The 115,343-nt window shown below is 50.4% G+C and carries 105 protein-coding genes and 2 pseudogenes (1 of these 107 running past the window's edge); 66 read left to right on the top strand and 41 right to left on the bottom strand.

Going from position 1 to position 115,343, the window contains the following annotated elements; genetic code table 11:
- Together prlC and rsmJ are read left to right on the top strand one after the other, a co-directional pair.
- Positions 1–846, top strand: the final stretch of a protein-coding gene (gene prlC / locus GBAG_RS19935; RefSeq protein ID WP_034499580.1) for an oligopeptidase A. The gene continues 1,197 nt to the left of window position 1, outside the view; 846 of the gene's 2,043 nt are visible here — the last part of the coding sequence; its start codon lies beyond the left edge, outside the window; its stop codon occupies positions 844–846.
- Positions 847–854: 8 nt separating this feature from the next.
- Positions 855–1,613, top strand: coding sequence for a 16S rRNA (guanine(1516)-N(2))-methyltransferase RsmJ (gene rsmJ / locus GBAG_RS19930; RefSeq protein ID WP_034499578.1), 759 nt, complete (start codon positions 855–857; stop codon positions 1,611–1,613).
- A gap of 62 nt (positions 1,614–1,675) precedes the next feature.
- Here rsmJ and uspA read toward each other — a convergent pair whose 3' ends face one another.
- Positions 1,676–2,113 (bottom strand): universal stress protein UspA, encoded by a 438-nt coding sequence (gene uspA, locus GBAG_RS19925; RefSeq protein WP_034499576.1) that lies wholly within the window; start codon positions 2,111–2,113, stop codon positions 1,676–1,678.
- A 365-nt stretch (positions 2,114–2,478) separates the two neighbouring features.
- Here uspA and uspB point away from each other — a divergent pair, with 365 nt between their 5' ends.
- Positions 2,479–2,814, top strand: coding sequence for a universal stress protein UspB (gene uspB / locus GBAG_RS19920; RefSeq protein ID WP_034499574.1), 336 nt, complete (start codon positions 2,479–2,481; stop codon positions 2,812–2,814).
- A 71-nt stretch (positions 2,815–2,885) separates the two neighbouring features.
- Here the strand turns inward: uspB and pitA are convergent, their stop codons facing one another.
- The gene (pitA, locus tag GBAG_RS19915) at positions 2,886–4,388 is read right to left on the bottom strand and encodes an inorganic phosphate transporter PitA (protein WP_034499572.1); all 1,503 of its coding nucleotides are present in this window, start codon (positions 4,386–4,388) and stop codon (positions 2,886–2,888) included.
- A 229-nt stretch (positions 4,389–4,617) separates the two neighbouring features.
- On the opposite strand from pitA, the gene GBAG_RS19910 reads away from it, so the two are divergent.
- Together GBAG_RS19910 and GBAG_RS19905 are read left to right on the top strand one after the other, a co-directional pair.
- Positions 4,618–5,811: a BaiN/RdsA family NAD(P)/FAD-dependent oxidoreductase gene (locus tag GBAG_RS19910; protein WP_034499570.1), complete on the top strand. Its 1,194-nt coding sequence runs from the start codon at positions 4,618–4,620 to the stop codon at positions 5,809–5,811.
- Positions 5,811–7,058: an MFS transporter gene (locus GBAG_RS19905; protein WP_034499568.1), complete on the top strand. Its 1,248-nt coding sequence runs from the start codon at positions 5,811–5,813 to the stop codon at positions 7,056–7,058. The genes GBAG_RS19910 and GBAG_RS19905 overlap by 1 nt, the downstream gene beginning before the upstream one ends.
- A gap of 2 nt (positions 7,059–7,060) precedes the next feature.
- On the opposite strand, the gene GBAG_RS19900 is transcribed toward GBAG_RS19905, so the two are convergent.
- Both GBAG_RS19900 and GBAG_RS19895 read right to left on the bottom strand, forming a co-directional pair.
- Positions 7,061–8,446, bottom strand: coding sequence for a M24 family metallopeptidase (locus tag GBAG_RS19900; protein WP_034499566.1), 1,386 nt, complete (start codon positions 8,444–8,446; stop codon positions 7,061–7,063).
- 65 nt (positions 8,447–8,511) lie between these two features.
- Positions 8,512–9,561 (bottom strand): AI-2E family transporter, encoded by a 1,050-nt coding sequence (locus tag GBAG_RS19895; RefSeq protein ID WP_034499563.1) that lies wholly within the window; start codon positions 9,559–9,561, stop codon positions 8,512–8,514.
- A 142-nt stretch (positions 9,562–9,703) separates the two neighbouring features.
- Between GBAG_RS19895 and GBAG_RS19890 the strand changes: the two genes are divergently transcribed.
- Positions 9,704–10,927 carry an MFS transporter gene (locus GBAG_RS19890; RefSeq protein WP_034499561.1) on the top strand — a complete coding sequence of 408 codons (1,224 nt, stop codon included), beginning with the start codon at positions 9,704–9,706 and terminating at the stop codon, positions 10,925–10,927.
- Here GBAG_RS19890 and GBAG_RS19885 read toward each other — a convergent pair whose 3' ends face one another.
- Both GBAG_RS19885 and GBAG_RS19880 read right to left on the bottom strand, forming a co-directional pair.
- The gene (locus GBAG_RS19885) at positions 10,928–11,485 is read right to left on the bottom strand and encodes a DcrB family lipoprotein (RefSeq protein ID WP_034499559.1); all 558 of its coding nucleotides are present in this window, start codon (positions 11,483–11,485) and stop codon (positions 10,928–10,930) included.
- 71 nt (positions 11,486–11,556) lie between these two features.
- Positions 11,557–12,222: a 7-cyano-7-deazaguanine/7-aminomethyl-7-deazaguanine transporter gene (locus GBAG_RS19880; protein ID WP_034499558.1), complete on the bottom strand. Its 666-nt coding sequence runs from the start codon at positions 12,220–12,222 to the stop codon at positions 11,557–11,559.
- A gap of 175 nt (positions 12,223–12,397) precedes the next feature.
- On the opposite strand from GBAG_RS19880, the gene tusA reads away from it, so the two are divergent.
- From tusA to GBAG_RS19860, 4 genes are all read left to right on the top strand, one after another.
- Positions 12,398–12,643 (top strand): sulfurtransferase TusA, encoded by a 246-nt coding sequence (gene tusA / locus GBAG_RS19875; protein ID WP_034499556.1) that lies wholly within the window; start codon positions 12,398–12,400, stop codon positions 12,641–12,643.
- A gap of 198 nt (positions 12,644–12,841) precedes the next feature.
- Positions 12,842–13,825 carry a TRAP transporter substrate-binding protein gene (locus GBAG_RS19870; protein WP_034499554.1) on the top strand — a complete coding sequence of 328 codons (984 nt, stop codon included), beginning with the start codon at positions 12,842–12,844 and terminating at the stop codon, positions 13,823–13,825.
- 26 nt (positions 13,826–13,851) lie between these two features.
- Positions 13,852–14,361 carry a TRAP transporter small permease gene (locus tag GBAG_RS19865; RefSeq protein ID WP_034499552.1) on the top strand — a complete coding sequence of 170 codons (510 nt, stop codon included), beginning with the start codon at positions 13,852–13,854 and terminating at the stop codon, positions 14,359–14,361.
- Between the two features lie 14 nt (positions 14,362–14,375).
- Positions 14,376–15,665 carry a TRAP transporter large permease gene (locus tag GBAG_RS19860; protein WP_034499550.1) on the top strand — a complete coding sequence of 430 codons (1,290 nt, stop codon included), beginning with the start codon at positions 14,376–14,378 and terminating at the stop codon, positions 15,663–15,665.
- A gap of 37 nt (positions 15,666–15,702) precedes the next feature.
- Here GBAG_RS19860 and GBAG_RS19855 read toward each other — a convergent pair whose 3' ends face one another.
- The 4 genes from GBAG_RS19855 to GBAG_RS19840 all read right to left on the bottom strand — a co-directional run bounded on the left by GBAG_RS19855 (position 15,703) and on the right by GBAG_RS19840 (position 19,547).
- Positions 15,703–16,113 carry a helix-turn-helix domain-containing protein gene (locus GBAG_RS19855; RefSeq protein ID WP_034499548.1) on the bottom strand — a complete coding sequence of 137 codons (411 nt, stop codon included), beginning with the start codon at positions 16,111–16,113 and terminating at the stop codon, positions 15,703–15,705.
- Entirely contained in the window at positions 16,110–16,421 is a 312-nt protein-coding gene (locus tag GBAG_RS19850; RefSeq protein WP_034499546.1) for a type II toxin-antitoxin system HigB family toxin, read from the bottom strand. Before GBAG_RS19850 ends, GBAG_RS19855 begins: the two co-directional genes overlap by 4 nt.
- A gap of 149 nt (positions 16,422–16,570) precedes the next feature.
- A complete protein-coding gene (gene zntA / locus GBAG_RS19845; RefSeq protein WP_034499544.1) occupies positions 16,571–18,778 on the bottom strand; it encodes a Zn(II)/Cd(II)/Pb(II) translocating P-type ATPase ZntA in 2,208 nt (735 codons plus the stop codon).
- Positions 18,779–18,920: 142 nt separating this feature from the next.
- Complete coding sequence (locus GBAG_RS19840; RefSeq protein WP_034499542.1) at positions 18,921–19,547, bottom strand: lysoplasmalogenase; 627 nt, start codon at positions 19,545–19,547, stop codon at positions 18,921–18,923.
- Between the two features lie 248 nt (positions 19,548–19,795).
- On the opposite strand from GBAG_RS19840, the gene GBAG_RS19835 reads away from it, so the two are divergent.
- Positions 19,796–20,152, top strand: a complete 357-nt coding sequence (locus GBAG_RS19835) for a DUF2500 domain-containing protein (RefSeq protein ID WP_034499540.1) — start codon at positions 19,796–19,798, stop codon at positions 20,150–20,152.
- Here the strand turns inward: GBAG_RS19835 and GBAG_RS19830 are convergent, their stop codons facing one another.
- Together GBAG_RS19830 and rsmD are read right to left on the bottom strand one after the other, a co-directional pair.
- Complete coding sequence (locus GBAG_RS19830; protein ID WP_034460527.1) at positions 20,153–20,422, bottom strand: DUF1145 family protein; 270 nt, start codon at positions 20,420–20,422, stop codon at positions 20,153–20,155.
- Positions 20,423–20,433: 11 nt separating this feature from the next.
- Positions 20,434–21,009, bottom strand: coding sequence for a 16S rRNA (guanine(966)-N(2))-methyltransferase (rsmD, locus tag GBAG_RS19825; RefSeq protein ID WP_034499538.1), 576 nt, complete (start codon positions 21,007–21,009; stop codon positions 20,434–20,436).
- 160 nt (positions 21,010–21,169) lie between these two features.
- Between rsmD and ftsY the strand changes: the two genes are divergently transcribed.
- The 5 genes from ftsY (at position 21,170) to GBAG_RS19800 (ending at position 26,874) form a co-directional block, all read left to right on the top strand.
- Positions 21,170–22,717: a signal recognition particle-docking protein FtsY gene (gene ftsY, locus GBAG_RS19820; protein WP_034499536.1), complete on the top strand. Its 1,548-nt coding sequence runs from the start codon at positions 21,170–21,172 to the stop codon at positions 22,715–22,717.
- A gap of 2 nt (positions 22,718–22,719) precedes the next feature.
- Positions 22,720–23,388 (top strand): cell division ATP-binding protein FtsE, encoded by a 669-nt coding sequence (gene ftsE / locus GBAG_RS19815; RefSeq protein ID WP_034499534.1) that lies wholly within the window; start codon positions 22,720–22,722, stop codon positions 23,386–23,388.
- Positions 23,381–24,436 (top strand): permease-like cell division protein FtsX, encoded by a 1,056-nt coding sequence (gene ftsX / locus GBAG_RS19810; RefSeq protein WP_034499630.1) that lies wholly within the window; start codon positions 23,381–23,383, stop codon positions 24,434–24,436. The genes ftsE and ftsX overlap by 8 nt, the downstream gene beginning before the upstream one ends.
- Before the next feature lie 257 nt (positions 24,437–24,693).
- A complete protein-coding gene (gene rpoH / locus GBAG_RS19805) occupies positions 24,694–25,548 on the top strand; it encodes an RNA polymerase sigma factor RpoH (protein ID WP_034499532.1) in 855 nt (284 codons plus the stop codon).
- A gap of 222 nt (positions 25,549–25,770) precedes the next feature.
- Positions 25,771–26,874 carry a branched-chain amino acid ABC transporter substrate-binding protein gene (locus GBAG_RS19800; RefSeq protein ID WP_156104916.1) on the top strand — a complete coding sequence of 368 codons (1,104 nt, stop codon included), beginning with the start codon at positions 25,771–25,773 and terminating at the stop codon, positions 26,872–26,874.
- A gap of 151 nt (positions 26,875–27,025) precedes the next feature.
- Here the strand turns inward: GBAG_RS19800 and panM are convergent, their stop codons facing one another.
- Positions 27,026–27,406, bottom strand: a complete 381-nt coding sequence (gene panM / locus GBAG_RS19795) for an aspartate 1-decarboxylase autocleavage activator PanM (RefSeq protein WP_034499531.1) — start codon at positions 27,404–27,406, stop codon at positions 27,026–27,028.
- 415 nt (positions 27,407–27,821) lie between these two features.
- On the opposite strand from panM, the gene livK reads away from it, so the two are divergent.
- From livK to ugpQ, 10 genes and pseudogenes are all read left to right on the top strand, one after another.
- Positions 27,822–28,934 carry a high-affinity branched-chain amino acid ABC transporter substrate-binding protein LivK gene (gene livK, locus GBAG_RS19790; protein ID WP_034499529.1) on the top strand — a complete coding sequence of 371 codons (1,113 nt, stop codon included), beginning with the start codon at positions 27,822–27,824 and terminating at the stop codon, positions 28,932–28,934.
- Positions 28,935–29,007: 73 nt separating this feature from the next.
- Complete coding sequence (gene livH / locus GBAG_RS19785) at positions 29,008–29,934, top strand: high-affinity branched-chain amino acid ABC transporter permease LivH (RefSeq protein WP_034499528.1); 927 nt, start codon at positions 29,008–29,010, stop codon at positions 29,932–29,934.
- Positions 29,931–31,217, top strand: a complete 1,287-nt coding sequence (locus tag GBAG_RS19780; RefSeq protein WP_034499526.1) for a high-affinity branched-chain amino acid ABC transporter permease LivM — start codon at positions 29,931–29,933, stop codon at positions 31,215–31,217. The genes livH and GBAG_RS19780 overlap by 4 nt, the downstream gene beginning before the upstream one ends.
- Positions 31,214–31,981, top strand: coding sequence for a high-affinity branched-chain amino acid ABC transporter ATP-binding protein LivG (gene livG / locus GBAG_RS19775; RefSeq protein ID WP_034499524.1), 768 nt, complete (start codon positions 31,214–31,216; stop codon positions 31,979–31,981). Before GBAG_RS19780 ends, livG begins: the two co-directional genes overlap by 4 nt.
- A gap of 17 nt (positions 31,982–31,998) precedes the next feature.
- The gene (livF, locus tag GBAG_RS19770; RefSeq protein WP_034499522.1) at positions 31,999–32,712 is read left to right on the top strand and encodes a high-affinity branched-chain amino acid ABC transporter ATP-binding protein LivF; all 714 of its coding nucleotides are present in this window, start codon (positions 31,999–32,001) and stop codon (positions 32,710–32,712) included.
- A gap of 202 nt (positions 32,713–32,914) precedes the next feature.
- Positions 32,915–34,234 carry a sn-glycerol-3-phosphate ABC transporter substrate-binding protein UgpB gene (gene ugpB, locus GBAG_RS19765; protein WP_034499520.1) on the top strand — a complete coding sequence of 440 codons (1,320 nt, stop codon included), beginning with the start codon at positions 32,915–32,917 and terminating at the stop codon, positions 34,232–34,234.
- 107 nt (positions 34,235–34,341) lie between these two features.
- The gene (gene ugpA / locus GBAG_RS19760; RefSeq protein ID WP_034499517.1) at positions 34,342–35,229 is read left to right on the top strand and encodes a sn-glycerol-3-phosphate ABC transporter permease UgpA; all 888 of its coding nucleotides are present in this window, start codon (positions 34,342–34,344) and stop codon (positions 35,227–35,229) included.
- Complete coding sequence (gene ugpE, locus GBAG_RS19755) at positions 35,226–36,071, top strand: sn-glycerol-3-phosphate ABC transporter permease UgpE (RefSeq protein WP_034499515.1); 846 nt, start codon at positions 35,226–35,228, stop codon at positions 36,069–36,071. Before ugpA ends, ugpE begins: the two co-directional genes overlap by 4 nt.
- A 5-nt stretch (positions 36,072–36,076) precedes the next feature.
- A pseudogene (locus GBAG_RS19750) lies at positions 36,077–37,146 on the top strand (sn-glycerol-3-phosphate import ATP-binding protein UgpC).
- A complete protein-coding gene (gene ugpQ / locus GBAG_RS19745) occupies positions 37,143–37,883 on the top strand; it encodes a glycerophosphodiester phosphodiesterase (RefSeq protein ID WP_034499513.1) in 741 nt (246 codons plus the stop codon). Before GBAG_RS19750 ends, ugpQ begins: the two are co-directional and overlap by 4 nt.
- A 91-nt stretch (positions 37,884–37,974) precedes the next feature.
- Here the strand turns inward: ugpQ and GBAG_RS19740 are convergent, their stop codons facing one another.
- The gene (locus GBAG_RS19740) at positions 37,975–38,427 is read right to left on the bottom strand and encodes a DUF2756 family protein (protein ID WP_034499511.1); all 453 of its coding nucleotides are present in this window, start codon (positions 38,425–38,427) and stop codon (positions 37,975–37,977) included.
- A gap of 123 nt (positions 38,428–38,550) precedes the next feature.
- Between GBAG_RS19740 and ggt the strand changes: the two genes are divergently transcribed.
- Complete coding sequence (ggt, locus tag GBAG_RS19735; RefSeq protein ID WP_034499509.1) at positions 38,551–40,317, top strand: gamma-glutamyltransferase; 1,767 nt, start codon at positions 38,551–38,553, stop codon at positions 40,315–40,317.
- Between the two features lie 89 nt (positions 40,318–40,406).
- Here ggt and GBAG_RS19730 read toward each other — a convergent pair whose 3' ends face one another.
- Positions 40,407–40,904, bottom strand: a complete 498-nt coding sequence (locus tag GBAG_RS19730; protein WP_034499507.1) for a GNAT family N-acetyltransferase — start codon at positions 40,902–40,904, stop codon at positions 40,407–40,409.
- A gap of 416 nt (positions 40,905–41,320) precedes the next feature.
- Between GBAG_RS19730 and GBAG_RS19725 the strand changes: the two genes are divergently transcribed.
- The 5 genes from GBAG_RS19725 (at position 41,321) to gntU (ending at position 46,299) form a co-directional block, all read left to right on the top strand.
- Positions 41,321–42,358, top strand: coding sequence for an oxidoreductase (locus GBAG_RS19725; RefSeq protein ID WP_034499504.1), 1,038 nt, complete (start codon positions 41,321–41,323; stop codon positions 42,356–42,358).
- A gap of 124 nt (positions 42,359–42,482) precedes the next feature.
- Positions 42,483–43,178, top strand: a complete 696-nt coding sequence (locus tag GBAG_RS19720; RefSeq protein WP_034499502.1) for a pirin family protein — start codon at positions 42,483–42,485, stop codon at positions 43,176–43,178.
- A gap of 105 nt (positions 43,179–43,283) precedes the next feature.
- Complete coding sequence (gntR, locus tag GBAG_RS19715) at positions 43,284–44,279, top strand: gluconate operon transcriptional repressor GntR (protein WP_034499500.1); 996 nt, start codon at positions 43,284–43,286, stop codon at positions 44,277–44,279.
- 149 nt (positions 44,280–44,428) lie between these two features.
- Positions 44,429–44,962 (top strand): gluconokinase, encoded by a 534-nt coding sequence (gene gntK / locus GBAG_RS19710; protein WP_034499498.1) that lies wholly within the window; start codon positions 44,429–44,431, stop codon positions 44,960–44,962.
- The gene (gene gntU / locus GBAG_RS19705; protein WP_034499497.1) at positions 44,959–46,299 is read left to right on the top strand and encodes a gluconate transporter; all 1,341 of its coding nucleotides are present in this window, start codon (positions 44,959–44,961) and stop codon (positions 46,297–46,299) included. Before gntK ends, gntU begins: the two co-directional genes overlap by 4 nt.
- A gap of 76 nt (positions 46,300–46,375) precedes the next feature.
- On the opposite strand, the gene xylB is transcribed toward gntU, so the two are convergent.
- Together xylB and xylA are read right to left on the bottom strand one after the other, a co-directional pair.
- Positions 46,376–47,830, bottom strand: coding sequence for a xylulokinase (xylB, locus tag GBAG_RS19700; protein ID WP_034499495.1), 1,455 nt, complete (start codon positions 47,828–47,830; stop codon positions 46,376–46,378).
- Positions 47,831–47,926: 96 nt separating this feature from the next.
- The gene (gene xylA / locus GBAG_RS19695; RefSeq protein ID WP_034499493.1) at positions 47,927–49,249 is read right to left on the bottom strand and encodes a xylose isomerase; all 1,323 of its coding nucleotides are present in this window, start codon (positions 49,247–49,249) and stop codon (positions 47,927–47,929) included.
- A 382-nt stretch (positions 49,250–49,631) separates the two neighbouring features.
- Between xylA and xylF the strand changes: the two genes are divergently transcribed.
- The 4 genes from xylF (at position 49,632) to xylR (ending at position 54,652) form a co-directional block, all read left to right on the top strand.
- Positions 49,632–50,624 carry a D-xylose ABC transporter substrate-binding protein gene (gene xylF / locus GBAG_RS19690; RefSeq protein WP_034499627.1) on the top strand — a complete coding sequence of 331 codons (993 nt, stop codon included), beginning with the start codon at positions 49,632–49,634 and terminating at the stop codon, positions 50,622–50,624.
- 55 nt (positions 50,625–50,679) lie between these two features.
- Complete coding sequence (locus GBAG_RS19685) at positions 50,680–52,221, top strand: xylose ABC transporter ATP-binding protein (protein WP_034499491.1); 1,542 nt, start codon at positions 50,680–50,682, stop codon at positions 52,219–52,221.
- Complete coding sequence (gene xylH, locus GBAG_RS19680; RefSeq protein WP_034499489.1) at positions 52,199–53,380, top strand: xylose ABC transporter permease XylH; 1,182 nt, start codon at positions 52,199–52,201, stop codon at positions 53,378–53,380. Before GBAG_RS19685 ends, xylH begins: the two co-directional genes overlap by 23 nt.
- Before the next feature lie 93 nt (positions 53,381–53,473).
- Entirely contained in the window at positions 53,474–54,652 is a 1,179-nt protein-coding gene (gene xylR / locus GBAG_RS19675; protein WP_034499487.1) for a D-xylose utilization transcriptional activator XylR, read from the top strand.
- An 80-nt stretch (positions 54,653–54,732) separates the two neighbouring features.
- Here xylR and GBAG_RS19670 read toward each other — a convergent pair whose 3' ends face one another.
- On the bottom strand, positions 54,733–55,566 hold the full coding sequence (locus GBAG_RS19670) for a protein bax (protein ID WP_034499485.1): 834 nt from the start codon (positions 55,564–55,566) through the stop codon (positions 54,733–54,735).
- Between the two features lie 314 nt (positions 55,567–55,880).
- On the opposite strand from GBAG_RS19670, the gene GBAG_RS19665 reads away from it, so the two are divergent.
- Both GBAG_RS19665 and avtA read left to right on the top strand, forming a co-directional pair.
- On the top strand, positions 55,881–57,899 hold the full coding sequence (locus GBAG_RS19665; protein ID WP_034499483.1) for an alpha-amylase: 2,019 nt from the start codon (positions 55,881–55,883) through the stop codon (positions 57,897–57,899).
- Positions 57,900–58,102: 203 nt separating this feature from the next.
- Positions 58,103–59,356, top strand: a complete 1,254-nt coding sequence (gene avtA / locus GBAG_RS19660) for a valine--pyruvate transaminase (protein WP_034499481.1) — start codon at positions 58,103–58,105, stop codon at positions 59,354–59,356.
- Positions 59,357–59,400: 44 nt separating this feature from the next.
- Here avtA and GBAG_RS19655 read toward each other — a convergent pair whose 3' ends face one another.
- From GBAG_RS19655 to hydN, 4 genes are all read right to left on the bottom strand, one after another.
- The gene (locus tag GBAG_RS19655) at positions 59,401–60,423 is read right to left on the bottom strand and encodes a HoxN/HupN/NixA family nickel/cobalt transporter (protein WP_034499624.1); all 1,023 of its coding nucleotides are present in this window, start codon (positions 60,421–60,423) and stop codon (positions 59,401–59,403) included.
- A gap of 4 nt (positions 60,424–60,427) precedes the next feature.
- Positions 60,428–62,647: a carbamoyltransferase HypF gene (hypF, locus tag GBAG_RS19650; RefSeq protein ID WP_034499622.1), complete on the bottom strand. Its 2,220-nt coding sequence runs from the start codon at positions 62,645–62,647 to the stop codon at positions 60,428–60,430.
- 122 nt (positions 62,648–62,769) lie between these two features.
- Positions 62,770–64,920 (bottom strand): formate dehydrogenase subunit alpha, encoded by a 2,151-nt coding sequence (gene fdhF / locus GBAG_RS19645; protein WP_034499479.1) that lies wholly within the window; start codon positions 64,918–64,920, stop codon positions 62,770–62,772.
- A 35-nt stretch (positions 64,921–64,955) separates the two neighbouring features.
- On the bottom strand, positions 64,956–65,501 hold the full coding sequence (gene hydN, locus GBAG_RS19640; RefSeq protein ID WP_034499478.1) for an electron transport protein HydN: 546 nt from the start codon (positions 65,499–65,501) through the stop codon (positions 64,956–64,958).
- A 250-nt stretch (positions 65,502–65,751) separates the two neighbouring features.
- Between hydN and GBAG_RS19635 the strand changes: the two genes are divergently transcribed.
- On the top strand, positions 65,752–66,066 hold the full coding sequence (locus tag GBAG_RS19635; RefSeq protein WP_034499476.1) for a type II toxin-antitoxin system RelE/ParE family toxin: 315 nt from the start codon (positions 65,752–65,754) through the stop codon (positions 66,064–66,066).
- The gene (locus GBAG_RS19630; RefSeq protein ID WP_034499474.1) at positions 66,063–66,347 is read left to right on the top strand and encodes a helix-turn-helix domain-containing protein; all 285 of its coding nucleotides are present in this window, start codon (positions 66,063–66,065) and stop codon (positions 66,345–66,347) included. The genes GBAG_RS19635 and GBAG_RS19630 overlap by 4 nt, the downstream gene beginning before the upstream one ends.
- Positions 66,348–66,410: 63 nt before the next feature.
- Here the strand turns inward: GBAG_RS19630 and hycI are convergent, their stop codons facing one another.
- The 9 genes and pseudogenes from hycI to hycA all read right to left on the bottom strand — a co-directional run bounded on the left by hycI (position 66,411) and on the right by hycA (position 74,347).
- Entirely contained in the window at positions 66,411–66,935 is a 525-nt protein-coding gene (hycI, locus tag GBAG_RS23145; RefSeq protein ID WP_281630449.1) for a hydrogenase maturation peptidase HycI, read from the bottom strand.
- Between the two features lie 87 nt (positions 66,936–67,022).
- Positions 67,023–67,412: pseudogene (locus GBAG_RS23140) on the bottom strand (formate hydrogenlyase maturation HycH family protein); the annotation flags it as partial.
- A complete protein-coding gene (locus GBAG_RS19620; protein ID WP_034499472.1) occupies positions 67,412–68,176 on the bottom strand; it encodes an NADH-quinone oxidoreductase subunit B family protein in 765 nt (254 codons plus the stop codon). The pseudogene GBAG_RS23140 and the gene GBAG_RS19620, both read right to left, overlap by 1 nt.
- Positions 68,176–68,718, bottom strand: coding sequence for a formate hydrogenlyase complex iron-sulfur subunit (locus GBAG_RS19615; RefSeq protein WP_034499470.1), 543 nt, complete (start codon positions 68,716–68,718; stop codon positions 68,176–68,178). Before GBAG_RS19615 ends, GBAG_RS19620 begins: the two co-directional genes overlap by 1 nt.
- Before the next feature lie 11 nt (positions 68,719–68,729).
- Positions 68,730–70,439 (bottom strand): hydrogenase large subunit, encoded by a 1,710-nt coding sequence (locus tag GBAG_RS19610; protein WP_034499468.1) that lies wholly within the window; start codon positions 70,437–70,439, stop codon positions 68,730–68,732.
- 17 nt (positions 70,440–70,456) lie between these two features.
- Positions 70,457–71,383 (bottom strand): respiratory chain complex I subunit 1 family protein, encoded by a 927-nt coding sequence (locus GBAG_RS19605; RefSeq protein WP_034499466.1) that lies wholly within the window; start codon positions 71,381–71,383, stop codon positions 70,457–70,459.
- Between the two features lie 10 nt (positions 71,384–71,393).
- Entirely contained in the window at positions 71,394–73,202 is a 1,809-nt protein-coding gene (gene hycC / locus GBAG_RS19600) for a formate hydrogenlyase subunit 3 (protein WP_034499464.1), read from the bottom strand.
- A complete protein-coding gene (locus GBAG_RS19595; RefSeq protein ID WP_034499462.1) occupies positions 73,199–73,804 on the bottom strand; it encodes a 4Fe-4S dicluster domain-containing protein in 606 nt (201 codons plus the stop codon). Before GBAG_RS19595 ends, hycC begins: the two co-directional genes overlap by 4 nt.
- Before the next feature lie 87 nt (positions 73,805–73,891).
- Positions 73,892–74,347: a formate hydrogenlyase regulator HycA gene (gene hycA / locus GBAG_RS19590; protein WP_034499460.1), complete on the bottom strand. Its 456-nt coding sequence runs from the start codon at positions 74,345–74,347 to the stop codon at positions 73,892–73,894.
- A gap of 319 nt (positions 74,348–74,666) precedes the next feature.
- On the opposite strand from hycA, the gene hypA reads away from it, so the two are divergent.
- The 18 genes from hypA (at position 74,667) to GBAG_RS19500 (ending at position 94,306) form a co-directional block, all read left to right on the top strand.
- Positions 74,667–75,026 carry a hydrogenase maturation nickel metallochaperone HypA gene (gene hypA, locus GBAG_RS19585; protein ID WP_034499458.1) on the top strand — a complete coding sequence of 120 codons (360 nt, stop codon included), beginning with the start codon at positions 74,667–74,669 and terminating at the stop codon, positions 75,024–75,026.
- The gene (gene hypB, locus GBAG_RS19580; RefSeq protein ID WP_034499456.1) at positions 75,019–75,882 is read left to right on the top strand and encodes a hydrogenase nickel incorporation protein HypB; all 864 of its coding nucleotides are present in this window, start codon (positions 75,019–75,021) and stop codon (positions 75,880–75,882) included. Before hypA ends, hypB begins: the two co-directional genes overlap by 8 nt.
- Positions 75,873–76,133, top strand: coding sequence for a HypC/HybG/HupF family hydrogenase formation chaperone (locus GBAG_RS19575; RefSeq protein WP_034499454.1), 261 nt, complete (start codon positions 75,873–75,875; stop codon positions 76,131–76,133). The genes hypB and GBAG_RS19575 overlap by 10 nt, the downstream gene beginning before the upstream one ends.
- Positions 76,133–77,254 carry a hydrogenase formation protein HypD gene (gene hypD, locus GBAG_RS19570; RefSeq protein ID WP_034499452.1) on the top strand — a complete coding sequence of 374 codons (1,122 nt, stop codon included), beginning with the start codon at positions 76,133–76,135 and terminating at the stop codon, positions 77,252–77,254. The genes GBAG_RS19575 and hypD overlap by 1 nt, the downstream gene beginning before the upstream one ends.
- Positions 77,255–77,353: 99 nt before the next feature.
- A complete protein-coding gene (hypE, locus tag GBAG_RS19565; protein WP_034499451.1) occupies positions 77,354–78,364 on the top strand; it encodes a hydrogenase expression/formation protein HypE in 1,011 nt (336 codons plus the stop codon).
- A gap of 140 nt (positions 78,365–78,504) precedes the next feature.
- Positions 78,505–80,589: a formate hydrogenlyase transcriptional activator FlhA gene (gene flhA / locus GBAG_RS19560; protein WP_034499449.1), complete on the top strand. Its 2,085-nt coding sequence runs from the start codon at positions 78,505–78,507 to the stop codon at positions 80,587–80,589.
- A 41-nt stretch (positions 80,590–80,630) separates the two neighbouring features.
- Positions 80,631–80,978 (top strand): HNH nuclease YajD, encoded by a 348-nt coding sequence (gene yajD / locus GBAG_RS19555; RefSeq protein ID WP_034499447.1) that lies wholly within the window; start codon positions 80,631–80,633, stop codon positions 80,976–80,978.
- Positions 80,979–82,246: 1,268 nt separating this feature from the next.
- The gene (gene wecA, locus GBAG_RS19550; RefSeq protein ID WP_051873758.1) at positions 82,247–83,338 is read left to right on the top strand and encodes a UDP-N-acetylglucosamine--undecaprenyl-phosphate N-acetylglucosaminephosphotransferase; all 1,092 of its coding nucleotides are present in this window, start codon (positions 82,247–82,249) and stop codon (positions 83,336–83,338) included.
- A 74-nt stretch (positions 83,339–83,412) separates the two neighbouring features.
- Positions 83,413–84,546: a polysaccharide export protein gene (locus GBAG_RS19545; RefSeq protein WP_034499445.1), complete on the top strand. Its 1,134-nt coding sequence runs from the start codon at positions 83,413–83,415 to the stop codon at positions 84,544–84,546.
- A 2-nt stretch (positions 84,547–84,548) separates the two neighbouring features.
- On the top strand, positions 84,549–84,983 hold the full coding sequence (locus GBAG_RS19540) for an arsenate reductase/protein-tyrosine-phosphatase family protein (RefSeq protein ID WP_034499443.1): 435 nt from the start codon (positions 84,549–84,551) through the stop codon (positions 84,981–84,983).
- 23 nt (positions 84,984–85,006) lie between these two features.
- Positions 85,007–87,145 carry a polysaccharide biosynthesis tyrosine autokinase gene (locus GBAG_RS19535; RefSeq protein WP_034499441.1) on the top strand — a complete coding sequence of 713 codons (2,139 nt, stop codon included), beginning with the start codon at positions 85,007–85,009 and terminating at the stop codon, positions 87,143–87,145.
- 38 nt (positions 87,146–87,183) lie between these two features.
- Entirely contained in the window at positions 87,184–88,344 is a 1,161-nt protein-coding gene (locus tag GBAG_RS19530) for a hypothetical protein (protein WP_034499439.1), read from the top strand.
- A gap of 54 nt (positions 88,345–88,398) precedes the next feature.
- Positions 88,399–89,454, top strand: a complete 1,056-nt coding sequence (locus GBAG_RS19525; RefSeq protein ID WP_034499437.1) for a glycosyltransferase family 4 protein — start codon at positions 88,399–88,401, stop codon at positions 89,452–89,454.
- Positions 89,441–89,929, top strand: coding sequence for a PssD/Cps14F family polysaccharide biosynthesis glycosyltransferase (pssD, locus tag GBAG_RS19520; protein ID WP_034499435.1), 489 nt, complete (start codon positions 89,441–89,443; stop codon positions 89,927–89,929). The genes GBAG_RS19525 and pssD overlap by 14 nt, the downstream gene beginning before the upstream one ends.
- Positions 89,930–89,941: 12 nt before the next feature.
- Positions 89,942–90,406, top strand: coding sequence for a PssE/Cps14G family polysaccharide biosynthesis glycosyltransferase (gene pssE, locus GBAG_RS19515; protein WP_034499433.1), 465 nt, complete (start codon positions 89,942–89,944; stop codon positions 90,404–90,406).
- A 24-nt stretch (positions 90,407–90,430) separates the two neighbouring features.
- Positions 90,431–91,630: a hypothetical protein gene (locus GBAG_RS19510; RefSeq protein WP_034499431.1), complete on the top strand. Its 1,200-nt coding sequence runs from the start codon at positions 90,431–90,433 to the stop codon at positions 91,628–91,630.
- Between the two features lie 50 nt (positions 91,631–91,680).
- A complete protein-coding gene (locus GBAG_RS19505; RefSeq protein WP_034499429.1) occupies positions 91,681–92,847 on the top strand; it encodes a nucleotide sugar dehydrogenase in 1,167 nt (388 codons plus the stop codon).
- Positions 92,848–92,869: 22 nt separating this feature from the next.
- A complete protein-coding gene (locus GBAG_RS19500; protein WP_246864891.1) occupies positions 92,870–94,306 on the top strand; it encodes a capsule assembly Wzi family protein in 1,437 nt (478 codons plus the stop codon).
- 57 nt (positions 94,307–94,363) lie between these two features.
- On the opposite strand, the gene GBAG_RS19495 is transcribed toward GBAG_RS19500, so the two are convergent.
- Entirely contained in the window at positions 94,364–95,188 is an 825-nt protein-coding gene (locus GBAG_RS19495; RefSeq protein ID WP_034499427.1) for an AraC family transcriptional regulator, read from the bottom strand.
- A 236-nt stretch (positions 95,189–95,424) separates the two neighbouring features.
- On the opposite strand from GBAG_RS19495, the gene GBAG_RS19490 reads away from it, so the two are divergent.
- Positions 95,425–96,828, top strand: a complete 1,404-nt coding sequence (locus GBAG_RS19490) for an MFS transporter (RefSeq protein ID WP_034499425.1) — start codon at positions 95,425–95,427, stop codon at positions 96,826–96,828.
- A 9-nt stretch (positions 96,829–96,837) separates the two neighbouring features.
- Positions 96,838–98,805 (top strand): glycoside hydrolase family 127 protein, encoded by a 1,968-nt coding sequence (locus tag GBAG_RS19485; RefSeq protein ID WP_034499423.1) that lies wholly within the window; start codon positions 96,838–96,840, stop codon positions 98,803–98,805.
- Between the two features lie 45 nt (positions 98,806–98,850).
- On the opposite strand, the gene GBAG_RS19480 is transcribed toward GBAG_RS19485, so the two are convergent.
- Complete coding sequence (locus tag GBAG_RS19480; RefSeq protein WP_034499422.1) at positions 98,851–99,990, bottom strand: HlyD family secretion protein; 1,140 nt, start codon at positions 99,988–99,990, stop codon at positions 98,851–98,853.
- A 20-nt stretch (positions 99,991–100,010) separates the two neighbouring features.
- The gene (locus GBAG_RS19475) at positions 100,011–100,355 is read right to left on the bottom strand and encodes a DUF3302 domain-containing protein (protein ID WP_034499420.1); all 345 of its coding nucleotides are present in this window, start codon (positions 100,353–100,355) and stop codon (positions 100,011–100,013) included.
- A gap of 262 nt (positions 100,356–100,617) precedes the next feature.
- On the opposite strand from GBAG_RS19475, the gene GBAG_RS19470 reads away from it, so the two are divergent.
- Together GBAG_RS19470 and ompA are read left to right on the top strand one after the other, a co-directional pair.
- Positions 100,618–101,247 (top strand): helix-turn-helix domain-containing protein, encoded by a 630-nt coding sequence (locus GBAG_RS19470; protein ID WP_034499418.1) that lies wholly within the window; start codon positions 100,618–100,620, stop codon positions 101,245–101,247.
- Positions 101,248–101,470: 223 nt separating this feature from the next.
- Entirely contained in the window at positions 101,471–102,517 is a 1,047-nt protein-coding gene (ompA, locus tag GBAG_RS19465; RefSeq protein ID WP_034499416.1) for a porin OmpA, read from the top strand.
- Positions 102,518–102,667: 150 nt separating this feature from the next.
- Here ompA and GBAG_RS19460 read toward each other — a convergent pair whose 3' ends face one another.
- A complete protein-coding gene (locus tag GBAG_RS19460; protein ID WP_034499414.1) occupies positions 102,668–103,537 on the bottom strand; it encodes an ROK family protein in 870 nt (289 codons plus the stop codon).
- Positions 103,538–103,726: 189 nt separating this feature from the next.
- Between GBAG_RS19460 and exaC the strand changes: the two genes are divergently transcribed.
- Complete coding sequence (gene exaC, locus GBAG_RS19455) at positions 103,727–105,265, top strand: acetaldehyde dehydrogenase ExaC (RefSeq protein ID WP_034499412.1); 1,539 nt, start codon at positions 103,727–103,729, stop codon at positions 105,263–105,265.
- Positions 105,266–105,320: 55 nt separating this feature from the next.
- On the opposite strand, the gene GBAG_RS19450 is transcribed toward exaC, so the two are convergent.
- The 3 genes from GBAG_RS19450 to selA all read right to left on the bottom strand — a co-directional run bounded on the left by GBAG_RS19450 (position 105,321) and on the right by selA (position 109,867).
- Positions 105,321–106,400, bottom strand: a complete 1,080-nt coding sequence (locus GBAG_RS19450; RefSeq protein WP_034499410.1) for a type I restriction endonuclease — start codon at positions 106,398–106,400, stop codon at positions 105,321–105,323.
- A gap of 234 nt (positions 106,401–106,634) precedes the next feature.
- On the bottom strand, positions 106,635–108,482 hold the full coding sequence (gene selB / locus GBAG_RS19445; protein ID WP_034499408.1) for a selenocysteine-specific translation elongation factor: 1,848 nt from the start codon (positions 108,480–108,482) through the stop codon (positions 106,635–106,637).
- Entirely contained in the window at positions 108,479–109,867 is a 1,389-nt protein-coding gene (gene selA, locus GBAG_RS19440) for an L-seryl-tRNA(Sec) selenium transferase (RefSeq protein WP_034499406.1), read from the bottom strand. Before selA ends, selB begins: the two co-directional genes overlap by 4 nt.
- A gap of 221 nt (positions 109,868–110,088) precedes the next feature.
- On the opposite strand from selA, the gene GBAG_RS19435 reads away from it, so the two are divergent.
- Both GBAG_RS19435 and GBAG_RS19430 read left to right on the top strand, forming a co-directional pair.
- Positions 110,089–110,451, top strand: a complete 363-nt coding sequence (locus tag GBAG_RS19435) for a hypothetical protein (RefSeq protein ID WP_034499404.1) — start codon at positions 110,089–110,091, stop codon at positions 110,449–110,451.
- A gap of 23 nt (positions 110,452–110,474) precedes the next feature.
- Positions 110,475–110,795, top strand: a complete 321-nt coding sequence (locus tag GBAG_RS19430; RefSeq protein WP_034499402.1) for a hypothetical protein — start codon at positions 110,475–110,477, stop codon at positions 110,793–110,795.
- A gap of 10 nt (positions 110,796–110,805) precedes the next feature.
- On the opposite strand, the gene GBAG_RS19425 is transcribed toward GBAG_RS19430, so the two are convergent.
- From GBAG_RS19425 to GBAG_RS19415, 3 genes are all read right to left on the bottom strand, one after another.
- Positions 110,806–111,645 carry a DUF4225 domain-containing protein gene (locus GBAG_RS19425; RefSeq protein ID WP_034499401.1) on the bottom strand — a complete coding sequence of 280 codons (840 nt, stop codon included), beginning with the start codon at positions 111,643–111,645 and terminating at the stop codon, positions 110,806–110,808.
- Position 111,646: 1 nt separating this feature from the next.
- Complete coding sequence (locus GBAG_RS19420; protein WP_034499399.1) at positions 111,647–112,126, bottom strand: Hcp family type VI secretion system effector; 480 nt, start codon at positions 112,124–112,126, stop codon at positions 111,647–111,649.
- 171 nt (positions 112,127–112,297) lie between these two features.
- Complete coding sequence (locus GBAG_RS19415) at positions 112,298–112,906, bottom strand: glutathione S-transferase (protein WP_034499397.1); 609 nt, start codon at positions 112,904–112,906, stop codon at positions 112,298–112,300.
- A 491-nt stretch (positions 112,907–113,397) separates the two neighbouring features.
- On the opposite strand from GBAG_RS19415, the gene GBAG_RS19410 reads away from it, so the two are divergent.
- On the top strand, positions 113,398–115,317 hold the full coding sequence (locus GBAG_RS19410; RefSeq protein ID WP_034499395.1) for a PTS mannitol transporter subunit IICBA: 1,920 nt from the start codon (positions 113,398–113,400) through the stop codon (positions 115,315–115,317).
- Positions 115,318–115,343 lie beyond the last annotated feature (26 nt).

Raw genomic sequence — 115,343 nt, 5'->3', positions numbered from 1 at the left:
AAAAATGAGTTGCGTGGCAGCTTCTATCTCGACCTGTATGCCCGCGAAAACAAACGCGGCGGGGCGTGGATGGATGATTGCGTAGGCCAGATGCGTAAAGCTGACGGTTCGCTGCAAAAACCTGTCGCTTACCTGACCTGTAACTTCAACCGCCCGGTAAATGGCAAACCCGCGCTGTTTACTCATGACGAAGTGATCACGCTGTTCCATGAGTTCGGACACGGTTTGCACCACATGCTGACTAAAGTCGAAACGGCGGGTGTTTCTGGTATTAACGGTGTGCCGTGGGATGCGGTCGAGTTGCCAAGCCAGTTTATGGAAAACTGGTGCTGGGAGCCGGACGCGCTGGCGTTTATCTCCGGCCATTACGAAACCGGTGAACCGCTGCCAAAAGAGCTACTGGATAAAATGCTGGCGGCGAAGAACTACCAGGCAGCGCTGTTTATTCTGCGCCAGTTGGAGTTCGGCCTGTTCGACTTCCGTCTGCACGCAGAATTCAACCCGGAGCAGGGCGCGAAAGTGCTGGAAACTCTGGCTGAAATCAAGAAGCTGGTTGCGGTTGTGCCATCGCCAAAATGGGGTCGTTTCCCACACGCCTTCAGCCATATCTTTGCTGGCGGTTATGCGGCGGGTTATTACAGCTACCTGTGGGCGGATGTGCTGGCGGCAGATGCGTTCTCACGTTTTGAAGAAGAAGGCATTTTCAACCGCGAAACCGGGCAATCATTCCTTGATAACATCCTGACTCGTGGCGGTTCAGAAGAGCCAATGGAGCTGTTCAAACGCTTCCGTGGCCGTGAACCGCAGCTCGATGCGATGCTGGCTCATTACGGCATCAAGGGCTAATTCATTCTGTGAAAATCTGTTTATTAACTGAAGCAGGCGCCGACTCCGGCGCCTTATCACTTTTGAGCGAGCGCTGGGGTCTTGTGCACGATGCAGATTCCCTGATGGCGCTGGTTTTGACGCCTGACCATCTCGAATTACGTAAGCGCGACGAGCCAAAACTCGGCGGTATTTTTGTTGATTTTGTCTCTGGAGCGATGGCGCATCGCCGCAAATTTGGCGGTGGGCGTGGCGAAGCGGTGGCAAAAGCGGTTGGCATCAAAAGCGGCTATCTGCCGGACGTGGTCGATGCGACGGCAGGGCTTGGGCGCGATGCGTTCGTGCTGGCGTCTGTAGGCTGCCGCGTGCGGATGCTGGAGCGTAATCCGGTAGTGGCGGCGTTGCTCGACGACGGTTTACGCCGTGGTTACCAGGATGCGGAAATTGGCGGCTGGTTGCAGGAACGTTTGCAGCTGATTCACGCTTCAAGTCTGACGGCGTTGAGCGATATTACGCCGCGCCCGGAAGTGGTCTATCTCGATCCGATGTTCCCGCATAAGCAGAAAAGCGCGCTGGTGAAGAAAGAGATGCGTGTGTTTCAGTCGCTAGTGGGGCCAGACGAAGATGCAGATGGTTTGCTGTTGCCTGCGCAAAAGCTGGCGACAAAACGTGTGGTGGTGAAACGCCCGGACTACGCGCCGCCGCTCGGTGGCGTGGAAACGCATAACGCAGTGGTCACTAAAGGCCACCGGTTTGATATTTATTCGGGAACGGCAATCGTGGAATAGAACACCCCTCACCCCGACCCTCTCCTGGGGAGGGTTAGGGTGAGGGCTTAAACGTTCTAAACTTAATCTTCGTCTTCGTCGCGCAGTGGAACAATCAGCATATCAACGTGAACGGTGTTGATCAGCTGACGTGCAGAAGACATCAGTTTGCTCCAGAAATCCTGGTGGTGCCCGCAGACCACTAAGTCCATATCGTACTTCTTAATGGCATCTACCAGAACCTGGCCCAGATCGCCGCTACCGCTCAGGGTTTCAGTGATTGGATAACCTGCGCCAGTTGACAGCTCGCTCAATGCGTTATGAGTTTCTTCAGAAATGCGTTTCTGCATATCGCCAAGATTTACATCGATCAATCCGGTATAGAGATCGGAGTAATTTACATCGACATGAATCAGGGAAACCTTCGCGTTGTATGGGCGAGCCATAGAAACCGCTTTTTCCACCAGTACTTTGCTCTCCGGGGAGAGATCTACCGCGATTAGAATGTGTTTGTAAGACATAATTTTACTCCTTCCATAAGTTGTCGATGACCAGCCTGGTCGGATAACACGATGCGCTGCATCTGTGCCATCCGCGTCTAAAGACCTAAATTGTAGATGATATTTCTACCCTATAGCGAATGATAGAAATCGTCAATGTGCCACCGCTGTATACATTGAAGCCCCAAATAGCCTTAATCGCTTTGATAAAGATTAATGATGTGGCAAAAAAATTAGCGGATCTCCTACACTATTAAATGAGCCGTTCCGGAATAGTAATGTGAGCCGGATCGGCTTTTTGGGCTCGCTGAACGGTCTTTCTGGTTTTCGGGGTGAGCGGTTGCCCTGGAGTGATGTTCTGGGGCTTCACCGGGAGGGGTATTATGATGATCAGCACCGTCGCACTTTTTTGGGCGCTTTGTGTAGTTTGTGTCGTGAATATGGCGCGCTATTACTCATCTTTGCGTGCACTGCTGGTGGTACTTCGCGGTTGCGATCCGCTGCTGTACCAATATGTCGATGGAGGCGGTTTTTTTACCTCACACGGCCAGCCAAGCAAACAGATTCGCTTAGTGGGCTACATCTATGCTCAACGTTATCTTGACCATCACGACGATGAGTTTATCCGCCGCTGTGAACGTCTGCGCCGCCAGTTTATTTTAACCAGCGCGCTATGCGGACTTGTGGTGATTAGTCTTATCGGTTTGATGATTTGGCACTGACAGTTTGAGCACATAAAAAAAGCGGGCCAGTAAACTGACCCGCTTTTTGCTTTCTGGTGACTACACCGCTCTTAAATGAAGTGCAGTGAAATCCAGTAAAGAGAACCAGAAAGCAGAATCGACACCGGCAGAGTAAACACCCAGGCCATCAGGATGTTGGTTACCGTTTTACGCTGCAAACCGCCGCCATCAACCACCATCGTCCCCGCTACGGAAGAAGAAAGCACGTGAGTGGTAGAAACCGGCATACCGGTGTAGCTCGCAATACCGATGGAGACGGCGGCTGTCATCTGCGCGGACATACCCTGCGCATACGTCATGCCTTTCTTACCAATCTTCTCACCGATAGTTGTTGCCACACGACGCCAGCCAATCATAGTACCGAGGCCAAGCGCCAGAGCGACCGCCATGATAATCCAGATTGGTGCGTACTCGATGGTATACAACAAGTCAGTTTTCAGCTCTTTCAGGAAGCGCTTATCGTCCGGTTTGGTTTCCGGCAGTTTAGCGACTTTCTCTGAAGTATCAGAGATGCACAGCAGCAGGCGGCGCATATGGCTACGCTGCTCGATGCTCAACTTGTCGTAGCTGTCGATATTGCCCAGTAGTTCTTTCGCACGCTGCACTGCAATCATGGCGCGGCTGGCGTCACAATGGAATTCAGCAGGCTTATCCTGACCCTTCACTTCTTCAGGGGTTGGAATAGCTGGGTTCAGATCGACAACGTGCTTAATCGCATCGCCGTGCTGCGCGTAATACTGCTCAAGGTGCGTAATGGCATCGCGAGTACGAGCAATGTCGTAACCGGAAGCATTCATGTTCACCACGAAGCCTGCAGGCGCAACGCCAATCAATACCAGCATGATTAAGCCGATACCTTTCTGCCCGTCGTTTGCGCCATGAGAGAAGCTCACGCCAATAGCGGAGATAATCAGGGCGATACGCGTCCAGAATGGTGGCTTTTTCTTGCCGTCTTGTTTTTCACGCTCGGCAGGTGTCAGGTGGATACGGCGGCGCTTTTTGGTGCCGCTCCAGTAGCGACGTAGCAAAAAGATTAACCCGCCCGCAATCACCAGACCCACAATTGGAGAGAGGATCAACGACATGAAAATCCCAATCACTTTCGGGATATTCAGCGCATCAACAACGGAGGTTCCGTTCATTAATGCATTCGTCAAACCAATACCAATGATGGCACCGATTAGCGTATGGGAGCTGGATGCTGGCAGACCAAAATACCAGGTGCCGAGGTTCCAGATGATAGCGGCCAGTAACATAGAGAACACCATGGCGAGGCCATGAGCGGACCCTACGTTCAACAGCAGATCGGTTGGCAACATATGCACAATCGCATACGCCACGCTCAATCCGCCGAGCAGAACGCCGAGGAAGTTAAATAACGCCGCCATTGCCACCGCGAGTTGCGATCGCATTGCACGAGTATAGATAACGGTTGCCACTGCGTTTGCAGTGTCATGGAAGCCGTTGATCGCTTCGTAGAAGAGAACAAATGCCAGAGCAAGTAATAACAAAAGCCCGGTATGTAGATCCAGGCCATTAAACAGAAATTCCATAGACGTTACGCCATTTTGAGGACATGAACGCGGCGCATTATGTAAGACAACTCCGTAATGCGCCAACAGAAATATGGACTTTTCTTGATGTTTGTCCTTCCTGGGTCAAACAATGAAAAGATTTACATATTTATTTTCAATCACCTGCAATTGTTAAGACGCATTTAGCTGGTGCGACCAGCCCGCTATCTTTACAATTCCTTGCATTAAGCATAGTCGGGAGTAGGTCGTGGAAAAGTTTGATGCCGTAATTATTGGTGCGGGAGCCGCAGGAATGTTCTGTGCAGCGATGGCTGGGCAGGCGGGAAGCAAAGTGCTACTCATCGATAACGGTAAAAAACCAGGCCGTAAGATTCTGATGTCGGGCGGAGGTCGCTGCAACTTTACTAACCTTTATATCGAACCTGCAGCTTATCTCAGCCAAAACCCTCATTTTTGCAAATCTGCGCTCGCACGCTACACCCAGTGGGATTTTATCGACATGGTCGGTAAGCACGGTATCGCGTGGCATGAGAAAACGCTCGGCCAACTTTTTTGTGATGAATCAGCTCAACAGATAGTCGATATGCTGGTGGCCGAATGTGATAAAGGGCAAGTGACCATGCGCCTGCGTAGCGAAGTGTTAGGCATCGAACGTGATGAAAACGGCTACACCATTCAATTAAATGGCGACAGCGTTCAGGCAGCAAAATTAGTCATCGCTACGGGCGGGCTTTCCATGCCGGGCCTGGGGGCTACACCTTTTGGCTATAAAATCGCTGAACAGTTTGGGCTAAAAGTGTTGCCAACTCGTGCAGGCCTTGTGCCGTTTACGCTGCACAAACCGTTACTCGAACAGCTACAGGTACTTTCAGGCGTCTCGGTTCCGTCCGTCATTACGGCTGAAAACGGCGTGAGCTTCCGTGAAAGTTTATTGTTTACGCATCGTGGTCTGTCTGGCCCTGCGGTGTTGCAACTGTCGAGTTACTGGCAGCCTGGCGAGTTTGTGAGCGTTAACTTACTTCCTGATACCGATCTGGATGAATTGCTTAACGAGCAGCGCAACGCTCATCCAAATCAAAGCCTGAAAAACACGCTGGCGATGGTACTGCCAAAACGCCTGGTGGAGTGCCTGCAACAGCTTGAGCAAATACCGGATGTCACACTTAAACAGCTCAATACCCGTCAACAAAGTGAAGTGCTTGAAACCTTACAAAACTGGCGTGTGCAGCCCAACGGCACCGAAGGTTATCGCACCGCTGAAGTTACCCTTGGCGGCGTGGATACCAACGAACTTAGCTCCCGCACCATGGAAGCGCGTAATGTGCCGGGGCTGTATTTTATCGGTGAAGTGATGGACGTAAGTGGTTGGTTAGGCGGGTATAATTTCCAGTGGGCCTGGGCGTCTGCCTGGGCGTGCGCACAGGATTTGGTTGTAAATTAATGAGCAGGGAATCGGCAGCGCTACCTTCAAAACGAGCATTTCATTACGCTTCGTTCAGAAATCTATTTTTCGCGCGTCTTTTAACGGTACTGGGCAACGGTATTGCACCCATTGCTCTGGCTTTTGCTGTGCTCGATATGGGCGGAACGGCTGCTGATTTAGGTATTGTCATCGCTTCCCGTTCCATTTTTAACGTTGCCTTTTTGCTCATTGGCGGAGTGCTCGCCGATCGCTACGCACGAAGCAAAGTCCTGTTGTACTCATCGGTGATTGCCGCTGTTTCTCAGGCTGTTGTCGCCTGCCTGGTGTTGGATGGATCGGCTACCATCGCGCTATTGGCGGTGCTCGGCGCGATAAATGGCGCAGCGGCGGGAGCGTCGCTACCGGCATCACAATCAATGGTTCCGCAAACCGTTCCGGTACATTCATTGCGAGAAGCCAACGCCTTTATTCAGTTGGGGATTTACGGCGGAACGGTGCTTGGCGCGTCGCTGGGTGGCGTGCTGATCAGCGTGATGGGACCGGGCTGGGGGCTGGCTGTAGATGCATTAGGATTTGCTGCATCAGCACCACTTTATCTGATGATCCGCATCCATTCGACACAACCGCAAGGCTCGCAATCCAACATATTGCAGGATTTAAAAGACGGCTGGACCGAGTTTATTTCTCGCTCGTGGGTTTGGGCGATCGTTGTGCAGTTTACCATTGTGAATGCGGCTTTCAGCGGCGTGATGATGATACTTGGCCCGGTCGTCGCTGATGAGACATTTGGCCGCGCGGGTTGGGGAATGGCCATCGCGGCACAAAGCGCTGGCTTGATTGTTGGCTCAGTTATTGCGCTTCGCTGGCGGCCTCGTCGCGATTTACTTATTGGCACAATTCTGACGGCATTTTGCGCCGGGCCGATTGTCGTTCTGGCTTTGCTGCCATCGACACCTATCCTGATGGTGGTATTTTTTATCGCTGGCGCGGGCTTCGGTTTGTTTGGTGTGGCGTGGGCGCAATCGTTGCAAACGCATATCCCGCCGGAAAAACTGGCGCGGGTTTACGCATACGACGCGTTAGGTTCATTTGTGGCGATTCCTGTGGGTGAACTTGCCGCAGGCCCACTGGCGATGCACTACGGCAATGAAAAAGTCTTACTGGCTTGCGCAGTCGCCGTTCTGCTGGCAACTTTCGCCGCCAGCTTCACGCCGTCAATCAGGCGGCTCGATAATGCCGCTCAAGTCAGGCAACATCAGGTTTAATCTTACTGGCAGGCTAATGCCAAATCTTTATTCAGCAGGTAAGGGCGCAGATATCCAACGGTGTTGGATAGCGGCAATACATCTTCATGCAATTGAATATTAAGCACATTGCTGATGTATTCCCGGCGTGCGCTAATACGCTGCCAAAGCTCAGGATAATCGGTTTTAATTTGCTCACGAAGCGCCTTGTCGGCCAGTGCTACAGTGTCTTCGATACTGGCTCCGGCATAGCCTTTGCGCGACGGAATAATGTCGATTTGCAGCAGCATACCGCTGGATAATGGAATATCTGACGCCGGGTAAATTGGCGAACACAGCCACTCTTCATCGGCGACCAAATGGCCAGGATTCAGGTGCCAGTGGTATTCGTCTTTTGGTAAAACCCGCTCAATCAGTTCGTAAACTTCATGGCCTTTTACGCCAACATGCATCTTCTCAAGCCAGCTCACTACCGCGCGATAATACGGAATGGCGACCACATCCAGATAATCTTTAACGTAGGGATGAAGCTCATCGGCACTACTCACAACGTAAGCCGCGCGGCTGGTTAAACCGCCTTTATAGCTGACGGTTAAAGAGAATTTATCGCCTTGTTGGATGTGCTTATCGGAAGGATACAAATTGGCGTTTTCGAAGCGATCGCCCGTCGCGGCTATAGTGACGACGTTGTTTGCCTGCCCTTCAGCGGCAAGCAGTGCGGCAATAGATTTTTCTGTTTTACCCAGGTCAATTGCATTCAGGGCGGTTAGTGCCGCCGTTGATGCCAGATTTGCGCCGTATTCGTAATGGGCGATTTCGTTGGCATTATTAATAATGCGTGCGCCATTGCGCGGCGAGATAAACAGCCCGGTGGCATTAAGCAGCTCGCATTCTGGAGTGAGCGCAGCCTGAAGGGCATGGAAAATAAAAGTCGGGATGTCGAACAGTGACGAGTTGTTGTCGTGGTTGCCGGTGAACAGCTTCCAGCCCGCGATCCCGACGCGCTGTTGTCCATCCAGTCCGGCTTGCTTTAGCACGTCAGTGAGCGAAAGTGCGGTGTCCATCGGCTGGTTTGGCAGTGAAAACCACGGAGCATGAACCACTTTAGCGGGCGTTCTGGAGAATTGCGCTAGCTTAAGGTTTTCATTGCCGAGCACCAGCACCGCCTCGCCATTTTTATGCAACACCAACAAACCTTCTTCAAATCGCGGAATGAAACCGGTCAGATACTCAAAATTCCCGCCATGTTCTTTGTCTGCGTAAACGACTAGCGAATCGAAATTCTGCTGCGCCATTCCCTGCAAAATTTTGCGCAAGCGCTCCTGAATCGTCCGATCGTTTAACCCAACACTCGGGACGTTGAGATAGATTTCAGGCTGCTTGATGGTGGTAAGCGTGATATTAGGCATGGGTTTGTAACTCCGTTTTCTTATCCCCGGTAGAACCTTAACTTACCACCGTGCGAATACTGAGCCTATCCCGGCAATCGAGATTTGGGCCGTCCTGGGCCAAGTAACACCGCCAGTTTTCCGCCACCTTGTGTGGTTTCCATCAAGATTTTGCACACGCTGGTGAGCGGCACGGAAAGTAACATGCCGACCGGGCCGAGCAGCCAGCCCCAGAATAGTAACGAAAGGAAAACCACGAACGTCGACATCCCCAGACCACGGCCCATCATGCGTGGCTCGACAATATTTCCCAGCACCATGTGTACCGCCAGGAATAACGCACCGACCAGCACCATTTCGTAAGTGCCGTTGAACAAAAATGCCTGAATCATCGGTGGAATCGCAGAAATAACCGAACCGATGTTAGGAATGTAATTCAGCAAGAACCCCAGCACGCCCCACATTAGCGCAAACTGCACGCCCATCAGTTCCAGCCCAAGCCAGATAATCAGCCCGGTCCACAGACTTATTAATGTTTTTAGCGCCAGGTAATGTGTCACACCTTTTAAAGCCCGGTGCAGGCTGGCGATGTGAATTTTCGGATTGGAAAGGGCAAAACGGAGTTTATAGGGAACGTGGCGCACTTCGAACAACATAAACACCACGGTCATCACCAGCAGTAAAATACTGGCCATCGCACCGGAAAGGCTGGTCATGAGTGTCGTGGCATACGACATCACTTTCTCAGAATCCATACGCTGCAACATGCGCTCAGGCGATAATCGCAGATGCATAAACGGCAGCATCTTTTCGAGCTCAAAAACTTTTTGCGTCAGCATTTTATTGTACTTGGGCAGCATATCGACAAACTCGCTCATCGACGCTGCCAGCACACCAACCAGCATGGTCAGCACGACCAACATGGCAAAAACGACCATTGAAATAGCCAGCGGGCGGTTCACTCCCCGGCGAATTAGCCAGGTGACTAAGGGGTTTAAAACAATGGCAAAAAACAGGGCCAATAAAAGCTGGACGATAATGTCTGCGGCTGCATGAATCCCGGCAAGAATAATCACCAGTGCAGAAAGCTTAATGAGAATGTGTAGCCCGGTTTTGTCGGGTTCTGGAGAAACCATGAAAAGATCCTGTGTTCGATGGATCTTCTTAGTGTAGCGCTTCGTTTGTTTCTCACTCGCAGGTCGAGTCTGAAAGTCAGTTGCTGAAATGTGAATCACGACATGGTTATACTGAGGAACGCTGTTTTAAAAGTGATTAACCATGCCTGACCTGACACCCGCCCCGGTAGTAAGTAGTTTCCGACTCAATCTACAGATTGTTTCTGTCGTGATGTTCAATTTTGCCAGCTATATGACGATAGGCCTGCCGCTCGCAGTGTTGCCGGGCTACGTGCATGACGTTATGGGATACAGCGCGTTTTGGGCGGGGCTGGTGATTAGCCTGCAATATTTCGCCACGCTGCTCAGTCGCCCACATGCGGGGCGTTACGCGGATATTCTTGGCCCGAAAAAGATCGTTATATTCGGTTTGTGCGGCTGTTTTCTCAGTGGTGCGAGCTACTTGCTGGCGGCGTTTGGCAGTGCATGGCCGCTGGCGAGTCTGGTTCTGCTGTGTCTTGGGCGCGTGATTTTGGGGATTGGGCAAAGTTTTGCAGGAACCGGTTCAACGCTTTGGGGCGTCGGAGTTGTCGGCTCGCTGCACATCGGGCGGGTGATCTCCTGGAATGGCATCGTGACCTATGGCGCGATGGCGATGGGCGCACCGCTGGGGGTGCTGTTTTATCACTTCGGCGGGTTGAAATTACTGGCGGGAATCATTATGGCAGTGGCGCTAATTGCGGTGCTGCTGGCAATTCCTCGCCCGGCGGTGAAAGCCAGCAAGGGCAAGCCACTGCCGTTTCGCGCGGTGCTGGGGCGCGTCTGGCCCTACGGCATGGCGCTGGCACTGGCGTCCGCAGGATTTGGCGTAATCGCCACCTTCATTACGTTGTTTTACGACGCCAAAGGTTGGGACGGCGCGGCCTTTGCACTCACCCTCTTTAGCTGCGCATTTGTGGGCACTCGCTTACTGTTCCCTAACGGTATTAACCGGCTTGGCGGCCTGAACGTGGCGATGATTTGCTTCTCGGTGGAGATTATCGGGTTGCTGTTAGTGGGCTTTGCGCACGAACCTTGGATGGCAAAAGTCGGCACATTTTTGACGGGGGCAGGTTTTTCATTGGTGTTCCCGGCTTTGGGTGTGGTTGCTGTGAAAATGGTGCCGCAACAAAACCAGGGTAGCGCGCTGGCGACCTACACCGTGTTTATGGATTTATCGCTGGGGATCACCGGGCCATTAGCCGGATTTGTGATGGTTTACGCGGGCGTCTCGGTGATTTATCTGGCTGCGGCGGTACTGGTTTGCATCGCGCTATTAATGGCATGGCTGTTAAAAAAACGGCCCCCGGTTGAAGAACCGGAGGCCGTCTCATCATCACAACCGTAATTATTTGATAGTGATGGTATTAATTATGTTTTCTGCCGCAGTTTGCGCCGCTTGCTGGTTATCAGCAGGCAGTGTAATTTGCATAGTTAACAGTTGGTTATCAACTTTACCCAGGATAACAGACGAGTAAGCCGTCTGGCCTTTGGCGGAGATAACGCTGTCTAACTGTTGCAGCGTGTGGCCTTTAATCTCGACGGATTTATTGGTCACGACTTGCAGTTGTGGGTCACGAGCACGCTGTTGATCTTCAAGGCGTTTTGCCAGTGCAGCCAGATCGTCTGGTGTGTTCTCACCCACAATCACAATCACTGCTTTCTGACCGGTAGCGTCAGAATAGACGTGCATGTTATTTGCCTGAGTGCCTAATTTACCGCTCTGATCGGTCATATCAGCGGGGAGTGCAAAGCTGATTTTCCCATCCAGCAGACTGACCGGCTGACTGGCTGCGCTAGCCTGCGCCGCATCGTTCGCTGTTGCCGTTTTGCTGTCGTTGTTATCGCAAGCGGCCAGGCCCAATACCAGCAGGCCGATACCGACATATTTTACCAGGTTACCCATGACTTCTTCCTTTACGTTAGCAAGCCTTTGCGGCCTTCTGCGCATCTTATCACAAGATAATTCAACCACCGTCAACCGGGCTGTAAGGCTGAGTTTTCAGACTTATCTGCCAGCCGTTTCAACAACATATTCAGCACAACGCCGTACATCGGCAGGAAGAACACGATGCTGATAAGCACTTTGAAGCAGTAATCCACGACTGCGATTTCCACCCAATGCTGCGCCATAAAGGCATCCGGGCTGCGCCAGAAAGCGATAAAGAAGAAGGAAAGCGTGTCGCTGATATTCCCGAACAAGGTCGATGCTGTGGGTGCAAGCCACCAATAACGGCTCTGGCGCAGGCGATTAAACACATGCACATCCAGTATCTGCCCCAACGCGTAGGCCATAAAGCTGGCGACAGCGATACGAGCGACAAACAGATTAAAGTGCAGCAGTGCATCGAACCCTTGCCATGTTCCCATATAAAACAGCGCGGAAATGGCATAGGAAATCACCAGCGCGGGGAGCATCACGGCAAAAATAATGCGGCGAGCCAGCGGAGCGCCAAAAATGCGTACCGTCAGATCGGTTGCGAGGAAGATAAACGGAAAGCTAAACGCGCCCCAGGTAGTATGGAACCCAAACACCGAGACCGGTAATTGCACCAGATAGTTGCTGGATGTGATCACCAGCAAATGGAATAGCGATAGCCAGAACAGCGCTTTAGTGCGCTGAGTAGAATTGAACTGCGTCATTTTGTAGCCTTTTTAGTGAAAGGGGTGAGGGAACCCTGGTCTTTTTTAAAGCGGGGCCGATGATACTGCTTTAGTCCCGCTTTGCAATGGTTAATTTTAACGCAATCGTTCACGTGACTTGCACGAGAATCTTCCCGGCGTAAACTATCGCGGTTTGTTAATTGCGAGCTTTCCCATGACCGATCTTTTTTCTAATCCTGACCACACACTTGATGCCCTGGGCCTGCGCTGTCCGGAACCCGTCATGATGGTACGCAAAACAGTACGCAATATGCAGACTGGCGAAACCCTGCTGGTGATTGCTGATGACCCAGCAACCACGCGTGATATTCCCGGATTTTGCATTTTCATGGAACACGAACTGCTTGCCAAACAAGTGGAATCATTGCCTTACCAATACTTATTGCGTAAAGGCCAGTAACACCGCGCAAGCCCTTTGCTCCCCGCTTTGGGCTTCTGAACCCTCTTTGCATCTCTCCTGAACCCCAATTTCATTTTTTGTCGCTTTTTGTGAAGTGCTTCACCCACGCTTTTCTTCACTTAGGCTAGTTTTTAAACGACAAACTAAAACATTGTTTTATTTCTTACCCCACATCTCTACCTCTGCTGGAGCGACACAATGAAGAAGACCTTTCTGCCTGCTTTTGCTGGTTTATGTCTGTCTACCGCGTCAGTTTTTTTTGCGCAATCTGCTTTCGCACAAGTGATAAAAGCCGCTGACGTTCACCCGGAAGGGTATCCAAACGTAGTTGCGGTTCAGCACATGGGTGAAAAACTCAAACAAGAAACTAACGGTGATTTAGAAATTAAAGTGTTCCCAAGCGGTGTGTTAGGGGATGAAAAACAGATGATTGAACAGGCGCAAATGGGGGCAATCGACATTATCCGTGTTTCGATGGCACCCGTTGCGGCGATCCTGCCTGATGTAGAAGTCTTTACTCTGCCGTACGTGTTCCGCGATGAAGACCATATGCATAAAGTTATCGACGGTGATTTGGGCAAACAAATCGGCGACAAGCTGACCAACAACCCGAAATCTCGCCTGGTGTTCCTCGGCTGGATGGATTCCGGTACGCGCAACCTGATTACCAAAAAACCGGTAGTGAAACCCGAAGATCTTAAAGGAATGAAAATCCGCGTTCAGGGCAGCCCAGTTGCGCTGGCAACACTCAAAGACATGGGGGCAAACTCAGTCGCGATGGGCGTGAGCGAAGTGTATAGCGGGATGCAAACCGGGGTCATCGACGGTGCTGAAAACAACCCGCCAACCTTTATTGCCCACAACTACATGCCGGTTGCCAAAAACTACACCCTGAGCGGCCACTTCATCACGCCTGAAATGCTGCTTTACTCCAAAGTGAAATGGGACAAGCTGACGCCTGACCAACAGCAAAAAATTCTGAAGCTGGCTCGTGATGCGCAAATGGAACAGCGCCAATTGTGGAATGCCTACAACACACAAGCGCTGGAAAAAATGAAAGCTGGTGGTGTTCAGTTCCACGAAATCGACAAAGCCTGGTTTGTGAAAGCGACTGAACCGGTACGTAAAGAGTACGGCGATAAGCATCAGGAATTGATGAAAGCCATTGCAGACGTTCAGTAACTTTTGGGGCCGTGGAGGTTTACTTTATGTCGCAACGCTACTCTGACTTGATGGATAAAGTTTATTTGCTGGCGATGATTGTCGCCGGGCTGTCGCTATTGGTGATGACAATCATTATTCCGATTGGGATTTTCTCGCGTTATGTGCTGAACCGTGGGGAATCCTGGCCGGAACCGGTGGCGATAATCTGCATGGTGACCTTCACGTTTATCGGCGCGGCGGTGAGCTACCGCGCCGGTTCCCACATCGCTGTGAATATGCTGACAGACCGTCTGCCGCAGGCCGCGCAGACGTTTTGCGCACGCCTGGTCGACTTGCTAATGCTGCTGATTTCAATGGTGATGTTCTATTACAGCTTCTATCTGTGCGCGGATTTATGGGAACAGCCTGTTGCCGAATTCCCGCTTCTCACGTCCGGTCAAACCTATCTTCCGCTGCCTGTGGGCGCGATTTTGATGATTCTGTTTGTTGTTGAGCGATTACTGTTCGGCTCTCAAGAGAACCGCCCAATAGTGTTGCTGGGTAATCACGGCTAAGGTCAGGGGAAAACATGGACGCATTTATATTATTAGCAACGCTTGCGGTGCTACTCGCGGTGGGAATGCCCGTAGCCTTTGCTGTTGGGCTAAGCGCCATCGTCGGAGCGTTATGGATAGATTTACCGCTGGAAGCGATCATGATTCAAATTACCAGTGGGGTGAATAAATTTACCCTGCTGGCGATTCCGTTCTTCATTCTGGCGGGCGCGATAATGGCAGAAGGGGGGATCGCCCGTCGCCTGGTAAACTTTGCGTATATCTTCGTGGGCTTTATTCGCGGCGGGTTGTCGCTGGTGAATATCGTCGCTTCTACGTTCTTTGGTGCGATTTCCGGATCGTCGGTTGCAGATACGGCTTCCATCGGCAGCGTGATGATCCCGGAAATGGAGAGAAAGGGTTATCCGCGTGAATACGCTGCGGCAGTGACCGCGAGCGGATCGGTGCAGGCGATTTTGATCCCACCAAGCCATAACTCGGTGATTTATTCCCTGGCGGCAGGCGGCACGGTTTCTATTGCCACGTTGTTTATCGCAGGCGTTCTGCCGGGATTATTACTCGGTGTATCGCTAATGGTCATGTGTCTTGGCTTTGCCCATAAACGGGGTTATCCAAAAGGCGAACGCATTCCCTTCAAACAAGCGGCGAAAATTTTCTTCGATGCGCTATGGGGTTTGATGACAGTTGTTATCATTCTTGGCGGGATTCTGACGGGGGTATTTACTGCGACAGAATCTGCGGCGGTGGCCTGTGTTTGGGCGTTCTTCGTCACCATGTTTATCTATCGCGATTACAAGTGGAACGAATTGCCGAAATTGATGTTCCGCACGGTAAAAACTGTCTCTATCGTCATGATTTTGATTGGTTTTGCCGCCGCTTTTGGCGCGGTAATGACTTACATGCAGTTGCCTTCACGTATCACGGAATTCTTCACTTCTCTGTCTGATAACAAATACGTGATCCTGATGTACCTCAACATCATGTTGTTGTTGATTGGCACGTTGATGGACATGGCACCGATTATCCTGATCCTGACGCCAGTATTGCTGCCGGTGACTAATTCGCTGGGCATCGACCCGGTGCATTTCGGTATGATCATGATGGTGAACCTCGGGATTGGCCTGATAACGCCGCCAGTCGGTTCGGTGTTGTTTGTGGCAAGTGCGGTGAGTAAACAGAAAATCGAAGTGGTGGTGCGAGCGATGCTACCGTTCTACGCCGTGTTGTTGGTGGTGCTGGCAATGGTGACCTACATTCCGGCCGTTTCTCTGTGGCTGCCGCATGCGTTGGGTATGACGAGCTAAAAGCCCTAAGATAACCCTCACTCAAGCCGAGTGAGGGTTAGATAAAGAGTGCCGGAGAAATACCGAAACGTTGAGACAGTTTTCTGATGTGCTCTGTAGTGAGTTGCCGCTCACCGCGTAAAACGCGGGAAACCATCGATTTACTACCAATCTCTTGTTGAAAATCACTTTGATTCAATTGGTGCTGATCCATCAGGGTTTTCAACACCGCAATACCAGGTGGCAGCGTATCCATTTGTTCACGAAAGGCGATGACTTCAGGCAAGGTGTTTTCGTATTGAGAAATTTTTAGGCTGAGTAGATCCTGCAGTGGGCTGGTCGGGTCGTTCAGCAGCAGATATTCCATCAGTTCCAATGCTTCGGAATACTCTTTTTCGCCAGCGTTCCCCGCTAGAAGCGGCACGGCAGCTTTCAACGCTTCGGTGGCTTTCAGTGCATCTGCTATCATCTTTTCTTTCCTCGATGGGTTTCGGTAAACCTCAGATAATCGGCATGGGTCATGATGTCGCGAACGTAAAATTTCTGGCTTTCAAAAAATATTAACGCGATCAAACGCAACTCATTGCGGGCGATGTTAATGACGTAGTGCTTGTCGAGATACTTGAAGTTATCGAGTGTTGGGTAAATTTTCCTGAGCGATTCAGGAGTTGGGAAATGCCCTTTTTCAATAATCCGCGCCAGCATCAGCAGTTCTTGTGAATGCTGCGGAAATCGTTGGCTGGCTTCGCTCAGGGCTTTGAGTGAGATCAAGTGCATACTTCTTCCTGAAGTTGACTATCTGGCAACAAAACAAATATAGGCGAGAGGTTGCCAATTAGTCAACCTCTCGCGGTGAATTGCCATTGTCATGCGTGATCATTTTTCTTGCCAGCAGCGCACTACAAATGCTCGAGATTTCACGCAAATTAACGTCTTCTCAGCAACCGCAACGCATTCGCTGTAACCAATGCGGTCGCTCCGGAATCGGCTAACACCGCCAGCCACAAACCGGTTATGCCCAGTAATGTTGTCACCAGGAAAATCCCTTTCAGCCCCAGCGCGATAGTAATGTTCTGGCGAATGTTGTTATGCGTGGCGCGCGCAAGGCCAATCATGCCAGCCAGTTCCGTCAGGCGGTTGTGCGTCAGCGCGGCATCGGCAGTTTCGAGCGCCACGTCGGTGCCACTGCCCATAGCGATACCGATAGTCGCGGCTTTCATGGCCGGAGCATCGTTGATGCCATCGCCAACCATCGCCAGTGGCGAGCGGGCGTTGAGTTCGTTAACCGCGCTGACCTTATCGGCTGGCAATAAGCTGGCGCGGTAATCCATTCCCAGTTCCTGAGCGATTGCAGCCGCAGCCCGCGGGTTATCGCCGGTCAGCATCACGCTCTGAACGCCAATATCATGCAGTGCTGCCACGGCGGCTTTAGCGTCGCTGCGTAAAGTATCGCGCAGGGCCAGAACGCCGATTAATGTGCCTTGCTGCACTGCGGCAATGACCGTTTGCCCCTCTGCCTCAAGCTCGGTGATGCGTGTCTGCCACTGCGAATCGAGAACATTTTCAGCGAGTTTTCCCGGCGTGCTCAGGAGTACGGTTTCGCCGTTGATGGTGGCTTCTACGCCAATGCCTGCCAGCGCCCGGTTTGCACTGGTTTCAGGCAGCGTCAGCCCGCGACTTTGTGCTTCACGCACTATCGCTTGCGCCAGCGGGTGCGATGACCCCTGTTCGACGGCGGCAGCGACGGCCAGCAGGTCGTTCTCGTGACGATCGCCATTCACTTTAATGGCCGTTACCTGCGGCTTGCCTGCGGTCAGCGTGCCGGTTTTATCAAACGCGATATGCTGAATTCTGCCAAGACGCTCAAGTGCTGCGCCGCCTTTAATTAACGCGCCACGGCGTGCTGCTGCTGCAAGCCCGGAAGTAATCGCCGCAGGAGTGGAAATCACCAGCGCACACGGGCAACCAATCAGTAATAGTGCCAGCCCTTTGTAGATCCACTCGCCCCAGCTTTGCCCGAATAACAGCGGTGGGATAACAGCGGCGAGCAGTGCGATCGCCATAATAATCGGCGTGTAAATCCGGCTGAAACGGTCAATGAAACGTTCAATTGGTGCACGGCGTTCGTCGGCTTCCTCAATTAAACGCAGGATGCGGTCGATAGCGCTGTCGCCCGGTTCTGAAATGACTTCGAGCTGAACCAGTCTGTCGACGCTGGTGCTGCCCGCCGGGACTTTTTCGTCTTGCTGACGTTCGACCGGAATCGACTCGCCGGTTAACGCACTCTCATCGAAACTGGCAAATGGGGTTAACAGGCGGCCATCGGCGGGTAAACGCCCACCGGCTGCGACTTCAATCACATCGCCCGGGCGCAAATCGCCCACCGCGACAGTTTCGCGTTTGTCATTACGAATGCGCGTGGCGACTTCGGGTTTTAGTGCCATCAACGCGCTTACCCCACGGCGTGCGCGGCTGGCGGCGTAAGATTCGAGGCGTTCACCAATTAAGAACAGCAGCAGCACCATCGCGGCTTCGGCTGTCGCACCAATAAACAATGCACCAATGGCGGCTACGCTCATCAATGTTTCGATGGCAAACCAGTTGCCGCTGCGCATCAGTCGCACGGCCTGGCGGGCAATTGGCCACAGGCCAACCAGCGTGGTCGCGATAAACGCGATATTACCGAATGGGTGGTTAAACTGCTCAAGACCCCAGCTCAATGCCATCATCACAATCAGCAGAATGAGCGGCAAATTTTCGCGCAAGGAAGAGGTTTTTGGCGCAGGAGCGGTGCTGTTTCTCAGGTTGTAACCTGCCGCCTTTACCGCTTTTTCAACATCCTGACGCACATCACTCTCGGCGGTGACCAGCAGCTTTTGCGTGGCGAACAACACCTGGACGCGCTGAACATCGGCCAGTTGTTTCACTGCGTTTTCAACTTTGCGTGCGCAAGCCGCGCAATCCATGCCATCGACCAGCCAGCTATAACGCTCGCCAGGCTCTGTAACGGTTTGCGTTTCCACAGGAGGTACGGCTTCGCTACAGCAGTCGTTACCGTGACAGGCATCGGTTTTTATCGGCAACGGACTGAGCTTTGCTTTAGCAAATTGCGGTGGCTTTGGGGAGTTGAGCATGTGCCCTCCTGGGTAATGATAATGTTCTCATTACCCATGTTACTCTCTGGAGTTGACTCCAGAGTCAAGAGGGAAATTTTCCAGATTAAGTTCGCGGCATTTGTAGGTCGGATAAGCTTGCGCCATCCGACACTGTTTAGCCTCAAATATACAACGCGCGGACAATCATAAAGTGCCCGGCAAAGTAGCAGGCTGCGGCGATGGCGCTGTCGCCGGTGAAGCGGCGGCGATAATGACTTCCCAGCCAGACAATATTGCCTAACAGCAGCAGCGTTGCGCCGCTAAAGGCCGAGAAATTTGGCCGCGTCGGCAGGTAAAAGTAAAGCTCACCTGCCAGCCACACCATCACCAGCGTCATGCCGATAAACGTCATAATCGGCCAGCGGAACGTTTCGAGACGCGTCCAGATAACCGCAACCAATAAGGCTCCTACAACCAGCAAAACCAACGGGAGCGGCCAGAAGAAACTGAATGTCATCTGGCTGGCGAAATAGAGGGTGTAGAGCAGGTGTGAGAGGAAAAATGCCCCGATGGCGTACAGCATGCGCTGGGTTGGTAGCAATGTGAGCGCATCGCCGAGTAGCGTTGCCAGCAGGCCGGCGACAATCAAGTAGCCCGTTGCGTTAAACATTGGCGCTTGCCAGGCCAACAGTAATAAAAGCAAAAGGGTGACAGGCTTGAACACCCAGCGTTGCCAGGTTGGCCCACGGTAGGAGGCGTCAACGTACAGCCAGCCTGAGAAGAATACTGCGATGAATGACCAGAGCATGGCGTGTCCTTTTGTACCCTTCATACTTCAAGTTGCATGTGTGTTGGCTTTCCTCGCTCACCCCAGCCACTTACTCAAGTAAGCTCCTGGGGATTCACTGTGTCGCCGCCTTCCTGCAACTCGAATTATTTTGGGTAAATATGAGTTAATCTGCCGTTTTTCTTAAGTCTAGTGGTCAATTGCGACGGATGACAACGTCCAGAGCGGCAGGGTATTCTTAAAAGTGCCTGACAATTCGAGATAAATCCATGAGTAAAATGCCCCTTTTCTTCATCGCCGTTGTTGCGATTATCATCGTGGCAGCGTCGTTCCGCTTTGTGCAGCAGCGCCGCCAGAATGCGGAAAATGATGCAGCACCTCTGATGCAACGAAGCGTACTGGTGGCGACAAAACGTGAAACGCCCACCAACGATCGGCGCTCGCGGCAACGCCAGGTTACGCCAGTGGAAGATACGATGCGTTATGAGATTTGGTTTCGCCCACAAAGTGGCGGGCTGGATCTGAAAATGCGTGTGACGGCTGAACAGTACCACTCGATGAGTGTCGGCGACGCGGGGACTTTGCAGTATAAGGGGACGCGGTTTGTAGGGTTCGTCCCCCAATGATTATTTGCCCTGGCGGAGTTTCTTCTGCCAGACCAGCAGTTCAAATACGCCAAAGATGAAAATCTTAATCTGTTGAGCGCGACTGAGCGGCGGGCTGCCTTTTGGCTGAGTCGATTTTAGCAGCGCCAACTGCATGCCGTGCATCAACACGGTGAAGATCAGCGCGACGTTAACGAAGATATTAAGTGGGCGCGGGAACGGGTGGAAAATATTCAGTAACAAAAATGCCCAGACGCCGAGCATGAGCAAGCGGCCGATATTGATCAACATGATGCTGTTCCTTAAATTTCGCGGCTAAATAAACGGTAAGCGACCTGGCCTGCGACTTTTTCACGGTGCAGTGACCAGCTTGCCGGTAGCGCAGGCATCCCGTTTTCTACTTCGCTTTCAACGTAAATCAGCGCTTCATCTGCCAGCCAGCCATTGCTCTCAAGTAACGCTAACGTCTCGTCCAGCAAGCCTTTTCTGAACGGAGGGTCAACAAACACAATGGTGTGTGGCTCGCCAGGCTGCGCCAGGAAATTGAGCGTGTTAGTGTTCACAACCTTGGCGTTAGCCGCTTTTAGCGTGACGAGATTTTTTTGCAATTGCTGTGAAACGTTGCGATCCATCTCGAGCAACGTGGCGCGGCTGGCGTAACGCGATAACGCTTCCAGCCCTAATGCACCGCTCCCGGCAAAGCAGTCTAATACGGTGGCATCGACCATTGAGGGAGCCAGCCAGTTAAACAGGGTTTCACGAACTCTGTCCGTTGTAGGACGCAAGCCAGGGCTGTCTGGTACAGGCAGTTTACGGCCGCGCCATTGGCCGCCAATAATACGAATCTGGCCGGTGCCAGTAGATTGCGGTTTTTTCATGAGACTCACTGCGATGCAATTTCTTGCCGTCTAGTGTAACGGTGTGTGTAAGGCGGGGAAAGTGATAGACTAAGGCATTCATTAGATAATTATTTTCAGTGCCCGTGGCATGCTCAATCGGGCCTGTGCCATGAATTAACAGCGAGGAGTGTGTTCGCAAATGGCGAAAGAGAAAAAACGTGGCTTTTTTTCATGGCTAGGCTTTGGCCAGAAAGAGCAGGCTTCTGAACAAGAAACAGAACAAAAAGTAGCAGAAGAACAACCGGTTGCCGAAGAAGTCGTTGAGCAGGTTATTGAAGCTGAACAACCGCAAGCCGCTGAAGAAACTGCACAACCAGAAGAAGCTAAGCCTGAAATCCAGCCAGAAACTCTGACTGTAGAAGAGCCTGTCGCGTTTGCTAAGCGCGATGAACCAGAAGTCTTCGCAGAAGAAATTGTCGAAGTCACCGAAAAGCTCGTTGAGAGCGAAGTGGTGGCGGCTGAACCGGAAATCATTCCAGAAACAGAACCAGAAGTTACCGCACAAGTTGCTGTAGAACACGAAGAGCTGCTGGTTCCTGAAGACGTGGTTGCTGAAGTTGAACCGCTGCCAGAAGAGTGGCAACCGGAACAAGAGCCTGTTGTTGCGGTAGTTGAGCAAGAAGTTGAAGTTATTGAAGATGTTGTCGTAGAAGAAATACAGGAAGAAGAGCTTGCTGAAGAACTCCCGGTTGCTGCCATTATCGCCGAAGAAGTGGCGGAAGAGCAGCCAGTAGAAGAAATCCAGCAGGAACAAGAACGTCCAACCAAAGAAGGTTTCTTCGCACGCCTCAAACGCAGCCTGGTTAAAACCAAACAGAACCTCGGTTCCGGATTTATCAGTCTGTTCCGTGGCAAGAAAATCGACGATGATCTGTTTGAAGAACTTGAAGAGCAGTTGCTTATCGCCGATGTGGGCGTTGAAACAACGCGCAAAATCATCACCAATCTGACAGAAGGCGCGAGCCGTAAAGACCTGCGTGACGCGGAAGCGTTGTACGGTCTGCTGAAAGAAGAGATGGGCGAGATTCTGGCGAAAGTCGATGAGCCGCTGAATGTTGAAGGCAAAACGCCATTCGTTATTCTGATGGTTGGTGTCAACGGTGTGGGTAAAACCACCACTATCGGAAAACTGGCGCGTCAATTCCAGCAAGAAGGCAAATCTGTAATGCTGGCGGCGGGCGATACCTTCCGCGCGGCGGCAGTAGAACAATTGCAGGTCTGGGGCCAGCGCAACAATATTCCGGTTATCGCTCAACACACCGGTGCCGATTCTGCTTCCGTGATTTTTGATGCGATTCAGGCGGCAAAAGCGCGCAATGTAGATGTCCTTCTGGCCGATACAGCCGGGCGTTTGCAGAACAAAGCGCACCTGATGGAAGAGCTGAAGAAAATCGTTCGCGTAATGAAAAAGCTGGACGAAGATGCACCGCATGAGGTTATGCTCACCCTCGATGCCAGCACCGGGCAAAATGCGATTAGCCAGGCTAAATTATTCCATGAAGCCGTTGGATTGACAGGCATTACGCTCACCAAACTGGATGGTACAGCCAAAGGCGGCGTGATTTTCTCCGTTGCCGATCAGTTTGGTATTCCGATTCGCTACATTGGCGTCGGCGAGCGTATTGAGGACTTGCGTCCGTTTAATGCGGGCGATTTTATTGAGGCACTTTTTGCCCGAGAGGATTAACCATGATTCGCTTTGAACACGTTAGTAAGGCCTATCTCGGTGGGAGACAAGCGTTGCAGGGAGTCACCTTCCATATGCAACCTGGCGAGATGGCTTTTCTGACCGGTCACTCTGGAGCCGGGAAAAGTACCCTGCTTAAGCTTATCTGCGGTATTGAGCGGCCAAGTGCCGGAAAGATTTCGTTCAGCGGCCATGATATTAGCCGCCTCAAGAGCCGCGAAGTGCCGTTCCTGCGCCGTCAGATTGGTATGATCTTCCAGGATCACCATCTGTTGATGGACAGAACCGTTTACGACAACGTGGCGATCCCGCTGATCATCGCGGGTGCCAGCGGTGAAGACATTCGCCGCCGCGTGTCTGCGGCACTGGATAAAGTTGGCCTGCTCGATAAAGCGAAGAGTTTCCCGATTCAACTCTCTGGCGGTGAACAGCAGCGCGTGGGCATTGCTCGTGCGGTGGTGAATAAGCCTGCGGTATTGCTGGCAGATGAACCGACCGGTAACCTTGATGATGCGCTCTCGGAAGGTATTTTGCGTCTGTTCGAGGAATTTAACCGCGTGGGCGTAACGGTTCTGATGGCAACGCACGATATGGGGCTGATTTCCCGCCGTAATTATCGCATGTTGACGTTAAGTGACGGCCATTTGCATGGAGGCCTGGCAGGTGAATAAACGCAGCGCGCTCAATCACATAAAGCGCTTCAGCAACAAGCTGGATAAAATCAACTCGCTGAATAAGTTAGGGGATTTAGGCCGCTCGGTGAAAAAACGCGGCAAAGGGCCTCAATCGAAAAGCAAATCCCTCAAGGGCGGTGTGAACGAACAGTTCCGCTACGCCTGGCAGGGGGCTGTACAGGATTTACGCAGCAAGCCTTTAGCCACTTTCCTGACGGTCATGGTTATCGCCATTTCTCTTACACTGCCAAGCGTGTGCTACATGGTTTACAAAAACGTAAATCAGGCCGCCACACAGTATTACCCTTCGCCGCAAATTACCGTTTACCTCGACAAAGCGCTGGATGACAACGCCGCGCAGCAAGTGGTGGGTGCGATTCAGGCAGAAGAGGGCGTCGATAAAGTTAACTATTTATCGCGTGACGAAGCGCTGGGCGAATTCCGCAACTGGTCTGGCTTTGGCGGCGCGCTGGATATGCTGGAAGAAAACCCGCTGCCTGCCGTTGCCGTGGTGAACCCGAAACTCGATTTCCAGACCACAGACCACTTGAACACTTTGCGTGACCGTGTCGCTCGTATTAACGGTGTCGATGAAGTGCGCATGGATGACAGCTGGTTTGCACGTCTCGCCTCGCTGACTGGTCTTGTAGGGCGTGTTGCTGCGATGATTGGCGTGCTGATGGTTGCCGCGGTATTCCTGGTGATTGGTAACAGCGTGCGCCTGAGCATTTTTGCCCGCCGTGACTCCATCAACGTGCAGAAACTGATTGGTGCGACAGATGGATTCATCCTGCGCCCGTTCTTGTACGGCGGGGCGTTATTAGGCTTTAGCGGTGCGTTTTTATCGCTGATTTTGACCGAAATTCTGGTGTGGCGTTTGTCATCGGCTGTGACCGAAGTGGCGCAAGTATTTGGTACAAAATTCGATCTGACGGGCCTGGGTTTCGACGAATGCCTGCTGTTGTTGCTGGTTTCATCCATGAGCGGTTGGTTGGCTGCGTGGATAGCAACAGTACAACATTTACGTCGTTTTACCCCAGAGTAAAAATTTTTTGATATACTAGTCCCCTGCTACGAAGTACCTATCAGCAGGGGACTCGTTCCCACCTCGGTAAGCGTTTCTCCTGCCATGTTTCATAGCTCTGTCACATTTTGTGTGCAATCTATGCACAGCTTTACACGGAACTTGTGGATAGCATCACTGTCTGAGTTTACTGTGGGTGGTACGGTTTGGTGCTTGACGTGGAGTCAGGTGTGGCACTGTGTAGCAACCTGTACGTTAGTCTCTAAGAGAGGGTTTGAATGACCAAAGAAATGCAAAATTTAGCTTTAGCCCCTGTTGGTAACCTGGAATCTTATATTCGGGCCGCTAACTCCTGGCCGATGTTGACGGCTGAGGAAGAGAAGGAGCTTGCTGAAAAGCTGCATTACCAGGGCGATCTGGAAGCAGCGAAAAGGCTGATCCTGTCTCACCTGCGCTTTGTTGTTCATATCGCTCGTAATTACTCGGGCTATGGCTTGCCGCAGGCTGACTTGATTCAGGAAGGCAACATTGGCCTGATGAAGGCTGTGCGCCGCTTTAATCCGGAAGTGGGTGTCCGTCTGGTGTCGTTCGCTGTGCACTGGATCAAAGCTGAAATTCACGAATACGTTCTGCGTAACTGGCGTATTGTGAAAGTGGCAACCACTAAAGCACAACGTAAGTTGTTCTTTAACCTGCGCAAAACTAAACAACGTCTGGGTTGGTTCAACCAGGACGAAGTGGAAATGGTCGCCAACGAGCTGGGTGTTTCCAGCAAAGATGTCCGTGAGATGGAATCTCGCATGGCGGCGCAGGACATGACGTTCGACATGGGCAACGACGACGATTCAGACAGCGCGCCAATGGCTCCGGTGCTGTTCTTGCAGGATAAGTCTTCTAACTTTGCCGATGGCATTGAAGACGACAACTGGGAATCGCACGCGGCTGATAAACTCAGCGATGCCATGTTAGGCCTGGACGAACGTAGCCAGGATATTATCCGTGCCCGTTGGCTCGATGAAGACAACAAAAGCACGCTGCAAGAACTGGCCGACCGTTATGGCGTTTCCGCCGAGCGTGTGCGTCAGCTTGAAAAGAACGCGATGAAAAAACTGCGCATGGCCATCGAAGCGTAAGTTATTCAGCAAGACAAAAAAACCGCCTTCCAGGGCGGTTTTTTTATGCCCGTCACTTTCCCATTCAGCTTGTGAAAAAATTGTTATTCCAAAAGCCGCAAATTCGGGTATGTTTTTAACTCTGAGTGCGGCGAAGGCACACGCGGTATTCGTAAACCAAAAATAAAACCGTGCCAAAACAACACAACAAATATCAATCAGAATAAGAATGGGGATCTCAGGATGAAAATGAAGGGCAAAGCGTTATTGGCTGGTTGTATTGCACTTGCGATGAGCAACGCAGCATTTGCGAAGGATATCAAAGTAGCGGTAGTTGGGGCGATGTCTGGCCCGGTTGCTCAATATGGCGACCAGGAATTTACCGGTGCAGAACAAGCGGTTGCTGATATTAATGCCAAAGGCGGCATCAAAGGCGACAAACTGGTTATCACCAAATATGACGATGCTTGTGACCCGAAACAAGCCGTGGCGGTCGCCAACAAAGTGGTTAACGATGGCATCAAATATGTAATCGGCCACTTGTGTTCTTCTTCCACTCAACCTGCGTCTGATATCTACGAAGACGAAGGTGTACTGATGATCACTCCTGCGGCAACGGCGCCTGAGCTGACTTCGCGCGGTTACAAATTAACAATGCGTACCACAGGACTGGACTCCGATCAGGGCCCAACGGCGGCGAAATACATCCTTGATCACGTGAAACCGAAAAACATCGCGGTGATTCATGACAAACAACAATATGGCGAAGGCCTGGCGCGCTCGGTTCAGGAAAACCTGAAAAAAGGCGGCGCTAACGTGGTGTTCTTTGACGGCATCACCGCAGGTGAGAAAGACTTCTCCACGCTGGTGGCACGCCTGAAGAAAGAGAATATCGACTTCGTTTACTACGGTGGCTACCACCCTGAAATGGGCCAGATCCTGCGTCAGTCTCGTGCCGCAGGCCTGAAAACTCAGTTCATGGGTCCAGAAGGTGTAGCGAACGTTTCATTGTCTAACATTGCTGGCGAATCTGCTGAAGGCCTGTTAGTCACCAAACCGAAGAACTACGACCAGGTTCCTGCGAACAAACCGGTTGTAGATGCAATCAAGGCGAAGAAACAAGATCCAAGTGGCGCGTTCGTATGGACCACATACGCAGCACTGCAATCTCTGGCTGCAGGTCTGAACAAGTCAGAAGATCCGGCTGAAATCGCGACGTACCTGAAAGGCGCAACGGTTGATACCGTAATGGGTCCGTTGAGCTGGGATGAGAAGGGCGATCTGAAAGGCTTTGAGTTTGGCGTGTTTACCTGGCATGCGAACGGGACTGCGACCGACGCTAAATAATTTATCGGTCGCCTTTCGCGCCGCTGATGCGTTGGCTGCGTTGCTTAACCCCGGTCACTTACTGATGTAAGCTCCCGGGGATTTCACCACTTGCCGCCTTTCCGCAGCACGAAATGCTTCGATAAATGGGGAAGTGATAACCAACCCGTTATCACTTCTTCCAGCCACCACTCTGAACTTCAAACCCAACCGCCTGCATAAACGCCGTCATCACATCACGGTCTTCCACGCCAACATCTGCCATCCACCAACCGGTGATGTCAGGATTATCACGAATCACTTCTTCAACCAGATACTGCCCCACGCCACGGCGACGGGTGATCTCGCGTACCCGCAGCGAATCCAGCGCGGCTTCACGGCCCGCAAGCGTAACGCGCACCGCGCCGAGCAGTCGCTCATTAAATTTTGCCGCGTAAATTCTGTGAGTATCACTAAGCGTAAGCGAGGCGCTGGAATATTCCGGCCAGATCTTAGCGAGATCGATCTCATCCTGGGCACTACACTCAAACAGACGAATGATGGTGAGTTTCATAAGCGAGCTAACCAAAAAGCGGGAAAACCCCGAGTGTAACCAATTTATTTGCGCCAGACGCTTTCTCTTTTATCTGTCATATACCAGACGATTAATTTTTGCGTCAAACATATGCCAGTTCGATAAGTGGCAGATTGAAAAATGGTCAGTATAAAACCCTAAAACCTAGTGATTTATTCCGCTCTTTGTATCGCTATTTTATGCTGAAAAAGCTGCTTTTTTTTGTTTAACTCTAAGCAAATACAGAATAATATCTTTGCTTAATAGCCTGAAAAATAGAGAGTTTAGCCTTAAAAATTGTAAATTTTAATGCTAAGCCCTTAAAGGCACTCATAAAAATGGTTAAAGGCTAAAAAACGTTCAGTTTGTTTTTTGCCCAAAATAAAACCACAAATCACGAACAGGAATTGGATCTATGAAAATGAACGCGAAGACATTACTCGCTGGGGTTATTGCGCTGGCGGTGTCTCACGCGGCAACCGCAGCTGATATCAAAGTTGCCGTTGTTGGTGCTATGTCTGGCCCGGTTGCGCAGTGGGGCGACATGGAATTTAACGGTGCTCGCCAGGCAATCAAAGACATCAACGCAAAAGGCGGCATCAAAGGCGACAAACTAGTCGCGGTTGAATACGACGATGCTTGTGATCCGAAACAAGCCGTAGCGGTTGCCAACAAAATCGTTAACGACGGTGTGCGCTATGTCATTGGCCACCTTTGCTCCTCTTCCACTCAGCCAGCGTCTGATATTTACGAAGACGAAGGCATCCTGATGATCACCCCTGGTGCAACTAACCCAGAGCTGACGGCCCGTGGTTACAAAATGATTATGCGTACCGCAGGCCTGGATTCTTCCCAGGGCCCAACGGCGTCTAAATACATTCTCGACACTGTGAAACCGAAGCGCATCGCTATCATTCATGACAAGCAGCAATACGGTGAAGGTCTGGCGCGTTCTGTACAAGACGGCCTGAAGAAAGGTGGCGCGAATATCGTCTTCTTTGACGGTATCACAGCGGGCGATAAAGACTTCTCCACGCTGGTGGCGCGTCTGCAAAAAGAAAACATCGACTTCGTTTATTACGGCGGCTACTACCCAGAAATGGGCCAGATCCTGCGTCAGGCACGTGCCGTTGGCCTGAAAACTCAGTTTATGGGTCCAGAGGGTGTGGGTAACGCATCGCTGTCCAACATTGCGGGCAATGCGGGCGAAGGCATGTTAGTCACCATGCCAAAACGCTATGACCAGGACCCAGCGAACAAAGCTATCGTTGATGAACTGAAAACTGAGAAGAAAGACCCAAGTGGCCCATATGTCTGGATCACTTACGCAGCGGTGCAGTCTTTGGCGACAGCACTTGAGCGTACCGGAAGTGCAGAACCTGCTGATTTAGTAAAAGATTTGAAAGCAAACGGTGCGAAAACCGTGATTGGGCCGCTGAACTGGGATGAGAAAGGCGATCTGAAGGGATTTGATTTTGGTGTCTTCCAGTGGCATGCCGACGGTTCGTCTTCTGTAGCGACGAAATAATAGTAGCGGCAACTCTGGGTCATCCCACCTCCCCGGCGGCTATGCGTTGGGGAGGAATAAATAAGGTTATTGTATGTCCGAGCAGTTCCTCTACTTCCTGCAACAGATGTTTAACGGCGTCACGTTGGGCAGTACTTACGCGTTGATAGCCATCGGTTACACCATGGTTTACGGCATTATCGGCATGATCAACTTCGCCCATGGCGAGGTGTATATGATCGGCAGCTACGTCTCGTTTATGATCATCGCAGCACTGATGATGATAGGCATTGATGTGGGCTGGATGCTGGTTGGTGCAGGTTTTATTGGTGCAATTGTCATTGCGAGCGCCTACGGCTGGAGCATCGAACGCGTTGCCTACAAGCCGGTGCGTAACTCTAAGCGACTGATTGCACTGATCTCTGCTATCGGGATGTCTATCTTCCTGCAAAACTACGTCAGCCTGACTGAAGGTTCGCGCGATATCGCACTGCCAAGCCTGTTTAACGGTCAGTGGGTTGTCGGTGCCAGCGACAACTTCACCGCAACCATTACCACCATGCAGTTGGTGATTTGGGTTGTAACGTTCCTTGCGATGCTGGCTTTGACACTGTTCATTCGCTACTCCCGCATGGGCCGTGCGTGCCGTGCGTGTGCAGAAGATTTGAAAATGGCGAGCCTGCTTGGAATTAACACCGACCGTGTTATCTCGCTGACCTTCGTGATTGGCGCAGCCATGGCTGCGGTTGCAGGTGTACTGCTCGGCCAGTTCTACGGCGTTATCAACCCATACATCGGCTTTATGGCCGGGATGAAAGCCTTCACCGCAGCAGTTCTGGGCGGTATCGGTAGTATCCCTGGCGCGATGATTGGTGGCCTGATTTTGGGTGTTGCAGAAGCGCTGACTTCCGCGTATCTGAGCACCGAATATAAAGATGTTGTCTCCTTTGCGCTGCTCATCGTGGTACTGCTGGTTATGCCTACCGGTATCCTGGGCCGTCCGGAGGTAGAAAAAGTATGAAACCGATGCATGTTGTTCTTGCGCTGCTTTCGGCGGCCATATTTTTCGTGCTGGCGGGCGTCTTTATGGGCGTTCAGTTGAGTCTCGATGGCACTAAGCTTGTCGTTCACAGCGCCGAAACGGTGCGCTGGGAATGGGTGTTGATTGGTACGGCGATTGTCTTCGTCTTCCAGTTGCTGCGCCCTGCATTCCAGAAAGGCATGAAAAAAGTCTCCGGGCCGAAGTTTGTGCTGCCTGCGTTAGACGGTTCTACGCCGAAACAGAAACTGTTCCTGGCGGCACTGTTGGTACTCGCCGTTGCGTGGCCGTTTGTGGTGTCACGCGGTACGGTGGATATCGCCACGCTGACCATGATTTATATCATTCTCGGCCTTGGTCTGAACGTGGTTGTGGGTTTGTCTGGCTTGCTGGTTCTGGGCTACGGCGGTTTTTATGCCATCGGCGCTTATACCTTTGCTCTGCTCAACCACTACTACGGTCTGGGATTCTGGACATGCTTGCCGATTGCGGGCCTGGTGTCTGCGGCGGCAGGTTTCCTGTTGGGCTTCCCGGTGTTGCGTTTACGCGGCGACTACCTCGCGATTGTGACGCTCGGCTTTGGTGAAATTGTCCGTATTTTGCTGCTGAACAACACCGAAATTACCGGTGGCCCGAACGGCATCAGCCAGATCCCTAAACCTACGCTGTTTGGTCTGGAATTCAGCCGCAGCGCACGTGAAGGCGGGTGGGATACGTTCAGCAACTTCTTTAACGTCGCATATAACCCAGGTGACAGGATTATCTTCCTCTACCTCGTTGCGCTGTTGCTGGTTGTGCTGTCTCTGTTTGTGATTAACCGCCTGCTGCGTATGCCGCTGGGCCGCGCGTGGGAAGCGTTGCGTGAAGATGAAATCGCGTGCCGTTCACTGGGTCTGAACCCAACGCGCATTAAACTGACCGCGTTTACTATTAGCGCCGCGTTTGCAGGCTTTGCTGGTACGCTGTTTGCCGCACGCCAGGGCTTTGTCAGCCCGGAATCCTTCACCTTTGCCGAATCTGCCTTCGTGCTGGCGATTGTCGTGCTGGGCGGTATGGGCTCGCAATTTGCCGTTATCCTCGCCGCCGTGCTGCTGGTGGTGTCGCGCGAACTGATGCGTGACCTGAACGAATACAGCATGTTGGTGCTTGGTGGCTTGATGGTGCTGATGATGATTTGGCGTCCGCAAGGCTTGCTGCCAATGTCGCGTCCGCAATTGAAGCTTAAAAAAGAGCAAGTGGAACAAGTGAAAGGAGAGCAGGCATGAGTCAGCCATTGTTATCCGTAAACGGCTTGATGATGCGTTTCGGCGGCCTGCTCGCCGTAAATAATGTTTCTCTGGAACTGCATCCACAAGAAATTGTTTCGTTAATCGGCCCGAACGGTGCCGGTAAAACCACGGTGTTTAACTGCCTGACCGGCTTCTACAAGCCATCAGGCGGTACGATTCTGTTGCGTGATCAACACCTTGAAGGTCTACCGGGCCAGCAAATTGCACGTATGGGCGTGGTGCGTACTTTCCAGCACGTTCGTCTGTTCCGCGAAATGACCGTGATTGAAAACTTGCTGGTTGCTCAGCATATGCAGCTGAAAACCGGTGTGTTCTCAGGTCTTTTGAAAACGCCTGCTTTTCGCCGTTCACAAAGCGAAGCGCTGGACCGCGCTGCAACCTGGCTTGAACGTATTGGTCTGCTTGAGCAGGCTAACCGCCAGGCGAGCAACCTGGCATATGGCGACCAGCGCCGCCTTGAGATTGCACGCTGCATGGTGACTCAGCCAGAAATTCTGATGCTTGATGAACCCGCGGCTGGTCTTAACCCGAAAGAAACGCATGAACTCGATGAGTTAATCATGGAGTTACGCAACCATCACAACACTACCGTGCTGTTAATCGAGCACGATATGAAACTGGTGATGGGCATTTCTGACAGGATTTACGTGGTAAACCAGGGGACGCCGCTTGCGAACGGCACGCCGGAGCAAATCCGGAATAACCCTGACGTAATCCGCGCCTACTTAGGTGAAGCATAATGGGGGTGAGGCTTAATATGGAAAATATCATGTTGTCATTTGACCATGTGAGCGCCCACTACGGAAAAATCCAGGCGCTTCATGAGGTTAGTCTGCACATCAAACAGGGCGAAATCGTCACTCTGATTGGCGCGAACGGTGCCGGTAAAACGACGCTGTTGGGAACACTGTGTGGTGACCCGCGTGCTTCAAGCGGCAAGATTACCTTTGATGGTAAAGACATCACCGACTGGCATACCGCGCGCATCATGCGTGAAGCAGTGGCGATTGTGCCAGAAGGTCGCCGCGTATTTTCTCGCATGACGGTAGAAGAGAACCTGGCGATGGGTGGCTTCTTTGCGGAACGCGACCAGTATCATGAACGCATCCAACGCGTTTACGAGCTGTTCCCACGCTTGCTGGAGCGCCGTATTCAGCGTGCGGGTACGATGTCCGGTGGTGAGCAACAAATGCTGGCGATTGGCCGTGCATTAATGAGCCAACCGCGCCTGCTGCTGTTAGATGAACCATCGCTCGGCCTCGCGCCAATCATCATTCAGCAGATTTTCGATACCATCGAACAACTGCGCAGCGAAGGCATGACCATCTTCCTCGTCGAGCAGAACGCCAACCAGGCGCTGAAGCTTGCTGACCGCGGCTACGTGCTGGAAAACGGCCACGTGGTACTGGAAGACACAGGTGATGCGCTTCTGGCTAACGAAGCGGTGCGTAGCGCCTACCTCGGCGGCTAGTTTATCGTTTCAAACACAAGGAGCCTTTTGGCTCCTTTTTTTATGACATTTTGCCACCAGTCATAATTCCTTCACTTCATCGTAACGATCCTGTCACCTCACGGTTATTTTTCTGTCATTCGCGCATGTCATGTTTTGATGCGAACAAAAACGCGTATTTTCGCGCAACTTATTCACCTCAAAATAATTCGAGAGATAAGACATGACTGCATCGTTACGACACACAGCAATTTGCCTGGCGCTTGGATGCGTATTTAGCAGTAGCGCTATCGCCGCCACTTCCATTCCTTTCTGGCACTCGATGGAAGGCGAACTGGGCAAAGAAGTTGATTCACTGGCTCAACGCTTTAACCAGACGCATCCTGACTACAAAATTGTTCCGGTTTATAAAGGCAACTACGAACAAAACCTGGCGGCAGGGATTGCGGCATTCCGTTCGGGCAATGCGCCAGCCATTTTGCAGGTTTATGAAGTGGGCACGGCGACCATGATGGCCTCGAAAGCGATCAAGCCGGTGTATGAAGTGTTCAACGATGCAGGCATTAAGTTCGACGAATCCCAGTTTGTGCCGACGGTTTCCGGGTACTACACCGATGCGAAAACCGGTCATCTGCTTTCCCAGCCTTTCAACAGCTCCACGCCGGTGTTGTATTACAACAAAGACGCCTTTAAAAAAGCCGGTCTGAACCCGGACCAGCCGCCAAAAACCTGGCAGGATCTGGCTGATTACACCGCCAAACTGAAAGCAGCGGGCATGAAGTGCGGCTACGCCAGCGGCTGGCAGGGCTGGATTCAAATTGAAAACTTCAGCGCCTGGAATGGCCTGCCCGTTGCGACCAAAAACAACGGCTTTGATGGCACTGACGCGGTTCTGGAATTCAATAAACCCGAGCAAGTGAAACACATTGCGCTGTTGCAAGAGTTGAACAAGAAAGGCGATTTCAGCTACTTCGGCCGTAAAGACGAATCCACTGAGAAGTTCTACAACGGCGATTGCGCCATTACTACCGCCTCTTCCGGTTCGCTGGCAGATATCCGCCACTACGCCAAATTCAACTACGGCGTGGGCATGATGCCTTATGACGCAACCATCCCGAATGCGCCACAAAACGCCATTATCGGCGGGGCAAGTTTATGGGTAATGCAGGGTAAAGACGCGGCAACTTACAAAGGCGTTGCCGAGTTTATGCAGTTCCTCGCCCAGCCTGAAATCGCTGCCGAATGGCACCAGAAAACGGGTTACTTGCCGATTACCAAAGCCGCGTATGACCTGACGCGCGAGCAAGGTTTCTACGAGAAAAACCCGGGTGCTGACATCGCCACGCGCCAGATGATGAACAAGCCGCCATTGCCATTCACCAAAGGTCTGCGTCTGGGCAATATGCCGCAGATTCGTACCATCGTAGACGAAGAACTGGAATCGGTATGGACCGGTAAGAAAACCCCTCAGCAAGCGTTAGACAGCGCGGTTGAGCGTGGCAATCAGCTGCTGCGCCGTTTCGAGCAATCGACTAAGTCTTAAGTTTTTCAGTGTCGGATGACGCTTCGCTCATCCGACCTACGAATTGCTGTATGTAGGTCGGGTAAGGCGAAGCCGTCACCCGACATTGTTCAGGAAAAGAATCACTTATGTCATCATCTCGCCCCGTATTCCGTTCCGGTTGGCTGCCGTATGCGCTAGTCCTGCCGCAACTGGTTATCACTATTATCTTTTTCATCTGGCCTGCGGGCGAAGCGCTGTGGTACTCCCTCCAGAATGTCGATCCGTTTGGGCTTTCGAGCACGTTTGTCGGCCTGGATAACTTCAAACAGCTTTTCCACGACAGCTACTATCTCGACTCTTTCTATACCACCTTAATTTTTAGCGGCTTAGTGGCAGGCAGCGGCCTGCTGGTGTCGCTGTTTTTCGCGGCTCTCACAGATTATGTGGTGCGCGGCAGCCGTATTTATCAAACGTTGATGTTACTGCCGTATGCGGTCGCGCCCGCGATTGCCGCCGTATTGTGGATCTTCCTGTTCAACCCTGGGCGCGGCCTGTTAACGCACTTGCTGGAGCAGTTTGGTTATCACTGGAACCACGCGCAAAACAGCGGTCAGGCGATGTTCCTTGTGGTGTTTGCCTCGGTCTGGAAGCAAATCAGCTACAACTACCTGTTCTTCTTCGCTGCACTTCAGTCGATTCCTCGATCCTTGGTCGAAGCCGCTTCCATTGATGGTGCCGGGCCGGTGCGCCGCTTCTTTAAATTGTCGCTGCCGCTGATTGCTCCGGTGAGTTTCTTCCTGCTGGTGGTGAATCTGGTTTACGCCTTTTTCGATACCTTCCCGGTTATCGACGCCGCAACTGGCGGTGGCCCGGTACAAGCCACCACCACGCTTATCTACAAAATTTATCGCGAAGGTTTTGCCGGTCTCGACCTTTCCGCATCGGCGGCACAATCGGTAGTGCTGATGTTCCTGGTCATCATCCTGACCGTCATTCAGTTCCGCTTCGTGGAACGTAAGGTGCGCTACCAATGATTGAGAACCGCCGCGGACTGACGATTTTCAGCCATACCATGCTCATTCTTGGCATCATCGTGATTCTGTTTCCGCTGTACGTCGCATTTGTGGCGGCAACGCTGGACAGCCAGGCCGTGTTTCAAACGCCAATGACGCTGATCCCAGGCTCCCATCTGCTGGAAAATATGACCCATATTTGGGTACATGGCGTGGGTGCAAACAGTGCGCCGTTTGGCCTGATGCTGCTAAACAGCTTCGTGATGGCGATGGTTATCACCATCGGCAAAATCACGGTGTCGATGCTCTCCGCTTTTGCCATTGTCTGGTTCCGCTTTCCATTGCGTAACCTGTTCTTCTGGATGATTTTCATCACCCTGATGCTGCCGGTCGAAGTGCGAATTTTTCCAACGGTAGAAGTCATCGCCAATCTCAAGATGCTCGACAGCTATACCGGCCTGACGCTGCCGCTAATGGCTTCGGCGACCGCCACGTTTTTGTTCCGCCAGTTCTTTATGACGCTGCCCGATGAGTTAATGGAAGCGGCTCGCATTGATGGTGCAACGCCGATGCGCTTCTTCCGCGATATCGTGCTGCCGCTCTCGAAAACCAATCTGGCGGCGCTGTTCGTCATCACCTTTATCTACGGCTGGAACCAGTATCTGTGGCCGTTGCTGATTGTCAGCGACGTCAACCTCGGCACAGCCGTGGCGGGTATCAAAAGCATGATGTCTTCCGGTGAAGGCTCGACCCAGTGGAACCAGGTGATGGCGGCGATGCTGCTAACGCTGATTCCGCCGGTAATTATTGTTTTAGCCATGCAACGCGCGTTTGTGCGTGGCCTTGTTGATAGTGAGAAATAACGTTCATGGCAGGTTTAAAATTACAGGCAGTCAGCAAAAGCTGGGACAACAAAACCCAGGTGATTCAACCGTTAACGCTCGATGTGGCGGATGGCGAATTTATCGTGATGGTCGGGCCGTCGGGCTGTGGTAAATCTACGCTGCTGCGTATGGTTGCCGGGCTTGAGCGCGTCACCAGCGGCGACATCTGGATTGACCGCCAGCGCGTCACTGAAATGGAACCCAAAGAGCGCGGCATTGCGATGGTGTTCCAGAATTACGCGCTTTATCCGCATATGAGCGTGGAAGAAAACATGGCGTGGGGGCTGAAAATCCGTGGCATGGGTAAAGCGCATATTCAGCAGAAAGTGGCAGAGGCAGCACGTATTCTGGAACTCGATGGTTTGCTAAAACGCCGTCCGCGTGAGCTTTCTGGCGGGCAGCGTCAACGTGTGGCGATGGGGCGTGCGATTGTGCGCGATCCAGCGGTATTCCTGTTTGATGAACCGTTATCAAACCTCGACGCTAAACTGCGCGTGCAAATGCGCCTCGAATTACAGCAACTGCATCGCCGCCTGAAAACCACCAGTCTGTACGTCACCCACGATCAGGTCGAAGCGATGACGCTGGCGCAGCGCGTGATGGTGATGAACAAAGGCGTTGCAGAGCAAATCGGTACGCCCGTTGAGGTTTACGAGCGCCCGGCAACTCGCTTTGTGGCGAGTTTTATTGGCTCGCCAGCCATGAATCTACTGGAAGGTAAAATCAGTGCTGATGGCACGCGTTTTGAACTGGAAGGCACAATGGCGTTACCGCTGGGAGGGATGCAAAATTCGCATCGTGGTCGCGCGGTGACGTTGGGTATCCGCCCGGAACATATTGCGTTAAGCTCACAAACCGCAGGCGGCATCCCCTTTATGGTCGACACGCTGGAGATGCTCGGCGCAGATAATCTGGTGCATGGGCGTTGGGGCGAGCAAAAATGGTGGTGCGCCTTGGGCATCAGGAACGCCCGCAACCCGGCAGTACGTTATGGCTGCATCTGCCTGAAAACAATCTGCATTTCTTTGATAAAGAAAATGGACAACGTTTATGAGTAACTGGCCATACCCAAAAGTCGCGGCCCATCGTGGCGGCGGAAAACTGGCACCGGAAAACACGCTGGCGGCGATTGATGTGGGTGCGCGATTCGGTCATACGATGATTGAGTTTGACGCGAAGCTGTCAAAAGATGGGCAAATCTTCCTGCTGCATGATGACACGCTGGAGCGCACCAGTAATGGCTGGGGAGTGGCGGGCGATTTGCCGTGGGATAAGCTGCTCAACGTTGACGCCGGAAGCTGGTTTAGCAATGAATTCAAAGGCGAGCCATTGCCGCTGCTTTCGCAGGTTGCAGAGCGCTGTAAACAACATGGCATGATGGTCAATATCGAAATCAAGCCGACAACGGGTACTGACTCCGATACCGGGAAACTCATTGCGCTGGCCGCCCGTGAATTATGGCAGGGGCAAACCGCGCCATTGCTGTCGTCTTTTTCCATCGACGCGCTGGAAGCGGCACAACATGCGGTTCCAGAGTTACCTCGGGGTTTGTTGCTGGATGAATGGCGTGATGAGTGGCGCGAGCTGACCACTAGCCTGGGCTGCGTATCACTTCATTTGAACCATAAATTGCTGGATGAAACGCGTGTGCGGGAACTCAAAGCGGCGGGGTTACATATTCTGGTTTATACCGTGAATAATCCCCAACGAGCAGCCACGCTGCTGCGCTGGGGAGTCGATACTATTTGCACTGACCGCATCGACCAAATTGGCGCGGACTTTACGGGCTAATACCTCACCAATGTCGGATGACGCAAGCTTATCCGACCTACGGTTGCGGTGTTGTAGGGTGGATAAGCGATAGCGTCATCCACCGTTTTCATTACGGCCCAATAGTTTTCAGCGGAATGCTCGGCTGTAACGTCGAGCTACCATGAGAATTCAGCATGCTGCCATTGGTTCTCGGTTGTAGCATGTGATCCTGCCCGCTGACGTTCGAACCACTGCCACTCAGCATCCCTCCATTCGTATTCGGCAACACCTGTTGCGTCCCGACATCCAGTTCGTTTGGCAGTGTTTTCTTCACCTTAAATACATCCTGCTGCGAATTATTGTTTATCTGCGATTCCAGATGCTGTTGCTGTACGCGTGTCTGTGTTTGTAACTGCTGATTCAACATTCCTTTTTGCTGTATCTGCTGCGTCTGCATTTGCTGCTGCATCCGTTGCTGGCTGGGAATCTGGTAACCCGGTTGATTGGGATTATTCAGGGTATTAATCGGCTGTGCCAAACAGGTCAACGGCAGCAAAGCTGCCACAAGTAATATTTTTTTCATCGTCACTTCCTCCATTTGGGGGATCTACTAAGTTTAATCGTTTTCCGTAGTTACGAAGATTATTTAGGAGTTTTAGACCAGGCTTATTGGGCGATTGACTGGACAAACATGGAGAAAACAACGATGAAGCAGTGGAAAACTTTTCGTTCAGAAGTAATGCGTTGGATGACCATTCCTGCGCTCATGATAGGACTTTGCCTTTCTGTTAATGCCGCGCCCCCTCCGGCGGCACCCCCGGTATCCTATGGTGTTGAAGCTGACGTACACCATGCGGTGCGTGCTGAAAATGGCATGGTGGCTTCACAAGATTCCCTTGCCACACAAGTGGGCGTCGATATTCTGAAACAAGGCGGAAATGCCGTAGATGCTGCAGTTGCAGTCGGTTTTGCGCTGGCGGTAACACACCCACAGGCCGGGAATATTGGCGGCGGCGGCTTTATGATGCTGCGCACCAAAGACGGTAAAACCACCGCCATTGATTTCCGTGAAATGGCGCCAGAAAAAGCCACGCGCGATATGTTCCTTGACGCGCAAGGCAATGCTGACAGCAAAAAATCCCTCACTTCTCATCTTGCTTCCGGCACACCTGGCACCGTGGCGGGCTTCTCAATGGCGCTGGAAAAATACGGCACTCTGCCGCTCAACAAAGTGATTCAGCCTGCGATTAAACTGGCGCAGGACGGATTTACGGTGAACGATGCACTGGCTGAAGATTTAAAAGTGTATGGCGCGGAAGTGATCCCGAATCACCCAAACAGCAAAGCTATTTTCTGGAAAGCGGATGGTGAACCGCTGCAAAAGGGCGACAAGCTGGTGCAGACGAATCTCGCCAAAAGCCTGGAAATGATTGCTGAAAATGGCCCGGATGCTTTCTATAAAGGGGCTATTGCTGACCAGATTGCGGATGAAATGGCAAAAAATGGTGGGCTGATCAGCAAAGCGGATCTGGCGAATTACAAGGCGGTAGAACGTGCGCCAATTAGCGGCGAATACCGTGGCTATGAGATTTTCTCTATGCCACCGCCGTCTTCCGGTGGCATTCACATCGTGCAAATCCTTAATATTCTGGAAAACTTCGACCTCGCCAAATACGGTTTTGGTAGCGCCGATGCGATGCAACTCACCGCAGAGGCTGAAAAATATGCTTATGCCGATCGTTCGGAATATCTTGGCGATCCGGATTTTGTGAAAGTACCGTGGCAGGCGCTGACCAACAAAGCCTATGCGAAATCATTGGCAGAACAGATAGATATCAACAAGGCGCGACCGTCGAGCGAAATCAAACCGGGCAAACTTGCCCCGTATGAAAGCAACCAGACCACGCACTTCTCGGTGGTGGATAAAGACGGCAACGCTGTAGCAGTAACTTACACCCTTAATACCGTGTTCGGCACAGGTATTGTGGCGGGGAATACCGGCATTCTGATGAATAACCAAATGGATGATTTCTCGGCCAAACCGGGTGTTCCGAACGTCTACGGGCTGGTGGGTGGTGATGCCAACGCGGTAGGGCCGCACAAACGTCCATTGTCGTCGATGTCGCCAACTATCGTGGTCAAAGATGGGAAAACCTGGTTGGTGACGGGTAGTCCAGGCGGCAGCCGAATCATCACAACTGTGCTGCAAATGGTGATGAATACCATTGATTATGGGATGAACGTCGCCGAAGCGACCAACGCGCCGCGTTTCCATCATCAGTGGTTGCCAGATGAGTTACGTGTCGAAAAAGGATTTAGCCCGGACACCATCAAACTGTTGAAAGATAAAGGGCAGAATGTGCAGGTGAAAGAGGCGATGGGCAGTACGCAAAGCATTATGGTTGCGCCGGATGGCACGCTGTATGGTGCATCTGACCCGCGTTCCGTGGATGATTTGACGGCGGGTTATTAAGTTGCCCCTCACCCCGGCCCTCTCCCTCAGGAGAGGGAGAAAGCCGTAGAGTCCCCTCTCCTGAGGGAGAGGGTTAGGGTGAGGGCGATTTACTCCGGCTTAAACCGCGCCATAAAATGCGCATCCACATACTGCCCGTCACGCAGTGCGTAGTTCTTGCCTGTACCTTCAATCTCAAAACCGAATTTACGATAGACCGCCAGGGCTGGTGCGTTATCAACAAACACCGTCAACTCGATACGCTCGACGCGCAGCCAGTTATCACACAGGTCGGTCATGGCTGCCATCAACGCGCTGGCGACGCCTCTGCCATGAAAATTACTGTCCACACCTATGCCAAAGGATGCGACGTGGCTGCGGCGCGGTGATGGTTCTACCGCAAACGTCAGTTGGCCAACAACTTTTCGATCAATACATGCGACCAGATTACGGCTGCCTGGTTTTGGTTCCTTCAACCGTTCTAGCCACTGCCCTTGCGGAGAATAAGGAATATGTAGCGTGTCGCGTTGCGGCGTCTGTTGAGAGTAAAGTTGATGCAGAGCTTCCGCATCGCCGATTTCAGCATGACGTATCACTATTTCGCTCATTCCTTTTCTCCTCAATTGGTTAGGTAACCCCTTCAACATTATTGACTTTTTAATTTTCGTCAACTGCCAATTATTTCTAAAAAATAGTAGACAAGTGCGAATGATAATGATTATTATTGCCATGCGTTCAGGGGAGACCCTTACGGAGACAACCTGAAAGCACGACATTGCTCACATTGCTTCCAGTATTACTTAGCCAGCCTTGCGCTGGCTTTTTTTTGCCCTTTTTTCAGCCTGGCTTACTTGCCATTTTGTCCGCGGGCTGTGAACAAACTAAAATGTTTTGGTTTATGTAGGGCGGAAAAGCGCAGCGTCCTCCGCCAAAAGCAAACAACTCCATAGCCGCAAAATCACGGTGCCATCCGCCTCCGTCTCAAGTATGGTAATTGCAATTCAAAGTCAAAAAGGACGAAGCAATGACCCTACACTGCGCTTTTATAGGTTTTGGCAAAAGCACCACCCGCTACCACCTTCCTTACGTTCTGGTTCGCAAAGATAAATTCCACGTTGCCCATATCTTCCGCCGCAATGAAAAGCCTGATATCGAGCAGCAGCCAGAATATAGCCACATTCATTTCACCAGCGATTTAGACGAAGTGCTGAACGACCCGCAGGTGAAACTGGTGGTGGTGTGTACCCATGCAGACAGCCACTTCGATTACGCGAAACGCGCGCTGGAAGCAGGCAAAAATGTGCTGGTGGAAAAGCCGTTTACCCCAACACTGGCTGAAGCGAAAGAATTGTTCGAGCTGGCGAAAGCCAAAGGACTGACCGTCACGCCGTATCAAAACCGCCGTTTTGACTCCTGCTTCCTGACCATGAAAAAAGCCATCGAAAGCGGCAAACTTGGCGATATTGTTGAAATAGAAAGCCACTTTGATATGTATCGCCCGGTTGCCGAAACCAAACCAGGTCTACCGGCTGACGGTGCGTTTTACGGTCTTGGCGTGCATACGATGGACCAAATTATTTCGCTGTTTGGCCGCCCGGATCATGTCGCCTACGACATTCGTAGCGTGCGCAATAAAGCCAATCCGGACGATACCTTTGAAGCGCAGCTTTTCTATGGCGATATGAAAGCCATCGTCAAAACCAGCCATCTGGTGAAAATCGACTACCCGAAATTCCAGGTTCATGGCACCAAAGGCTCATTTATTAAATACGGAATCGACCAGCAAGAAACCAGCCTCAAGGCGTACATCATGCCGGGTGAACCGGGCTTTGCGGCTGATAGCAGCGTGGGCGTGCTTGAGTACGTGAACGATGCGGGTGAAACCGTGCGCGAAGAGCTGAAACCGGAAATGGGCGACTACGGGCGCGTATACGATGCGCTTTATGAAACCATTCTTAACGGCAAATCCAATTACGTCAGAGAAATTGAAGCAATGACCAATCTTGAGATCCTCGAACGCGGTTTCGAGCAGGCTTCGCCTTCAACAATCACTCTCGCCTGACCTGAAAATTGACGCCGTAAACTCGTTCACTTTTTTTGAACAGAGGCGTCAATTTTCACCCTCTATGATCATTTCCGATTCGAGTCCACACTTAGTCCATCAAACGAATTGCGGAGAAATGAAGATGATCTTTTTAAGAAAAGCTGAAGAACGTGGTCATGCGAATCATGGTTGGTTGGATAGCTGGCACACCTTCTCATTCGCTAACTATTACGATGCCAATTTCATGGGTTTCTCGGCATTACGTGTGATTAACGAAGACGTGGTGGAAGCCGGTGAAGGTTTTGGTACCCATCCGCACAAAGACATGGAAATCCTGACCTATGTGCTCGAAGGTGCCGTGGCACACCGCGATAGCATGGGTAATGAAGAAAAAGTCCCTGCGGGTGAATTCCAGATTATGAGTGCCGGGACCGGGATTACTCACTCCGAGTACAACCCAAATGACACCGAGCGCCTACGTTTGTACCAAATCTGGATTATCCCAGACAAAACAGGCATCACGCCGCGTTACGATCAGCGCCGTTTTGATGCGCCACAGGGCCGCCAGCTGGTGTTGTCGCCAGATGCGCGTGATGGTTCTCTGAAAGTGAACCAGGATATGGAGCTGTCGCGTTGGGCGTTAGCGAAAGACGAACAATCTGTCTATCAGATCCCGGCAGATCGCCGCATTTGGGTGCAGGTTGTGAAAGGTGATGTCTCTATCAACGGTACTCAGGCTAAAACCAGCGATGCGGTTGCCGTATGGGATGAACAAGCGATTTCGATTCACGCCAATAGTGAAAGTGAGATTCTTTTGTTCGATTTACCTCCAGTCTAATAAATACCGATAGTTACCGGTCACAACCTTCCTCGAAACCGGGGGAAGGTTGTGCTTTGTCCGTGCTAAACTTCGCTGTCGATAGTTAACCCGCACAGCAAGATAATGAAAAAGAAAAGACCGGTATTACAGGACGTTGCAGATCGCGTCGGCATAACAAAAATGACGGTCAGCCGCTTTTTGCGTAACCCTGACCAGGTTTCCGCTGCGTTACAGGTAAAAATTGCCGCCGCCCTTGATGAACTTGGCTACATTCCTAACCGCGCCCCTGACATTCTTTCCAACTCAACCAGTCGCGCCATTGGCGTCTTACTGCCTTCGCTGACCAACCAGGTATTTGCCGAAGTGTTGCGTGGCATTGAAAACGTCATTGACGCTTACGGCTACCAGACCATGCTCGCCCACTACGGCTATAAGCCGGAGCTGGAAGAAGAGCGTCTGGAATCAATGCTTTCCTGGAATATCGACGGACTTATCCTCACCGAACGCACCCATACCCCACGCACTTTAAAAATGATTGAAGTGGCGGGGATCCCCGTTGTGGAATTGATGGACAGCATTTCTCCGTGCCTCGATATCGCCGTCGGGTTTGATAACTTCGAAGCTGCACGCCAGATGACTGCGGCGATTATTGCTCGCGGCCACCGCCACGTCGCGTATCTCGGTGCTCGTCTTGATGAACGTACCGTGATTAAGAAAAAGGGCTACGAACAAGCGATGCTTGATGCAGGCCTCGTGCCTTACAGCGTGATGGTTGAACAATCTTCTTCGTACTCAACAGGTATTGAACTCTTCCGTCAGGCGCGTCGTGAATATCCTCAGCTCGACAGTATCTTCTGCACCAACGATGACTTAGCGATCGGTGCGGCGTTTGAATGCCAGCGCCAGGGTTTGAGCATCCCGAAAGATATGGCGATTGCCGGTTTCCACGGTCACGATATCGGCCAGGTGATGGAGCCGCGTCTTGCTAGCGTACTGACGCCGCGTGAACGAATGGGCCGCATTGGTGCCGAGCGTTTGCTGGCGAGAATTCGCGGTGAAGAGGTCACTCCGCAAATGCTCGATTTAGGCTTTACGCTTTCTCCTGGCGGTTCAATTTAACCGTCCCAAAATATGATTTAGCTCACAGTTATACACTTTGCAAGCTAATGGTTATTGCTTATTGCGCAGGCAGCTTAGACAATGTTACCGATAACAGTTACCCGTAACAATTTACTATAACAAATTGTTGCGCTAGTCGGAGCTACGCTATGAGCACTACCAACCACGAAAACCACATCTACGTCCTGATGGGCGTCTCTGGCAGCGGTAAATCTGCTGTTGCAAGTGAAGTTGCTCATCAACTCAAAGCCGCGTTCCTCGACGGCGATTTCCTTCATCCGCGCTGCAATATCATGAAAATGGCATCGGGCGAGCCGCTGAACGATGAAGATCGTAAGCCGTGGCTGCAAGCGTTGAACGATGCAGCTTTCGCGATGCAACGCACCAACAAAGTTTCCCTGATTGTTTGCTCTGCGCTGAAAAAAGTTTATCGCGACCAATTACGCGAAGGTAATCCGAACCTCTCCTTCATCTACATGAAAGGGGATTTCGAGGTGATTGAAAACCGACTGAAAGCCCGTAAAGGTCACTTCTTCAAAACGCAGATGCTGGTCACTCAGTTTGAAACGCTGGAAGAACCTAAATCTGACGAACCTGATGTGCTGGTAGTGGATATCGACCAAACGCTTGAAGGCGTAGTCGCCAGCACGATTGATGTGATTAATAAAGGCAGTGCGCAGTGAGTACATTAACTCTTGTTTTAACAGCAGTGGGTTCAGTATTACTGTTGCTGTTTTTAGTGATGAAGGCGCGTATGCACGCCTTCGTTGCTTTGATGGTTGTTTCAATTGGTGCAGGGATCTTTTCCGGAATGCCGCTCGATAAAATCGCGGCAACCATGGAAAAAGGAATGGGCGGGACACTCGGATTCCTCGCCATCGTCGTCGCGCTTGGCGCGATGTTCGGTAAGATTCTTCATGAAACGGGCGCGGTAGACCAAATCGCCGTCAAAATGCTGAAGTCTTTCGGCCACAGTCGCGCACATTACGCGATTGGCCTGGCTGGCTTGATTTGCGCCCTGCCACTGTTCTTCGAAGTGGCGATCGTTCTACTGATTAGCGTGGCGTTTTCTATGGCCCGCCACACCGGAACTAACCTCGTTAAGCTGGTTATCCCTCTGTTTGCGGGCGTCGCCGCTGCCGCAGCGTTTCTGCTGCCTGGGCCTGCGCCTATGTTACTTGCCTCCCAGATGCATGCCGACTTTGGCTGGATGATTCTGCTCGGCTTGTGCGCTGCAATTCCGAGCATGATTATCGCCGGGCCGCTGTTTGGTAACTTCATCAGCAAATATGTCGAGCTGCATATTCCTGACGATATCTCCGAACCGCATCTGGGCGAAGGTAAACTGCCATCTTTCGGCTTCAGCCTGTCGCTGATCCTGTTGCCGCTGGTGCTGGTGGGCATGAAAACCATCGCTGCACGTTTCGTTGAACAGGGTTCCACGCTGTACGAATGGCTCGAGTTTGTCGGCCACCCGTTCACCGCGATTCTGGTCGCGTGTCTGGTTGCTATTTATGGTCTGGCGTACCGCCAGGGAATGGCGAAAGAGCGAGTCATGGAAATCTGCGGCCACGCGCTGCAACCTGCAGGCATCATTCTTTTAGTTATCGGCGCGGGCGGTGTGTTCAAGCAAGTGCTGGTGGACTCAGGCGTTGGCCCAGCGTTAGGTGAAGCGTTAACCGGATTAGGTCTTCCGATTGCGTTAACCTGCTTCGTGCTGGCGGCAGCGGTGCGCATTATCCAGGGTTCTGCAACAGTCGCCTGTTTGACCGCAGTGGGTCTGGTGATGCCTGTTATCGAGCAATTGAACTATAGCGGCGCGCAAATGGCAGCCTTGTCGATTTGCATCGCGGGCGGTTCCATTGTGGTGAGCCACGTAAACGACGCCGGTTTCTGGTTGTTCGGTAAGTTTACGGGCGCTACCGAAGGGCAAACCCTGAAAACCTGGACCATGATGGAAACCATCCTCGGCACCACCGGTGCGCTGGTCGGGATGATTGCTTTTACGCTGCTCTCCTGAAATGGTGGATGACGCTGCGCTTATCCCCCCTACAAAACCAAAATGTAGGTCGGATAAACGCAGCGTCATCCGACGTTTACGACATTAACGGCAACAGCTGCTGATAAATCTGGTTAAACACTTTGCGACGAGATTTGTAACGTTCATGGCGTGACATATCCGGCTTGTGCTGCTGCTCAAGTGGCAACTGAGGAAGCAGGGATTGCAAAGGTTTTTCTGGCGTCATGGCGATTTGTGCCAGTCGTGCAGCACCCAATGCCGGGCCGACATCACCCCCCGTACGGTAATCCAACGTTTGCCCGCTAATATCCGCCAGCATTTGCCGCCAGTACGGACTCCGCGCACCGCCGCCAATCAGCGTGACGCTTTGTGGCGTAACGCCACAGGAATGCACCACGTCCATGCCATCCGCCAACGCGTAACCCACGCCTTCAAGTACCGCGCGAGCCAGTTCTGTCGGGCCGTGCTGATGCGTCAGGCCAAAGAAAACGCCTTTTGCCTGCGGATTATTGTGCGGTGTGCGTTCGCCTGAAAGGTAAGGCAGGAACCAGACATCGCCCGCTTCTTCATTGGCTTGTTCAGCCGCTGCCAGCAACGCAGGAACGGTACCCAGGCCGGTCAGCTTTGCTGCCCAGTCAAGGCAGGACGCCGCGCTCAACATCACGGACATTAAATGCCAGCGGTTAGGTAATGCGTGGCAAAAACTATGCACGGCGCTTTCCGGCTTGCTGAGGAAACCTTCGCTTACGGCAAAATAAACCCCCGAGGTGCCGAGCGACAACATCGCCTGGCCTGCGTCCATCATGCCGACACCCACTGCGCCTGCTGCGTTATCACCTCCACCGGCTACCACCGGCACCGCAGGCATATTCCACGCCTGCGCCACGTCTGCTTTTAGCGTGCCGGTAATTTCACTGCCTTCGAATAAATCAGGCATTTGCTGGCGGCTGAGTTGGCAGGCGTCGAGCATTTTGTCGCTCCAGTCGCGCTTCGCGACATCCAGCCACATAGTGCCGGCGGCGTCAGACATATCGCTGGCGAACACACCAGTCATGCGCAAACGCAGGTAATCTTTCGGTAACAGGACCTTATCTATTTGCGCGAAAACCTCAGGCTCATGGTGTTGAACCCATAACAGCTTCGGCGCAGTAAAACCTGGCATCATCAGGTTGCCGGTAATCTTGCGAGATTCAGGCACGGCGGCTTCCAGCAGCACACATTCTTCACCGCAGCGGCCATCGTTCCACAAAATCGCTGGGCGTAAAACGGTCTGCTGCTTATCAAGCAGGGTTGCGCCATGCATTTGCCCGGCAATCCCCAGCGCTTTTACGCCCTGAAGAGAATGCTGCTCGCCAAGTGCTTTCATTGCTCTGTCTGTCGCTTGCCACCAGTGCTCTGGATCTTGCTCAGACCACAACGGATGCGGGCGCGACACCGTCAGTGCTTCAGTACGTGTTGCCAGCACCTCGCCTTGCTCATCCAACAAAATCACTTTTACACCCGAGGTGCCGAGATCGATTCCGATGTACATACCGACTCCTTACAAACGCGCCACGTAAAACGTGGCGCGGGAATTCGTAGGGTGGATAAGCGAAGCGTCATCCACCATTTCAGCTACGGCTTAGATTTATTTGTCGAACAAATAATGATTCACCAGGTTTTCCAGCAACTCTTGATGTCCACTTTGGTGCTGCGGCGCCAGGTTATGTTGTTCAGCGTACTGCGCAACTTGCGCCAGAGACATTTGCCCTTTCAGAATTTGCTGGCCGACTTCACCATTCCAGCCGGCATAACGTTTGGCAACACGTTTATCCAGTTCACCCTCTTCAATCATACGTGCGGCAATTTTCAGCGACAGCGCCATGACATCCATGGCACCAATATGACCATAGAACAGATCGTACTTATCGGTGCTCTGGCGACGAACTTTGGCATCAAAGTTCAGGCCGCCTGTAGTGAAGCCGCCCGCTTTCAGAATTTCGTACATCACCAGTGAGTTTTCTTCAACGCTGTTCGGGAACTGGTCGGTATCCCAGCCCAGCTGCGGGTCGCCACGGTTAGCATCAACAGAGCCGAAGATACCCAACGCAATCGCGCTGGCAATTTCATGGTGGAAGGAGTGACCGGCTAGTGTTGCGTGGTTCGCCTCAATGTTCACTTTGATCTCTTTTTCCAGACCAAACTGCTTCAGGAAGCCGTAAACCGTTGCAACATCATAGTCATATTGGTGTTTCGTTGGCTCTTGTGGTTTCGGTTCTATAAGCAGCGTTCCGCGGAAACCAATTTTGTGTTTGTGCTCAACCACCATCTGCATGAAACGGCCAATTTGCTCGCGTTCCTGGCGCAAATCAGTATTGAGGAGAGATTCGTAACCTTCACGCCCACCCCATAAAACATAGTTTTCGCCGCCTAATTTGTGCGTGGCATTCATCGCGGTGGCGACTTGTGTTGCCGCCCATGCGAACACTTCTGGGTCTGGATTGGTGGCGGCACCTGCACCGTAACGTGGATTGGTAAAGCAGTTAGCCGTACCCCACAGCAACTTCACGCCGCTTTCTTGCTGTTTTTGCGCCAGCACGTCGGTCATTTGCGCGAAGTTATTCAGATACTCTTTCAGTGACGCGCCTTCTGGCGATACGTCAACATCGTGGAAGCAGTAGTACGGCACGTTTAGTTTGTGGAAGAACTCAAACGCGACATCGGCTTTGCCTTTTGCCAGCGCCAGTGCATCACCTGCCTGCTGCCATGGGCGTTCAAAAGAACCGACACCAAACATATCTGCGCCATTCCAGCAGAAGTTATGCCAGTAACAGGCTGCAAAGCGCAGGTGATCTTCCATGCGTTTTCCCAGAACGATTTCATCTGGGTTGTAATGGCGAAACGCCAGAGGATTAGTGGATTTAGTGCCTTCAAAACGTACACGATCGAGTTGGTCGAAATAGGCTTGCATATTTGACTCCGTAATCTTAATCAGGGGGCGGCAAGTAAGCGATTCTGTAACCATCCTGTATTTTCCTTTGGCGTTGCTCAATTACGTTATTTCACACTGCGATTAAGAGAATGCTCAAATGTGCGCTGTCTCGCAAAAAACGCAGGAATTAATGAAAGAAATATCTCGAGCGTTATTCCAATAAATAACGCAATAAATGTTTTTTCTAATTTAAAAGAAGATCGCCATCATAAATTAACAATTAAACAAAAAAACGTAATAGGAAGATAAAAATCTGTAATTGCCGGATTGCCATTCACAGACAACAATCACAGCCGGTCGACAGATGTTAATAATTTTTAATCCGATTTATTACACCCTACACAGGTATAAAAATATGAAAATGAAGATTAAGAACCTTTTACTAACGTTGTGTGCCTCACTCGTTCTCACCAGTGTCAGCGGCATCGCCAAAGAAGTTAAAATTGGCATGGCGATAGACGATTTACGCCTTGAACGCTGGCAAAAAGATCGCGACATCTTTGTTAAAAAAGCGGAGTCTCTGGGGGCGAAAGTCTTTGTACAATCCGCTAACGGCAACGAAGAAACGCAAATGTCGCAAATCGAAAACATGATTAACCGTGGCGTTGATGTATTGGTTATTATTCCTTACAACGGCCAGGTATTAAGTAATGTCATTGCTGAGGCAAAAAGAGAGGGGATAAAAGTATTAGCATATGATCGCATGATTAATAATGCCGACATTGATTATTATATTTCATTCGATAATGAAAAAGTCGGCGAACTTCAGGCGCAAAGCATTGTTAATAAAGTACCTTCTGGTAATTATTTTTTGATGGGTGGCTCGCCTGTTGATAATAATGCCAAGTTGTTCCGCGCCGGGCAGATGAAAGTATTAAAACCTTATATTGAGAGTGGGAAAATAAAAATCGTCGGCGATCAATGGGCTGACGGTTGGTTGCCAGAAAACGCATTGAAAATTATGGAAAATGCGCTGACGGCAAATAACAATAAAATTGACGCGGTGGTGGCCTCAAACGATGCAACCGCGGGCGGCGCTATTCAGGCGCTGAGTGCACAAGGCCTGGCGGGCAAAGTCGCCATTTCCGGGCAGGATGCTGATCTGGCCGGTGTGAAGCGCATTATCGCCGGTACGCAAACCATGACGGTATACAAGCCTATCACCCAGCTTGCCAATACTGCGGCCGAAATTGCCGTGGAACTCGGTGAGGGCAAACAACCCGCTTCTGACGCCACGTTGAATAATGGCGTCAAAGATGTCCCTTCACGTCTCCTGACGCCAGTCGAGGTCGATAAAGCCAACATCGACACAACCGTTGTGGCAGACGGTTTCCATAAAAAGAGCGAGCTATAACCCACTGCGCCCGTGCATGGCACGGGCATACCCTTAATCAGGTAAAGGAGGGGCTATGCCTTGTTTACTGGAAATGAAAAATATCACCAAAGCCTTTGGTGTCGTGAAGGCCGTGGATAACGTCAGCTTGTCAGTTGATGCCGGTGAAGTCATGTCACTTTGCGGCGAAAATGGCTCGGGAAAATCGACGCTGATGAAGGTGTTATGCGGGATTTATCCTTACGGTAGTTACGAAGGTGAAATCTGGTTTGCGGGTGAAAAACTCCAGGCGAGTCATATTCGCGATACTGAACGCAAAGGCATTGCAATCATCCATCAGGAACTGGCGCTGGTTAAGCATTTGACAGTGCTTGAGAATATTTTCCTCGGTGCCGAGCTTTCACAATATGGCGTGCTGGATTACGACAGCATGACACTACGCTGCCAAAAACTGCTGGCACAGGTGAGCTTAAATATTTCTCCCGATACCCGTGTTGGTTCCCTGGGGCTTGGGCAACAACAGCTTGTGGAAATAGCTAAAGCGCTGAATAAACAGGTGCGCTTGTTGATTCTCGACGAGCCGACTGCATCGCTTACCGAGCAAGAAACCGCAGTGCTGTTAGAGATCATCCGGGATCTGCAAGCGCATGGTATCGCCTGTATTTATATCTCTCACAAACTCAATGAAGTTAAAGCCATTTCCAACACCGTCTGTGTTATCCGCGACGGGCAACCCATCGGTACGCGTGATGCCGCGTTAATGCGTGAAGAAGACATTATTACCATGATGGTGGGGCGTGAGTTGACCGCGCTGTACCCCAATGAACCACACCAGACTGGCGAAGAAATTCTGCGTGTCGAACATCTAACGGCCTGGCACCCGGTTAACCGGCATATCAAGCGGGTAAATGATATTTCGTTTTCACTGCACAAGGGCGAAATCCTGGGTATTGCAGGGTTGGTGGGCGCCGGACGAACCGAAGCGGTGCAATGCTTATTTGGCGTCTGGCCGGGGAAGTCTGAAGGCCGGATATTTATTGATAACCAGCCGGTCGCTATTGGTAACTGCCAGCAAGCTATTGCTCACGGAATTGCCATGGTGCCGGAAGATCGTAAAAAAGACGGCATCGTGCCGGTGATGGCCGTCGGGCAAAACATCACACTGGCCGCGCTAAACCAATTCTCAGGTGCGCTCTCGCATCTGGATGATGCCGCCGAACAAAATTGCGTTCTGCAATCTATTGCGCGCCTGAAAGTAAAAACCTCCTCGCCCGAACTGGCGATTGGCCGCCTTAGCGGCGGTAATCAGCAAAAGGCGATTCTGGCGCGCTGCCTGCTGCTCAACCCACGCATCCTGATCCTTGATGAACCTACGCGAGGCATTGATATCGGCGCGAAATATGAAATCTACAAATTAATCAATCAGCTGGTTCAGCAAGGGATTGCGGTCATTGTTATCTCATCGGAATTGCCAGAGGTGCTCGGTCTTAGCGACAGAGTGCTGGTGATGCACGAGGGGCGAATCAAAGCTGACCTGATAAACCACAACCTGACCCAGGAGCAGGTCATGGAAGCCGCACTGAGGAGTGAAAAGCATGTCGAAAAGCAACCAGTCTGAAATGAAACTTACGGCACCCCCAGCTTCACCTTTTGCCGCTTTACGGGCGCTGAATCTCCAGGTTTTTGTCATGATTGCAGCGATTGTTGTCATCATGTTGTTTTTCACCTGGACCACAGACGGCGCTTATCTCAGCGCCAGAAACGTATCTAACTTACTACGGCAAACGGCCATTACCGGGATTCTGGCCGTAGGCATGGTGTTTGTCATTATCTCGGCAGAAATTGATCTTTCCGTCGGCTCGATGATGGGTTTACTCGGTGGCGTAGCGGCGATCTTTGATGTCTGGCTCGGTTGGCCTTTACCGCTGACGATTGCCGTTACCTTGGTTCTCGGGCTGGTGCTGGGGGCCTGGAATGGCTGGTGGGTGGCGTATCGCAAAGTGCCGTCATTTATCGTCACCCTTGCAGGAATGCTGGCGTTTCGTGGTGTGTTGATTGGTATTACTAACGGCACCACCGTTTCGCCAACCAGCGCGGCGATGTCGCAAATCGGCCAAAGCTACCTTCCGGACGGAATTGGTTTTGGTATCGGTACTTTGGGGTTGGTCATTTTTGTGGCCTGGCAATGGCGTATGCGCACTCGCCGCGAGGCGTTAGGACTGGCAACTCCCGCATCTACAGGCGTCGTCGGGCGGCAGGCCATCACGGCGGTGATCGTGTTAGGGGCAATCTGGTTGCTCAATGATTATCGTGGCGTGCCAACCCCGGTGTTGATCCTGACGTTACTGCTGCTGGCTGGCATGTTTATGGCGACCCGTACCGCGTTTGGGCGGCGCATTTATGCGATTGGCGGCAATATCGAAGCGGCACGACTTTCTGGTATTAATGTTGAGCGCACAAAACTCGCCGTCTTCGCCATCAATGGATTAATGGTGGCCATTGCCGGTTTGATTCTCAGTTCGCGTCTGGGGGCGGGTTCTCCCTCCGCTGGCAACATTGCTGAGCTTGATGCCATCGCAGCCTGTGTCATCGGCGGCACGAGCCTTGCAGGCGGCGTGGGAAGCGTTGCTGGTGCGGTGATGGGCGCATTTATCATGGCTTCGCTGGATAACGGCATGAGCATGATGGATGTGCCGACGTTCTGGCAGTACATCGTTAAAGGCGCGATTTTATTGCTGGCCGTATGGATGGATTCGGCGACCAAGCGTAGAGCATAAATGTGCAAATGATCACAATGCCGGGGGAAGGTTGCCCGGCATGGTTGCCGTTATGGTATTGCACTTAAGGTTTTGTTATCAGGAAATAAAAGCATGTTTGAGAAACGTCATCGCATTACGTTGTTATTCAATGCCAATAAAGCCTATGACCGCCAGGTGGTGGAAGGGGTAGGCGAATATTTGCAGGCGTCTCAATCCGAGTGGGACATTTTTATTGAAGAAGATTTTCGTGCTCGTATCGATAACATCAAGGAGTGGTTAGGCGACGGCGTCATCGCCGATTTTGACGATACTGAAATCCAGCGTTTGTTAGATGGGGCGGACGTGCCGATTGTCGGCGTTGGCGGCTCCTATCATTTGCCTGAACACTATCCACCCGTGCATTACATAGCCACCGACAACCATGCGCTGGTGGAGAGTGCCTTTTTGCACCTTAAAGAAAAAGGCGTGCAGCGTTTTGCCTTCTATGGCTTACCCAATTCAAGCGGCAAACGCTGGGCGATGGAGCGCGAATATGCATTTAACCAATTGGTCGCGAAAGAAAAATACCGTGGCGTGGTATATCAAGGGATAGAAACCGCTCCGGAAAATTGGCAACACGCCCAAAACCGCCTGGCAGACTGGGTCCAAACGCTGCCGCCGCAAACCGGGATTATCGCCGTCACCGATGCTCGTGCTCGCCATTTACTGCAAGTCTGCGAACATCTGCATATTCCGGTGCCGGAAAAGCTCTGCGTGATTGGCATTGATAACGAAGAGCTGACGCGATACTTGTCGCGCGTCGCTCTTTCGTCAGTCGCGCAGGGGACAAGGCAAATGGGGTATCAGGCGGCTAAATTGCTCCACCGTTTGATGGATAACGAGCCGCTTGCCCTGCAACGCGTGTTGGTGCCGCCGGTGCGCGTGGTTGAACGTCGTTCAACGGATTATCGTTCTTTGCATGACCCGGCCGTCATTCAGGCGATGCACTACATTCGCAACCATGCCTGCAAAGGCATCAAAGTAGAACAGGTATTGGATTCTGTGGGGATTTCGCGGTCGAACCTTGAGAAGCGTTTTAAAGAGGAAGTCGGCGAAACAATTCATGCAATGATTCACGCTGAAAAGCTCGAAAAGGCGCGCAGCTTGCTGGTTTCTACGTCGTTGTCTATTAACGAAATATCGCAAATGTGCGGTTATCCTTCATTGCAATATTTCTATTCAGTCTTCAAGAAAGAGTATGACGCAACGCCGAAGGAACATCGGGAGCGACACAGCGAGATATTGGTTTGAATGCTAATTTTTAATAAAAAAAACGCCTTCTAATTGAAGGCGTGAATTATTACTTATTATTAACAATCTATTTTAATTATTTAGTTCGGTGCCATAAAACGCTGATTGGATTGGTACATCGCAAATAGATAGTTGTTATAACTACTACCGCGTGTGGAATACCCTTTCAGCTTATGAATCATATTGCTGGCAGTCACTTCTTGATCCGCTTTACGCAATTGAGCACGTGATTTACGGAAAGATTTGTAGGCCGGATGCGTATTCAGATTTGTTACGTAGGCGTTAACACCTTCTTTAACCGAATCGTAATGCAAATAGCCTTTTACTTTGCCTGGTTCACTGTTGCAATGGCGTTTGCTGCACTTCATGCCAAACAAATTGTTATTACTACGCGCAAGTTTAGACGTACCCCAGCCACTCTCGGCTGCGGCCATCGTTGCCACCATATTGGTAGGAATGATGTCGACTTTTTCCATCAGCGTATTCCACGGCACACGCTTAGTATTACCATTCCACGCAATTTTATAGCGCTTAGTGATATCTTTCAGGCGTGTACGCTCTGACGGTGACCAGCGTTGCTCATACTGCTTAGAAACCAGCCAGTTACGGTCAGCCGTGATCGCTGCATTTTGACTTGTAATATATGGCATGACCGTCCGGAGAAACGCTTTTTTTCTAGGTGTTCCGGAAGGGTATTTTCGCAAATCAGGGAGCGATGCTATTTCACTATTGCGAGAATACTCTTTTTTACTACTTGCCAGCTTCTTACTGTGTGTCGTCGTGCTTTTCGTCGTTGTTAATTGGGCTTTATGCGATTTTGGCTCATGTTTACTTGCTAATACCCCAGTTGAAAAACTGAAGGTCAGTAACATAAGTATCGCAGCCCCAAATCGTCGGATTGGGGTTGATATCATTAGATCTCCTGGTCGGATCGTTACGTTTCCAGTGCCTTAATTGTCAAAGGTTTTGAATAAAGCAAACGCAGATACTAACAAAAATAGACCTTCAGAGCACCAAAAGAAATAATCCGATTCTGAAACGAAGTCACGTACGATCTTCTTATGACGGCAAAAAGTATTGTGATATGCGATGGTTATCTCATATTTCAGTAAATTGATAACGCCATCACTCACCCTTTTAACTCATCCCCGATTATCCATTTTTGGGAGGAATTCAGTTAATTAAAACAGTGCCACACTGGATAAAAGATAATCACAGGCTCAACCCTATGAAAACATTACCTCTGTTATTTCTTCTGTTCCCAGGCCTTGTACATGCAGCGTGGGTCGCGCCCGGTTTACCCGCTTTTAAAGAGCAAAATCCGGGGCTATTTGTCAGCGAGGCAAAGCTTGTGAAGGGGACGCTGCCGCTCAGTCTCAAACTTGGGGACGCTTGCTGGCAGCCCGCCGAGTCAATCAAGTTGAATCAGGCGCTTTCGCTAAAACCCTGTGAGGGCGAGACTCCAGTCTGGCGATTATTCCGTGAAGGCGAGTATCGGGTGCAAATTGATACGCGCAGCGGGACGCCTACGCTCAGCCTGAGCGTTAATAGCGCGCCTCAAGCCGCTCCGGTCGATGTTACGCGCCAGTGCCCAAAATGGGACGGTAAACCGCTCACGCTCGATGTCAGCAAAACTTTCGCCGAAGGTAGTGAAGTGCGCGATTTTTACAGCGGCGCTACGGCCACGGTAAAGCAAGGCCAGATTACCCTGATGCCTGCGGCGAACAGCAACGGCCTGCTGCTACTGGAATCCGCCGCCACCACAAAGGCCGCCCCCTTTAGCTGGCACAACGCCACCGTCTATTTTGTCCTGACCGACCGTTTTGAAAACGGTAACCCAAAAAATGACAACAGCTATGGTCGTCATAAAGATGGCATGCAAGAAATCGGCACTTTTCACGGTGGCGATCTGGCGGGTTTAACGCGCAAGCTCGATTATTTGCAGCAGTTGGGCGTTAACGCGTTATGGATTAGCTCGCCACTCGAGCAAATCCATGGCTGGGTCGGCGGTGGGACAAAAGGCGATTTCCCGCATTACGCCTACCATGGTTACTACACCATGGACTGGACAAAACTCGACGCCAATATGGGCACCGAAGATGAATTACGCACCTTAGTGGATGAAGCGCATAAACGCGGGATCCGCATTTTGTTCGACGTCGTAATGAACCACACCGGATACGCAACACTTGCCGATATGCAGGAATATCAGTTTGGCGCGCTGTACCTCAAAGGCGACGAGCTGACGAAAACGCTCGGAAAACACTGGACCGACTGGAAACCCGGCTCCGGTCAAAGCTGGCATTCCTTCAATGATTACATCAACTTTGGTGACAAAGCGGCATGGCAGAATTGGTGGGGGGAAAACTGGATTCGTACGGATATCGGTGATTACGACACGCCGGGTTTTGATGATTTAACTATGTCCCTGGCCTTCCTGCCTGACCTGAAAACCGAATCGACACAATCCGCCGGTTTACCTGTTTTTTATCGCCATAAGCCTGATACCCACGCCAAAGAAATCGCCGACGCTACCGTGCGCGATTATCTGACTCATTGGCTCAGTCAATGGGTGCGTGATTACGGCATCGACGGTTTTCGGGTCGATACCGCGAAGCATGTCGAAAAAGCAGGCTGGCAGCAGCTTAAAGAGCAGTCGGTTGCCGCCCTGGCCGAATGGAAGAAAGCCAACCCGGACAAAAAGCTGGATGATGCATCGTTCTGGATGACCGGCGAATCCTGGGGCCACGGCGTGATGAAAAGCGATTACTACAGCAGCGGCTTTGACGCGATGATCAATTTTGATTACCAGGAGCAAGCAGCAAAAGCAGCCAATTGTCTGGCCGATATGGATCTCACCTGGCAGCAAATGGCGACTAAATTGCAGGAGTTTAACGTTCTTAGCTACCTTTCATCGCATGATACACGGTTGTTCCGCGAAGGCGGGCAACGGGCGGCTGAATTATTGCTGCTGGCGCCGGGAGCTGTGCAGATTTTCTATGGTGATGAAACGGAGCGCCCGTTTGGCCCGACGGGTTCCGACCCGCTTCAGGGTACGCGTTCTGACATGAATTGGGGGCAAAACGTCGCAACGCTTTCTCACTGGCAAAAAATCAGCCAGTTCCGCGCCCGTCACCCGGCCATTGGCGCGGGTAAACAGAACACATTAAGCATCAAGCAAGGGTATGGTTTTACGCGTGAATTCGGCGACGACAAAGTGCTGGTGGTTTGGGCCGGCAACCCATAAATAACGGCGGATGACGCTGCGCTTATCCGCCCTACAACTTCCCCCGTAGGTTGGATAAGCGCAGCGTCATCCAACATAAAATGCTGGGATGTTAGTTTCAGGCAGCATATTGACCACGAGAGACTAATCTTAATGGGTTTGCACCACGTCTTATCCGGCGTTATGGTTAGCCTCTTTTTGATGGTCAAAGACAGATCTACGTTATGACGTTTTCACTTTTCGGCGACAAATTTACCCGCCATGCAGGCATCACACGCCTGATGGAGGACCTCAACGATGGTCTACGCACACCTGGAGCAATCATGCTCGGTGGCGGTAATCCTGCGCAAATCCCTGCAATGAATGACTACTTCCAGGCGTTGCTCGCAGATATGTTGGCAAACGGGAAAATGACCGATGCGCTGTGCAATTACGACGGCCCTCAGGGGAAAAGTGACTTGCTTGACGCGCTAGCGGAAATGCTGCGCAAAGAATTAGGTTGGGATATTGCCCCGCAGAATATTGCACTGACAAATGGCAGTCAGAGCGCGTTTTTCTACTTGTTTAATCTGTTCGCCGGTCGTTATGCCGATGGCAGCACTAAAAAAGTGCTGTTCCCGCTGGCCCCTGAATATATTGGCTACGCGGATTCCGGCCTTGAGGAAGACCTGTTTGTCTCGACGCGACCGAACATCGAACTGCTGCCGGAAGGCCAGTTTAAATATCACGTAGACTTTGAGCACCTGCATATCGGCCCGGATACCGGGATGATTTGCGTATCGCGCCCAACCAACCCGACGGGCAACGTCATCACCGACGAAGAGCTGATTAAGCTTGATGCGCTGGCGAATCAGCACGGTATTCCGCTGGTGATTGATAACGCGTATGGCGTGCCGTTCCCGGGCATTATTTTCAGCGAAGCGCGCCCGCTATGGAATCCAAATATCATTCTGTGCATGAGCCTGTCGAAACTCGGCCTGCCGGGCAGCCGATGCGGCATCATCATCGCCAATGAAAAAATCATCTCAGCTATCAGTAACATGAACGGCATCATCAGCCTGGCACCGGGCGGTGTCGGCCCGGCAATGGCGTGTGAGATGATTAAGCGTAACGATTTGCTGCGTCTGTCTGAAACCGTGATCAAACCGTTTTATTACCAGCGTGTTCAGGACACAATCGCGACCATTCGCCGCTATTTGTCACCGGAACGCTGCTTGATCCACAAACCAGAAGGGGCGATTTTCCTGTGGTTGTGGTTTAAGGATTTGCCGATTTCGACCGAGTTGTTGTACCAGCGCCTGAAAAAGCGCGGCGTTTTGATGGTTCCTGGGGATTACTTCTTCCCAGGCCTTGATAAGCCGTGGCCGCATACGCATCAGTGTATGCGTATGAATTACGTACCGGAGCCGGAGAAAATCGAGGCGGGAGTGAAAATTCTGGCCGAAGAGATTGAACGCGCGTGGGCTGAATCGAAGTAATTTCTAATAACCTTCTCCCTGGCAAGGGAGAAGGTTTGTCTGATTTAGCGAACCACCAAAGAGTCATACCCCTTCCAGCGGTAATTCAGCATCGACACAATCCAGCAGGCAATAAACAGCCCAACCACGATAAAGCCCGCATTGCCGAGGTTTTCATTAAGCGCATCAACCCATTTCCACATGCCGTTATGCAGGTCGAATTTATCGGCCAACAGCCCTAATGCTTCCATGCCGCCAATAAACAGCGCGACCACAACCGAGGTGCCGGTGATCGTCATGTTGTAATAAAGTTTGCGCTGCGGTTTGTTGAACGCCCAACCATACGCGCCAACCATAATCATATTGTCGAGGGTATCAATCAGCGCCATGCCGCTGGCAAACAGCGCCGGGAACACCAGAATCGACCATATCGACATCCCGCTGGATGCGCTGGCGGCAGAAATGCCGAGCACGCCAATTTCTGTCGCAGTATCAAATCCTAAACCAAACAAAAAACCGACCAGATACATATGCCAGCTTTTGTTGATCAGCTTAAACGTGGAACGGAACAGCCAGCTCATCATGCCGCCGCCGTTGAAATCCGTCGCTTCAGCAGACAGCGCTTCGCCACGCTTTAGCTGACGGAAGTTGCGCCACACGCCGCGTAAAATCACCAGATTCACCAGCGCCATTGCCAGCAAGAAGCACGCTGAAACGGCCGTACCAATCACGCCGCCGACATCATGGAACCAGTCCATATCACTTTGAAATGCCGCCGCTGTGGCAGCAATCGCGATGGAAGCCAGTACCACAATGCTGGAATGGCCGAGGGAGAACCAGGCGCCGATACCGAACGGACGTTTCCCTTGCTGCATCATCTTGCGCGTCACGTTATCAATCGCCGCGATATGGTCGGCGTCGACCGCATGGCGTAATCCGTAGCACCAGGCCAGCAAACTCGCGGCCATCAGCGCGGTGCTGTGGTGGAACGAAACCAGCGCCCAGGCCCAGGCGGCCAGGTTGGCGGCGACTAACACCACGAGCAAAACAGCGGCGCGGGGATTGTCACGAAGAACACGCAATAACATCATTTTATCCTTGTGAAGGAAGGGTGAAAAGGGCAGCGGCAACCAGAGCCTGGCCCAATGCTAGTGCACCGTCACCGGCCGGTAACAGTGTCGGGAAGAGCAGATTGAAATCTGCGAGATGATACGAAAATCGTTCGCACATCAGTCGGTTATGCAGCACGCCGCCGCTGAATGCGATGGTGCGAATAGAGAGCCTTTGCGCATGAGTACGTGCCAAATCGGCAAAGCCTTTCGCCAGGGCGTCATGAAATGCCCAGGCGCGAGCGGCAGCGCAGTCGTGCCAGTTCAACCACTGTTGCCAGAAGGTCGCAAGATCCAGTTTGCCGTCGATAATGGGTAAAGTGACGGGATGGAGACATTGGCTACTTTGCGATGCCAGCGCTTCAAAGCGGCAGGCGGCTTCACCTTCATAACTTTGTTGTAGCGGCGCGCAGTTTAATGCCGCGGCGGCGGCATCAAACAAACGGCCTGTGGATGAAGCGAGCGGTGCGTTAATGCCACGCGTGATGGCCGTCGCCAGCAATGACCAGTTTTGCGACCTGACCACAGCGGTTTCCGGGCGCTGTTGCCAGTGCGGGACAAACGCCTCGCAATGGGCGAGCAGGTTACGCCATGGTTGGCGCGCGGCGAGGTCGCCACCGGGCAGCGCTACTGCCGGTAAGCCGCCGAGATGCTCGCAATCGCGATAATTAACGCGTAAGCACTCACCGCCCCAAAGCCGGTCGTTCTCGCCATAACCAATACCATCAAGGGTGAGCGCAATCACATCACCACCGTCCAGCGGCCAGGCGTGCTCTGCCAGGCATGCCACAGCGTGAGCGTGATGATGTAAAACTTTGCTCACCGGTAGCCCCATGGCACGCCCAAGGCGCGAACTGTGATAGCCGGGATGCGCATCCACCGCGACGCGCACTGGCGTGAAATCCCACGCGTCAAACATCAACTCACGCGCTTTTTGCCACTGCTGTTCCACGCCATCTTCAGCCAGATCGCCTAAATGCGGGCTGAGTACCGCCTGGTTGCCACGGAGTAAACAGAAGGTGTTTTTCAGGTCGGAACCGGCCGCAAAAATGGGTGGCAGCGCGTCAAAGCCTGGCGGCAAGGGCAGCGCATCTGGCGCAAATCCTCGCGCCCGGCGCAGCACTTCACCATCAGCACGCACCACCGAATCATCCATGCGCTGCACGATATCGCGATTGTGCAGCAGCCAACCGTCGGCAATTTCAGCCAACTCTTCAAGCGCCTGCTGATTGGTTATGGCGGGTGGTTTGCCGTTCAGATTGCCGGAAGTCATCACCAGCGGACCGCCGAAATCCTGTAACAGCAGGTGTTGTAGCGGGTTGGCGGGCAGCATCACGCCCACTTCGCTCAGGCCCGGGGCGATAAACGTGCTTAATCCGTGCAAAGCAGATTTCGCCATTAGCACAATCGGTGCCGCTGGCGTGTTGAGCTGTGCCGTTACCTCTGCGGGCAACCGATGTGAATCGGGCAGCATGACAGCCAGCGGTTTAGAAGGGCGATGTTTGCGGGCGCGTAAGCGGGAAACAGCGGCGTCGTTACGTGCATCAACCGCCAGGTGGAAACCACCCAGCCCTTTAATCGCAACAATTTTCCCGTCTTTTAACGCCGTAATTGCGGCCTGTAACGCATTTTCGCGATCAAGTTTTTGCTCGCCACATTGCCAGCTAATTTGCGGCCCGCATTCCGGGCAGGCCACTGGTTGAGCATGGAAGCGCCTGTCCATGGGATTGCGATACTCGCTTTCACACGCCGGGCACAGCGGAAATGCTGCCATTACCGTGTTGGGGCGGTCGTATGGCATTGCTTTAATGATCGTGAATCTTGGGCCGCAATGGGTGCAATTGATAAACGGATAACGGTAGCGACGGTCGGTTGGATCGTTCATTTCGCGCAGGCAATCCGGGCAGGTCGCTGCATCGGGAACGATTTGCGTGTTCATCGTGCTGCCTGCACTGTGGCGAATGGTGAAATCCTGCGGCGGCGTTTCCCACTGCATCAGGGTTTGCTCGACGCTATCAATCCGAGCCAGCGGTGGGCAATGGGCGTGAAGCTCGCTGATAAACGTATCGGGCAGTGACACCAGGCGCACCAACACCCCTGCACCGTCATTGCAGACGTCGCCGGTCAGGTTGAGCTTTTGCGCCAGTTGCCAGACGAATGGCCGGAAGCCAACGCCCTGTACTTTGCCGCGAATGCGTAGCATCACGCCGTTAAGATTCACTATTTTTCCTGTTTTATGTTTTACGCCCTCACCCCCCTCTCCTGGGGGAGAGGGGGTACGGTTTCTCCTTCTCCCTCAGGGAGAAGGCAGGGATGAGGGTTGTTTTAAACCTCTACCGCCTGACGCAAACGCGCTTTCATATCGCTATAGGTTGTCTGGGCGTAATTTTCCGCCCATTGCTGGTCGGCAATCTGGCTGACGTTAACCGCGCAATACTTGGTTTCCGGTGTTTTGGAAATCGGGTCGAGGTTGTCTTGCGTCAGTTCGTTACACGCGCCAATCCACCATTGATACGTCATGTAAACCGAGCCGAGGTTAATGCGCTCGTTCACTTCCGCACGGCTAATGACTTTGCCACGGCGCGAACTCACCCACACCAGTTGCTTATCTTTGATGTTGAGCAGCTCGGCATCCGTCGGGTTGATTTGCACAAATCCAGGTTCGTCGGCCAAGGTTTGCAGCGCCGCACAGTTGCCGGTCATCGAGCGACAAGAGTAGTGGCCGACTTCACGCACGGTACACAGCACCAGCGGATATTCGGCATCCGGCACTTCAGCAGGCGCACGCCACTGGGCAGCAAAGAGCTGGCCTTTACCGGTTGGGGTATCGAACTTACTGTCTTTGTAGAGATAAGGCGTTCCTGGATGATCAAGCGTTGGGCACGGCCATTGCACGTGACCCATATCACCCATTTTTTCCCAGGTGACACCGTAGAACAGCGGGCAAAGCTCGCGCAGTTCATCCCAGATTTGCTGGTTGTTGTCGTAGTGCATCGGGTAGCCCATCTCGGTGGCGAGCAGGCTGATAATTTCCCAGTCACGTTTGACGTTGTATTTCGGCTCGATGGCCTTTTCAAAACGCTGGAAACCGCGATCGGCACAGGTAAATACGCCGCCGTGTTCGCCCCAGGAAGTCGCTGGCAAAATAACGTCGGCAACTTCTGCCGTTTTGGTCATGAAGATGTCTTGCACCACCACAAAATCGAGCGCTTCAAAACCTTTGCGCACCAGGCCGAGATCGGCTTCGGTCTGCAACGGATCTTCACCCATGATGTAGTAGGCTTTCATCTCGCCGTGAATCGCCATATGCGGCACTTCGGTGATACGCACGCCGACTTTGTCGTCCATATCATCAACGTTGATACCCCAGGCTTTGGCGAACTTGGCACGCACTTGCGGGTCAACGACATCCTGATAACCCGGGAACTGGTTTGGCAGCACGCCCATATCGCACGCGCCCTGCACGTTGTTTTGCCCGCGAACCGGGCCAACACCGACGTTTTCGCGGCCCAGGTTGCCGGTCAGCAGCGCAAGGCTTGAAAGACCTTTGACGACATCCACCGCCTGGCCGAATTGAGTTACACCCATGCCCCACATAATGGTGGCAGAAGGGGCTGCGGCAAATGTGCGCATCGCCTGGCGCACTTGTTGCGCAGGCACGCCGGTCAGGTGCTCAACGTCTTCTGGCGCGTAGCCTTTTACCACCTCGCGGTAAGCATCCAGCCCTTCGGCAAACTTCGCAACGTACTGTGTATCGTAGAGATTCTCTTCGAGCAGCACGTAGCCAAACGCATTCACCAGCGCCATATTGCAGCCGTTTTTCAGCTGTAAATGTAGATCGGCAATGCGCGCGGTTTCGATGCGGCGTGGATCGCAAACAATGATTTTTGCGCCGTTTTCTTTCGCTTTAATCACGCGACGCGCCACGATCGGGTGCGAATCAGCGCAGTTATAGCCAAACACCAACAGACATTTTGAATTTTCGATATCGCCGATGGAGTTACTCATCGCACCATTTCCCAGCGTCACTTGCAAACCCGCAACCGACGGCCCGTGGCAAACACGCGCACAGCAGTCGACGTTGTTGGTATGCAGCACGCCGCGTGCAAACTTCTGCATCACATAGTTGGTTTCGTTACCCGTACCGCGCGAAGAGCCCGTAGTCATAATTGAGCGCGGGCCATATTGTTCTTTAATCGCTTTCAGGCGTTTCGCGGTATAGCTAATGGCTTCTTCCCAGCTTACTGGCTGAAGTTTCCCGCCTTTTTCGTAACGAATCATCGGCTGCGTCAGACGCGGTGTGAGCAGCTTAGTGTCATTGAGAAAATCCCAGCCGTAGTAACCTTTCAGGCAGAGTTCATTTTGGTTAGTCACGCCATCAGCCGCTTCAGCACGGATAATTTTGTTCTTCTCAACAACCAGTTTCAGTTTGCAGCCTGCGCCACAATAAGGGCAGACGCTGGTAATTTTTTTCATCAGTAACAGACCTGTTAAAAGTGAATTCAGTGTAATTAGAAAATCAAAGATGAAGTGGCATCAAACGCAGCACGACGGCGTTTTTCGGCACTCATTTGTTCAAGTTTGTTACGATCAACGCAGATAATGGCGTTAGTTGGACAGGCTTCCATACAGGCCGGGCCTGATGCGCGGGTGTGGCATAGGTCGCATTTATTCGCTTCGGCTTTTTCGGCCATCACGTTAAGACCCGCGCCGCTATTGCGCACAACCGGACGAACAACCACTTCCATTGCGCCGTACGGGCAAGCAACCACACAAGTTTTGCAGCCGATGCAGCGTTCTTGCATCACATTCACAAACCCATGCTCGCGGCTGATAGCGCCGTTAGGGCAGACGTTGGCACACGGTGCGTCTTCGCACTGGCGGCACATCGTCGCGGTAGAAACATTCACGCCTTTAATCACGTGAATACGTGGCAGGAAAGTTTGCGGTGTTAATGCCGCGCAATCCTGCGCTTCCTGGTGGGACACGACACAGGCCACTTCGCAAGTGCGACAGCCAATACATTTGCTCGAATCAGCAATGATGAAGCGGTTCATCAGAGACTCCTGTTTTTATAAGTCGGCGATAGACATACATAAAGTGTGCCAACTTTGAAACTAGCGTGATTCAAGGGGTTGTGCATTGATCGGGGAAGGGATGACAGTGACATCGACACATTTGACGATGTCATTTGGGCAGATGACAGAGGGGTTCTGGAAAGCGCCTCGCAATCTCTGTACGTGAAACCAAAAATGCGTTAGGGAAAGTTTCCTCTCTTGTTATGTTTCAACGGACGGAGGGGTTAGAATGTATACAATATTGACGCATGAAGCGGCAGCCGAAGAACTCGTGGCTTTACCCTCGCAATTGCGAGGCCGAATGTTTCGCTTAATTGAACGACTCGAATCCGAAGGAAATCAACTGCGAATGCCTCATAGTCGGGTGCTGGGTAACGGGCTTTTTGAACTGCGAGTGGGTGATAAAGATATTGCTCGCGCGGTCTATGCTTTTAGCTACGGGCAAACCATTTATATCCTGCATGCTTTTACTAAAAAGACGCTTAAAACGCCGGTTAACGCCATTGAAATTGCACGTATAAGGTTGAAGGAGTTTATGAAGTGAAACCCGTCTGTCTTGATGCACTGAAAACGAAAATGCTCAGTGATGATGAATCTGTGCAGGCTTACCATGAAGCGGATAGAGAACTCGCGCTCATTCAGGCGTTATACGAGATGCGTGAACGCGCCGGGCTGACGAAAACAGAGCTGGCAAATAAGCTTGGAACAAACTCGTCAGGTATTAGCCGTCTTGAGAAAAACCCGCTTAGTGCCAGTGTCAAAATGCTTGAACGCTATGCCGCGGCCTGTGGTGCAAGGATTTCACTGGATATTCATTACGTCTGATATCTGCTTGTCGGATGACGCCAGACCCCCAGGCCGGATAAGCGCAGCGTCATCCGGCAACGGTTACTCGAACTCTGGCGCTTCCAAATCCGCGAAACCGCCTTTTCCTTCCCAGCCAGCCAGGCTTTGATATACCGTCTCAACCGCCGCTTTTACCGCGTCGGTCATTGGGTAGTAGAAGCCGACGATATCGGGTTGAATACCTAAGAAAATCACCTCGCCAACATCTTCTTTCAACTGATCAATCAGGTAGTTGAGTGGCATGTTGTGGGTGGTCATCATAAACATTTCGGCGATATCGTCCGGGTCGATAATACGGATTTCGCCAGGGTTCAGGCCCATATCCGTCGCATCGACCAGCAGCAATCTATCCGGGCGCAATTCACGAATCGCGACCACATCGTTTTCAGGGGCGGTGCCGCCGTCGATAACAATCCAGTCGCCTTGTGGGGCGGCCTGGCATTTCTCGGCAAGTAATGGGCCTGCGCCATCGTCGCCCATCATGGTGTTGCCGACGCACAGCAAAACGTTACGACCTTCATTCTTCGAGCCACAGCCGCGTTGGCTGCTTTCGCTCGTCCCGGTCACATAGTTATCTATGCTCTCGGAGACTTGCTCAGTTGCCGCCTTGCTGTAACTCGAATTATTTTGGTCGAGGTCATAACGCCTCCGAACCATCAAATAAATAGCGGGTTCTTGTTGAATAGCTTGCAGCATATCGAGCAATTCCTGGCTCCATTCTTGCTGCTGTTCAGTTTGAGTTGGTTTTGCGGCATCGAACGCTTTCGCCAGTAAAACGACATGGTTCTGGTCGATAACGATTTCACCGTAACGCGGCACGCCTTCCATTTTGCGCCGCGCTTCGCTGCCCTCTTCAAGCGTGGCAATCCACGCTTTGTAAGGCTCAAATGAACAGACTAAATTTTCTTTCAGGCAGTCGATAACGCCGAGATGGTGGCCGATTGCCAGGCTGTAATAAACCACCTGTTGCGCATCACTCGGTGTGTTGTCGTTTTCATCGACAAACTTACGGCTAAGCTGGCAAAACACCACCGACTCGCTCATTACACGCGCTCCTGCTTCACTAGTGCTTCCAGATTGCTGACGATCTCCGTCAGACGCGGATCGTTCTCGTGTGCCAGCCATTGTTGAACACTGCCGCCACCGGCGGTCAGGTTTTCCATATAGCTGTCTGCAATCTGGCGACCATAGCGATAACCCGCCAGGCGACGTGCTTCGCGATCAATTCGCACACGCAATGGCTGAACCATATCCGGGTGGAGAATCTGCGCCGGTTGAGCATCCATTTCGCTGGCTTCGCGGGCATGAATTTTTTGCTCAAGCAGACCCAGCGCCATCGCAAAACCGTACAGCGTTGCGGCAGGCGTTGGCGGGCAGCCCGGAATGTACACATCGACAGGAACGATTTTATCGGTGCCACCCCAGACGCAATACAGGTCGTGGAAGATGCCGCCGCTGTTGCCGCATGCGCCGTAGGAAATACAGATTTTTGGGTCCGGCGCTGATTCCCATGCGCGCAGCGCGGGGGAACGCATAGCGCGAGTCACAGCGCCGGTAAACAGTAAAATGTCCGCATGACGTGGCGACGGAACCACTTTGATCCCGAAGCGTTCTGCGTCGAAAAGTGGTGAAAGGGTAGCGAAAATTTCGATTTCGCAACCGTTACAGCCACCGCAGTCAACACGATAAACATAGGCGGAACGTTTAATCTTTTTCAGCAACGACGCTTTCATTGCGGCGATGGACTCATCCACCGTCATTGGCACTGGCATGCCGTTGTCGTCGCGTGGGCCGAGTAACATACTCATTAGCTGGCCTCTCTAATTTGGCGGCTAAGGTCAATTTGGTCGGAAGAGACCAGGCTTTGCTGGCGTTTGCATTCCGGGCAGGTTTCAAACGAGACGCGGTGCGCTTCGGCAAGTTTGTCGCCGTTGTGCTCAAGCAACGCAATGGCGTAATCAATCTCTTTTTGCACCGCAAAAGGCTTGTGGCACTGGCGGCAATTGCACAGGTCAAAACGCGCCTGTTGCAGGAAATCGGCTTTGTTCCACACGGCCAGTTCGTATTGCTGAGAAAGCTTGATGGCCGCCGTTGGGCAGACTTCTTCGCAGCGCGCGCAGAAAATGCAACGCCCCAGGTTGAAGGTCCACGCCAGTTGCCCCGCCACCAGATCGGTTTCCACCGTCAGCGCGTTGGAAGGGCAAGCATTAACGCAGGCCGCACATCCGATGCATTGCTGCGGGTTGTGTTCCGGTTTGCCACGGAAGTTTGGATCCACGGCTATCGGTTGTAGCGGGTACGACTCGGTGGCCACGCCGCCTTTAATGGCTTTTTTGATGAAGTTAAACATGGTGACTCCGTCTATTTCAGCGGCGAATTGGTGCGTTCAATGCTGTAACGCTCAAGCTCTTTGTACGGCACCACTTTGGTCTTGCGCTTACGCACATCGACCACCGTCATGCGGTCGGTACAGGAGTAGCAAGGATCCAGGCTGCCAATAATCAGCGGTGCATCAGAAACGGTATTGCCGCGCAGCATGTAACGCAGTGTCGGCCAGTTGGCATACGTCGCCGCACGGCAACGCCAGCGGTACAGTTTCTGGTTGTCACCAGTCATCGACCAGTGAATATCATCGCCGCGTGGGGCTTCAGAGAAACCAAGCGCGAAACGGTTTGGAATGTAAGTGAAACCGTCTACGGCCAGCGGGCCGCCAGGCAAGTTATCAAGGCCGAAATCAATCATGTTCAACGCTGTATACACTTCGTTGATGCGCACTTTCAGGCGCGACAGCACGTCGCAGCCGGTTTCGCTGTGGACTTCCATTGGCAGCAAACCGTAACCGACAAACGGGTGATCGGCGCGGGTGTCACGGGCGTGACCGCTGGCGCGAACCATAGGGCCGACGTTACTGAAATCGCGGGCGATTTGCGGGTCAAGACGACCAATGCCGACGGTGCGCTGTTCGATGTTTGGCGTGCTCATCAGGATATCGACCAGATCTTTCACTTCGCGGCGCATCTGCTGGGCAAGCTGGCGCGTCTGGATCATGTCGTCTTTCAACAGATCGCGGCGAATCCCGCCGATCAGGTTCAGGCCGTAAGTTTTACGCGCACCGGTGAGGATTTCTGCCATTTTCATCGACATCTCACGCACGCGGAAGAACTGCATAAAGCCTGAGTCGAAGCCAACAAAGTGGCAAGCCAGGCCGAGGTTCAGCAGGTGGCTGTGCAGGCGTTCAACTTCCAGCAAGATGGCGCGGATCATCTGGGCGCGTTCTGGCACCACGATACCCATCGCGTTCTCAACCGACGTGGTGTACGCGGTGGAGTGGGCGAAGCCGCAAATACCGCAAACACGGTCGGACAGGAATGTCACTTCGTTGTAACCCATGCGGGTTTCAGCCAGTTTTTCCATGCCACGGTGGACGTAGAACAGGCGGTAATCGGCGTCGATAATGTTTTCGCCATCAACGAACAGACGGAAGTGGCCTGGTTCATCGCTGGTTACGTGCAGCGGGCCAATCGGCACCACGTTGTTCTTTTTGCTGCCCAGTTCGTTGATGAACTCGTAAGTTTCCTGATCGCTGGTCGGCGCCGGGCGCTGACGGTAATCCATGCTGTCTTTACGCAGTGGATACAGATCATCTGGCCAATCATCTGGCAGCACTAAACGGCGTTCGTCCGGCAGGCCAACAGGTTGCAGGCCGTACATATCGCGCACTTCACGTTCGCCCCAAACCGCAGCAGGCACGCGTGGCGTAACAGAAGGGAACTCCGGTTTGTCAGCGTCAACTTCAACGCGCACGGTAATCCAACATTTCACGCCGCTTTCCATCGAAAGCACGTAATACACCGCATAGTTGCCGCACAGTTGGCGCTCATCGTTACCGAACAGCACGGATAACCAGCCGCCCTGTTGGTAGTAAAGCCATTCCACCACTTCTGGCAGCATATTGAGCTTCACGGTGACGGTGATTTGGTCTTTGGTCTGCCACGCTTCGTCGATCACCGCATGAGGAAATTGCTTATGCAGCGCCGCGAGATAATGTTGGCCAATCTTTTCTTCAGACATTGATAAATTCTCTTAAATCACGCCGCCAGCAAGGAGACGAAGGCTAAAAAGGCAAAGCCAAAACCGGCCCAGGTAATGCGCGAAGTTTCCAGCATGCGTAAGCGCGCCATGCTGTTTTCGAACAGCGCGATAATCAGCACGCCAAGCACCAGTTTGACGGCTGCCAGAACCAGCGCGATGACAAGGCCGCCCCAGCTAAATTCGCTCATCTGGCCCCATGGCAGGAACACGCCGACGAACATTTGCAGCACCACCAATTGCTTGAGTGAAATGCCCCATTTCAGCACTGCAAAACCCGCACCGCTGTATTCGGTCAATGGGCCTTCCTGCAATTCTTGCTCGGCTTCTGCGAGGTCAAACGGCAGTTTGCCCATTTCGATAAATGTGGCGAAGGCGCAGGCGGCGAGCGCCAGAATCAGCGTTAAGCTTTGTGCGGCTGGCCAGTGATAAATGGTGGAAGCGATATTGCTGATGTGCGTGCTACCAGCCACTTGCGCGGCAACCCACAGTCCCAGAATCAGGATTGGCTCAACCAACACACCAAGCATCGCTTCACGGCTGGCACCGATGCCGGTAAACGGGCTACCGGTGTCGAGACCTGCAATCGCAAAGAAGAAACGGGCGATGGCGAACAGGTAGATGAGTGTTATCAAATCGCCCAGCGACGGCAGCGGTGAATACAGCGTCACCACCGGCAGTGCGGTGGCAATCGTCAGCATCACGCCAACCATCACAAACGGCATCAGGCGGAACACCCAGCCGGATGCGGCTGGTGCCACGCTCTGGCGGCTGAACAATTTGAACAGGTCACGATATTCCTGCATCACGCCAGGCCCACGGCGGTTGTGCATGCGGGCGCGAGTGACGCGGGTGATACCGGACAACAGCGGCGCGACGGCAAATAACACCAGCGCCTGAATCAACGAAAAGAAAATGGTATTCATCTCAGGCTCCTTAAGCGCAAACCGCAACCAGCAACACGGCCAGTTCGATCATTGCCAGGCGACGGAACGTACCGGCAAGGCAATCACACTGCCAGCCAGGCATCCACTTCACCGGGTTCAGGGTTTTACGCAATTTCAGCAGTGGCGCGAACGCCGCTTTTACTGGTTGAGCAAAACCACCCGCCGTAATCACCATCGCTTGTTCGTGGTCGTAGCCACAAACCCAGGCCGTGCCGCGCGAGCGGTTTGGCAGACGATCGCCACGGAAAATCACCATCAGAATGAATGGCAGCAGCGGGCTGGCAATCAGCAGCAGGGTGATCATCGGTTGTGAAACGGTGGTATTTGCGGTTTCCAGCGGCAGTGGAATAGCGTTCTGCAACAGCGGAATCAGCCATGGCGCTGCAACACCAGCAATCACGCAACATGCCGCAAGTGCAGCCACGCTCAGGTTCATCAGGAACGGTGCGGACGTGGCGTTTTCAGCCTCCGGAGTGCGCGGTGCGCCAAGGAAGGTGACGCCATACACTTTCGCCATACACATCACTGCCAGCGCGCCGGTAATCGCCAGACCTACAGCCAGCATCGGGCCTAAGAAGCGAGTGATAAACAGCGGCAAGGTGCCTAGATGGAAGAACGACTGGTAAATCACCCATTCGCCAGCAAAGCCGTTCAGCGGAGGCAGAGCCGCCATCGCCATCAGGCCGATCAGCATGGCGATAGAAATCAGCGGCATACGCTTGCCAATCCCACCCAGTTTTTCGATGTCGCGATGACCGGTACGGAACCAGACTGCGCCTGCGCCGAGGAACAACGTGGTTTTGAATACGCTATGGTTGAACAGGTGATACAAACCACCAATCATGCCCAGCGCAACCAGCGTAGATTCGTTTAATGCCAGGCCCATCAGGCCAACGCCGAGGCCAAGCAGAATAATGCCGATGTTTTCCAGCGAGTGATAAGCCAGCAGGCGGTTGATGTTGTGCTCCATCAGCGCGTACAGGCCGCCGATAAACGCCGTAATCATCCCCAGAACGACGACCAGAATGCCCCACCACAACGGCATTGCATTGCTGATGAGCGAGAAACTCATGATGCCGTACAGGCCAATTTTCAGCACCACCGCGGAGAACAGCGCCGCTGCCGGAGCAGAAGCGTTGGCATGTGCCTGCGGTACCCAACCGTGAAGCGGAATAATGCCTGCCAGCAAACCAAAACCCACCAGACCCAGCAGCCAGACTACGGAGCTAATCGGTGCGCCGTTGGTCATCAGGTGCAATTCGGAATAGCTCAGCGTGCCGTACTGTTTCCACAGCATCCAGCATGCAATTGCCAGCAGCACGGTGCCGATGCGGCCCAGTGCGAACCAAAGCTGCCCGGATTTCTGGCAGCCTGTCAGGAAGTAGCCGCTCAACGCAACGATTTCTGCCAGCACCACCAACATGCCGAGGTTATCAGCAACCACAGCTGCAACCGCCGCCGCCATCACCAGGTTCACCAGCAAGCCATTGGCTTTTACAGTGTGATGACGATGCCAGTCGATGTTAAACAAAGAGATGAACAGGCCAGGCAGAGCCAGCGTCACCAGCCACACGCCATTAAAAGCATTGAGCTGTAAATGCAGCTGCCAGACTTGCGCCATACCGGTAAATCCGGTTAACGCATCGAAACCGGCAATCAGCACCAGAACCGAACTTATCGCGCCACCCAAGCCGGCAATCACGCCGCTCAGGGTTTTATTAAATGCCGTGATACCTGCCAGAACTGCACTGAGCGCAAAGCCTATCAGCGCCCAATGAATCAGGATAAAAGCACTCATTTTTTCACCTCAGGCTGGGTAAACAGGGTGAGATCGCCAAGCGTCGCGCCCAGAGTCAGTTCACGTTTACGTTTGCTTGATTGGGCAATGTCGTTGTTATCAACCACGCGCAATGCTTTGGTCGGGCAGGTGCGAACACACGCCGGGCCATCTTCATCAAAGCTGCACAGGTCGCATTTCACCGCAATGGCACGAACGCCAGGCACCCAGTCGATTAGCGAGCTGACGCGAGCAGGTGCAGGAGGGGCTGGTGGTGCCTTCGGGCTGTTGGCATTTGCCGGGATATGAATAGGACGGCTGCCGGAGAATTCAATCGAACCGAATGGGCAGGCGATGGCGCATAGTTTGCAACTGACGCACAGGCTTTCATTCAGATGAACAGCCCCATCGACGCGGGTAATGGCGTTAGCGGGGCAAACGCCCGCGCAAGGCGCATCTTCGCATTGGTGGCACATTTGCGGCGCGGAATCATTCGCGTCGCGCATCACTTTCAGGCGTGGCATGGATTGCAATCCATGCAGGCGGTGCGTTTCAGAACAGGCCGCCTCACAGGTATGGCAACCCATGCAAAGTTTGGAGTCGGCGATTATAAAGCGATTCACCAGGTCTTCCTTAGATCACATCATCATTTTTGACGAAACTGTGCCGACGGCTGCCGTTTCGACAGTTTTCGACACCCAACATGGCTATCAGACCTGAGCGCTTTGTTGCAGTTGACCCATCGATACCGGTGTATCGGTGTTAACTGCGCTGTACAGGCTTTCGTATACCGGATGGATTTTTTCTAGGTAATGCTCAAGAACGCTTTCACGGTTACGGTTGCTGATGCTGTTGTCTACGCGGCCTTCGTCATCGAGCATTGCTTTAGCAATCAATACTCTGTCTTCGCCGTTACGTTTCTCAACGTAGTACTCAATGGTGTGGCTGTTGAAGCCTTCAGCCAGGCGTACGTGAATGACGAAATGGTCAAATAAGAAGAAGCGCAGGGAATCATCTGGATTGCACCCGACTGCGTGATGCAGCTTCGCTTTAGAAAGGGTAATGCCCTGAATCAAGCTATTGCAGTAATGTTGCCACTGCGTAAGCAAGCGCTGGTGCTTGTCGGCAATGTATTCGGCTTTTTCGCTCAGTTCCCAAATGTTCATTTTTAAATCACTCTGTTTTTGCTGATGCGTCTACAGAGCACGTTTCGTGCCAATATTGTATTTTATTGAAATTATTGAGTTTTGTATTAATTGTCAGCAAATAGCCACAGTAATGACATGTCATTTCGTCATGTTTGACGGGGGAATGTCAGCATTGTTTATGCTTATGCCTGGAATGGTGATTTTCCGTTCACCGTTTCGGTAAGTTCAGGTGTCGGTAAACTTTCAGTGAACGGAATAAATTCGGTCTGTCAGAGAAATGGATATAAACCCTGGCATCATCCTTGCATTACCTCCCCCAGATATCCCCGGAGGTCACATGCACGAAATCACCCTCTGCCAACGCGCACTGGAACTCATCGAAGCTCAAGCCCGCCAACATGGCGCGACTCGCGTCACCGGAGTCTGGCTTGAAGTGGGCGCTTTCTCATGCGTTGAGCAAAGCGCGCTGGAGTTCTGTTTCGAATTAGTGTGCCGCGACACATTAGCCGAAGGCTGTCAGCTTCATATTCACCAACAAGAAGCGGAATGCTGGTGTTACGACTGCGAACAGCACATCACTTTGCTAACGCAATTGGTTCGGCGCTGCCCGCTTTGCGAAGGTAGCAATTTACGCATCGTGGCGGATGATGGCGTGCAGATTAAACGTCTGGAAGTCGAGGAGACAAATCATGTGTAGTACTTGTGGTTGCGCTGAAGGCAACTTGTATATAGAAGGCGACGAGCGCAACCCGCACTCGGGTTTCCGTAGCGCACCTTTCGCACCAGCCGCGCGAGCGCTGACGCCAATCACCGGCGTGAAGTTTGCCCCAACCGCCGATGAACAAGGCGATTTGCATTATGGTCACGGTGCCGCAGGCACTCACGCACCGGGCATGACGCAACGCCGGATGCTGGAAATCGAACTTAACGTGCTGGATAAAAACAACCAGCTCGCCGTATATAACCGCGAACAGTTCGCGAAACAGCAACAACTGGTGCTGAACCTGGTTTCAAGCCCAGGCTCCGGTAAAACCACGCTGCTGACCGAAAGCCTAAAACGCCTGATTGGGCGTGTGCCTTGTGCTGTCATTGAAGGCGATCAGCAAACCGTGAACGATGCCGCGCGTATTCGCGCCACCGGCACGCCAGCCATTCAGGTGAATACCGGCAAAGGTTGCCACCTTGATGCGCAGATGATTCGTGATGCGATGCAGCGCCTGCCGCTTGAACGCGATGGCATTCTGTTTATCGAAAATGTCGGCAACCTGGTCTGCCCGGCGAGTTTTGATCTCGGCGAGCGCCATAAAGTGGCGGTGCTTTCGGTTACCGAAGGCGAAGACAAGCCGCTGAAATACCCGCATATGTTTGCTGCGGCCTCCCTCATGCTGCTCAACAAAATCGATCTGCTGCCGTACTTACAGTTCGACGTCGATAAATGCCTCGATTACGCCCGCCAGGTGAACCCTGATATTGAAATCATTCTGGTTTCTGCGACCAGCGGTGAAGGCATGGAAGAGTGGCTGAACTGGCTGGAGGTTGAACGATGTGCATAGGCATTCCGGGCCAAATCGTCGAGCGTTTGCCAGACGGTAGCGCCAAAGTCGATGTCTGTGGCATCAAGCGAGACGTCAATCTGATGCTGGTGGGCGACGCGCAAATCGGCCAATGGGTGCTGGTTCACGTCGGTTTTGCGATGGCTATTATTGATGAAGCCGAAGCTCGCGACACGCTCGACGCGCTACAGAATATGTTTGAAGTGGAACCTGACGTCGGTGGCCTGCTGTTTGGGGAAGAACGCGGATGATGCATTTCGTAGACGAATATCGCGCTCCGGAAAAAGTCATGCAGCTTATTGATGTGCTGCGTGAACGCGCGCCTAAACTGCCGTACACCGCACAGCGTCCACTGCGCATAATGGAAGTCTGCGGTGGGCATACTCACGCTATCTTTAAATTTGGCCTCGACCAGCTTCTGCCGGAGAATATCGAATTTATTCATGGCCCTGGCTGCCCGGTGTGTGTGTTGCCGATGGGGCGCATAGATGCCTGTATTGAAATCGCCAGCCACCCTGAAGTGATTTTCTGCACCTTTGGCGACGCGATGCGGGTGCCGGGTAAAAATGGGTCACTGATGCAGGCCAAAGCACGCGGCGCGGATGTGCGCGTGGTGTATTCGCCGATGGATGCGCTCGCTTTAGCCAGCCAGAATCCGGACAAAAAAGTGGTGTTCTTTGGCCTCGGTTTTGAAACCACCATGCCGACGACAGCCATCACGCTGCAACAGGCGAAAGCGCAGGGCATCACTAATTTTTACTTTTTCTGCCAGCACATTACTTTGATTCCTACGTTGCGCAGCCTGCTCGAGCAGCCGGATAACGGTATTGATGCGTTCCTCGCTCCCGGTCATGTCAGCATGGTGATTGGCACGGCTGCCTATAATTTTATTGCGACACAGCATCAGCGCCCGTTGGTGGTGGCTGGCTTCGAGCCGCTGGATTTATTGCAGGGCGTGGTGATGCTGGTGGAGCAAAAAATTCATCAGCACAGCAAAGTGGAAAACCAGTACAAACGTGTGGTGCCCGATGCGGGCAATAATCTTGCCCAGCAGGCGATTTCAGAGGTGTTTACCGTGTGTGGTGATGCTGAATGGCGCGGACTTGGCACCATCAGTGATTCTGGCGTGCAACTGACCGATGGCTATCGCCAGTTCGATGCGGAAGATCATTTCAAACCGGCTCCGCAGCAGGTTTACGACGACCCGCTCGCCCGCTGCGGCGATGTGCTCACTGGGCGTTGCAAACCCCATCAGTGCCCGATGTTTGGCAAAGCCTGCAATCCACAAAATGCGTTTGGCGCGTTGATGGTTTCCTCCGAAGGAGCCTGCGCCGCCTGGTACCAATATCGCAGCCAGGAATGCGAGGCATAAAACCTTTTCGTTGGATGACGCTAACGCTTATCCAACCTACAAAAACGAGTCCAATGTAGGTCGGATAAGCGCAGCGTCATCCGACACAGGTAAAAAATCATGAAAACTATCGAACTCGCCCACGGCAGCGGCGGCCAGGCAATGCAAAAGTTGGTAGCTGACTTGTTCGTACAAGCGTTTGATAATCCGTGGCTGGCAGAGCAGGAGGATCAGGCACGTTTACCGTTGGCTGAACTCACGGCCAGCGGCGATCGTTTAGCCTTTTCAACCGACAGTTACGTGATTGACCCGTTGTTTTTCCCCGGTGGTGATATCGGCAAACTCGCGGTTTGCGGAACCGCCAACGATGTTGCCGTCAGTGGCGCGACTCCTCGCTGGTTATCCTGCGGGTTCATTCTTGAAGAAGGTTTACCCCTTGAAACGCTGGAGCGCGTGGTCAGCAGTATGGCGGCTACGGCAAAAGCAGCGGGCATCGCGGTGGTGACGGGCGATACTAAAGTTGTGCAGCGCGGGGCGGCGGATAAGCTGTTTATCAACACCGCGGGCATTGGCGCGATTCCGGCAGGTTTGAGCTGGGGTGCGCAGCAAATTAGCGCAGGCGACGTGCTTATTGTTAGCGGAACGCTGGGTGATCACGGAGCGACAATCCTCAACCTGCGCGAATCATTGGGGCTGGAAGGGGCGTTAATCAGCGATTGTGCGGTGCTGGCACCGTTAATTGCGCCGCTGGTGAATATCCCCGGTGTAAAAGCGCTGCGCGATGCCACGCGCGGTGGCGTGAATGCCGTGTTACATGAGTTTGCCGCATCCAGCGGATGTGGAATGGAAGTCGCTGAAAGCCAGCTGCCGTTAAATCATGCGGTACGTGGCGTGTGTGAACTGCTCGGCCTCGATGCGCTTAATTTTGCCAATGAAGGCAAACTGGTGATTGCGGTTGCGAGGAGCGCCGCAGAAAGTGTTCTTGCCGCTTTACAGGCAAATCCATTGGGGCAAGATGCCGCTATTATCGGTGAAGTGGTTGAGCGCAAAGGTGTCCGGGTCGCCGGATTATATGGCGTTAAACGGACGCTGGATTTGCCGCATTCAGAGCCACTCCCGCGTATTTGTTGACCTGAGCCATAAACGCAGTGTGCTGTCCTGGCTACACTTAAGCGCTATTTATATGACAAATCGCTAGGCGTTTAGATTTTGTAGGGTGGATAAGCGCCAGCGTCATCCACCCCCTCCGCACCACCAATTGGATAAGCACAATGCCATACACACCGATGAGCGATCTCGGGCAACAGGGTCTATTTGATATAACGCGCACCCTGTTGCAGCAACCTGATCTCCCGGCACTTGCTAACTGCCTGACGCAAATGGCAAAGCAAGGTGCGCTGGCAGACAGAGTGAATATTCTGCTTTATCATCCGCTGCATCAGCGTGTGTCCTTTTTTGGCACGGATAAGCATGGCAAGGAATGGCATTACGAAGATGAAATGGTGTTGGCAAATGGCCCGGTGCGGCGCGTGCTCTCACGCCCGGAAGCGCTGATCTGCACCCATGAAGAATTTAGTGATACCTGGCCGCAGGTACTGAATCTCGAGCTATATGCGCCGTTTGGTCGTTATTGCCTGTTGCCGTTGGCTGCCGAAGGTAAAATTTTTGGTGGCTGCGAGTTTATTCGCAATAACGACGCTGAATGGACAGATAAAGAACTTAACCGCTTACACACCATGGCACAGGTTGTCGCGCTGGTGGCGGAACAAATTCAGAGCCGCCTCGACTCAAACCTGGGTTATCAGCAGCTTTGCCGCGAACGCGACGATTTCCGTATTCTGGTGGCGGTCACTAACGCAGTGCTTTCCAAGCTCGATCTCGACGAACTGATCAGCGAAATCGCCCGTGAGATTCACCACTATTTCTCTATCGATTCCATCAGTATCGTGCTGCGGACCAACCGCAAAGACCGCCTCAATATCTATTCCACCCACTTTGTGGAAGAGCAATCGCCAATCCATGATCACAGTGATGTCGCTCTGGCGGGCACGCTTTCAGAGCGGGTGTTTAAAAGCGGCGAAATGCTGCTGTTGAATTTGCATCACGGCGATCAACTTGCGCCGTATGAACGTATGTTGTTCGAGATGTGGGGCAACCAAATTCAAACGCTGTGCCTGTTGCCGCTGACTTTCGGCAATAACATGCTGGGCGTGTTGAAACTGGCGCAATGCGAGGCGGGCGTATTCACCCCACAAAACCTCAAGCTGCTACGGCAGATTGCAGAACGTATTGCGATTGCGGTGGATAACGCCCTGGCGTACCAGGAAATCAATCGTCTGAAAGAAAACCTGGTGGACGAAAATCTGTATCTGACCGAGCAAATCAATAATGTCGCCAGCGATTTTGGTGAGATTATTGGCCGCAGCGACGTGATGTCTAATGTGCTCAAACAGGTTGAGATGGTCGCGAAAAGTGACAGTACGGTGCTGATCCTCGGTGAAACGGGGACGGGCAAGGAGCTGATTGCACGGGCGATTCACAATCTGAGCGAGCGTAACAGCCGCCGGATGGTAAAAATTAACTGTGCGGCGATGCCTGCCGGATTGCTGGAAAGCGACTTGTTCGGCCATGAGCGCGGTGCCTTTACGGGTGCTAACACTCAGCGCATCGGCCGTTTTGAGCTGGCGGATAAAAGCTCGCTGTTCCTTGATGAAGTCGGCGATATGCCGCTGGAGCTGCAACCCAAACTGTTGCGCGTGCTTCAGGAACAAGAATTTGAACGCCTCGGGAGCAACAAAGTTCAGCAAGTGGACGTGCGTTTAATCGCTGCGACCAACCGTAATCTCAAGGAGATGGTGTTGGAGCGCGAGTTTCGCAGTGATCTCTATTACCGTCTGAATGTCTTCCCGATTATGTTGCCGCCGCTGCGTGAGCGCCCGGAAGATATCCCGCTGCTGGTGAAATCCTTCACCTTTAAAATCGCCCATCGCATGAACCGCAATATCGACAGTATTCCGGCAGAAACGTTGCGCGCTCTCAGCCGTATGGACTGGCCGGGTAACGTGCGTGAGCTGGAAAACGTGATTGAACGCGCGGTGCTGCTGACTCGCGGCAATGTATTGCATCTTTCCCTGCCGGAAATGGACTACTGCGTGCCGGAAGAAAAACCGATGCAGTTGGTGGCGAGCGAAGAGGTTCGTGAAGGCGAAGATGAAGCCCAGAGAATTATGCGTGTGCTTAAAGAAACTAACGGTGTAGTGGCTGGCCCGCGTGGTGCCGCGCAACGCCTGGGATTAAAGCGCACCACGCTGCTTTCTCGCATGAAACGTTTGGGGATTGATAAAGAGGGAATATAAACTAGTTATAACCCTACATTTTTTACCAGGTAATAGCGATTATGGCTCTGATCCCAAAAAACTACACGCGGCTGGAAAGCGGCTACCGTGAGAAAGCACTGAAGTTGTTCCCGTGGGTATGCGGACGCTGCTCGCGTGAGTTTGTGTATTCTAATTTGCGCGAACTCACCGTACACCACATGGACCACGACCATACCAACAACCCGGAAGATGGCAGTAACTGGGAGTTGTTATGCCTGTATTGCCACGATCACGAGCACTCAAAATACACCGAAGCTGACCAGTACGGTTCGACTGTCATTGCGGGCGATGACGCGCAGAAGGATATTGGGGAAGCAACATACAACCCATTCGCAGACTTAAAGTCGATGTTCAACAAGAAGAAGTAGTTGGGCGCACCACCTTTCAATGCATTCAGGTGGGTAACGCACCGTTACTCACCTTTTAGCGTCTTAACTCTTTGATTCCCCCTTGTAGCTTTCCATTTCAGGCCTTTCAGAATAATCTCGGGCCGTTTACGGAATTTTCGCAGTTTTTCAAATTCCCACCTCACTGCTTGATTGGTCACCGCTTGAAATTCCGTGCTCACAAATCATGCTGATTCCGCAAAAATTCGGCACGGCATTTGTGCCAGCGGAATAAAAAACATCCAATACGCCAATATAGCTATTACTTTTTAAGCTTATAAACAGTGCCTTCTGCCCTTTTCAGCGCCTAAATTCAGCCGCGGATTTTGTGGTATTTCCTTCTGACGGTAGCCGGAGACGCTGAAGATAGGGTTTGTGCTTTTACCCGAAACGCCAAAATACCCGCCAAAAATCCCCTAAAACCTCCGCAGACTTTGGACATTACCGAATAGAAATATTTCGGACCAGAGAAATGCACGATATTCTCGATAAAAATCATTATTTTTCAGATTGTTACTGTGTTTCTTTAAATGGGGGTTACAACTGGATTTCACCGTTTTTATGGGAGAGAAATACACTTCACATTATGCTGTATCAGAAAATTCCTGGAGCATTTATTGGCCGCATGAAAGGTCAAGAAAAGCACTTCTTGCACAAGATGTTGGGTTTAAAGTCAGTTAACAGTCAGCACTTTTAACTCAATATTCATCCGTTTCATCCTCGAACGTTATTTCTTATATATGGCATGATTATAAATATTGATATCAATGAAAATTAATCAATCATTAACTGAATAAAGTGAGTCTTACGATAAAAATTTTATTAAAGGGCGTATTTTTTGCTGCGTAATAAACAAAAATACACCAAGAAATAAATCATGATCAACGTGGGAGTTAGTAATATATTAATAATTTCAAATATCTTGGTAGTAATTAATTAAATTAAATCTAGCTTTTTATTATAACGAAATTGTTCGTATCTTGTTGTTTTTAATGTGTTTTAATATTATTTCAAAAACTAATAACGCTACGTAACTTATCAGATAGGAATGAAAATAAAAAACATGTCTTTTTGCGATGATAAAAACGATGTCATATGATTCGTCCGACTTCACTATTCCATACATTAATAATGTTACATGGGTAGTGCTGCTCGCGTATATGAGAAATGGATTTTTTGAATGGCAAGTGGATATTTTCGCTTTCGCCATGGGCGGTAGCGTTCTTGAAGATAAATAAGGTATTACCATCATGAGTAAAGATATTTTCATCATGTTTATAACAGCGATGATTGCTCTCCTTATTGCTCGCGTGGTGGCCTTGAAGTTTGGTCTGGTCGATAAACCTGGTGGGCGTAAACAGCACAAAGGTGAAGTTCCTCTGGTGGGCGGCATCTCTTTCTATTGCGCAATTGCGATGTTTTACATCTTCATGCCTGAAACGCTGCCTCACAGCGAAGCGCATTTCCTGACTTACCTACTCAGCATCTCTTTATTGTTGCTGGTAGGCATTGCTGACGATCGCTTTGACCTTCCCGTCGTGCCGCGCGTGGTTATTCAGGCCATGTCCGCCATTATTTTGATGGTTGATGGACTGTATCTGCACACGTTTGGGCATGTGCTGGGGTCTTTCGAACTGGTGTTAGGGCCGGTGGGCTATTTGGTCACGCTGTTAGCGACCTGGGCGGCAATCAATGCCTACAACATGATTGATGGCATTGATGGATTACTCGGTTCGGTAGCGGGTGCAACCTTTGCCGCGCTGATGGTGGTCTTTCTTCTGGCCGGTTCAGAAATACGCGCAATGTGGTGTCTGTTAATGATAGTCGCCTTAATCCCCTATTTGATGCTCAACATGGGGTTAATCGGCAGCAAACGGCTGAAAGTATTCATGGGTGATGCAGGCAGCATGGTGATTGGTTTTACCGTGTTGTGGCTCGTGATGCTGAGTAGCCAGGGTGAGAACGCCGAAATGGCGCCGGTTATTGCATTGTGGCTGATAGCTCTGCCGTTGATGGACATGGTTGCCATCATGATTCGTCGAGTGCGCCGTGGACACAGCCCGTTCCACCCGGATCGCGATCACTTGCACCACATCCTACTGCGCAGCGGGCTAACGTCTCGCCAGACGGTATTAGTGATGACGATCCTCACGGCCACTATTGCAGGTTTCGGCATTGTGCTTTCCATTTTAGGGACGCCTGAATGGCTCTCTTTAGTGTTCTTCTTTGGGTTATTTATCAGCTACTTGTTAGCGAACAATCGGCTGCAATCCCTTAACCCAGATATGAGAGCGCAATTTAGCCGGCCAGGAACCGCAACGTTCACTGCCAGTAATCGTTAACACCCCCTCTATTTTCCTGGCGTAAACCCCAGCGTGTCTGGGTTTTACACTCTTTGATGAAGTAAGTGACCAACATGATGACTGTAAAATTAGCAGCTGTTCCGCTTATTATTTCAGCTGTTTTACTCAGTGGCTGTACGATTGTGCCTGGCAGCAACCTCACGACCTCCGGTAAAACCATCGTCAATAAAGACGACACCGTGAATATCAATGACAAAGTCAATGTCTATCGCGTGACGCCAAAATTGATTGAGTCACTCACTGCCGCACCCGTAGTGGCACGGACTAACCCGCAGTTAGAAAGCGAAGTTCAGGATTACCAATACCGAATTGGCGTAGGCGATGTGCTGATGGTCACAGTGTGGGATCACCCGGAACTGACGACGCCAGCGGGCCAGTATCGCAGTGCTTCCGACACCGGTAACTGGGTGCAATCCGACGGCACGATCTTCTACCCGTACGCAGGCAAGGTAAAAGTGGTGGGCCGTACACTCGCCCAGTTGCGCGAGGAGCTGACCAATAAACTGGCGGCTTACATTGAAACTCCGCAAATCGACATCAGTGTTGCCGCATTCCGTTCCCAAAAAGCCTATGTGACGGGTGAAGTCGCCCACTCCGGCCAGTTGGCTATTTCTAATGTGCCGCTAACCATCATGGATGCGATCAATCAGGCCGGTGGCCTGGGGGAAAACGCCGACTGGAATAACGCGGTGCTGACTCACAACGGTAAAGACGAGCGAATATCCCTGCAAGCGCTGATGAAAAACGGCGATCTTCAACAAAACCGCCTGATGTACAACGGCGACATTCTGTATGTGCCGCGTAACGATGACCTGAAAGTGTTCGTGATGGGTGAAGTGAAAAAGCAAACCACGCTCAGAATGGACCGCAGCGGTATGACACTGACCGAAGCGCTGGGCAATGCGGAAGGCATCGACCAAATGACATCCGATGCGACGGGTATTTTCGTTATTCGCTCGACTCGTGCTAAAGAAAATAGCGGCAAAATTGCCAACGTCTATCAGTTGGATGTTTCCGATGCGACAGCGTTGGTGATGGGAACTGAATTCAAACTGCAACCTTATGACATCGTGTATGTCACCACCGCACCAATTACTCGCTGGAATCGCGTGCTGGGTCAGTTAGTCCCAACGATTACAGGGGTTAACGACATGACTGAAACCGTCCGCATGATTAAGAACTGGTAATTATGTTTGATTCAATATTAGTGGTTTGCATCGGCAATATCTGCCGCTCCCCAACCGGGGAGCGGTTATTACGAAAAGCTCTGCCGGGTATAAAGATTGATTCTGCTGGATTAGGTGCGCTGGTTGGTGAAGGTACCAACCCAATAGCGGCACAAGTTGCTGCGGAAAATGGCTTATCGCTTGATGGGCATTGCGCCCAGGCATTCTCTTCAGAGCTTGCGATGCAATATGACCTGATTCTGGTAATGGAAAAATCCCATCTTGAGCGCATTAAAAAAAACTACCCGGAAGCGAGTGGCAAAACCATGTTAATGGGTCACTGGCAGAACCAGCTTGAAATTGGCGACCCCTACAAAAAAAGCCGAGAAATGTATCAACTGGTTTATACACAGCTGGCTCAAAGCACCGCGCGTTGGGTTCTGGCATTAAAGAAATAGATACCGTAAAGAGATGTCGTTAAATGTCTGAACTGACCTCCACCATAAATAAAAGTAACACCGACATAATTGATCCCAAGGAGTTTCTTGGCGTAATAATTGATAACAAATGGAAGATATTAATTATTACTGCGCTATTTACGCTGGTAAGTATTGCATATGCGATTTTAGCAACACCCATATATAGTGCTAGTGCATTAGTACAGGTGGAAGAAAGTACGGGCACCAGTGTGTTGAGTAAGTTGTCCGATATCATGCCAGACAGCAAACCTGAATCACAGACTGAAATAGGCTTACTCAAATCTCGAATGGTATTAGGTCAAACGGTTGATGATCTTGCTCTGGATACAGTGGTGGAGGAAAAACATTTCCCATTTATTGGTAAAGGGCTTGCTCGCCTGCTAGGACATAACGACCGGAAAATTGCTATTTCTCGTTTGAATGTTCCCGATACTCTAATGGATGAACCCTTTTCGCTCACCGTAATTTCACCTCTTACTTATAGCATTGAAATTGACGGAGTGCTTTTGTATGGGAAAACCGGGGAGTTAATTGATAAAGACAGCATCAGCTTGCTGGTCAGTGAGATTGCAGCTCCTGTTGGAACAACGTTTTCGGTAACGAAACTAGAGAAATTAACGGCTATTAATAAATTGCTGGAAAATTTCTCTGTCACGGATATGAGTAAAGATAGCGGTCTTTTGCAGTTGAGTTTCAAAGGACCAAGCGCAATGCTTGCGACCCAAATATTGGATAACATCAGTCATAATTATCTGAGCCAGAATGTAAGTCGTAAATCTGAAGAGGCTGCCAAAAGCCTTGCATTTCTGAAAGAACAATTACCATTGGTACGTGCCAAACTTGATGATGCTGAAAGTCTTCTCAATCAGTTCCGCCAGAAAAATGAATCTGTCGACTTATCGTTAGAGGCAAAGTCGGTACTCGATAATACTGTCGCACTGGATACGCAGATTAATGAACTGACCTTTAGAGAAGCGGAGATTTCAAAGCTATATACTCGCGACCACCCAGCATACCGTACTCTTATAGAGAAGAAGACGCTGTTGCTTAAAGAGCGAGACCGTCTGAATACGCGCATCAGTAATATGCCGAAGACCCAGCAGGAAATATTAAGTCTGACGCGAGATGTTCAATCCGGTCAAGAAGTCTATATGTTGCTGTTAAATAAACAGCAGGAATTAAGTATCAACAAAGCCAGTACCGTAGGTAACGTACGTATTATTGATAATGCAGTTGCTGAGAAAAAACCAATTGCACCGAAAAAATCATTAATTGTTATTATCAGCATGGTACTAGGGTTATTTGTCTCCATTGCATTTTGTCTAATACGCAAGTTGCTCCATAACGGGATTGAAAGCAGTGAGCAAATAGAAAGTTTGGGATTGAATGTGTATGCCACTGTACCTGTGTCTGGGTGGCTTAAAGAGAAAAATCAAAAGCTGGCAAAAAGTAAGCGAAAAACAATTCGCTCTATCAATTTGCTGGCAAAAGATAACCCAACTGATTTGTCGGTGGAATCAATAAGAAGCCTGCGCACAAGCCTTCACTTCGCCATGATGCAGGCTGAGAATAATATACTGTTGATTTCAGGTGCTACACCCGAAGCGGGTAAAACATTCGTGAGCTGTAACCTGGCGGCAGTTATTGCTCAGTCTGATAAAAAAGTACTTTTAATCGATGCTGATTTGCGCAAGGGGCAGGTTCACCATGTGATTGGTTGTTCTGAAAAAGACGGTCTATCTGATGTATTGATTGGTAGTAAGAACCCTCTGGGAGTGGTGAAGAAAACTGAAATTGAAAATCTGGACTTTATTTCACGTGGAAAAATTCCACCTAACCCCTCAGAGTTGTTAATGAATGCTAACTTTAAACACCTAATGGTTTGGGCTGGCAGTCAATACGATATAGTCATTATTGATACACCTCCTGTACTTGCTGTCAGCGATGCCTGTATTGCCGCTAAGTATGCAGGTACCATAATGTTAGTGGCTCGCTTCCAGAAAAATACGCTGAAAGAAATGGAAGTCTCGGCTAAGCGGTTTGCACAAAATAATCTGGCTATAAATGGCGTGATTTTTAATGGCGTTGAAAAGCGTGCAAGCAATTATTATGAGTACGGAAGCTATAAAAGCTATGAATAGTTTTTAATAATGGCTCGGCGAAAGCAATGAAATACATCATGAAATTTTTTAAAAGTGATTACTTTGTCAAGTTATGTGCTCTGGCGTTTACTGTTTTACCTGGAGCGAACAGAGTCATCTTGTTTGTCACTATTTCACATTTAACATCGGCAAGTTATTTCAGTCTATTTTCTTCAGGGTATTCATTTGCTGTTATTATTTCGATGATAGGTGGGATAGGTGTTGGTACCGTAATTTTGAAGTATGGCTCGGAATTTGGACTGTGGGGTTTTATTAAAACAGCAGTTCTTGCATGCTTGATAAGCATGGGTGCGGGCTTAGTAATACTCATGTTTTTTCCACAACTCATCAATGCGAACCTATATGGTATCATTTTACTTGCCTTTGGTTTAGTGGTGAACCAAATACTTCGGCACATGATAATAGTAAAAAAACTATTTTTTATCGGTGCAGCTATGGAGTTTTTATTGGCTGTGTTTCCAGTGTTATTTGTGCTTGGCATTACAGTGGACTACATACTGACGCTTAGTTTTGTATATATATTGCAGTCAGTTACTGTCGTGCTTCTTTTCTTCAGGGATAATGATTCAAAGATTGATTATGTGGAGGCCTTTTATATTGGCCATTCAAACTTAATATCATCTGGTATTTTATTTTTCCTGCCAATGATCTGTTTATCACTGACGAACGCAGAGATAACAAAAGCTGTATCATTACTTGTGACCGCTGCCGGGATTGTCACGGTATTCCCACGTGCAATGCTTAACATAAGAATCCGGGATTATCAGCAATACTTGCAAAGAGATAAATCCAGATATTATATCGAGGCAAAGAAATTCAAGTGTAAAGTATCTATGGTAATGATTTCTGGCATTATCATCATGATGATCTACGGGAGTATGATCATAAAAGATTTACCGGTCATTGATACAATAATTCTTTGCATGGCTATTTCGTTATTCATATTTGCTGCTCAATACTCTGTTCTTGAAACCATGGTTGTAAATTTAATTGGTGAAGAAAAGAGACTTTTGCTATTAAATTTTATTACCTTTGCAATATTCATTGTTACTTATCTGATTTTAAACCATTTAAAATCCATTCATTACTTATTATCATTTGCAACTCTATGCTTTGTTATTTTTATATCATATATGTCTCGTTATTTAATTCTGGAAAGAGTCATTCAGAAGGCATAGGAAAAATAGGTTGCTCTATAGCTTAAAAGAAAAATAATTTTCAAAGGAACCACAATGCAGAAAATATTACTGCTTAGTAATATGTACCCTTCTTCAAAAAATCCTGATTTTGGAGTTTTTGTTGCGAGCGCTGAAAAGGATCTTCTTGAACTAGGTTTCAATGTCGATAAATGTGTAAGGTTATCGAAGGGGAAGAGTAAAGTCACTAAGGTTATAAGTTACTTCTATTTTTATCTTAAGAGTATATCTTTTTTAATATTCAGAAATTATGACTATATCTATTGCCACTATGTTTCTCATACTGCATTACCCATTATTATAGTTTCTCTTTTTAGAAAGAAGTTAAAGCTGGTTTGCCATATCCATGGAGGAGATGTCAAATTTTTGGCGGGAAGAAATGCTCTATTTCATAAAATAAAACATGTTTTAGTTTGTGGGTTATTAAGAAGAACATCTAAAATAATATGCCCATCTAAATATTACTCTGAGTACATACGGCAAGTTTTTCCATTCATTCCATCATCTAATATTTTTGTTTATCCGTCAGGAGGAGTTCATTCAGTTTTCTTTAAAAATGAAATAACTTCAGAACGCGATAGTATTTTACATCTTGGATATGCAGGTCGATTGGTGAAATCTAAGAACGTTAATCTTATTATTGATGCGATAAAAGAGACCGAAGGTGTAAACCTAACCATTGTAGGCAGTGGTGAGTTAAAAAAAAGCTTATTAAATGCATCAGTTGACTTGCCCATTAACTTCCTGGAACCAATGAACCGCGAGCAGCTATCTTTATGGTTCAATGAAATCGATGTTCTTATATACCCTTCTGAAAGTGAAAGTTTGGGTCTGGTTCCATTAGAAGCCATGGCAAGCGGTGTATATACAATCTTATCAAAGATCCCTGCATTTACAGAGTTCAGTGAAATAGGATTGCAATACGAAGTCATGGATGAGTTTAGCAGCAATGCCATACGGAAATGTATTAATTCATTTATCTCCAAAAGTCATGAAGATATCAAGGGTGTTTGCAGCAATAATAAAATTATTGTTAAACAGATATATGGTTCAGAAAATATAAAGGATGTATTAAAAAATGTCTTCAACTAAAACTCCTCGTTTGCTTTTTATCTATGGTGAAGGAGGTCACTCTGCTCAAATGAACAGGTTGGCGCCTAATTTATTAGAGAAGCTAAATGGATTTCAGGCAATTACGCTGTCAGATGATAAGAAAAGACCGGCATGGACGGAATCTCATTATTTGACTTCCGAGTTCAGAAATAAACATAAACGTTTAGCGGTATTAAGTAATCTTGGACCGCTTAATATCTTCCTGTCGGTGCTTAAAATTGTCTTTAAATATAACATTAAGATAATTATTACCACAGGGCCAGGCATGGCTATTCCAGCGGCATTGGTTGCTAAATTGCTGCGGGTTGAAATTATTCACATTGAAACCTGGTCACGATTTTCGACATATTCTTTATCTGGACGGATTATGTATTATCTGGCTGATAAATTTTACGTCCAGAATGAATCACTATTAAAATTGTACCCTGAAGCGATCTATTCAGGAAGATTATAAGGATATTGCATCATGAAGATATTTGTTACAGTGGGAACGACTTCATTTGATTCCATGGTTAAAGCGTTAGACAGTTATTTCGCAGAAAACCCAGAGTATGAAGTTATTTATCAAATATCAGATGGTAAGTACATACCAAAAAGTGGCCACTACTTTAAGCGAGTAGATAATATCAATGATTATTATAGTGATGCTCATGTAATTATTACTCATGCTGGGGCAGGGACAATATATAAACTGTTGGAAATGTCCAAGAAGATTATTGCAATCCCAAATTTCGAGCGTATTGATAAGCATCAGGTTGATATTTCAAGCTACATGGAAGCAAATAACTATTTATTAGTTTGCTGGGATATGTCCAAAATATCATTGATATTTGATGAGGTTAAAAACTTTAGCCCTGAGCCTTATAAGAAAGATATGTTTCATGCCTATGATGATCTTTCAAAGCATATCATGAGTGCCTATAGTACTTAACTAGTAATGATTGGAAGTCCATAAATGATCTCCGTTGGGAACTGTATTGTACTGCTCTTTGGTCTGTCGTTGCCTATTGATATGTTAAATGGCTATTTTATAAATGCATATGGAATAGGCATTTTATCACAGGTTTACAAAATTTCAGTTTTGCTCATTTGTTTATTATATTTATTCTCAAAAGACATCGTATTATTATTTAAAACGATTAGCTTTCTTTTCATTATGTCCGTTGGTACGTTGTATTTTTATTCTACTCATGGCTCTTTTGGGACAGTTATTGAGAGTTTGCAAATAGCAATGCGCTGTGTAATGTTTATTGTTTTTATGCGAGTTCTGGCGATTTCAAAACCCAATGTGGAGTTAGTGGGAAAAGTATGTGTCTTTTCTTTACTGGTTTTTATTTTAAACTTCATTCTTGGGCATTTTGGAATGGGGTATTCTGCCTATGGAAATGTTGCTCTCGGTGATGATGATACTTTGGGTGTTAAGGGTTTCTTTTACTCAGGTAATGAATTGTCATTCGTTATTATGATCTTTTCATTATTTTCCGTCACATACTTTAAAAAGCAGTATTTCAGCCTTTTATTTATGCTCCTGTTAATACTCTGTGCTTTGTTACTTGCGACTAAAACAGCAGTAATGGCGACATTAGTCATCCTTTTTTCCTGGATTTGTGGGAGAACGTCAAAAGTGGCCATGATTTTTATTGCAGCTATTTTGGGTGTGGCAACTTACTATCTTATCAGTGTATTTGTTAGTGACATAATAAGCTCAGGTCAGTTTCAACGTCTTATCTGGATGTATCAAACTGGTGGCATCACAAGGGCTATACTCTCTGATCGGGACAACTTTGTTTATAATGCTTTTATTTCTTCCCATGATTCTGGTTTTACATTAGGTTTTTTATCTGGTTTTGGTCGAGATTATTTTAACGAGATAAAAATTAAAAGCTCTGTTGAGATGGATATTATTGATCTGTATTTATGGTTTGGTGTTGCTGGCATCTATTTCTTCTTTAAATACTTCTCAACTATCAGGAATAACCTGTATGGAAACTTTGATGGTGATAAAGCTATAAAATATAGTTGTGTGGCATTCTTTTGGATGACAATTATTGTCTCGTTTATTGCTGGGCACGTTGTTTACTCCGGAACAGCTTTAATACCGTTATGCATGGTTCTTTACTTACTTTCCGCAGTGTATAAGAGAAGTGTTGAATAACTTCTTATTAGCCCACTGATTATTCTTCCAAATTTAATTCCGATGAACTTATGAAAATTGCTATTGCTGGAACGGGGTATGTTGGTTTATCTAATGGAATATTGCTCGCCCAAAATCATGAAGTCGTTGCATTCGATATCATTCAGCGTAAAGTTAATCAGCTTAATGATAAAATAACGCCCATAGTTGATAAAGATATTGAATATTTTCTTAAAACAAAGGAATTGAATTTCCTGGCAACTATGGATAAAAATGAAGCTTATCACGATGCTGATTTTGTTATTATTGCAACACCAACAGATTATGACCCTAAAACAAATTACTTCAATACTTCCTCGGTCGAGGCGGTGATTAGAGATATTCTAGCTATTAATCCCTCGGCGGTAATGGTTATTAAATCTACAGTGCCTGTGGGTTATACACAGCGTATCCGAGAGCGGTTTGGCGTTGATAACATTCTCTTCTCACCGGAGTTTTTACGTGAAGGAAGAGCGCTGCACGATAACCTGCATCCGTCGCGTATTGTGGTTGGCGAACGTTCTGAGCGTGCAGCAGTCTTTGCTGGTTTGCTGCTGGAAGGGGCTGTTGATAAAAATGTTCCTGTCGTCTTTACCGATTCCACCGAAGCAGAGGCTATTAAGTTATTTGCCAATACTTATCTGGCGATGCGCGTGGCGTATTTCAATGAGCTTGATAGCTATGCAGAAAGCCACGCGCTAAAGGCTCGCGATATCATTGAAGGGGTTTGTCTGGATCCGCGTATTGGTAGCCATTACAACAATCCTTCATTTGGTTATGGCGGGTATTGTCTGCCAAAGGATACTAAACAGTTGCTGGCTAATTATACCAATGTTCCTAACAACCTGATTAATGCAATTGTGGAAGCAAACCGAACACGTAAGGATTTTGTGGCTGATGCCATTTTGCGTCGCTCACCAAAATGCGTTGGCGTTTATCGCCTGATAATGAAAGCCGGTTCGGATAACTTCCGCGCTTCTTCTATTCAAGGGATCATGAAGCGTATTAAAGCTAAAGGTATTGAAGTTGTGGTGTATGAACCTGTGCTTGAAGAAGAAGAATTCTTTAACTCCAGAGTAATTAGCGACTTGGATGCGTTTAAACAAATGTCGGATGTGATCATTTCTAACCGAATGATGGAGGAGCTTTCTGACGTCGCCGATAAAATATATACGCGAGATATTTTTGGGGACAATTAATATTTCCAGATAAGGACATTCTGTGGGATCTTTCTTTAATATTATTCGTGTCACAGTCAGTATCACCTTATTAAGTATCAGCATCACAGCAAATGCATCGGGATTACTTTTACCCGATGAAATGCTGCGCAACGATCTGGCCTTTTTGTCCGAAAGGGGAATTATCAACCTCGGACTTTCCACCTGGCCTCTTAGCCAGGATGAGGTTGAAAGGGCGCTGAAAAATGCCCGAACACAAAATGCATCTGAGCGCGTGGTTTTACAACGAGTTGATCATCGGTTGGCAGCCCTGAAATCCAACGCGCGAATCACCGCTCACTCATTTAGCAATGAGACTGGTACACCGCAGGGATTCGCCGATTCAGTTTATGCCGGACAAGATCTTTCGCTGGCGTTGAATCTCGGCGGCGAAGAATGGGACATGCATTTGCAGGGCAACGCAGAAGCAGACATGCAGATAAGCAATGGTTCCCGTTTCAACCTCAACAGTTCTTATGCCGGATTGAAGTTTTTTAATCAGTGGTTAGCTTTCGGACAGATCCCACAATGGTGGGGACCAGGCTATGAGGGCAGCCTTATTCGTTCTGATGCAGCGCGTCCCGTCACAGGGTTTTTAATGCAGCGCGCAGAACAAACTGCCCCCGAAACCTGGTGGCTGAACTGGATTGGGCCATGGCAATATCAACTGACTGCAGGCGAACTCAATCAATACACCGCGGTCCCTCATACGCTACTCACCGGTGGACGAGTGACTTTTTCCCCGCTGTCATCTCTTGAACTTGGTGCGTCGCGCATGATGCAGTGGGGAGGGGATGGTAGATCAAAGTCATTCAGTACATTTATGGATGGTATAACCGGGCAAGATAATACCGGTACCGGTAATGAACCGGGCAACCAGTTGGCCGGTTTTGATTTCAAATTGAAGCTTCAGCCCTCGCTTGGGTGGCCAGTCAACTTTTATGGTCAGGTTATTGGAGAAGACGAAGCAGGTTTCATGCCTAGCGGAAATCTCTTCCTCGGTGGCGTAGAAGGCCATCATATAGTCGGAAAAGATGCCATTAACTGGTATGCGGAAGCTCATGATACGCGCAGAAACTTCGGGCGCCTGGGTTCCAGCTACACCCATCATATTTACACCGATGGCTATTATCAGCAGGGATATCCGTTGGGTGATGCTATTGGTGGCGATGGGCGGCTACTTGCGGGCAAGGTGGAACTGGCTACTGAAGACAGCCAGCGCTGGAGTGCTCGTTTGGTTTACGCGAGGGTCAATCCTGAAAGTAAGGAAATTAACCAGGCTTTCCCTCGGTCAGACACTCTGACAGGGCTGCAACTCGGCTGGAGCGGAGATGTTTATCGCTCGGCGAGGCTGAAAATGGGCATCTGGTACACCGAAGCAAAACACAGTGATAACGATGCCGGTGTAGGCGTCGGGGCGGAAATCCCGTTCAACTGGTAATCAGCACGCTAAACTGTCGGTAAAATATAAAGGCGGGTAATGCAACGTTACTCGCCTCTAATCCGAATTAATATGCACCTTACAATAGCGCCGCTTCCATGCTGCGGGCGTCAATCCCATCGTTTTACGAAACACCTTCCTGAAATAGCCCACATCCTGAAACCCACTGCGCTGCGCCACTTCGCTTAACGAACATGAATCGCTAATCAGCATTTTCTCTGCACTTAGTACGCGCTGGCGGTGAATAGCCTCGGTGATGGTTAATTCAAATGTCTGCCGGTAAACACGGCCAAGATAATCCGCATTGCAATGTAATTGATTGGCGAGTGATGACGTCGAAACCGGCATATGAAATTGTGTACGGATTAGCTGCTGGGCTTTATACGCCAACGCCACGCCGATGTTGTCAGCCTGGGGATTGTCATTCGCTGCCACTGAAAGTTGCTGCATGATCAACAATAAAATGAGCTCCAGCGAGTCGCTGCGGTTAATGGTCTCCTGTTCGCTTAAAAACTGGCGAAATAAAGAAATAACATATTGTGGATTAATCACTTGCCCATGCTGTGGCATAGAAATTAATGAAACCGGGTAGTCTGATGGATTATCACCCTGTGAGTTGAGTTCAAAATGCAGCCAGTAAAATTTTAAATCCGCCGGGAAGTTGCCTACCCCGACATGTTTCCGATGTGGCCAGAGTAATAAACTTTCCCCCGCCTTAACGCTAAAAAGCGTGTCCTCTTCCTTGATCGTAAGTGTCCCTTTTTCAACGAAAATCAGCTCCCACGAGTCCAGTTCCCGCTGTGGATGGCTGCCCACGCCACGTGAAATAAACAAACCGCCGTTTTGCACGCGAAGTGGTAAAGATATTTTTAAATCAAACAATTACGTAATCCTCAAGTCCATTCTCCCGCGATAGTGTAGATAAAATAAACCGGGCGGTGGATTTGTCGCAGGCGTTTGGCGATCTCCTTCACAGTTTTATCCTCAGGTCGGAATTGTCATCTTTTTATACTTTTCTATCGCCTTGTTGGTATTTAGATTGGGTGCCAATTTATTGGGGTACTAAATCAATAATAAAAACTTCCGGTTCTTAATCTGAAACGAGGTGTAAATAAATCATGACCTCTACCCCTATAAATAATACTGATATTGCGGCTACAGATTTAAATGACAGGCTCTCGGTACGCGAGAAAATAGGTTACGGATTAGGTGATGCAGGCGGAACGGTTATTACCTGCCTTATCATGAACTTCCTGACTTTTTTCTACACCGATGTATTCGGTTTAACCCCTGCGATTGTCGGCACGTTGTTTATTGCATTACGTGTTTTCGACGCGATTTCTGACCCGCTGATGGGCATTCTGGCTGACCGTACACAAAGCCGTTTTGGTCGCTTCCGCCCATGGCAGTTGTGGGTTGCAGTGCCAATTGGCGTGATCGGCGTGCTGACGTTTACCGTGCCGGATCTTAGCGCCAATATGAAAATCCTCTGGGCATTCGGCACTTATCTCCTGCTTTCAGTGGGTTACACCGCCATTAACGTGCCTTATTGCGCACTAATCAACACCATGACCACGCGCCACGATGAAGTGATTTCCTGCCAGTCCTGGCGCTTTGTGTTGTGCGGTGTGGCGGGCTTCTTAGTGTCGGTTGGCCTGCCGTGGTTGGTGGAAATCATCGGCCAGGGAAATGCCGCGAAGGGCTACCAGATGGGCGTTGGCATTTTGTGTGCTGTGGCGGTGGTGATGTTCCTGTGCTGCTTCTTCTGGGTGCGCGAACGAGTGCCGCTGGCGCTGATGGGCAAATTTACCCTGCGCGAACACCTGGCGGGTTTGCGTAAAAACGACCAGCTATTACTGAGCCTGGTGATGTCGTTCCTGCTCATTAACGTGTTTAACCTGCGCGGCGGCGGCTACATGTATTTCATTACTTATGTGCTGCAAGGCAGCGCCGGGTTTGCCTCACTATTCTTCACGATGGTGACATTCGCATCCATTCTTGGCGCGGTGATTGTGAACCCGCTCGCCAAACGCTTTGATACCGTAAAACTCTACTATTACACCAACCTGGTTTTAGCGGCGTTGGCCGCGGGGATGTGGCTTTTGCCAACGGGCGCGGCGTTCCAGACCTTATGGCTGCTGGTGATTTTGGCTAACGGCATCATTCTTGGATTTACTCTGCCACTGCACTTTTCCATCATGGCGTTTGCCGATGACTACGGCGAGTGGAAAACCGGCGTGCGTTCATCGGGGATGAACTTCGCATTTAATCTTTTCTTCATCAAATTAGCCTGGGCTGCCAGCGCCGGGATCATCAGCCTGGTGTTTATTTTCGTGGCCTATCAACCCGGCCCGGAACACCAGACGGCGGCCTCACTTTCTGGCATTACCGCGCTGGAAACCCTGCTGCCAGCCGCATTCCACCTGTTACTGGCTCTGGCGATTCGCCGTTGCCGTTTGAATAATCCTATGATGGCGCAGATTTCCACTGACTTACGTCAGCGCCATGTCCAGACCGCCTGAGGAGTTGTTATGAATCAGCCTGATATTTTACAGGAAGTAGACCTGCACCAACTGAAAGTGACCGATGCGTTTTTAGGCCAGTACCAGCGTTTGGTGCGCGACGTGGTGATCCCGTATCAGTGGGATGCCCTGAACGACCGCATTCCCGAAGCGGACCCGAGCCACGCCATCGAAAACTTTGAAATCGCGGCGGGGCGCAAAGAAGGCGAGTTCTACGGCATGGTTTTCCAGGACAGCGACGTGGCGAAATGGCTCGAAGCGGTGGCGTGGTCGCTGTGCCAGAAGCCGGATGCGGAGCTTGAAAAAACTGCCGATGACGTTATCGAACTGGTGGAGGCGGCGCAGTGCGAAGACGGTTATCTGAATACCTGGTTCACCGTAAAAGCTCCGGATGAGCGCTGGACGAACCTCGCTGAATGCCACGAGCTTTACTGCGCTGGGCACATGATTGAAGCGGGTGTCGCGTTCTTTCAGGCGACCGGAAAACGCCGCCTGCTGGATGTGGTATGCCGTCTGGCTGACCATATCGACCGCGTGTTTGGCCCTGGCGTTAATCAGCTTCATGGCTATCCAGGCCATCCGGAAATCGAACTGGCGCTGATGCGTTTATATGAAGTGACGGACAATCCGCGCTATCTAAATCTGGTGAATTACTTCGTTGAAGAACGTGGAGCGCAGCCGCATTTTTACGATATCGAATATGAAAAACGTGGGCGTACCTCGCACTGGAACATTCACGGCCCAGCCTGGATGGTGAAAGACAAAGCCTACAGCCAGGCGCATGAACCGCTGGCGTTGCAACAAACAGCTATCGGCCACGCGGTGCGTTTTGTCTATTTAATGGCAGGCGTCGCGCACCTGGCGCGGCTGCATAAAGATGAAGAAAAACGCCAGACCTGCCTGCGCCTGTGGGACAACATGGTGCAGCGCCAGCTGTACATTACAGGCGGTATCGGTTCGCAAAGCAGCGGCGAAGCGTTCAGCTCTGATTACGATCTGCCGAATGACACGGTGTACGCCGAAAGCTGTGCTTCCATTGGGCTGATGATGTACGCCCGCCGCATGCTGCAAATGGAAGCCGACAGCCGCTTTGCCGACGTGATGGAACGCGCGCTATACAACACGGTTCTTGGTGGAATGGCGCTGGATGGCAAACATTTCTTCTATGTGAACCCGTTGGAAGTGCACCCGAAAACGCTGGCCTTCAACCATATTTACGACCATGTAAAACCGGTTCGCCAACGCTGGTTTGGTTGCGCCTGCTGCCCGCCGAACATCGCCCGCGTGCTGACTTCGCTCGGCCATTATATTTACACGCCGCAGCCGGAAGCGCTGTATGTGCATTTGTATGTCGGTAACGAAATGGCAGTGCCGGTGAGCGGCAAAGATCTGCGCCTGAAAATCAGCGGTAATTATCCGTGGGATGAGCAGATAGACATTGCCGTGACGTCGCCGCAAGCCGTGCAGCATACTATTGCGCTGCGTTTACCGGACTGGTGCGAAAACCCGCAGGTTCTGCTGAATGGCGAAAACTGTGAAGGGGAAATTCGCAAAGGTTATCTGCATCTTAACCGCGAATGGCAGGAGGGCGACCGCATCAGCCTGACGCTGCCGATGCCGGTTCGTCGCGTTTACGGCAATCCGTTGCTGCGCCATATTGCAGGCAAAGTCGCGGTGCAGCGTGGGCCGCTGGTTTATTGCCTGGAAGAGGCGGATAACGGTGCCGAACTGCATAACCTGTATTTGCCGAAAGAGAGCACCTTCAGCCTGATTGAAGGCAAAGGTTTGTTCGCCCACAAAGTGCTGATTCAGGCTGACGGCGAGCGTAAGTCATGTGAGCAGGCATCTTCACAGGCGTTGTATCACTATGATAATTCGCCAGTAAAAACCGCAGCGAAAAAGCTGACCTTTATTCCGTGGTTTAGTTGGGCGAACCGTGGGGAAGGGGAAATGCGGATCTGGGTTAACGGCGAGTAATCCGCGATCGACGGGATCTCTGCTGCCAGAGATCCCGTCGATCGGTCAGTGATCGATATAAAGGTAGTGCGTCCAGCTTGTCATGCGCAGCAGGATTTTGCGCAGAATCGACAAATGCTCCACGTGCTCGGTGTACACCGCCGCCTGGGCGGTCGTCCCTTTCGGCAGCGCGTCGATAGCGGAATTCGGGTCCAGGGTAATGTCTGCATAAATACCGTCTAGCCCTGGATTCTGACTCAACCCCTGCAAGAACCCCTGTGCCTGGAAGCTGCTATTAGCGACCACAGGCAGTATCTGCTTCACCGTGCCTGGGAAGACTTTGCCCGGCAGACCGTTAAACACCACCTCGGCTTTGTCGCCTGCGTGTAAACGTAACGCTGAATTTTGGCGGAATGCCGCATAAATATCGGTTTTTTGCTCAGGGACAAATACCATTGCCGGACGAAGCGGCAGCGGACGTAAGAACATGCCGGGTTTAAGTAAGACTTGGGTAACATAACCCGCTTCAGGTGCGCGAACGGTGGTTCTGTCGAGGTAGTATTGCGCCTCTTTCAGGCTCGATTCGAGCTTATAGACCGTGGCGTTTTCGCTGCCCACTAATGCATCCAGTTGCGCTTTGGTTTGCTCACGTTTCGCCTGTGCCGAACGCCATTGTGCTTGTGCCGCCAGTGCGTGTTCCTGCGCGCTGACGACTTCTTGATCGGTAAATGGGCTTTTCATGCGGTCGCGGCTGCCTTCGCGATAACGGTTGGCATCTTTTAACGCCAGGTCGCGGTTGGCTTTGTATTGTTCGATATCGGCGGTTTGCGAGGCGAGCCGGGCTTTGAGAACTTCGACATTTTGCTGCGCAGTTTCAATTTCGCCTTTAATCACATCGACTTTTGACTGGTAAGGCGTGGGGTCAATGCTGAAAAGAAAATCTCCTTTCTTCAACATCTTATTCGTGTCCTGAGTGACCCTGGTCACCGTTCCCTGAACCTCAGGAATAATCGGCACCGTTACGGTCAGCATCTGTGCTCGTTCAGTGTACGGATGGTTATAATTCATCGTCAGGACCAGACTGCTTAACAGAATAACCCCACCCAATATTGCCGTTGGCACTGACCATTTATTAAGAGGTATTTTAAAAAGTTTAAATATACAAATACAAATGGCAGCATAAATAAGGAGCAGTAATAATTCCACGATATTTCCTGGTCATTTAATTAGTCTGAATGGGGTGAATCTTTCTGGCTGTTGACGCTTTGCGCCGCGAGTTGTTGCTCAAGCAGCGCGAGACGGGCTTGCAGTTGTGCCATGTTATCGCTTTCTTTAGCACGAAAGCCCCAGCCTCGGTCTTCGCGGTACAACATTGCCCAAATCCAAATAAAAGGCCATAACACATGTAGCGTTAAGAGACTGACCCATCCGGCGGCGTGAATAGCGTCCTGATGAGGGTGATTGCGCTCAACGGCGATTTCGTAGGGAATATCGTGAATGACAATTATTCCGTAAAACACGGCCAGAGCGGCAAAGCACAATAAGCCCAGCGCGAAATAATCTAAAAACATAAGAATAATTTCCGGTGAAATGGGGACCGGAAAAGGTAGGGGTAAATAGTGGAATTGGCTACTGATAATTTAATTAAAATTAAATTTTGAGGGCGTATGTTATTATTTTAACTGAGGATAAATTGTTTCTGGATATTCATTTGTTACGTTTGTGATGATGCCAGGATAACGCATGCTGCTCAATGTGACTTTTATTTATTTATTTATAAATTTCTGGAAAAATGTATATAATCATATTGAAGTCATTCACTGAGGAAAAACTATGCCGTTATCTGCCCCCGTCAGACCGGATGAATCAATTGGGCGTTTACTTGAAGCACTGAAGCCTTTCAGTACAGAAATGAGCGTGGTACCACGTAAAAGATTGCACTGGGAATACAAGGGCGAAGCGCAGTTATATCTCTTTATGCAAGGTGAGTTGTCCGTGTTGCGCGTAACAGACGGGCTGGTGATTGCCGGTGCCTACGTTCCGCATCTGTTTGGCTTAGCGGAGGCGCTTCAACCTTCACGCTGCCATATTCTGCGCGTTGATGTTGATTCCACTATATTGCGAGTCAGCGCTAAAAAAGCCATGGAAATATTCGACCAACAAAACCTGTGGCGTGACGTTTCTATTACCTTAGCTTACTTTAATAGTTACCTCTTTTATCGTGACGATCTGGTTGTTCAACAGCGTACCTATTCCGTTATTTGCAACCATTTACAGGAAATCATTCAGTTACCGCTGGAAACAAGAATGCGTGTTTCCGTCCTTGAATATATTCAGGAAAGAACGCACTTATCACGCAGCAGCGTGCTTAATGTTTTGTTTGCGTTAAAGGAAGCCAATTATCTCTCTCTGAAAAGAGGCGGCTATTTAATTGAAATGAATGAATTGCCCGAGAAGATTTGACGCGTGCGAAAGAAATAAGCATGTGGCTTTAGCACTTTATGTTAATTACCAGTCTCCATTATATGATGGTGTCTGGTAATTAACGTCGTTGAAAATAAAACGTTTAAAAATAAACTTATTATAATTTCAAATGAGTGAACTATCTCTCTATTATCCGTGTCGACAAACTTATGGTTTTTAATTCTGAGTCGTTTGCTCAGAAACTGGATATGTTAGGGAATATATGAAAAAGACTCTTGTGGCTTTAATCGTGCTGAATGCTTGCGCAGTTTCTAACGTATTTGCTGCGGCAGACGCGAACACCTGGTACGGCGGCGCTAAAATGGGCTGGTCCCACTATTTTGATGCCAGCGGCAACAAAGATTTCAACGATAACGTGAGCAACGCGACTGACTTCGATTTCGATAAAGATAATGTCAGCGGTGGTGTGTTTGCAGGTTATCAGGTTCTGCCATGGTTAGCGGTGGAAGGGGGTTATGACTACCTCGGCAACATGGGTATTAACGGTAATAACGGCGTTTCTGGCGCGAAAATGAAAAGCCAGGGCCTGCAACTGTCTCTGAAAGCCAGCTACGGTTTGACTGATAGCTGGGATATCTATGGCCGTGCTGGTGCGATGGGTTATCGCGCAGAAACCAGCGGCGCAGGTCGTAGCGATTTTGAAACTGGCGTGCGCCCACTGGCCGCAGTCGGTACTGAATATGCCTTCACTAAAAACTGGGCGGGTCGCCTGGAATACCAATGGGTGAGTAACGTCGGTAACTCCAACCAGATTGGTATCAGTAGCGATGTAAGCTCTGTTTCAGCGGGTATTGTGTACCGTTTCGGCCAGCATGATGACGCCGTTTTGGCACCTGTTGTTGCACCAGTGGCAGCAGCGCCCGAAGTGAAAAAATTCAATCTGAAATCTGATGTGCTGTTCGGCTTTAATTCCGCAGAACTGACGCCAGAAGGCCACGCGGCAATTTCGCAGCTGTATAGCAGCCCGGAAATGCAGGCGGCGAAAAACAGCTCGACGACGGTAGTCGGTTACAGCGATCGCCTGGGTTCAGAAAACTACAATCAGCAGCTTTCTTCTCAGCGTGCGCAAGCCGTGGTTGATGCGTTGGTGGCACAAGGTATGCCTGCTCAAAACGTACGTGCTGAAGGCCGTGGTGAGAGTGATCCTGTTACCGGCAATAGCTGCGATAACAACATGTCAAAATCACAGCTTATCGACTGCCTGGCACCGGATCGCCGCGTAGTGGTTGAGATTGCTGGCGAAAAATAATTCAAATCTGGTGGATGACGCTTCGCTTATCCACCCTACAAAGACTTGAATTATTTTGGGTAAACAGAACCTTGATGTGCAGCATATAAAATAAAAAGTTTTACTATCGTCCGTTGCCCGGTCTCTTCGCCGGGCTTTTTTGCGTCTGGACTACTTCTGTTTTGCCAGCCATACGGCGCCTAACATGCCCGCTTTATTCCCCAGTTTGCAGGGGCGAATTGGCACTTTCAGCACGTCCCAGAATTTGAAACCTTCCAGATGCCGCTCAAGCATCGGGTACAGCATGGGCTGCGTACTGACGCCGCCGCCGAGCAAAATAGCCTGCGGGTCAAACAGCGACACCACGCTATAAATGCCACGTGCCAGGTATTTTACCCAGTTGTCGATAACGCCCTGAATATGAAGATCGGTTTCGGCGCGGGCGAAAATATCCTGGCCGCGGATTTTCTCATCGGCGGGAATATTCATCTCGCGGCGACAGGCGTCCATCAGCCCTTTGGCCGATGCCAGTTGGTGCATGTCTTCGCCATATTTGCCCACCGGCAGCACGCCAAATTCACCGGCCCGAAAGTGCGAGCCGCGCATTAGCTCGCGGTTCACAATAATGCCGCCGCCGATGCCCGTACCAATAGTGACGCAAACCAGGGAGTCGTATTCGTTGCCCGCACCCAGCCACATTTCACCGAGTGCAGCACAGTTGGCGTCATTTTCAACGGTGACTGGAAGGTCAGTCAGTGCGCCAAAAATTTCCAGAAGATTGCTACCATCCAGAAACTCCAGGGCGCCAGCCTTGGGGACATTACCTGTGTGCGGGTTTATGTATCCGGGGAAGCTGATAGCAATACCGGCAATTTCATTATGCTGCCGATACCCCGCCACCACGCTTTGCCATGCATCCAGAAACAGCTGCTTGTCGTAGTGAGTGTCATATTCTTCGGCGATAAGCACCTCTCCCTCTTCAGTGAACAAACCGTGCTTAACATGAGTACCTCCGACATCGAAGCCTATAAACAGCCGCATAAGCATTCCTAATTGTGTAACGGGAAAAATGAATCTTTAAGTATGTATCAAAACCAATAACCTGCTGATTGATTACTCCGAATCAGCAGATGTTTAATCCGTGATCGGTGTCGTAAAGCCTCCAAACACTGGCGAAGAAATCACCTGTGGCGTCTACGCTTGAGAGTGCAAACCGACAAGGAGAACCCCATGACAAATAATCCTCCCGATACCCGAATTATTCCCGGCGAATATGGTTTCCCGCTCAAACTTAAGCCTCGTTACGACAACTTTATTGGTGGCCAATGGGTACCGCCGGTCGACGGTAAATACTACGAAAACCTGACGCCCGTCACCGGCCAACCGCTCTGTGAAATCGCCAGTTCCAGCAAAGGTGATATCGACCTTGCCCTGGATGCGGCGCATGAAGCTAAAGCAGGCTGGGGCGGCATGTCCATTCAGGATCGCGCCAATATCCTGCTGAAAATTGCCGACCGTATGGAGCAGAATATTGAGCTGCTGGCGGCGGCAGAAACCTGGGATAACGGCAAACCGATTCGTGAAACCAGCGGCGCAGACGTGCCTTTGGCTATCGACCATTTCCGCTACTTTGCATCCTGTATTCGTGCGCAAGAAGGTGGCATCAGTGAAGTTGATGGCGATACGGTGGCGTATCACTTCCACGAACCGCTCGGTGTCGTCGCGCAAATTATTCCGTGGAACTTCCCGTTGCTGATGGCAAGCTGGAAAATGGCTCCGGCGCTGGCTGCGGGGAACTGTATAGTGCTGAAACCGGCACGATTAACGCCGCTGTCTGTTCTGCTATTGATGGAGTTGGTGGGCGATTTACTGCCGCCGGGAGTCATCAACGTGGTGAACGGCGCTGGGGGTGAAATCGGTGAATATCTGGCGACGTCTAAACGCATCGCCAAAGTCGCGTTTACCGGCTCGACCGAAGTTGGCCAGCAAATCATGCAGTACGCGACGCAAAACATTATTCCAGTCACGCTGGAACTGGGCGGCAAATCCCCAAACATCTTCTTTGCTGATGTGATGGACGAAGAGGACGCCTTCTTCGACAAAGCGCTGGAAGGTTTCGCGCTGTTTGCTTTCAACCAGGGCGAAGTTTGCACCTGCCCGAGCCGCGCACTGGTGCAGGAATCCATTTACGAACGCTTTATGGAACGCGCCATCCGCCGCGTGGAATCTATCCGCAGCGGCAACCCGCTGGATGTGAACACACAGATGGGCGCGCAGGTATCGCAAGGGCAGATGGAAACCATTCTGAACTACATTGATATCGGTAAAAAGGAGGGCGCTGATGTGCTCACCGGCGGACGTCGCAAAGCGCTGGAAGGGGATTTGAAAGCCGGTTATTACCTCGAGCCAACCATTCTGTTCGGTAAAAACAACATGCGCGTTTTCCAGGAAGAAATCTTCGGCCCGGTACTCGCCGTGACGACGTTTAAAACCATGGAGGAAGCCTTGGAACTGGCGAACGATACCGAATATGGCCTGGGTGCAGGCGTCTGGAGCCGTAACGGCAACCTGGCGTACAAAATGGGGCGCGGAATTCAGGCCGGGCGCGTGTGGACCAACTGCTATCACGCCTATCCGGCACATGCCGCGTTCGGGGGATACAAACAATCCGGTATCGGGCGTGAAACTCACAAAATGATGCTGGAGCATTATCAGCAGACTAAATGCTTGTTGGTGAGTTATTCCGAGAAGCCGTTAGGGTTGTTCTAGCGAGAAGCGAGATGTCCTTTCCCTGAACAGGGAAAGGACATCAATTGAAATGGATTTAATCGTACAAACTGGCTGTTGATTTCAAAATATCGGCGTGCTGATAAATCTCATCCAGGGTTGAAATTGGATGGCGTGTTTCATTTTTATCCCCATCAAAAATGCCGATGTATTTCTGAGTGCGATTGAAATGCAGACGACAGATAGGTTTGCGATTGTTGTCATCAAGTAAAATACCAAAATAGCTTTTCGTATCTCGCTGACTAATGCGACCCGCATCAACAACTGTTCGCACAATAGCTTTAACGATGTGATAACCCTCCAGTTCATCAATTGTGGTCTGGATTTCACTTTCATCAGAAACCTCAGGTTCGGAAGGTTCCAAACCCGTTACAGTATCCTGTGTTACTGCAGGGATTTGTACACCGCTCATGGCTGATTTCAGCCTTTCATTTATCTGGTCATTAAGAAACTGACTGGTGGCTTTCTTGGTTAACTCTGTGAATGAGTCCCGAACTTTTTGCGTGATGATTCCGTCATAAACTCGTGAGGCAAAGAATTTTACGAAATCTTCATCTGGAGTGGTAAATTGAGTATTAATTATCTTCTTAATTTGACTTACATACTTCAACTCACCTGCGGCATTAATTATGGATTCAACATCAAATGCGGATTTAGTGAGTTTACGTAATTCCGGCAAAACATATTCATCAATATCGAGTAAATCAAATTCAAGAAAGGGTTTTTCATCCATCTTATTAGGTGAATCAAGATCGGTGAAAAATTTATAAACCTGACCATTAGTCAAAATGGATATGCGCGCATTTGTAACGTGGAAATATCTGAATAACTGTGAGGCATGATTTAGATTAAGGTCATCGCCAATTTTTTTACATTCAATAAGAATTTGTACTTCGCCATTTTTAAAAATAGCGTAATCAATCTTTTCACCTTTTTTAGTTCCCACATCACAGATAAACTCTGGCACAACTTCTGTAGGATCAAAGACGTCGTAGCCCAATACGTTATGGATAAATGGCATGACAAACGCGGTTTTCGTTGCTTCTTCAGTTTGAATCGCACCAGCTTGCTGCTTTATTTTTGCTGATAATGTGTTTAATTTTTCCATAAAATCCATTGAGTAAACCTCCGTCATTGAGATTCATTAATACTCCTTTATGCGCAAAGAAAAAAACGTGAAGTGCGTCAGTAAGCTCAACGGAATTAGACATTTAGACGAATTTTAAATTATTTTCTCTGAAAGCCTCTCATTACAAGAGGCTGCCTGTCAGGGCAATTACATCGCGGCCAGGTAAATCGCCATAATCTCAGCGTGAATCGCTTCGATGCAGACCTGCGCACCCGCTACTCTCTACTTATCGTCTTGAAACAACGCCTTATCACGCAGTAAATGGTCGTTCCCACGGCGGCGGGTAAAGCCAATTCGGTCAAAGTACTCGAGGATTTGTACCGCGAGTTTGCGACCGACACCGAGACTGTCGCGGAAATCGGCAGCACTGGTGGCGCCTTGCGTTTGATCCAGTTCGCGGATCAAATTAGCAAAGGTTTGAATCCTGTCGTTCCGGTAATACCTGTCTTTTAAGATAGCTGTCACCAGCCCAAGCTGCGCGGCAAAGCGCAGTAACTGGCGCATGGTTTGTTCATCTTGCTGCGTTTCCCGCGCAAGATCGCGCACCCACCACGGGTCATCGCCAAACAGCACATCTACTTTTACCCATATCGCCAGTTGTTCGGCGGAGAAGCCCGGTTTGTGGTCTGGAAGATGCAGCCAGCCCTGGCGGCTTGCAAGCAACTCTTCCTGACGCATTTTCTCGATTAACGCCAGAACCAGCGGTTCGTCTTCGCCAGGCAGCGCCATACGGCGTAAGCGTTCGCGTCCAGGGCCGGGTTGGTCATCGTGCTGCTGATGATAACGCTCGAGCGTATCGAGCAATTTTTGCTTCCAGCGCGTTGCCATTTCATCACTCAGCAAGCTGTTGCCCGCGCGCAGATAATCCGGTCGGGTTAGCAGTTCCTGCAAGCCCTGAGCGGTGAGCTGGCGCGCCCAGGCAAAATTACTCAATGTCACAGCGCTACGCTGCAAATGGGTGTCGAGCGCCTGTTGGTCGTTTTCAGCGTGTTTTAGCTGCTGTAACCAGGCCAAAAATGCAGGCTGACGTTTACCACGGCGCGGCGCGTGCAGAAGAATCGCTCTCGCACCGGCCAATGTGACGCGAGCACTGATATCGCGCAGCACCAGGCGGTCGTTATCAGCAAGCCACAACGGCATATCCAGGACCAGCTCAGCGAGATCGTCTTCCAGCAGAGAAATACGTCCGGTGACGTGGCTCGCGGCGTGGTGAATATGCAACGGCTGCCATTGCTGTAACGGTGCGTGGCTTTGCAACTGAACAATCACGCGTTCAACTGGCTGGAGCGGTTGCTCTGCCAATAACCAGTCGCCACGTTTGATATCCAGCTTTTCGGCATCGCCACTGATATTGAGTGCGATACGCTGCCCGGCAAATGCGCTTTCTGTTTTGCTATTTTGGGCATGTAAACCGCGCACGCGCATGGGTTTATCGGCACCTGTCAGCCAAAGTGAATCGCCAATTTTTACTTCGCCGCTAAGTGCGGTTCCCGTCACCACTAAACCTGCGCCTTTTACGGTAAAAGCACGGTCAATGGCGAGCCGGAAACGGTACTGGCGAGGATGAGCTCGCTCTGGCAGTGAAAGTAAGTGCTCACGTAGTTCATCTATCCCTGTGCCGCAGGTGGCTGCGGTGACAAACAAAGCAGCATCTTGCCAGCCAAATTCTTTGACCGTTTCCAGCACTGATTCACGGACTTCATCGATACGCGCTTCGCTCACCCGGTCGGCTTTGGTTAAGGCGACGGTTAACGATGGCTTGCCGGTTAATTGCAAAATGGCGAGATGCTCGCGAGTTTGCGCCATCACACCGTCGTCGCAGGCGACGACTAACAGCGCGTGGTCAATGCCACCCACGCCTGCCAGCATGTTGGCGAGGAATTTTTCATGCCCCGGGACATCAATGAAACCGGGAATTTTGCCATCGGGTTGCGGCCAGTAGGCGTAACCGAGATCGATGGTCATACCGCGTTTTTTCTCTTCCGGCAGACGGTCAGCATTCACACCAGTTATAGCTTGTAGCAGGGTGGTTTTGCCGTGGTCAACGTGCCCGGCGGTCGCAATAATCATGGTTTCAGGTTCTCCATGAAGCCTGTTTCATCTTCAAGACAGCGTAGATCCAGCCATAAACGCCCGTCGCTGATACGGCCAATAATGGGTTTGGGTAATTCGCGTAGGCTTTGAGTGAGTGCGCCAAGCGTGGAGCCTCGGCCATCTTTCGGGCTGAATGTCAGCGCCGAGCTTGGTAATCGGTCTACCGGTAAAGATCCGCTGCCAATTTGCGATAAACACGGCTCAACACAGACTGTGAATTGCTCGCCGTATTGGCTCTGAAATTCAGGCAGCAGACGTTGTGCAAGCTCTGTGATTTCATTCGCATCACGCGTTAACAGGCGTAACGTCGGCAATCTTTCAACCAGCGTTTCCGGATGCTGATATAAACGTAAGGTCGCTTCAAGGGCTGCCAGCGTCATTTTATCGGCGCGTAATGCACGTTTTAGCGGGTGGCTTTGAATGCGGGCGATGAGATCTTTTTTGCCGACAATAATGCCCGCTTGCGGGCCGCCGAGCAGTTTATCACCAGAGAAGCTCACCAGACTTACGCCTGCGGCAATCAGTTGTTGCGGCATCGGTTCTTCTGGCAATCCCCATTGAGTGAGGTCAACCAGCGAACCGCTGCCCAAATCGGTCACTACCGGAATGTTCAGCTCGTTGCCAAGCTCCACCAGTTCGGCTTCGGTGACGGCTTTGGTAAAGCCCGCCACCTGATAATTGCTGGTGTGGACTTTCATCAATAGCGCCGTATTTTCACCCGCGGCCTGACGATAATCTTTAAGATGCGTGCGGTTGGTGGTGCCGACTTCCACTAATTTGCAGCCCGCCTGGCGCATCACATCCGGAATGCGGAATGCGCCGCCGATTTCAACCAGTTCACCGCGCGAGACAACCACGTTTTCACCACTTGCACAGGCTGCCAGCATCAGCAACACCGCTGCTGCATTGTTATTAACGATGCAGGCGTCTTCCGCACCGGTCAGCTCGCAAAGCAAGCCAGCCAGCGCTTTATCGCGATGCCCACGTTCTGCACCGTGTAAATCATATTCCAGAGTCACCGGGAAGCGCATCGCGTTGGTCACAGCTTCGATTGCCGCTTCTGCCTGCAATGCTCGGCCCAGATTGGTATGCAGCACGGTGCCTGTCAGGTTAAACACGGGCTGGAGAGCACTGCGCTGGTGAGATTCCAACTGTACTTGTGCCTGAGCCGCCCAATTTCCATTCCATGTCGGGAGCTGTTGTTGGGTTCGGATGTATTCGCGGGCGGTTTCCAGCATTTCACGTAAGGTGCTGACCACTTGCGTGTGGCCGAAATTGCGTAGCAAATCGCTGAAAGAAGCGTCACGTAACAGTTTATCGATAGCTGGAAGCTGGCTGTACAAGTTGCGATCGGGTGTCATGGCAAGCCGCTGAGTGGTGAAATATAGCCTTAGTTTACAGGGGGAGTTGGCTCTCTGTCATGGGAGTTTAGGTTCGGAATGCGGGTGTGCGCTGCAAGTAAGGATATAAATTTAATATGAGTTAATTCTTTTGGAACGAAATGAATTAAACATTGATCTTTCTCTGAATTAAGAAAGAGCGTTACAATTTGTTTTCTGATATTTATATATTGGAATTTAACATGGATGAAGAGCAATTAATAAAGCTGATGAATGATAATGGCTTTACTGAAAAGGAAGTAAGGAAATTACTCCTTACTGCTGAAAAGTATCCGGCGACGCTTGAATGGATTATGGGTGAGTTTGCTCGACACTTCAAAAACATAATTCTTTCTTTGCTAATTATTACAATTTTTTGTTACTTTATAATTATGTCTATAAATAGTATTGTTTTGGGAAGCGTCATTTTCTATGTTTACTTAACCGGATTGTTTTTAATTTATAAATCTAGCGCAATGACTTATGTTATAAAATGCCGAAAAATTATGTGCGTCATTAAGCAAAAATATGCAGAAGCCGAGCGGTGTGAGAGTTCTTCATCATAAATGTTTTTGATTCAGGAGAGAATATGATAAATACCAACGTAATCGAACTTATGAAGAAAAATGGATTTTCTGACAAACAGATTGCCAGAATAGAAGAAGCTTCCATTACAGATCATTTATCTCTTGAGATAACCATTATTCAGCTTTCAAAGAGATTTGTAATATTATCTGTGATATTTTTTTTACTTTTAATACTTTCTATTGTAGCCCCAATTTTAAATGAAGATAAGAACCCACTCCAAATAACGTGCATAATGATAGTTCCTTTGTTCTTTTTGATGAAACTCCTTGGCTTAGATCTATGTTTTAAAGCAAGGAGAGTTGTCAGAGATATGGAGGAATGATGTTGTGTAATTATTTTTCATTTCTTGGGTTGGATGGCGTGTTATTTTGAATGCTTTGTATCGTTAATCCATCTGCACTTAATTCAAGAGTCAGGGCAGGAATGCTCATGGCTCTGAATCCCATAACTAAATCAGCATTTAAATACTTAAACAATCGCCATGCATCTGGCTTTGTGACAAAAGAAAATAGGCCTTTAGCTGAAGTGACTAAATCTACGCCTCCATATACAAGATCTCCATATTGTCTGGGGTAACCTAACATTTCAGCCCCTCCTTCATACATTTTGGATAACAGGCCTTTGTAATCTGGGTCTGAGTTGATAAAAGCTCCAGCGTTTTCCTGCATAGCGTTAAATCCATGGAACGTGATAATTAGGCCACAAAAGATGACCGGAATTCCTATAACTGCTCCCAATCCTGTACTACTAAGCGCTACGCCAGTTCCAATCATGTCAATGCCAACTCCAACTTCAGCTATACCGCCGGCGAATCCAACTTCTTTAACAAAATAAAACATAATGCCTTGGGTTTTTTGAATATCTACAACAGCATACTGCTTTGCTTTTTTCTGCCTGATTAAACCTTCTTGTTTGATTAAGTAGTCCCGTTCTTGTTTTAATTCATTTATTGCCATCGCTTTTTGTTGAGAGCTGTAATCACCATCAATTATCTCTAGTGTATTTGTGATGAAAAGAGATAGATTATTTTTAAAGTCTATTCTCACTCTGGGGTTTTGTATGAATTGAGCGGCGGTAAGGCCACTTTCAGTAACCGCGCGAGCTTCCAGTCCCCCCATGGTTCTGTAGTAATCATCCATGCGATCTTTATCATGACCAAAGATATAATCCATTTCAGAACACCCTATCTTCCCATAAGCTATAGCTTGATGTTCCCGCCGATAAATGCTCCCAAGTAATACTTTCATATTTCAATGAGACACTCTCGATGGGTTGAGCATCATTATGGGTTAGTGAGTTTGGTGAAACTAAACTCAGGTCTGCAATTGTCGCTTTAATCAGCTTTATTCTATAAAAGAGAGATTGTGTGCCAGACTTATCCGTTCTATAGGCTTCAAATACTGCATCCATCTTTTCATTGTTAGAGATAGCGAAGGCTAACAGCGGCGAGGATTTATCGATTGGCTTTTTAAAAGTTAATGGTTGGTGGTTAACATTTTGATCCCGGGATATCGCATAGGCCAGTTCGTAAATAAGAATTTGGTCACGATGGGTAGCCTGATAAGCGTTGCCAATTGAATCATATGAAGAACAGTCGCTTGAAATTAACCCCTGATTCTCACCAGTTAATGATAGATAGATATTATTCGACATTGTTATTATTCCTTTCCTAAGAGTTATTACAGACAGTGAATAACTTTATTTTTACGCCTTAGGGTCAGGAACAATAAATGAAAAGTTTTTAAATATAGGAAATCGGACTTTTATTAATATAAATAGCCTCTTCCGAAAAATAACTCTCAGAGGCTATTTAATAACGGAACATCATGCCGTTGGCGGTTCTGTCCGTGCAAAACTTTCACGTTCAAAGAGTTTTTCGACCAGCTTTACCAAATGCGGGCGGTCGACACACCAGCCAGGGGAAACCCGGCGGAAGTTGAGATAGCCCACCGCGCAAGCCACCGCGATGGTCGCCACGCAAAGTTCATCGGCATTGAGTTTTTTATCCGCAGCGTATTGTTCGAGCAGTGTCAGGCCTCGGCTGATTTTTTCGCGCTGGCGCAGGAGTTCTGTTTCAGATTGTTGCTCGATCGGGCGCTGGCGTTCGCGCACTGAAACCAGGGCGGCGTCCATTACACCGTCTGCCAGCGCTTCAATCTGGCGCATTTGCAGGGCGGCTTTTGGGTCACGGGGGATAAGGGCAGGGGCGATGTCCAAAAGCTCGAGGTATTGCGCAATAATTGGGGAATCGAACCAATACTCGCCATCGTCTGTCACCAGCGCCGGAACTTTGCCCAGCGGGTTGTATTGCGGAGTGACGCTATCAGACGTCCACGGGTTGTCGTTCACAAATTCAAACGTGATGCCCTTTTCCAGCAGGATGACGGATATTTTGCGCACGTACGGGCTGGTGTAATTACCGATAAGTTTCATTACATCGTCCATTTTCAATCGACAAAGCATAAGTATGGTTCAGGAATTATGAAGACGCCTGGGGTCGCGCGATGTTGTTTGCCGCTGCGCTGTAATTTTCTGACAAAACGAAAGGCTTTTGGCAGGTGGAGCTGCCCTGGATCACACTCGCGAAAATCCACGTAAAATATTTTGTGAATCACATCACATTTAAATAACAAAGTCTCAGCAAGTAAATGTGACTCTTATCACATAAAGGTGTCAATGATGCGCAAAAATTAGCTACTGTGTTTTTTTTACACACTAATTATGTGATCTGGATCGCCAGATCATGACTCGTCACACCCTGTAATGAGTGATCTCCATCACACTAATTTCCATGCGCTGGACACCTTAACGATTCAGTGCCAGATTTGCCTCACTTAGAGCATCTGGCAGCACTGCTTGCCACCACATTAACAATAAACCTCGGGCTGCTTTCCCAGCACGTAAACACAACAAGGGGTGTGCGTATGTCATCCGATATCAAGATCAGAGTGCAAAGCTTTGGTCGTTTCCTGAGCAACATGGTAATGCCAAACATCGGCGCATTCATCGCCTGGGGTATTATCACCGCTTTATTTATTCCAACCGGATGGTTGCCAAGCGAGACGCTGGCGAAACTGGTCGGCCCGATGATTACTTACCTGCTGCCGTTGCTCATCGGTTATACCGGTGGTCGCTTAATCGGTGGCGACCGTGGTGGTGTGGTCGGCGCAATCACAACCATGGGTGTTATCGTCGGTGCGGATATGCCGATGTTCCTCGGCGCGATGATTGCGGGTCCTCTGGGCGGCTGGGCGATTAAACATTTCGACGCATGGGTAGACGGCAAGATTAAATCCGGCTTTGAAATGCTGGTGAACAACTTCTCCGCTGGCATCATCGGTATGATTCTGGCGATTCTGGCGTTCATGGGTATCGGCCCTGCGGTTGAAGTCCTGTCCAAGGTTCTGGCGGCAGGCGTTAACTTCATGGTTGTCCATGACATGCTGCCACTGGCTTCTATCTTCGTAGAACCAGCGAAAATCCTGTTCCTGAACAACGCAATCAACCACGGTATCTTCTCGCCGCTGGGTATTCAGCAGTCCCACGAACTGGGCAAATCAATCTTCTTCCTGATTGAAGCTAACCCAGGTCCAGGTATGGGCGTGCTGATGGCGTACATGTTCTTCGGTCGTGGTAATGCTAAGCAGTCTGCGGGCGGCGCGGCAATCATCCACTTCCTGGGCGGTATCCACGAAATTTACTTCCCATATGTGCTGATGAACCCACGTCTGATCCTGGCCGTTATCCTCGGCGGTATGACTGGCGTGTTCACTCTGACTCTGCTGAACGGCGGCCTGGTTTCCCCGGCATCCCCGGGTTCCATCCTGGCAGTTCTGGCGATGACACCAAAAGGTGCGTACTTCGCGAACATTGCAGCAATTGTTGCAGCAACCGCAGTCTCCTTCGTGGTATCAGCAATCTTGCTGAAAACCAGCAAAGTGAAAGAAGAAGATGATATCGAAGCAGCAGCTCGCCGTATGGCTGAGATGAAAGCAGAATCCAAAGGGGCTACAGCGCCACTGGCGGTAGGTGCAGGTTTGTCTAACGACCTGAGCCACGTGCGCAAAATCATCGTGGCATGTGATGCAGGCATGGGTTCAAGTGCGATGGGTGCGGGTGTGCTGCGCAAGAAAGTGAACGATGCGGGCCTGAAAAATATCTCTGTAACCAACTGTGCAATCAACAGCTTGCCAGACGATGTTGACCTGGTTATTACGCACCGTGACCTGACAGAGCGCGCTATGCGCCAGGTGCCACAGGCACAGCATATTTCCCTGACCAACTTCCTCGACAGCAGCCTGTACGCCAACCTGACCGAGCGTCTGGTGGCCTCTCATAACCTGAGCGAGAAAGAAGTTAAGGTCATGAGCAGCCTGGAAGACAGCTTCGTTGCTGACGAAGAGATGCTGTTCCGTCTGGGCGCTGGCAACGTGTTCCTCGGCCTGACGGCTGCCACCAAAGAAGAAGCCATTCGCTTTGCCGGTGAGCAACTGGTGAACGGCGGTTACGTTCAGCCTGAATATGTGGATGCGATGTTTGAGCGTGAAAAACTGACCCCAACTTATCTGGGCGAAGGTATTGCGGTTCCACACGGTACGGTTGAAGCGAAAGACCGCGTACTGAAAACCGGCGTCGTATTCTGCCAGTATCCACACGGTGTTCACTTCGGTGAAGAAAGTGAAGATATTGCCCGCCTGGTTATCGGTATTGCCGCTCGCAATAACGAACACATCCAGGTTATCACCAGCCTGACCAACGCGCTGGATGATGAGTCGGTGATTGATCGCCTGGCGAATACTACCAGCGTTCAGGAAGTTCTCGATTTGCTGGCCGGTAAGAAGTAGCAGTGGTGGTGCGGGTGGCTACGGTC

It is taken from the genome of Buttiauxella agrestis ATCC 33320 (genome assembly GCF_000735355.1).
Taxonomy (GTDB): Bacteria; Pseudomonadota; Gammaproteobacteria; order Enterobacterales; family Enterobacteriaceae; genus Buttiauxella; species Buttiauxella agrestis.
Note: the sequence above shows the minus strand (reverse complement) of the source record. Positions and strands in the feature narration are given on the sequence as shown.

Bases quoted from the DNA above. Each gene is read 5' to 3' on its own strand.
- uspA (WP_034499576.1), bottom strand. From the start codon at position 2,113: ATGTCTTACAAACACATTCTAATCGCGGTAGATCTCTCCCCGGAGAGC.
- uspB (WP_034499574.1), top strand. From the start codon at position 2,479: ATGATCAGCACCGTCGCACTTTTTTGGGCGCTTTGTGTAGTTTGTGTC.
- pitA (WP_034499572.1), bottom strand. From the start codon at position 4,388: ATGGAATTTCTGTTTAATGGCCTGGATCTACATACCGGGCTTTTGTTA.
- GBAG_RS19905 (WP_034499568.1), top strand. From the start codon at position 5,811: ATGAGCAGGGAATCGGCAGCGCTACCTTCAAAACGAGCATTTCATTAC.
- GBAG_RS19900 (WP_034499566.1), bottom strand. From the start codon at position 8,446: ATGCCTAATATCACGCTTACCACCATCAAGCAGCCTGAAATCTATCTC.
- GBAG_RS19895 (WP_034499563.1), bottom strand. From the start codon at position 9,561: ATGGTTTCTCCAGAACCCGACAAAACCGGGCTACACATTCTCATTAAG.
- GBAG_RS19890 (WP_034499561.1), top strand. From the start codon at position 9,704: ATGCCTGACCTGACACCCGCCCCGGTAGTAAGTAGTTTCCGACTCAAT.
- GBAG_RS19885 (WP_034499559.1), bottom strand. From the start codon at position 11,485: ATGGGTAACCTGGTAAAATATGTCGGTATCGGCCTGCTGGTATTGGGC.
- GBAG_RS19880 (WP_034499558.1), bottom strand. From the start codon at position 12,222: ATGACGCAGTTCAATTCTACTCAGCGCACTAAAGCGCTGTTCTGGCTA.
- tusA (WP_034499556.1), top strand. From the start codon at position 12,398: ATGACCGATCTTTTTTCTAATCCTGACCACACACTTGATGCCCTGGGC.
- GBAG_RS19870 (WP_034499554.1), top strand. From the start codon at position 12,842: ATGAAGAAGACCTTTCTGCCTGCTTTTGCTGGTTTATGTCTGTCTACC.
- GBAG_RS19865 (WP_034499552.1), top strand. From the start codon at position 13,852: ATGTCGCAACGCTACTCTGACTTGATGGATAAAGTTTATTTGCTGGCG.
- GBAG_RS19860 (WP_034499550.1), top strand. From the start codon at position 14,376: ATGGACGCATTTATATTATTAGCAACGCTTGCGGTGCTACTCGCGGTG.
- GBAG_RS19855 (WP_034499548.1), bottom strand. From the start codon at position 16,113: ATGATAGCAGATGCACTGAAAGCCACCGAAGCGTTGAAAGCTGCCGTG.
- GBAG_RS19850 (WP_034499546.1), bottom strand. From the start codon at position 16,421: ATGCACTTGATCTCACTCAAAGCCCTGAGCGAAGCCAGCCAACGATTT.
- zntA (WP_034499544.1), bottom strand. From the start codon at position 18,778: ATGCTCAACTCCCCAAAGCCACCGCAATTTGCTAAAGCAAAGCTCAGT.
- GBAG_RS19840 (WP_034499542.1), bottom strand. From the start codon at position 19,547: ATGCTCTGGTCATTCATCGCAGTATTCTTCTCAGGCTGGCTGTACGTT.
- GBAG_RS19835 (WP_034499540.1), top strand. From the start codon at position 19,796: ATGAGTAAAATGCCCCTTTTCTTCATCGCCGTTGTTGCGATTATCATC.
- GBAG_RS19830 (WP_034460527.1), bottom strand. From the start codon at position 20,422: ATGTTGATCAATATCGGCCGCTTGCTCATGCTCGGCGTCTGGGCATTT.
- rsmD (WP_034499538.1), bottom strand. From the start codon at position 21,009: ATGAAAAAACCGCAATCTACTGGCACCGGCCAGATTCGTATTATTGGC.
- ftsY (WP_034499536.1), top strand. From the start codon at position 21,170: ATGGCGAAAGAGAAAAAACGTGGCTTTTTTTCATGGCTAGGCTTTGGC.
- ftsE (WP_034499534.1), top strand. From the start codon at position 22,720: ATGATTCGCTTTGAACACGTTAGTAAGGCCTATCTCGGTGGGAGACAA.
- rpoH (WP_034499532.1), top strand. From the start codon at position 24,694: ATGACCAAAGAAATGCAAAATTTAGCTTTAGCCCCTGTTGGTAACCTG.
- GBAG_RS19800 (WP_156104916.1), top strand. From the start codon at position 25,771: ATGAAAATGAAGGGCAAAGCGTTATTGGCTGGTTGTATTGCACTTGCG.
- panM (WP_034499531.1), bottom strand. From the start codon at position 27,406: ATGAAACTCACCATCATTCGTCTGTTTGAGTGTAGTGCCCAGGATGAG.
- livK (WP_034499529.1), top strand. From the start codon at position 27,822: ATGAAAATGAACGCGAAGACATTACTCGCTGGGGTTATTGCGCTGGCG.
- livH (WP_034499528.1), top strand. From the start codon at position 29,008: ATGTCCGAGCAGTTCCTCTACTTCCTGCAACAGATGTTTAACGGCGTC.
- GBAG_RS19780 (WP_034499526.1), top strand. From the start codon at position 29,931: ATGAAACCGATGCATGTTGTTCTTGCGCTGCTTTCGGCGGCCATATTT.
- livG (WP_034499524.1), top strand. From the start codon at position 31,214: ATGAGTCAGCCATTGTTATCCGTAAACGGCTTGATGATGCGTTTCGGC.
- livF (WP_034499522.1), top strand. From the start codon at position 31,999: ATGGAAAATATCATGTTGTCATTTGACCATGTGAGCGCCCACTACGGA.
- ugpB (WP_034499520.1), top strand. From the start codon at position 32,915: ATGACTGCATCGTTACGACACACAGCAATTTGCCTGGCGCTTGGATGC.
- ugpA (WP_034499517.1), top strand. From the start codon at position 34,342: ATGTCATCATCTCGCCCCGTATTCCGTTCCGGTTGGCTGCCGTATGCG.
- ugpE (WP_034499515.1), top strand. From the start codon at position 35,226: ATGATTGAGAACCGCCGCGGACTGACGATTTTCAGCCATACCATGCTC.
- ugpQ (WP_034499513.1), top strand. From the start codon at position 37,143: ATGAGTAACTGGCCATACCCAAAAGTCGCGGCCCATCGTGGCGGCGGA.
- GBAG_RS19740 (WP_034499511.1), bottom strand. From the start codon at position 38,427: ATGAAAAAAATATTACTTGTGGCAGCTTTGCTGCCGTTGACCTGTTTG.
- ggt (WP_034499509.1), top strand. From the start codon at position 38,551: ATGAAGCAGTGGAAAACTTTTCGTTCAGAAGTAATGCGTTGGATGACC.
- GBAG_RS19730 (WP_034499507.1), bottom strand. From the start codon at position 40,904: ATGAGCGAAATAGTGATACGTCATGCTGAAATCGGCGATGCGGAAGCT.
- GBAG_RS19725 (WP_034499504.1), top strand. From the start codon at position 41,321: ATGACCCTACACTGCGCTTTTATAGGTTTTGGCAAAAGCACCACCCGC.
- GBAG_RS19720 (WP_034499502.1), top strand. From the start codon at position 42,483: ATGATCTTTTTAAGAAAAGCTGAAGAACGTGGTCATGCGAATCATGGT.
- gntR (WP_034499500.1), top strand. From the start codon at position 43,284: ATGAAAAAGAAAAGACCGGTATTACAGGACGTTGCAGATCGCGTCGGC.
- gntK (WP_034499498.1), top strand. From the start codon at position 44,429: ATGAGCACTACCAACCACGAAAACCACATCTACGTCCTGATGGGCGTC.
- xylB (WP_034499495.1), bottom strand. From the start codon at position 47,830: ATGTACATCGGAATCGATCTCGGCACCTCGGGTGTAAAAGTGATTTTG.
- xylA (WP_034499493.1), bottom strand. From the start codon at position 49,249: ATGCAAGCCTATTTCGACCAACTCGATCGTGTACGTTTTGAAGGCACT.
- xylF (WP_034499627.1), top strand. From the start codon at position 49,632: ATGAAGATTAAGAACCTTTTACTAACGTTGTGTGCCTCACTCGTTCTC.
- GBAG_RS19685 (WP_034499491.1), top strand. From the start codon at position 50,680: ATGCCTTGTTTACTGGAAATGAAAAATATCACCAAAGCCTTTGGTGTC.
- xylH (WP_034499489.1), top strand. From the start codon at position 52,199: ATGTCGAAAAGCAACCAGTCTGAAATGAAACTTACGGCACCCCCAGCT.
- xylR (WP_034499487.1), top strand. From the start codon at position 53,474: ATGTTTGAGAAACGTCATCGCATTACGTTGTTATTCAATGCCAATAAA.
- GBAG_RS19670 (WP_034499485.1), bottom strand. From the start codon at position 55,566: ATGATATCAACCCCAATCCGACGATTTGGGGCTGCGATACTTATGTTA.
- GBAG_RS19665 (WP_034499483.1), top strand. From the start codon at position 55,881: ATGAAAACATTACCTCTGTTATTTCTTCTGTTCCCAGGCCTTGTACAT.
- avtA (WP_034499481.1), top strand. From the start codon at position 58,103: ATGACGTTTTCACTTTTCGGCGACAAATTTACCCGCCATGCAGGCATC.
- GBAG_RS19655 (WP_034499624.1), bottom strand. From the start codon at position 60,423: ATGTTATTGCGTGTTCTTCGTGACAATCCCCGCGCCGCTGTTTTGCTC.
- hypF (WP_034499622.1), bottom strand. From the start codon at position 62,647: ATGCTACGCATTCGCGGCAAAGTACAGGGCGTTGGCTTCCGGCCATTC.
- fdhF (WP_034499479.1), bottom strand. From the start codon at position 64,920: ATGAAAAAAATTACCAGCGTCTGCCCTTATTGTGGCGCAGGCTGCAAA.
- hydN (WP_034499478.1), bottom strand. From the start codon at position 65,501: ATGAACCGCTTCATCATTGCTGATTCGAGCAAATGTATTGGCTGTCGC.
- GBAG_RS19635 (WP_034499476.1), top strand. From the start codon at position 65,752: ATGTATACAATATTGACGCATGAAGCGGCAGCCGAAGAACTCGTGGCT.
- GBAG_RS19620 (WP_034499472.1), bottom strand. From the start codon at position 68,176: ATGAGTATGTTACTCGGCCCACGCGACGACAACGGCATGCCAGTGCCA.
- GBAG_RS19615 (WP_034499470.1), bottom strand. From the start codon at position 68,718: ATGTTTAACTTCATCAAAAAAGCCATTAAAGGCGGCGTGGCCACCGAG.
- GBAG_RS19610 (WP_034499468.1), bottom strand. From the start codon at position 70,439: ATGTCTGAAGAAAAGATTGGCCAACATTATCTCGCGGCGCTGCATAAG.
- GBAG_RS19605 (WP_034499466.1), bottom strand. From the start codon at position 71,383: ATGAATACCATTTTCTTTTCGTTGATTCAGGCGCTGGTGTTATTTGCC.
- hycC (WP_034499464.1), bottom strand. From the start codon at position 73,202: ATGAGTGCTTTTATCCTGATTCATTGGGCGCTGATAGGCTTTGCGCTC.
- hycA (WP_034499460.1), bottom strand. From the start codon at position 74,347: ATGAACATTTGGGAACTGAGCGAAAAAGCCGAATACATTGCCGACAAG.
- hypA (WP_034499458.1), top strand. From the start codon at position 74,667: ATGCACGAAATCACCCTCTGCCAACGCGCACTGGAACTCATCGAAGCT.
- hypB (WP_034499456.1), top strand. From the start codon at position 75,019: ATGTGTAGTACTTGTGGTTGCGCTGAAGGCAACTTGTATATAGAAGGC.
- GBAG_RS19575 (WP_034499454.1), top strand. From the start codon at position 75,873: ATGTGCATAGGCATTCCGGGCCAAATCGTCGAGCGTTTGCCAGACGGT.
- hypD (WP_034499452.1), top strand. From the start codon at position 76,133: ATGCATTTCGTAGACGAATATCGCGCTCCGGAAAAAGTCATGCAGCTT.
- hypE (WP_034499451.1), top strand. From the start codon at position 77,354: ATGAAAACTATCGAACTCGCCCACGGCAGCGGCGGCCAGGCAATGCAA.
- flhA (WP_034499449.1), top strand. From the start codon at position 78,505: ATGCCATACACACCGATGAGCGATCTCGGGCAACAGGGTCTATTTGAT.
- yajD (WP_034499447.1), top strand. From the start codon at position 80,631: ATGGCTCTGATCCCAAAAAACTACACGCGGCTGGAAAGCGGCTACCGT.
- wecA (WP_051873758.1), top strand. From the start codon at position 82,247: ATGAGTAAAGATATTTTCATCATGTTTATAACAGCGATGATTGCTCTC.
- GBAG_RS19545 (WP_034499445.1), top strand. From the start codon at position 83,413: ATGATGACTGTAAAATTAGCAGCTGTTCCGCTTATTATTTCAGCTGTT.
- GBAG_RS19540 (WP_034499443.1), top strand. From the start codon at position 84,549: ATGTTTGATTCAATATTAGTGGTTTGCATCGGCAATATCTGCCGCTCC.
- GBAG_RS19535 (WP_034499441.1), top strand. From the start codon at position 85,007: ATGTCTGAACTGACCTCCACCATAAATAAAAGTAACACCGACATAATT.
- GBAG_RS19530 (WP_034499439.1), top strand. From the start codon at position 87,184: ATGAAATTTTTTAAAAGTGATTACTTTGTCAAGTTATGTGCTCTGGCG.
- GBAG_RS19525 (WP_034499437.1), top strand. From the start codon at position 88,399: ATGCAGAAAATATTACTGCTTAGTAATATGTACCCTTCTTCAAAAAAT.
- pssD (WP_034499435.1), top strand. From the start codon at position 89,441: ATGTCTTCAACTAAAACTCCTCGTTTGCTTTTTATCTATGGTGAAGGA.
- pssE (WP_034499433.1), top strand. From the start codon at position 89,942: ATGAAGATATTTGTTACAGTGGGAACGACTTCATTTGATTCCATGGTT.
- GBAG_RS19510 (WP_034499431.1), top strand. From the start codon at position 90,431: ATGATCTCCGTTGGGAACTGTATTGTACTGCTCTTTGGTCTGTCGTTG.
- GBAG_RS19505 (WP_034499429.1), top strand. From the start codon at position 91,681: ATGAAAATTGCTATTGCTGGAACGGGGTATGTTGGTTTATCTAATGGA.
- GBAG_RS19490 (WP_034499425.1), top strand. From the start codon at position 95,425: ATGACCTCTACCCCTATAAATAATACTGATATTGCGGCTACAGATTTA.
- GBAG_RS19485 (WP_034499423.1), top strand. From the start codon at position 96,838: ATGAATCAGCCTGATATTTTACAGGAAGTAGACCTGCACCAACTGAAA.
- GBAG_RS19475 (WP_034499420.1), bottom strand. From the start codon at position 100,355: ATGTTTTTAGATTATTTCGCGCTGGGCTTATTGTGCTTTGCCGCTCTG.
- GBAG_RS19470 (WP_034499418.1), top strand. From the start codon at position 100,618: ATGCCGTTATCTGCCCCCGTCAGACCGGATGAATCAATTGGGCGTTTA.
- ompA (WP_034499416.1), top strand. From the start codon at position 101,471: ATGAAAAAGACTCTTGTGGCTTTAATCGTGCTGAATGCTTGCGCAGTT.
- GBAG_RS19460 (WP_034499414.1), bottom strand. From the start codon at position 103,537: ATGCGGCTGTTTATAGGCTTCGATGTCGGAGGTACTCATGTTAAGCAC.
- exaC (WP_034499412.1), top strand. From the start codon at position 103,727: ATGACAAATAATCCTCCCGATACCCGAATTATTCCCGGCGAATATGGT.
- GBAG_RS19450 (WP_034499410.1), bottom strand. From the start codon at position 106,400: ATGGATTTTATGGAAAAATTAAACACATTATCAGCAAAAATAAAGCAG.
- selB (WP_034499408.1), bottom strand. From the start codon at position 108,482: ATGATTATTGCGACCGCCGGGCACGTTGACCACGGCAAAACCACCCTG.
- selA (WP_034499406.1), bottom strand. From the start codon at position 109,867: ATGACACCCGATCGCAACTTGTACAGCCAGCTTCCAGCTATCGATAAA.
- GBAG_RS19435 (WP_034499404.1), top strand. From the start codon at position 110,089: ATGGATGAAGAGCAATTAATAAAGCTGATGAATGATAATGGCTTTACT.
- GBAG_RS19430 (WP_034499402.1), top strand. From the start codon at position 110,475: ATGATAAATACCAACGTAATCGAACTTATGAAGAAAAATGGATTTTCT.
- GBAG_RS19425 (WP_034499401.1), bottom strand. From the start codon at position 111,645: ATGGATTATATCTTTGGTCATGATAAAGATCGCATGGATGATTACTAC.
- GBAG_RS19420 (WP_034499399.1), bottom strand. From the start codon at position 112,126: ATGTCGAATAATATCTATCTATCATTAACTGGTGAGAATCAGGGGTTA.
- GBAG_RS19415 (WP_034499397.1), bottom strand. From the start codon at position 112,906: ATGAAACTTATCGGTAATTACACCAGCCCGTACGTGCGCAAAATATCC.
- GBAG_RS19410 (WP_034499395.1), top strand. From the start codon at position 113,398: ATGTCATCCGATATCAAGATCAGAGTGCAAAGCTTTGGTCGTTTCCTG.